We start from the raw sequence: 114,152 nt of genomic DNA, 5'->3' as shown, positions 1-114,152 counted from the left end.
GGCCTGCGTCGGCACATACGATGCCGGCGGCTCGACCTGCTGCTGAGCCACTGTTTGAACAGTGGATTTCAGCGTCTCGAGCCAAAGGGCCGAGACTAGCAGGGCCCCGCACATGCAGCACGACCCGATGACCGCCAGGCCCACCCACAGGGGCCAGTTCTTCCGGATCCGCACGCGAAACGGGATCCGGGGCGTGGCCTGAGGCGCAGGCTGGGCGGGGGTAGCGGCGGCGGGCGGGGCGGACAATGGAGTGCGACAACTGCCGCAGAACTTCCAGCCGACCCGAACCGGCTGGCCACAGCCAGGGCAAGTAAGGGAGGTCATGCAACACCTCCTAGTGCCCCGCTGCAGTTAACGCAGAATGGCCCCTGAGGCGTCATCTGCCCGCAGCTCGGGCATTTGACGGTTGATTGACCCCCAAACAACTTGGCCCAAAATCCGACATGGGCTTTGGCCGGAACGGAGTCGAGAACGGGAACTGGAGTGGGCTCGGGGGCGGGGGCCAGAGGCTGGATTTTTTCCAGCTCTGCTCGGGCCACGGCCAGATCCTTGTCAGCATCGGCCTTGGCAATAGCCATGGCCTGAGCCACCTTGGCGGCTGCAACCAGAATATCCTTGGCCTGAACCTCACTGGCCTCGGCGACCTTGAAGTCAGCTTTGGCCTGGACCAATTTCTTCTCGGCCTCGGTCTTTCCGGCCTCGGCCTTGGTTTTGGCCTCGGAGGCGATTGCCTCGTTTTCGCCGGCTTTCCGCCAAGTAGCCTCGGTCTCTTTGACATCGACCACGGCCTGAGTGGCCTTGACATCGGCCTGGGCTACCCGGGCCAAAACTCCGAAGAGCTTCGCTTGGGTCTCGGCTTCGACACGAGCCCGTTCGGCCTGTTCGGCTCGTTCCCGAGCCTCTTGCAAAGCTTGTTGCAAATTCGTCGTATTCATCTGTACTTCTCCTTTTCTGAATATTTTTCCCGCTTCCGGCATAACGCCTCAGCGGGATTGACAGTGTACAACACCTCAATTATACCACGCCCTGTAGGGAAAGTCAAGGCTTGGCAACCCCAGCTATCGTGCTAAAATAATAAGCAGTTAAAGGAGATTTGTCTAATAATGAAATTCGTTATCCTCGGACATTTTATCTCTGGCCACGGCGGCGATATCCGCGCCGAATCAGCGGGAAAAAACAAAGGCACCGCTTTTTACGTTGAACTGCCGATGACTAAATTTTAATTGATCTTCTGAACGTTTTCTGATTTAATATAGATAGCACAAGGAGGTGCGTGATGGTCAATAAACTTTCCCTCCCGGCGAGGGTGGTGCCGATCGCCTTCGGCTTGGCGATCGTGGTGATCGCGGCCGGCATGATCTGGCTGCGATTCTATTATGAATTCCCGCCCTTGCCCCTGTGCGCGCTGGTATGTTAGCCAGCCGCACGGAAGAAAGTCCCGGCCGCTCATCAAAGCGCGCCGGGTCTTTTCTTTTCGACTAACTTGTGTTATGAAAAAATCAGCATATTCGAACTATTCCAAGGAAAGGAAAAGGAGATTACCATGAACGAGTTTTGGATTTGGATCGTAGTGCCCTTGGTTAGGGGGTTAGGATTGATCGTAATTGCTGTCGCAGCAATTGGGATCATCGGTGCTGTTACCGCCGAAATGAACATCAGCCCGCTAGTTATAGGGCTGGCGTTTGCCGGAGCAGTCATTGCCGGCGCGATTCTCGGCATCAGGGCGGTCATGCAAGGCGGTCACGGCGCATAGATGACCGGCGCCCCTTCACCTAAAAGAGACCTCACACATAGTTGCTGAGGCCTCTTTTCTTTTTGCTCGACTTCTGCTATAAATAAATTAGCAACATTGTCAATAAGGTCTTGTCAGCAGACCTTTACGAAAATCACCCAGGAGGTGGCAGATGAAACGACAATTGTGGTTCTTGGGCCGGTTTGCGGCCTATTTCACGATGAACCTGCTTTGGCCAATCGTTTTAATGCCCCTCAGGGTGGCAAAAAAACTTGGCCGACCAGTCTTCCGGTTCATATTCCTGGTTTACCCCGGAACCTTAGATCAAGTGCGCGGCTATGCGCCTCTGTGGTACCGGGAAATTGCGCCAATGATCTCGGTCATCGGCGTAATAAAAGGAAGGTACCCTGGACTGGTAGTCACCATCCCTCGCACGATCGAGGAAATGGAAGACGCAGGTCATCGACATCAAAGACTTGAAAGGATGGTTAAAGAGGTTAAAAGCCTCGCCGATGCCATCGGCGCTAAGGCAGTCGCCCTAGCCGGACGGCTTCCTAGCGTACTGCTCCAAAACGGCTATAGTAGCTTACCCGCGCCGATTGTGGCCGGCAACATGGGCTCAACCTACACTGTTGTTGCCGTCACACAACAAGCTATCGCCGATGCCGGTCTTAGCCCAGAACAGGTCAAGATCGGCGTCTTGGGAGGTTATGGATACCTTGGTTCCCGAGTGGTCAATACCCTCAAAGAAACCTGGAAAGTAGTCGCTATTGATCCTCGCGCCGATAAGCGGAGGGCTCGTGATCCAGCAGCGGTTTCTGGATGCAATGTCGTGGTTGTCCTGACCGCAAGAGGAGAACAGATGGAAACCGTAATTGACCATTTGGATAACGGGGTCATCGTCGTTGATGATACGCACCCTCAATTGCCCAAGCGCTTGGTCGCAGCTATAAAAAGAAAGGAGGGCAGAGTGATCAAGGCCACCCTGACGCTAAAAGGGAGCATCTTTATGCCACGGCTTCCGAAATGGAAACCTACTTGGCTGCCAGGGTGCTGCGTCGAGGCGATTGTTATCGCTGCCGATAACGCTAAGATTGATGACCAGCAGCGATTCAATAATGCCGCAAGGATGCTTGGGTTTACGGCACCCATAGTCGAACATCAAAGTGAGCTCTAGCTGACAAGGGCTCACTTTTGATTTTCAAAACTTTTGGTGGTAATATAAATCAATATGGACTGGAAAAATACTATTCTTGTAATTGTCCTGATTGCTAATTTTGCTTTGGCATTTTTCAGTTATTTTAAAAGCAAAAGAGGAAAAGTAAATTTGATTTGGAGCACTGTTATCGGAGCAGTCATCCTCTGGATAGCCTCGATGATTCTCTACAGATCCTCGCCGCAAGAAACTTCTGTTATTTGGTGCCAGATTCTTTATGTTTCGGCCACCCTTATTCCGATCTCTTTCTTATATTTTACCTTTATCTACCCCCACGGAGAATGGAAAATCACAAAAAGAGAATGTCTCTTGATTGTCTTGCCAATGATTATTGTAGTCGTCTTGGTAGCTTTGAAAGGAATGATTATCAAAGATGTAAAAGTTCATCTTGGCCAAGAAAAAGAAATTCTTTGGGGACCAGCTTATCTCCTTTATACGGTCTACATTTCCAGCTATTTCACCTGGGCTCTTTGGAATCTTTTTAAAAGATATATAAAGTCTCATGGGATCCTAAAATCACAAGTCAGGTATATGCTCTTGGGGACCAGCCTTTCCATTGTTCTGGGATCAATCTTTAATTTATTCCTGCCGACCATCGGTGATTTCCGCTTTAATTGGCTTGGCCAGGTGGCAACTCTTTTCATGGTCGGTTTTGTTTCTTACGCCGTCATGGTCTATCAACTAATGGATATCCGTTTTGTCATCGGCAAAAGCGCGGTTTATTTTCTTTCCTTCCTTGTCGTCATCGGTCTGGCTTCTTTGACAATCATTCTGAATAACAAATTAGAGCAACCAGCAACTTTCAATGTTTTAGGACCATTAATTATTTTTTTAAGCATCCTTTTATTTCAACCGGTCTACCGTTTTTTTGAAAACCTGGCTTCAAAATATTTCTATTACACATTCTATTCGTATCAAACGGTCATCATCAACATGGGAAGAAAATTGACCCGAGTATTAGACCTTGATCAGTTAGCTTCTTTAATCACCAGCACCCTGGTAGAAACCATGAAGTTAGACAGAACGGTCATCCTTTTAAGGGATCCTCAAACCGGAGACTACCAGATCAAAAAGAATATCGGATTCAGAGAGGAAAACGGCATCTCTTTGGTCAGGGACGATTTCTTAACCTCATATCTCGAGAAAACCAAAAGAGCCTTGGTTTATGAGGAATTGTCTTTGGTCATTAGAGACAGCAAAATGACGGAAAAAACCGATCTCGAAAAGCTGAAGCAAAACATGAAAAGGATTGAGGCCAGCCTCTGCCTGCCGCTTTTAATCGAAGATAAAATTATCGGCATCATCGTCCTGGGCAACAAGATTTCCGGAGATTCCTATTCCAAAGAGGACTTGGACCTGCTCACGGCCCTGTCGCATCAGGCCTCGATTGCCCTGCAAAACGCCAAGCTTTATTCCCAAGTTCAAGACTTGTCAAAAAACCTCCAAGCCAAGGTTGATGAACAAACCAGAGAATTAAAAGAGGCTTACGAAGAGCTCAAAAAACTAGACGAGGCAAAATCGGAGTTTATCTCCATTGCTTCGCACCAACTAAGAACTCCTTTGAGTATTATCAAGGGGTATTTGTCGATGGCCGTTGAAGGAACCTACGGAAACATGCCCGGGAGAATGAAAGAGCCTATCCAAAGAGTTTTTCAGACAAACGAGAGGTTAATAAAGCTGGTCGGAGATATTTTAACAGTTTCCAGAATAGAAGCCGGCCGAATCGAACTAAACCTGGAAAAGAGCTCGCTCAAAGAACTGATTACCAGCGTCATCGAAGCCCTAAAAACCGAAGCCAAGGGAAAGAACCTAGTTTTAGCCTACAAAGAGGAGAAAGAGCCGTTGCCCCAAATTCTTATGGACAAGGAAAAAATCAGGCAGGTGCTTATTATTATCATTGACAACGCCATCCTCTACACCCAAAAGGGAAACATTACCGTCGAAGCCAGTCAAAGCCGGGGACTATCCCAAAAAGTCGTCATTGAAATAAAAGACACCGGGGCGGGTATCAGCAAAAAAGACCTCAAAGACCTTTTCAAAAGCTTTTCTAGAGGCCACGCCGGCGACCGCTACTGGACCGAAGGAGCCGGGTTGGGCCTTTACATCGCCCAGAAATTCGTCAAGCTCCACGGCGGCGATATCCGCGCCGAATCAGCCGGAAAAAACAAAGGCACCTCTTTTTACATTGATCTGCCGATGGCAGCAGACAAAAATGAAATAGGGAATCTAATCCTAAGCAAAACAAGTCGAGACCGCTGAGAGGAGCCGACTGGGCCAAAAAACAGCAAGAATGGATCTGCCAAAAAGCAAAACATACAATCTGGCGATCGTAGGCGGAGGAATTCTGGGAACAACCCTGGCTTATTGGCTGGCAACCATTTACGAAACAGGGGGGATTGTCGTCATAGAAAAAGAGAACGACACCGGCCTGCACGCCACCAAGCGTAATACCGGAGTTGTCCACCGGCCGTTTTACCTCGATCCGGAAAAAAAGAAAATTTTCGCCCGCTCGGCTCTCTTGTCTTTTCCGCTCTGGGAAAAATACGCTTCGCTGAAACAGCTCCCCTGGGTCAAAAGGGGAACGCTCGAGGTGGCTCTTAACGAGGCCGATCTGCTGACCCTCAAGAAATACCAGAAATGGTCGGCGGAGAACGGAATGGACGAAAAGGAAATCGAGCTTCTGGATTCGGCGGAGGCAAAGAAAATGGAGCCGAATATAGAGTGCCGAGGAGCTTTTTTCTGCAAAACGGACGTTGCCACCGATTTTTACGCATTGACAAAAAGTTTAAGAAGCGACGCGGAAAACGACGGGGTTGAATTTTTGCTGGAATGCGAGGTTAAAAAAATCAAAAAAACCGGCGGCTGTCTTGACCTCGCCCTTGCTAACGGCAAAAATCTTTCGGCCAAATATGTGCTGAACTGCGCCGGCGGCCAAGCCGTAAAAATTGCCCATCTTCTGGGCGTGGCGCGAGATTTAACCGACTTAAATTTCCGCGGAGAATACTGGATCGTTGATCCGGCGCGAGCCGGTTTGGCCAATCATAATATCTACTCGGTGCCGCGCCACTCGGAATTTCCTTTTCTCGACCCGCACTGGATCAGCCGTTGGGACGATCAAGTTGAGATCGGCCCAACGGCCGTGCCGGTTCTGGGCCCTTACGCCTATAAAGGATTTTTCGAGAATCCGCTTTCCGGCTTAAAGAAAGTTTTTGAAATGCCCCTGGCAAATAAAATCAAACTGATGATGAATCATGAGTTTCTGCGCTTGGCCCTGGAAGAGTGGCAAAGTTCTTTTTTTAAGGAAGCAATGGTCCGACGAGTCAGGAAGTTTTTACCCGGCGTCAAACCAGAATATCTAACGAAGAAAGGCTCGGCCGGCATTCGCAGTCCGGTCATTGATCGTCAGGGGAAATTCGTCAAAGAAGCATTGGAAATTTTCGGTCACAGATCCTTCCACGTCTTGAACTTTAACTCCCCCGGCGCCACCGGCGCCCCGGCTTACACCGCTCATCTCATCAAAAAGCTAAGGGAGAATCATTGCTTGGACCATTTGAAAATAGGGGAGTCGAATCGGACGGGAATCTGGGATTTTGCTCGAGTCGCCAGCCAGTTTTCACCCTAAACGATTATTTTACTGACGATTTTCTTCTTGCTATAAGGCGACAGTCGCCTTTAGAAATAAAACTAAGAAATGGACTATGAATAATTTGACGATAGCGGCGCGAAACAAATTGTTTCACTTTTTTTACGCCAATATATTAAAACCTATTTATTTTCGCCTCGATCCGGAAGAAGTTCACAACGCCATGACGCGGATAGGCAAGTTTCTCGGACAACGCGCGATTACAAGAAAGGCAACGTCGCTGTCATTTTCTTTTACTCATCCGATGCTGGAACAAAATCTCCTCGGAATACATTTTCCTAATCCAGTGGGATTGGCTGCTGGCTTTGATAAAGACGCCTTGCTCACTGACATTCTTCCTTGCGTTGGGTTTGGATTTGCGGAAGTAGGATCCATCACCGGTGAACCGTGCGAAGGCAATCCTAAGCCGCGGTTATGGCGTTTGAAAGAATCGCGCTCTCTCCTAGTATATTACGGATTAAAGAATCAAGGATGTGAAAAAATAGCTGGCCGGTTACGCTCAAAAAATTTCAAAATCCCTCTCGGAACAAGTATTGCCAAGACTAATAGTTTAGCCACGGTTGAAACCGAAGCCGGAATTAACGATTATCTAAAAGCGTTTCGCCAGTTTGTTGATATTGGTCATTACTTTACCATCAACATTAGCTGCCCGAACGCTTTTGGCGGCGAGCCCTTTACCGAACCCGATCGACTCAACCGTCTTCTTTTAGCAATTGACGCCGTTTCTACGAAGAAACCCATCTTTTTAAAAATGTCTCCTGATCTAAGCGAAGAACAGATTGACGCTATCCTCCGAGTATGCGAGAACCACCGCATTCATGGATTTATCTGCGGCAATCTTACTAAAAATAGAAGCGCGTTAAAAATGGGCGATCAGATAGTTCCAGAAAAAGGCGGCATTAGCGGAAAGCCAACAGAAGAGTTGTCCAACGCTCAAATTCGCTTCATTTATCGGAAAAGCGGTGGAAAATATATTATTATTGGCTGCGGCGGCATTTTTTCAGCCATTGACGCCTATACAAAAATTAAAGCGGGCGCTTCGCTGGTCCAACTCATTACCGGAATGATTTTTGAGGGCCCGCAGTTCATCAGCGAAATCAATCGCGGTTTGGTGCAACTTTTGAAAAAAGACGGCTTTCAAAATATCCGAGAAGCCCGAGGCGCAGAAAAATTATCTATTAGTTAAGACAGATCTAATTGTGAAGAAATGCCTTGAATTTCCAAACTGGAATTAACTCCTATTGCCAAGCGCACTCGTTGATCATTGTCACCCGCCCCAAAAAGTCGTCATAGAAATAAAAGACACGGGAGCGGGCATCAGTAAACAAGACTTAAAAGAGCTTTTCCGAAGCTTTTCCAGAGGCCAGGCCGACGGAAAATACTGGACCGAAGGAGCCGGTCTTGGCCTTTACATCGCCCAGAAATTCGTCAGGCTCCACGGCGGAGATATCAGAGTTGAATCGGCCGGAAAAAACAAAGGCACCTCTTTTTATATTGAACTTCCCGCTTTAACTGACAAAAAATAACCTTCCTTTTCTTTTTGCACAATATATAAATAATAGGTGACTGAATTTTCTTTTTCGCTTATTTCGGTTGGTTCCCAGTATTCAAAGGGCCAGTAAGATAATATTACCCTTGCTCCTTTTTTAGTCCCGAGCTAATTTTGGTTTTTAATCTATAGTAAGCTTTTGGGAATAGAAAAACATAAACCGCATCTGCTTTTGATAAATCGTATTTGTAAAAATTGCCGTATCTAATTTTTACTTTGTTAAAAAATAAAGATTTGATTTTTGAATACAAGTACAGAAGCGGTGAAATCTCTATCCCGATACAATTCACATCATATTTCTTTGATAAGCAAAATAACAATTCACCGCTACCGCTACCCAGATCATAAAACAACATGCCTGGTTGCAGACCCGCTAATTTTGCTATTCTATCGAAGTTCTTTTTCATTGTAGGAAGCCAAGGGGCTTCAAAAAGGGCTCCTAAGAATATTAGGTAAAATAAAATTAAAATTAAAAAATACTTATCTATTATTAATAATAATATCACGGTTATAACAAATTAGGTGAAAGTGTGTACGAACTCTCGGGATGTGCGTAACCCAGTGCCTGATGGGTTTAATATAAACCAGCCAATTGAAATAATTCAACCCTGGCAAAATCGCCTAAAAAGACCTATAATGTTCTTAAAAATGTGGCTACCCTGGGCACTTAACCCGAGTGTCCCGCCACGACCATTTCTTATCGTGCAGACCCGAGTGATCGCGAGAGAGCTGTGACTCGAGTAGCTCTGCGATAAATTTAAACACTAAATCTAATTTATTTGTATGGAAATAAAAACGTTTAAAGGGAGTCCCAAAGAAATAGGGCAGCAAAAAGGAAAAATTTATAAGAAGAATGGATTGACTCTTGATTGGTCGGGAATCAAAAAAGAAGCAAGGAAGTTTTTTATAAATTCTAGAGGAAGCCACAACTGGGACCATACTTTAAGAGTTTATAATCTTTGTATTAAAATAGGTAGCTTGGAAAATGTAGATACAGAGGTTCTAGGGATGGCCGCGATTTTACACGATATAGGCAGAGAAGAAGAATATAAGTCAAATGGAAAGGTTTGTCACGCCAAAAAGGGAGCGATTTTGGCCAAAGAACTTTTAGAAAAACATAACATTGATCAAGAAAAAATAGAAAAAATTATTTCTTGTATAAAAACGCACAGATTTAGAAGCAATAATTTCCCGCAGAGTAGAGAGGCCCAAATCTTATTTGATGCGGATAAACTTGATGCCATTGGAGCTTGTGGCATAGGAAGGGCTTTTCTGTTTTCTGGGGAAATCGGAGCCAGACTTCATAATAAAGATATTGATCTGGAAAAAACCAAGCCATATACGAAAGAGGATACTGCCTATAGAGAATTTAGTGTTAAGCTTTGTAAAATTAAAGACAGAATGCTTACAGAAGAAGGTAAAAAAATGGCGATAGATAGGCATAAATTTATGGCAGATTTTTTTAAACGACTAGACAAAGAAATAGATGGATATTTCTAGTTAAACTCTTTATAGATAATCATAAAAATTTTAGATTTACAGGGTTATTTTCATAAGATCAAAATGATGAAAATAGTTGTTGCCAGCGGATATTTTAATCCAATTCATATAGGACATTTAAAATATTTAAGAGGTGCCAAGAAGCTTGGAGATAAATTGATAGTGATAGTGAACAATGATGAACAGGTGAAATTAAAGGGAAGCGCGCCTTTTATGATAGGAAAAGAGAAATTTGAAATAGTGAAAGCAATTAAGTGGGTGGACGAAGCAGTATTATCAATAGACAAACACAGAACAGTAATTAAGACACTGGAGAAAATAAAGCCCAATATCTTTACTAGGGGAGGAGATTTAACTCCCGAGAATGTTTCAGAGGTAGTAATATGAATAGAAGTGGTCTTTGGCGTCGGAGGCCAGAAATTGCAAAGCTCGAGTTTGCTACTAAAAACTGCTTTAATGTTGGAAAAACAAGATTATTACAAGTAACCTTATGGATTCTGAAGGAAATAGCATAAATATAAAAACGACGACAATTATGATAATAGCAAAAGAGATAAACGACAAAATTTACATTTATAATTACAAAAACAGGAGAGTGTATTGCTTTAATAAAGGGTTGGCAAGGCTGCTTGCTTCTTTTTTTGGAGATGAAAATGCTGGTAGATCAAATCATAGCAAAAAGGAAAGGAATCATTATAAATATTTTAAGAAAGAACATCTTCTATCATGAAAATAGGTATAATCTTTGATGGCATTGAAATACCTCCCAAAAGCGGTGTAGCCTTTCGTCTGTACTATTTATCTAAAAAACTTGAAGAAAAGGGGGTTAGAGTTGTAATGTTTCTTTGCGAGAGAGGATGGGTTTCCCATAACGACCTAAAAAAGGAACCTTTTGTATTTCATATATTTTCACCAGAAGTTTTTTATAAAAAGATAGACTTCGTAAAAAACGTTATTAGCAAAGAAAAGCCAGACATTATCCAAGTGAATAACTCTTCATCGGTGCTTTCGTACGGGGCATATTATTCTAATGAATTAAGAATTCCGCTTGTTACAGAGATGCATGATTGTGACGCAATTATAAAGAAGACTCTCGGGTGCGATAGACAGGATATTGATATTTCAGAATTTATACAATATTCTGCCGGCTATCTTTCTCATGAGGTAATATGTATGACGCCTAAAGATAAAAAAGAATTCATTCACATGGGCATACTCAAGGATAAAATAAATTTAATACCGAACGGTATAGATACTGATTATTTTAAGTATAATTCTCCTAATTTACCTAAAAGACAAATTATTTTTCTGGGGAATATGTTCTATGAACCAAACAGAAATGCTGCAGAAATAGCAATTAAAATGATAGTGCCCCATATCAATGCCAGACTGTTGTGTATTGGCATGGTAGAAGATTCTTTCCGCAGGAAATTCTCTTCCGACAAGGTTGTTTTTACTGGAGGGGTGGATGATATTAGGCCCTTTTTGAAAGAATCTTCTATTGCAATAGCACCGGTCTTTGAAGGTTCTGGAATGAAAGTAAAACTTTTAAATTACGCGGCCTCAGGGCTTCCTATAGTATCTACTGAAATGGGAATTTCAGGTTATCCACGCAATATTGCAATTATTGAAAATGATATCACTAAATATCCGAAATTAGTTGAGAAACTATTGGATGACCTGAAAGTAGCAACCGAACAAAGTAAAAAAGCGCGGGAAATAGTTTGCAAAAAGTTTTCATTTGATTTTATAGCCGAGAAAGTAATTAAGCTTTACAAGAAAACAAAATTTAAGAAAAAAAGAAGCTCTTTCGTTCTTGGGGTTAAGGATAAGGAGAAAAAGAATAAAATTTTTTTTCAACGACTATCGCCCCTACCTATGTGGCTGGAAGAAAAAAGAGTAAAATTTTCGTCTACTGTTCCAGATTATATAACTTTAAATTATGAAAATCGTAATTGAAGGCCTATGGGCTTTGGGAAAAACCTTGGCTTGCGAATTTCTGGAAAAAAAGCACGATTTTGTATTTATAAGAGAGCCAGATCATAAAAAGCATAAATTAGAAAAAACCGATCTAGATAGATGGTATTATGACAAGCACTTAGAAAATTTAGAAAAGGCTATGGAAGTGGAATCAGATGTTGTTTTAGAAAGGTCTGTTGCTTCTACTCTATCTTTTATAAAAAGTAGAGATAGTAAAGATGCGCTCGTACGAAAACTAATTGCAGACGAGAGATTTTTGGCGTATAAAAACTTTGACCTATGTATTATTTTTAACATAAACTATAAAGATTACCTTATAGGAACTAAATCTCTTGATAATAAGGATTTAAAAGAATTTATTCTGATTAATGATAAACTTGTCAGAAATTATAATCGAAATTTAAAACTTTATTGCGAAATGCTATTTGGTAAAGACAACACTAAAAGTTTAAATGTTTTTAAAGATAGTGCATTTGTAGAAGAAAAAATAATCAGAAACTTAATAGAAAAACTTATATATGAAAAGAAAACAGAGTAATATTCTTGTGACGGGAGGATGCGGATTTATAGGAAGCTTTTTGGTTAATAGTCTTATAAAATTAGGGTATAAGGTAATTGTAATTGATGACCTGTCTTCTGAAAGAAAACCGTTTATCAATAACGAAGTAAAATTTTATAAAGTAGATATATATAAGAGCAATCTACTGGAGGACGTATTCAAAAAAGAGAAGATAGACACAATTATTCATTTAGCAGCAAAGCATTATATGCCTTATTGTCAAGCCCATAAAAAAGAAACGATTGAAACAAATGTAATCGGAACCCTTAATATCCTTGTTTTAATGAAAAAATACGGCATAAAGAGACTTATATTTTCTTCCTCAGCGTCTGTTTATTATCCCAGCAATAAGCCCCATAAAGAAACTGATAAGGTTGGATCTTTAGATATATATGGAGCTTCAAAAATATTAGGGGAGAAAATAATAGGAACTTTAAGTCCCATATTCGGAATTGATTATACGGCCTTGAGGCTATTTAATGTGTACGGCCCAAACGATACAACATCGCACTTGATTCCCGAGATAATCAAACAAATGAAAGCAGATAAAGAGGTAAAACTAGGTAATCTCAAAAGTAGAAGGGATTATATTTGGGTGGAGGATGTTGTAAGAGCCATCGTAATTAGCCTTACTAAGACTAATTGTAAAAATCAGATTTTCAATGTAGGAACCGGCAAGGCATGGTCGGTAGAGCAGGTATTTGGAATTTTAAATAATATCTCGGGAAAAAGGTTTGAACTAAAATCTGTAAAACTAAGACAAAGAATATTAGATTCTTCTATTATTAGAGCAGATATAAAAAAGATTAATGAATTGACCAAATGGCGCCCAAGAGTTGCTTTGAGAACAGGTTTGTGTTATTGTTATATAGATCATTAATTGTCTAGAACATAGGCTCGAGAGAAGGAAGGAGGCTTCCGATGTTAATCTGTATAACTGGAATTGATGGTTGCGGAAAGGGTACGCAGATCTATCTTTTACGAGAAGTCTTGGAGAGAAAAGGACTTAGAATATTTATCTCTAAGGCATATGATGAGGCAGAGAAGGAGGGTCTATCTCATTTCTTCTTGTACTGGGACGATGTCGCTATCACACTGGCTTTTCAGGCTTTGCATCGCCAGCAGTTCGTAAAAGCCACGGAGGCCCTGGGAGCTGGGCAAATCGTCCTTGCAGACCGGTGGGATGAGTCATACTTGGCATACCACTCTCAATTTGGTCTTTTGTCTCAGGATGAGGGCCTGAGAAGAAGATTAAACAAGATTGCCTTTGAGGGTAAAAAGCCAGATCTGACTTTCCTTCTGAAGATTTCTCCAGAAAGGGCAGGATTACGCACTGAAGCTCGTGGAAGAGATTTCTTTGACGGTAAGGATCTAGAATACCATGCCCGTATGGCCGAAGCCTACGAAACGCTGGCTTGTGCCGAGGGCTGGGTGATTCTGGATGGCGAAAAGAAACCTCTTGAAATCCATAGTGAAATTATGAGAGTCGTCCTAGAAAAGATGGGAGAGGAATAAAGCCTCTCCCATCCTTTTAGCCACCTATTTTAAACATAAAAACATGGAAAATAAAGAACAGGTACTAAACTTTTTTAAGGAAATCAATTATAACTCTGAGGATGAAAAAGATGGTAAAAACTATCGCTATTACCATCCTTTAAGGGTATTAAAATTATCTGAAAGAATAATTAAATCTGAGGTATTACAAGAAAAAGTAAGCATAGGTTGTACTATTATTTTGTCTCTATTTCACGATATTGGAAAAAATAAAAAACTGGCTTTAGAAAAAAGACTTTTTTTAGACGAACACGATAAGAATAACATTGTGCTTTTTGAGGAGTTTATTGTGCCCTTCATAAAAAATGAAAACGATAAAGATTATGTCATAAAATTGATAGTAGATTTTTCAAATAAGAAATTTGATTTAACTGAAAGTAAAATAGTCCACGATGCGGATAATTTGGACGAGATAGGAATGCTTAATTTTTGGAGACTTGCGGTTTACGCTGGAAAACATAATCAAGATATCAAAGAAGCGATTGATTATTATTTTAGTTTTGACAGACAGGACAAAATTAGAAAAAGCGGAGAATTATTTTTTAAAAGTAGCAAAAATATTGCGAAAGAGCGCATGGAAAAAATGGATAAGGCTTTAATTAAGTTCAAAGAAGAAACCTTCATGGACTCTATTGAAACGTCCTAGAGATAGGATATTGCCTTAAATATAGTGAGTAGAAGGACGGGTAGATGTTATAGAATAGCAATTGTTTCGTTTTTCAACGCTTGCCACGCTCTCAATCCCTGCATAATCTGGTTCCGGTAAAGCGGAACGCGTCTTTTCATGTCTCATTTGTCTCATTTTCCGAACAAAACTATAAAAACTGAGATATTCACATTTTTAGACCTCGACCCGAGTGTCTCAAATTCAGTCATGGTAAGACCAACCAGCACCAGCAACGCCGGCGACCGCTACTGGACCGAAGGAGTCGGGTTGGGCCTTTACATCGCCCAGAAATTCGTCAAGCTCCACGGCGGAGATATCAGAGTTGAATCGGCCGGAAAAAACAAAGGCACCTCTTTTTATATTGAACTACCAATATGATTAGGATTGACAAGGGGAAAAGGGACCAGGGGAAAAGGGACCAGGTACCTTTTTCAGGTGCCTTTTTCAGGTGCAATTCTTGAAAAAAGACGGTTTTCAAAATATCCGAGAAGCCCGCGGCGCAGAAAAATTATCTATTGGTTAAGACAGATCTAGTTGTGAAGGAATGCCTTGAATTTCCAAACTGGAATTAACTCCTATTGCCAAGCGCACTCGTTGATCATTGTCACCCGCCCCAAAAAATCTTCCCCCAATTCCCCACATTCCAGTCTGAACAAAAAGATCCAAACTAGTTTTACTTTTTCCTAGTCGCGGATAAACATACAACGCCCCGTCAGTTTTCAACTGGTCTAAATCAATAAACAATTCTCTATCAGTTAATCGATTAATGTCTCTTAAAACATCAACTGTTACCTCTCTACGCCGCCTATACACTGCCGCAGTTTGCCGCACTGCCTCCTTGCTAACATTTTCCAGCACCGCTACCGCTTCCAGCATTGCCGCGGCTGAATGACAGGGATTGCCGGCCTCGGTGGCCGCGCGCAAACACTCGTTCATTCCGGCTACTATTGTATGACAAGCTCCCAGCCGCTGCCCGGGAATTGCGTGAGATTTAGACAAAGAGGTTAAAAACACGGTCTGTCTTAAAATCTCTTTGTTATTGAATACTGCCAACATCGCGCGCGCCTGTTCTTCAGGCACCGTAGTAATATAAGCCAAATCCACTAAAAAAATTATTGCCGTATTTGCTTCATAGCTTTGCTTTACTACCCGACTTAGCTGATCCGCCGGAATCATCGTCCCAGTCGGATTGTTAATCGGTACGATATAAAATACTCCTATGTTTTGATCTTGTACTATCTGACGCGCCTGGTCCGCCTGTAAAAAATAACTATCCGTCTCGCCACATTCTAAAGTTATCACTCGCATCCCCGCTCTTCTAGCCATATTAATTACCGGCGTGTATCCAGGGACAGTGGTTAAAAAGTTAGCCTCTAGTTGCTTCTTATCTAACCATAAAACCAAAGCTCCCATTTCTCTTTGAGCCGCATCTGAAGTTCCGCCACTAGAAAAAAACGTTTCTTCTTTACTGATCATCACTCCGCCCCACTGGGCTAAATATTTTGAAAAAGCCAGTCTCGCTTCTTCTATACCGGTAAAATCGCCATATTTCGCCAGCGATCTACCTGAAAAATAATACTCTCTATTTAACTTTTCTTTAGTCAGACTAATTTGCCTATATATTTCACCATCAGGGTGAATTCCCAACGCTTGAGACAAATGCCAATGTCCCGGCTCACGATCAAAGCTGCTCGCATCAATATTGCCTAAACTTAAATTCGCGCCAATAACTGGCAAGCCTTCTTTATTACACCTATCTGCATACTCACTCCAAATCAAAGCATTAGCTCTTAAAGGATTTGCCCCTTTATCCACTCTTGCTAACAACTGTCCTGTTAATTCCCGCCTTATTGTGGCCAATATATTAAATTGTTTTGTTGTTGCCACCATATTATGGTATAATTTTAGCAGACAATGAAGACAAAAGCCAGTCGGATTATTCAACAAATTAAGACGCGGGAGAGTTTGTTTTGGGAAAAAATTAGAGGCGAGAGTGTTTTAAATCTCTTTCGTTTGCTTAGTGGACAAGTTCCTGCTTATCAGGATTTTTTACGGAATAATAAAGTTAAGCCAGAAAATATTAAAACCGTTGCTGATCTTCGGTTATTGCCGGCGATTGATAAGAAAAATTATCTGCGCAGATATCCTTTATCTGAATTGACCATTGACGGGCGTATTGATAAACCGCTTGTTTTTACCTCTACTTCCGGAGCCACCGGTACCCCTTTTTATTTTCATCGATCTTTCGACTTAGATTTACAAACTTCGGTTATCCACGAATTATTTTATCTCCAGGGCCAGTACGAAAAAGAAGAACCAGTACTGGTGATTGTCTGTTTCGGCATGGGTGTTTGGATCGGCGGCCTGATTACTTATCAGGCATTCCACTTGCTTCAGGAGAGGGGCTATAATGTTTCTTTAATCACCCCGGGCATTAACAAAGAGGAAATCTTTAAGTCGCTGAAGGACCTTGGAAGATCATACAAAAATATTATTTTAGTCGGTTATCCGCCGCTCATCAAAGACATTATTGACGAAGCGCCGTCCCGCGGCATTGATTGGCGGAAATTCCGCGTCCGCTTGCTTTTTGCAGCAGAAGTTTTTACCGAGGATTTCCGGGAATATGTCTCCAGAGCGGTTAATATGAGAAATTCTTTCATTGATACGATGAATATTTACGGCACCGCCGACCTCGGAGCCATGGCTTTTGAGACGCCCCTGGCAATTTTGATTCGCCGGCTTTGCGCCAAAAATCAAAAGTTGTTTGAAGCAATCTTCAAAAAAATTCAAAAGACCCCGACTTTAGGCCAATACATACCCTCTTTTATTTCGTTTGACGCCGAAGGTGATGATCTCTTGGTAAGCGGCAACAACACGATGCCGCTCATAAGATACGCTTTAGGAGATCACGGCGGGGTTTATTCTTTCCGGGAACTTACAAAGAAGTTAAGCGAATTAGGAGTAGACTTGAAAAAGGAGGCAAAAAAGGCGGGGATAGAAAAATTTTGGCACGAACTTCCTTTTGTTTATGTCTACGAACGAGCCGACTTTTCTACCAATCTCTACGGCCTGCAGGTTTATCCCGAGCCAATACGGGAAGCGTTGCTTAAAAAGCCATTAAGCGCCTATTTAACAGGGAAATTTACCTTAGAAACGCGGTTTAACAGCAAGCAAAATCAATATCTCCTGATTCATTTGGAAATGCGTAAATCCCGCAATGACATCGTGCCTCGGGCTATCAAGCAGGCGACTCTTAGCGTCATTGTTGAACAGTTGCAACTCAAGAATTCTGAATATCGCGAGCTCCATAAATTCCTCGGCAAACGCGCCTTGCCGCGCTTGCAGTTTTGGCCGGCTGAAGATCCAAAATATTTTAAACTGGGAATTAAACAAAGGTGGGTAAAGAAATGAAATTTTATTTTAAATTAATACCGTGCAAGACATTAGATTAATCAATCCGGAAGAATTCCCTAGAAATGGCGATCTGCAGGAGCATATAAAATTTGCTTTAAGTTATGCTATTTTGGCGCCATCTACCCATAATAGTCAACCTTGGTTATTTAAGATAAAAGCGCCGGAATGCCAAATATATTATGATCCGAAATTACTATTGCCGGAAGCTGATCCTAAAACCAGAGATCTGCATATCAGTATTGGCTGCGCCATAGAAAACTTAATTTTAGCTGCTACATATTTTAATATTTTTGACTCTATTAGTTATGGTCCGTTTGAAGATAAGGAACAACTGGCCGCTATACGCTTTAAAAAATATACGGGCGCGAGAAATGATGAATATAAAAGAATTCTTGATACTATCACCAAAAGAATAAATGCTCGTGGTTTGTTTTCGTCAGAACCGGTACCAACCAATCTGATCAATCTTATATCGTCAGCAACACAGCATTACTTAGTTGAAGGGATAAATGTGCACTGGGTAACGGATAAAGACAAGATAATTAAGTTGTCTAGGCTAACCGTCGAGGGGTTAAAGATTGCTTATCGCCGCCCCGCTTTTCGTAGGGAGATGTCGCGGTGGATGCACCACAGTTTAACGAAAAACAAAGATGGCTTGCCCGGTTATGCTCTGAGAATGCCATTGTTGTTGTCTTTTGTGTTGCCAACTTTGGTTAAGTGGTTCAATCTGGGTGGTTTATTGTCTAAATTAAATTACAAAAGCTTGAGTTCGGCGCCGCTGGTTACTGTAATTACGGCAACCAAAGACAATCAAAACACTTGGCTTAAGGTAGGCCTATTAGCCGAAAGGCTTATGCTAGAATTTAATAGTTTTGGTTGGCAGACTTCTATTTTCGTGGCAGCGGTGGAAATGGGATATCTACAAAGTGAGATTAAGAAAGTTGTTGGCACCGACCAAATACCGCAATTCCTATTCGTTGTGGGAAAAGTTGATTTATTGCACCAAGCAACACCAAGACATGAATTAACAAAAAAAGTAATTTCTTAATTAATGCTATGCAACCAGAAATACTTAATCCTATAACAGATAAAGAAAGGATAGAAAAGTTGAAGCAAGACAGCAATGTCAGAGTGGTTGATTTTTTGGACGATCAAATAAAGGAGTTAAGTAAAATAAAAAAGATGGTTTCGAGCGAACTAATCGATGTCTGGGTTTATTATCCGTGGAATCGAGCATTAGTCCGCATTGTGAACAAAGAAGATTATCGTCTATTAAGGCTTTCGCGCAATAAGAACTTGATAACCGATGAAGAACAGGAAAAATTCTCTCGCCAAACAATCGGAATTGCCGGTTTAAATGTGGGCAATCCAGGCGCTCTTTGTATTATTCTTGAAGGCGGAGCAGAAAAAATGAAATTTGCTGATAATGATGTTTTAGAATTATCCAACTTAAACAGGTTCAGGGCCAGTTTGGGTGATTTGGGTGTTAATAAAGCGGTACTGTCGGCCCGTCAAGCCTATGAAATTGACCCTTTTATTGATATAGAAATTTTTGACAAGGGGATATCCGAAGACAATACTGACCGGTTCTTAACTCAACCAAGAATTGATTTATTGATCGAGGAAATGGATAATCTGCCATTAAAAATCAAAATTAGAGAAAGGGCCAAGTATTATAAAATCCCAGTGTTAATGGTTACCGGCAATGGGCCCGGTTTGATAATTGACGTTGAACGTTTTGACTTGGAGCCGGATTTACCATTACTAAATGGTTATTTGAAAGAGGACGTTATAAATAAAGTATCTGCTTTAGTTGATACTACGCCCATGCAAGAAAGAGTTATGTTGGCGCGCGACTTTATGGGCGCAGAATTTTTAACCGAGAGACTGAGACAATCCTTTGACTTAGTGGGAAAGGGGTTAGTTGGCATTCCTCAAACAAGCGAATCCTCGTTTTTACGGGGAGCAATGCTTTGTTATTTTGCTAGGCAGATTGCGACGAATTGTCTGGTACCATCAGGAAGATATTATTTAAATCTAGATTCATTAATTAACGGTTAATTAGAATCGTATTAGTCTTCCTGAACACTTATTACTTTAATCTTATGAATGTGTTATCTAATCTAGATCTATTGTCTGTGGGGATAGCTATTGCGTCTACGGTAGTGCTTGGCTTTAGCGTTCTTTTAAATAACCCGAAGAGCATAACAAATAAAACATTCTTCGTTTTTTCGATTCTGACTGCCTTTTGGGGATTTTTTAACCTCATGAGTTATAGGATTGTTGATCTCAATCTTGCTTTCTGGTTTCTGCGGATCGAGATCTTCTTGGGAATATGGCACTCGTTTATGATTTTTCAACTACTCTATGTTTTTCCAAATGAGAGGCTGAAGTTTCATCGTTGGTATACCGTAATGCTAATTCCCGTGGTTGTAACTGTTTCTTTACTTACACTTACACCGTTCGTATTTTCTGGGGTCGAAACTGTTTCAAAAGAAGGTCAAATCTTAACATTAAAAGCAGAAGCCGGTATAGTTTTTTTTGGCTTAACCGTATTCGGTTTAATCTTATCCAGTTTTTGGATTCTCTTACGAAAAACACTAAAAGCTTCTGGTCAAGATAAAAGAAAATTCTTACTTTTATTAATTGGTGTGGCAATAACATTTGCTCTTATTTTGCCTCTAAACTTCGTACTTCCAGCCTTTTTCAATAATCCTAAGTTTGTTCCTTTTGGCGCCGTTTTTACTTTTCCGTTTGTTATTTTCACTTCCTATGCGATTTTAAGGCACAAGCTTTTTAACATCCGAGTGGCGGGAACGGCGATATTAGTGTTTTTGCTCTCGGTAGTCACTTTTTCCGAGGTGATTTTTGCTCAAGATTTAGGGTTAGTTATTTATCGAAGCTCGATTTTTATTTTTGTTCTTACGTTTGGTATTCTTCTAATTCGCGGCGTCCTGCGCGAAGTCGAGCAGAGAGAAAGATTGGAAAAATTGACCGCCGAACTGGAAACCACCAATGCGCGGCTGGAAAAATTAGACGAACTCAAATCGCAATTTCTGTCTTTCGCCTCTCACCAAATAAAAGGACCTTTGACCGTCATCAATGGCTATGCCGATTTAATATCCGAAGGCAGCTATGGCCAGATCAATGGCGGCGTCAGCAAGGCAGTCTGGGGAATCAAAGAAAACTCCCGAAGACTGATCAAGTTGGTTGACGACTTCCTGGATTTAAGAAAGATCGAGGAAGACAGAATGGACTATGAATTCAAAACCATCAATTTAGTTGCTTTGGCCAAAAGCGTCTTTGAAGAATACAAAATCGTTGGCCAACAGAAGGGTTTAGAGCTGGGACTGCAAACTAATGAGATCACAATCGATCTGAAAGCCGACGAACAAAGATTAAGACAGGTGATCCAAAACCTGGTTGACAACGCCATTAAATATACTCCCGAAGGTGAAGTGAAAGTAAAAATCGAGAGAACAAAAACCGGAGACAAGGCCGTTGTTGAGGTCAAAGATTCCGGAGTCGGCATTCGTCCGGAAATCATCGGGACGATTTTCAATCAATTTAGCCGCGATCCTAAATTAAGAAACACCCTCGGCACCGGCCTCGGCCTCTACATCGCCAAAGAAATCGTCAAAGCGCACCGGGGCAAGATTTGGGCCGAGTCTGAGGGCGAGGGCAAAGGCGCGACGTTTTACGTTGAACTGCCGCTGTCATGAAAAAAATTCTCTTTTTGGTGATTGACGGTCTGCCGGACGATAAAATTCCGGCCCTGGGAAATAAGACGCCGCTGGAAGCGGCGCGGCGAATAAACCTTGATTGTTTTGCCCGAAACGGGCTTTTGGCTTTTTTCAAACCTCTGTTCTTAGGCAAACTGCCTGATTCTGAAGAAGTCCATTTTGCCCTTTTTGGCTACGACCCGAAAAAATTCCTGCCAGGCCGCGGCGTTTTGGAAGCGATTGGCTGCGGCGTCAAGCTTTTGCCCAAAGACATTGTTTTGCGGGGAAATCTTGCCACCATTGATAAAAACGGTTTGGTGCTTGACCGCCGGGCCGGCCGGATACAAAGCGGCGAAGCAAAAGTTCTGGCTGAATCCCTGAACGGCTTGAAAATTAAAGGAGTGAAGTTCTTAATCAAGCCGGTCTACGGCCACCGCCTAGCCGTGATTTTGCGAGGCAGGGGATTGTCAGAAAGAATTTCTGACACCGATGAAAAATTCATCAAGAAAACCAGGCCCTGCCTGCCTCTGGGCAAAAACAATGACAAAGCTTGCTTTACCGCCCGGGTTGTCAACGAGTTTCTCAAAACCGCAAACCCGATTTTGGAAAACCATCCTCTCAATTTGAAAAGGCAAAAGCAAGGAAAAATGCCGGCTAATTTCATCTTGTTAAGAGGAGCGGGCAAACTTAAAAACGTTGAAAGTTTCCAAAAAAAGTGGGGGCTGAAATCCGGCTGCCTTTCTTTGGGGGCGCTGTACCGAGGCATAGCCAAATTCCTAGGAATGGCTATAATTAAAGAGAAGCAAGGGGATCCTTTTTCCTCGGCGTATCTCAAAAACAAGTTTTACGCCGCCAAAAACGCCCTGAAAAAATACGACTTTGTTTTCTGCCACGTCAAAGGCGCAGATCTCCTGGCCGAGAACGGTGACTTTTTAGGCAAGAAAAAATTCATTGAAAAAGTTGACAAAGAACTAAAAATTTTCAAAGATTTAAAGCATACCCTGCTCGTTATTACTGCAGACCACGCCACTTCCTGCCAAACCAAGACCCACGCCAAAGGACCGATCCCGCTTTTAATCTGGGGCTTGCCGAAAAAACACAATCCAGGCGCCAAATTCACAGAATCCGGCTGTCTCAAGGGAAATCTCGGCCAAGTCAAAAACCTGAAAATTCTTCCCCTAGTTAAAAATCTAACTTCTGAAGGATAACAACCCTAAAACTAATTAAGCTAAAACATGAAGCAAAAGTACTATATTCTAGCTATCGCCATCTTAGTTCTTGCCGGAGGGTTTTTTATTTTCTGGCAGGCAAAATTGGGCAAGATCAGCCTTCCAACTCTGCTACTGAATCCGAGAGGGCAGCAAACAGCCGAAAAAGCTCTCAAGTTCATCAATACAAACCTTCTGCCTCCGGGAACAGCCGCCACTCTTTCAAAGATTTCCAGCGAAAGCTCTCTTTACAAGCTCGTTCTTGAAATAGGGCCGGATAAACCCGAGGTTTACGTTAGCAAAGACGGCAAGCTCCTTTTTACCCAAGTTTTCAATCTGGATGAACTCAAAGCCAGCCCGACGCCTTCTTCGAACCAAGAACCGCCAAAAGCTGAAAAACCTAATGTCAAAGTCTTTGTCATGTCTTACTGTCCTTTTGGCCTGCAAATGGAAAAGGCATATTTGCCTGTCTATGAATTATTGAAGGATAAAGCTGATTTCGGCATCTATTTTGTCAACTACATCATGCACGAAAAGAAAGAGATCGACGAAAACCTGAGACAATACTGCATTCAAAGCGAAAACAAGGAAAAATTCGCAAATTACTTGAGTTGTTTTGTCAAAAACGGCTCTGCCGAAACCTGCATTCAGGAAGCCAAAGTCGATCAAGGCAAACTTTCAGACTGCGTTGCCAAAACCGACGCTGAATTCAAAATAACCGCTCTTTACAACGACAAGAATACTTGGATGAGCGGCCGCTACCCGAAATTCACTGTCCACGAAGACCTCAACCAAGAATACGGAGTCGGCGGGTCGCCGACAGTAATCATCAACAGCAAAGAGGCCAAGGTCAGCCTTAGGTCTCCGGAAGCCTTCAAAAATATAGTCTGCCAGGCCTTTGTCAATCCGCCCGAAAAATGCGGCCAACAGCTTTCTAACGATGTGCCTGCCTCGGGCTTTGGAGAAGGAGCCGGCTCTGGATCTGGCGGCAGCTGCGAGTAATAGATCATTTAGAAGAAATGATAAAACCTAAAATTAGGATATTTAGCACCCCGACCTGCCCTTACTGCGTCACCTTAAAAGAATTCTTGAAAGAAAAGAGCTTTGAGTTTGAAGACATCGACGTTTCCCAAAACGAAATAGCTCTTGAGGAAATGGTTAAAAAGACCGGGCAGTTCGGCGTTCCGGTCATCGACATCGACGATCAGTGGATTGTCGGCTTTGATAAAGAGAAAATAAGTAAGTTGTTGAACATAGAATAATCAGCATAAATCGGCGAAATCGGCATAAATCAGTGGCCAGGGCAATATGTTGATTAATGCTGATAACTATTATGACTAAAGTAGCAATTAACGGTTTTGGAAGAACCCCGTAGCAGAACAAGTTCGCTACGGGGCAAGTTGGCCTCTAAAAAACTATGATAAAAATCGCTATTAATGGTTTTGGTAGAATAGGCCGATTAACGTTGCGACGGATTTTGGAAAATCACCCGGATTTAGAGGTGGCGGCTGTCAACGATCTCGCCAGCCTGGACAACATCGCTTATCTCTTAAAGCACGATTCTGTCTACGGAACCTGGAAAAAAGAAATCTCTTTGAGAAAGGGGATAAAGGGGGCGATCGGGGCCTTGTCAATCAACGGGAAATCTATCCTGGTTTTAGATAAAACTGACCCCTTGAGCCTGCCCTGGGAAGAACTCGGCGTCCAGGTTGTCATCGAATCAACCGGGAAATTCACGGCCAGAAAAGAGGCCCAAAAACATTTGGAGGCCGGAGCTAAAAAAGTGATTATCTCCGCCAATTCAAAAGACGCCGATCTTTCCGTCGTTTTAGGAGTCAACGAAAAACTCTACAATCCTAAAAAACACCAGATAATCGCCAATTGCTCCTGCACTACTAATTGCGCCGCACCAGTAATGAAGGTTCTGGATAAAGATTTTGGGATTGAAAAAGCCCAGATGACGACGATCCACGCCGTCACTGCCAGCCAAAGCTTGGTGGATGCTCCGAAGAAAGATCTGCGAGAAGGCCGAGCTGCTTTCAATAATATTATTCCGGCCTCAACCGGAGCCGGCGAAGCCGTTGTCAGGGTCCTGCCGGAACTCGAAGGAAAAATCTCGGGATCTGCTTTTAGGGTGCCGGTTCTTGCCGGATCTGTCCTAGAGATCGTCGCCCAGATAAAAAGAGAAACGAGCGTCGAGGAAGTTAATAAGGTTTTCGAAAAAGCCGCAAAAGGCGAATTGAAGGGAATTCTCGAAGTTTCTGAAGAAAATCTGGTATCCAGTGACATTATCGGCACGACTTTTTCCGCGATTGTCGATCTGCCTTTGACCGAAGTCATAAATTTGCCCAAAGTCAAAGATCAAAACCTGGTCAGGGTGGTGGCCTGGTATGACAACGAATGGGGCTATTCCTGCCGGCTGGTAGAACTGACGGAATTCGTCGCTAAAAGACTCTAAGAATAACTAACTTTTTCGGAAACTTAAGATCGCCCGCGGGGGCGATCTTTTGGTCTTTACGAATTCTACCTCCTCTTTGCTCCTCTCACCAAGATGACCGCCGCATTCCACGGAATAATCACCGCTTCAATGTCGTCAAACTTGACATTGAAATTCGCAGCCACCTGTTTTCGAGCAGCTACTTTGGCTGGACCTTCATCCTTATCCGCGATCGGCCCAGTAAAAAGAACGAGCCAGCCTTCCTCAGCAGTGTATAAGAGCTTTTGATCCCCGAGGGTGCGACGCTCATTCGCGTCGACTTCCTTTGCCTTAATGATTAGCATTCTATCCTCTCTTTCCTATGGTTTTGAAAAATTTAAACAATATCAATCTCTCACAATTTCCGCATCTTGTCCAGCCGGCTTTTTCACGTGCTTTGAGGCGCTTTTTAAGGTACAATGAAAATATGGAAATCAAAAAGGACAAACCAATATACGAAAAGGCAAGCAAAGACCCAATTGGGTTCTGGGAGGATTTGGCTTCAGAAATCTCCTGGCAGAAAAAATGGGGAAAAGCTTTTGTTCATGAGCCGCCCTACTTTAAGTGGTTTATTGGCGGCAAGCTCAATATCACCGAATCCTGTCTTGACCGGCATTTAAAAGACAAGGGGGACAAAACCGCCCTGATCTGGGAACCGGAACCTCTTGAAGAAAAGCTAAAACTAATTACTTACGGCCAGCTTTTTGCCGAAGTTTGTAAATTTGCCAATGCCTTAAAAAAGCTTGGTGTCAAAAAGGGGGATAGAGTGGCGATCTATATGCCGATGATCCCGGAAACCGTTGTTTCCATGCTCGCCTGCGCCAGAATCGGGGCTGTCCATTCGGTGGTTTTTTCCGCCTTTTCGCCCACTGCCCTGCAAGCCCGGATTCAAGACACCGGCGCCAAAATCCTGATTACTGCCGACGGCTACTATAGAAGGGGTCAAGTCATCAATCTCAAAGCCGCGGCTGACCAAGGCGTCGGGGAAACTTCAGTTGAAAAAGTGATTCTCGTCAAAAGAGCGGGCAATGAGATTTCTTGGCAGGAAAACCGCGATTTCTGGTGGCATGAACTTATAACCAAAGAAAAGCCGGAATGCTCCCCAGAGACAATGGACAGCGAAGACCCATTTTTTATCTTATATACGAGCGGCTCGACGGGCCAACCCAAAGGAATTTTGCACACCTGCGGCGGCTACGCGGTCCAGGCTCAAGCTACCGGCAAATGGATTTTCGATTTCAAAGATGATGATATTTTTTGGTGCACCGCCGATATAGGTTGGGTGACCGGCCATACTTACGGCGTTTACTCGCCTCTGCTCAACGGCATCGCCACTTTGATGTTTGAGGGCGCGCCTGACTGGCCCGCTCCTGACCGCTGGGCAAAAACCATTGAAAAACACAAAATCACGATTTTTTACACCGCTCCCACTGCCATCAGAATGTTCCAAAAATACGGCGAGGCAGAAATCAAGGAAGAAAATCTTTCCAGCCTGCGCCTTTTGGGTTCGGTGGGAGAGCCGATCGACGAAGCGGCCTGGCTGTGGTATTTTGAAAATGTCGGCAAAAGCAAATGCGAAATCGTTGACACCTGGTGGCAAACAGAAACCGGCGGTATTTTGATCAGCTCCTTGCCCGGAATAGGCCCTTTTAAGCCCGCTTTTGCCGGACTGCCTTTCCCCGGCGTCAAAGCCGACATTTTAGACGAACAAGGCCAATCTTGCCCGGCCGGAAAATCCGGCAATCTAGTAATCCTGCCGCCTTTTCCTCCAGGCATGCTACGCGGCATTTATAACAACGACGAAAAATACCGTCAAACTTACTGGTCGCAGTATGGCGGTAAAACCTATTTTACTTCTGACGCGGCTTTCAAAAACAAAGAAGGGTTAGTCAGAATCCTGGGCCGGGTTGACGATGTTTTAAAAGTGGCTGGCCACCGGATTTCAACTGGCGAACTGGAAAACGCTGTCAACAAACACGAATTTTTAGGCGAGACAGCTGTCGTCGGCGTTCCCGACGAGATAAAAGGAGAAGCGATTGTTGTTTTCGCCGTCAGGGAAAAAGGCCCGTTTTTCAGCACCTCAGATACCCAAGGTAAGTTAAATCCCAATGAAAACGAATTAAAACAAGCGGTGATTGACCAAATTAAAAAAGAGATCGGACCGATCGCCCTGCCAAAACAAATTTACATTGTTGAAGATTTGCCCAAGACCCGCTCGGGAAAGATTATGCGAAGAATCTTAAAGAAACTTCTGATCGGCGAAGAGTTGGGCGATCTTTCCACCCTGGCCAATCCCGAAATCGTAGAAAAAATCAAAGCTCAAGTTAAACCCAATTAACCGCTCACTCTACTGCTACGTAGCAGTAGAGTGACAAAAAATGAAAAAGAAAACAGAAAAATTGATTTTATGGTTCAAAGATATTTCTATTAAAGACGTGTCGCTGGTGGGCGGAAAAAACGCTTCTTTGGGGGAAATGTTTTCCGAATTGACCAGAAAAAGCCTGCCTGCCGGTAGGCAGGGGATTAATGTTCCGAACGGCTTTGCCTTGACCAGCCGGGCTTATTGGCGCTTCATAAAAGAAAACCACCTGCAGAAAAAACTGGAGAGCGCTTTTAAGGATTTTAATCCGCAAAACATTGTCAGCCTGCAGAAAACCGGAAAATTCTGCCGCCGGCTGATTTTACAGAGCAGAATCCCAGCTGACCTGGAAAATGAAACGAGGAAATTCTACCAACAACTGTCAGAAAAATACGGCTCAAAAGAAATCGAGGTTGCCGTCAGAACCTCGGGCGTGGCCGAAGACAGTCCGACTGCTTCTTTTGCCGGACAATTCGAAACTTTTCTCAACGTCAAAGGCGAAGAAAAACTGCTTTGGGCTGTCAAACAAAGTCTGATCTCGATTTTCACCGACCGAGCCATTGCCTACCGCGAACAGAACAAAATTCCCCAGTTGAAATTCGCTCTTTCGGTCGGCGTTCAAAAAATGGTTCGGTCGGATCTGGCCAGCTCGGGCATCATTTTCACTCTGGATACGGAAAGCGGTTTTAGAAACGTCGTCCTAGTTAACTCAATCTACGGCGTCGGAGAACTAATCGTCAAAGGAAAAATTACTCCGGATGAATTCTGCGTTTTCAAACCAACTCTCAAAGATTATCGGCCGGTCATCGTCAAAAATCTCGGCCGGAAAACAAGAAAATACGTCTTTGATGAAAAAGGCGGCCTAAAAGAAATGGCGGTGTCTCCTGGCGAACAAGCCAGATTTTCCCTGACAGAAGAAGAAGTCCTGACCCTGGCCAAGTGGGCCTGCCTGATTGAAAAACACTATGGCCAGCCCCAGGACATTGAATGGGCCAAGGACGGCAAGACCGGAAAATTGTTCGTTGTCCAATCAAGGCCGGAAACAGTCCAGGCAATCAAATCACAGAACTATTTTGAAGAGTATGAAATAAAAACCAGCCAAAAGCCGATTCTTAAAGGAATCGCCATCGGCAGTAAAATCGGCCAAGGCAGGGCGAAAATTATAAAGAGCACGGCCGAAATCAGCCATTTCAGACAGGGCGAAGTGTTGGTGACGAAGATGACTGATCCTGATTGGCTGCCGGCAATGCGAATCGCCTCAGCTCTCGTCACAGACGAAGGAGGTCGGACCTCCCACGCCGCTATTGTTTCACGGGAACTAGGCATTCCTGCGGTTGTCGGAACAAAAACCGGAACCAAAATGCTGAAAACCGGCAAAGAAACCACCATTGATTGTTCGTCCGGAGAAGGTCGGATTTTCAAGGGCAAAATTCCCTTTAGCTTCCGGAGATCGGATCTCCGGAAGCTACCAGAAACAAAAACAAAGATAATGGTTAATATCGGCGCCCCGGAAATCGCTTATAAAACGTCATTCCTGCCGGCTGCGGGCGTGGGACTGGCAAGAACAGAGTTCATTTTGGCGGAAAAGATAAAGATACATCCGCTCGCTCTTTATCACTACAAAGAGCTCAAGGTTCCAAGTTCTAAGTTCCAAGTTCCAAACAAATCCCAAATTCAAAATCCCAAATTAAAAACAATAATCAAGCAAATAGACGAAATAACGGTTGGTTATAAAGATAAAAAAGAATATTTTGTCGATGAACTGGCCGAGGGAATTTCACAAATTGCCGCCGCCTTTTGGCCAAGGCCAATAATTCTCCGTTTGTCAGACCTCAAAACTAATGAGTACCGGAATTTGATTGGCGGAGAATTATTCGAGCCGGAGGAACAAAACCCAATGATAGGATTGCGCGGCGCTTCCAGATATTACAGCCAAAAATTCCAGCCGGCTTTTGAAATGGAGTGTCAAGCGATTAAAAAAGCAATCAATGAATTCGGCTTGAAGAATATTTGGCTGATGGTGCCTTTTTGCCGCACCCCGAAAGAAGGCAAGAAAGTTCTGGATCTCTTGGCGAAAAATGGCTTGAAACCCACTTCTGCTGAAGCCGCTAAAGCTACGGCGGGCGAGGAAAAACTCAAGGTATTGGTCATGGCGGAAATTCCTTCAAACATTTTGCTTGCCGACGAATTCCTGAATATATTTGACGGCATGTCAATCGGATCAAATGACTTAGCCCAGCTGGTTTTGGGATTAGACCGCGACAACGCTGAATTGAGCAAAATCGGCGACGAAAGAAACGAGGCCGTAAAACAAATGATTTCGCAAATTATCAAAGCCTGCCAAAAGAAAAACAAATACGTCGGCATCTGCGGCGAAGCGTCAGCGAACTTTCCCGATTTTGTCGAATTCCTAGTCAAAGAGGGGATCGAATCAATTTCCGTCAATCCTGACAGCGTAATAAAAACGATCATGAAAGTCAACGAAGTTGAAAAAAACACAGCCCCTCAAAAAAATTGAAGGGTTGGTATTAGCCAGAGCGAGGCGGGCTATTTTATAGCTCCTCCGGAAGGGAGGAGGGGAAAAAATTCCCTATTGGGGCGGGCGGGACGATGCCCGCGCTGATTGCCCCTTTTCAAATTTGCCATCTTTCAGCCGATTCTCAATGAAATTTCAAAGAGAGATCGACCTGTTTTTTTCCTCGCAAAAACATAATAACATACAAACTTAAAGTTGTCAAGCGAAATGTTGGATATTATTGCCGTTGGATCGGCCACCAAAGATATTTTTTTGGACGCCAAAGACCTACAAAAACACGATAATTTAGTATTGCCTTTGGGTGAAAAAATTGAATTAAAAAACATCCGCTATTTTTCCGGGGGCGGGGGATTGAACGCGGCCACGACTTTTGCTTTACAGGGCCTAAAAACCGGATTTTGCGGGGTTTTGGGCCAAGATTTGGCCGGCCAGGAAATAATTGACGAGTTAAATAAAAAAGGCATTGACGCGAGCATGGTAAGAGTCAAAAGCCGCGAAAAAACCGACATTGGCTTGATTTTACACGCCCAGATCGAAAGGACTATCTTGCTTTTTCACGGGGCCTCTAGAACCCTAAATGAAAAAGACATTGATTGGCAAGGGCTTAAAAATGCCAAATGGCTGTATTTGGCGCCCTTGTGGGAACAAGCTGCCGCTTTAACTGAAAAACTAGTTAATTTTGCTTACCAAAACAAGGTAAAAATAGCTTTGAATCCAAGCCTTGATCAGTTGGTTTTAAAAAACATTGGCCAGATTTTAGAAAAAATTGATGTTTTAATATTGAATGACGACGAGGCTTCGTTTCTGACCGGCATCAAACCCTTCAAGGAAAAAGCAATCTTCCAAAAACTCGCCCCGAACTGTTTAACCCCTGAGGTTAAACATTATGTTGTTGTCACTCGAGGGAAAAAGGGAGCTCTAGCCTGCGACGGAAAGTTTATCTACAATGTACCCGCTCCTTTAGTCAAAGTCGTCGACGCCACCGGGGCCGGAGATTCTTTCGGGTCGGGATTTGTCGCCGGCCTGACCGCAAAGCATGGGAGGTCCGACCTCCCACGGATTATTGAAAGGGCCTTGAAGTTAGCCATGTCAAACGCTATCAGTAACATCCTCGTGGTCGGGGCAAACCAGGGGCTCTTGAAAAAAGGCCAGCCCCTGCTAAAAATTAAGGTTAGAAAAAGAGCATGGTCAGCTTAAACAAAATTACCACCAAGGGAAAAGCTCTTTTTCTGGCCTATGATCAGGGATTAGAATTAGGGCCCGATGACGTTGGCGAGGCGGCCATTGACCCAAAAACCGTTTTGGAGATCGCCGAAAAAGGAGGCTATAACGCCATTATCCTGCAAAAAGGGATTGCCGAAAAATACTATTCAAAAGAAAAATACCATGTTCCCTTAATCTTAAAACTGAACGGCAAAACAGAACTGGTTTCAGGAGACCCGGTCTCCCGCCAGGTTTGCTCAGTTAAAGAGGCTTTGGATTTAGGGGCCAGCGCTGTCGGATATACCATTTATATCGGCAGCGAGCACGAATCAATTATGATGGCTGAATTCGGCAAAATCGTAGAACAGGCCCATGGAATTAGCCTTCCGGTAATTGCCTGGTGTTATCCCAGGGGCAAAAACATCAAAGATGAGTTTTACCCAGACAATGTCATCTATGCCGCTCGGGTAGGATTGGAGCTCGGGGCCGACATTGTTAAAGTAAAGTACTGTGGCTCTAAAAACTGCTTTGCCCAAGCTGTCAGGGCGGCAGGCAAAACCAAGGTGATGATGGCTGGCGGTCCGAAGATTACGGAACGAGTGTTCTTAAAAACCGTCAAAGAGATCATGTCGGCAGGAGCTATCGGTGTTGCCGTCGGCAGAAACGTCTGGCAACACCTTAGGCCTTTAGAAATTACCAAGGATTTAAAAGAGATTATTTTCAACAAGAATGAAAATCGTCGTCGATAAAGAAAAGTGCATCGGCTGCGGCAGCTGCGCCGCTATCTGCCCCGCCGTTTTTGAAATGGCCGAAGACGGCAAATCAGAGGTAAAGAAAAACCTCAAAAATTCAAAAGAGCTGATTGAGTGCGCTGAAAGCGCGGCCGAGGCTTGCCCTGTCCAGGTCATTCGTGTTATGAAATAACTATGCTTAACCTCAAAGTTAGGATTAGATCCGTTCTCGGAAAGAAAACTGAAGATTTGAGAAAAGAAGGAAAGCTTCCGGCTGTCTTATATGGCCCGGGGCTCAAGGAAAACTTCAATTTGGAAATGGATTCCAAGGAGTTTATTAATGTTTTTCAGGAGACCGGCAGAACTTCTTTCCTTCAGCTCGAAGTCGAGGGTCCAGACCTCAAAAAACCGCTGGCTTTCCTGGTCCTGGTCCACGACATCCAAAAAGACCCTTTGACTCTGTCTTTGTCCCACGTTGATTTTTACCAGCCGTCTGCCACCAAAGAAATAAAAGTCAAAGTTCCCCTCGCCTTCGAAGGAGAAGCCGGAGCGGTCAAGACTTTCGGCGGCACTTTGGTCAAAAACATCCAGGAAGTCCAGGTCCAAGCCCTGCCCCAAAATCTCCCTCATGAAATCAAAGTTGAGCTCAACGCCCTCGATGAACTGGAAAAAACGATTCTGATAAAAGACCTCGTCCTGCCTCAAGGAGTGAAAATCATCAGGCAGCCGGAGGAGATCGTCGCCCAGGTGCTGCCTCCGGAAAAGATTGAGGAAGAATTGGCCAAGCCCGCCGAAGAGAAAGTTGAAGAAGTGCAGGTTCTCGAGAAAGAAAAGAAAGGAGAGCCGGCCGAAGAACCAGAGAAGCCTCAAAAAACCTAAAAATTCAAATGTCCTTCAGTTTTTACCACAAAACCACTATTTTTATCCTGACGGCAATGGTGGTTTTTAGCTTATCCGGACTAATAGGGTTGGCTCAAACGCCCGAGGAAGAAAAAAAAGCCCTTGAAGAGGAGCTAAAAACCCTGGAGGAAAAAATCGCCCAGTACGAACAAGACATCGGAGAGGTCCAGAAAGAAAAGAAAACTCTTCAGAATCAAATAAAACTCCTTCAGAGCAAGATCAAGACCCTTGACCTCCAGATCCGCCAGGGAAACCTAATGATCAAAGATCTGGGAATCCAGATCGACAAAACCGAAAATGAAATCGAAACAACCAAGAACAAAATAAATGAAACCAGGGGAACACTAAAACAAGCCTTAAGAACTTTCAGCCAGGAAAGCCGAAAAGGGGATCTGGAAATTCTTCTCGAAAGCAGCCAGCTCTCTGACTTTTTCAGCCACTTGGCCAATCTCGAAGCCTTGAACCTGAAAATCAGCCAGTCGCTGACAAACGTCAAGTCTCTCAAGGATTATCTCGAAAACGAAAAAGACAATCTGGACAAGGAGAAAGACGATCTCCGGCGGGTGGTCGGCTCTCAAGTCCTAAAAAAACAGGCTAGCCAGGACAGCCAAAAACAGCAAGAAGTTATCCTTAAACAAACCAAAGGCAAAGAAACCCTTTACCAGACTTATCTTGAAGAAACCAAAAAGAAAGCTGCCGAAATCCGTTCGAGAATCTTTGAACTAATCGGCGTTCCTAAAGCGCCCACTTTCGGCCAGGCCTATGAAATCGCCAAAACCGTTTTCAAGGCCACCGGCGTCAGGCCGGCCTTCCTGCTGGCGGTCATCACCCAGGAATCGAGTCTCGGCAGGAACGTCGGCCAGTGCAACTGTCCGGCCGGGCTTTCGTGCAAACATCCCGAAATCGGCTGGAAAGAGGTGATGAAAGAAAACCGGGACTGGCAGCCTTTCTTAGAAATCACCAAAGAATTGGGCCGAGACCCGAACACGACTCCGGTTTCCTGCCCGATGTACCTCAACGGCAAAAGAGTCGGCTACGGCGGCGCCATGGGGCCGGCCCAATTCCTGCCTTCAACCTGGATGATTTACAAAGCCAAAGTCGAGGAAATCTCGGGCAAAAAGCCGGCCGATCCCTGGAATATATCCGACGCCTTCCTGGGCGCCGCCCTTTACCTCAAGGACTACGGAGCGACTTCGAAAAAAGCCGACGGTGAATGGCGGGCGGCGATGATCTATTTTGCCGGAAGCGTCAACACCAAATACCGCTTCTACGGCGACTCGGTCATCAATATTGCAAAAAGCCTTGAAGAAGACATCAAGGCGATTGAAAAAGTTCAGTAAGGAGAAACTGGGGCTTCCGGGGTTTTATTTTTGAATATCTTTGCTTTTGGGGAAATCTGGGGCAGGGCGATGGCAAAGATAAAAAGGAGTCCGAAAATGAGAATTAGGGCTTCGATCAGTCCTTGCCCGGAGCAAAGAAATTTATTCTGAGTCAGCTTTTTGCAGTTCATCGATAATCGGCGCTATTTTCCCCTCCATTATTCCCTCAAGATGATGCCATGACTTTTTAATCCGATGGTCAGTCAGCCTGTCCTGGGGAAAGTTATAGGTTCTGATTTTCTCCGCCCTTTTTGCCCAGCCGATCTGGGATTTCCTCGTTCCTGACAAAGACGCTTCCTCGGCCAGCATTTTCTGCTCAGAGAGCCTGGCCGCCAATATCGCCAGGGCGTTTTCCTTATTCTGGAGCTGGCTTCTCTCGGCCCTAGAAGTGATAACCGTGCCCGAAGGCAAATGGGTGATTCTGACAGCCGTTTTTCTTTTGTTGACATTCTGACCGCCCGGACCGGTAGCATTAAAAAAATCTATTTTCATCTCGCCGGGATTGATCTTAAAATCGCCTGTTCCCCTGGGCTTTTTAAAAACGGCTACCGTCGCCGTCGAGGTGTGGACTCTTCCCGACTTTTCGGTTTCCGGAATCCGCTGAACCCGGTGGACTCCGGCCTCGTGCTTCATTTTGCCAAAAACGTCATTTTCCCCCTGTTTCTTGGAAGAGGGCCGCAATTCAAAAATTATCTCTTTTAAACCCCCGAGCTCGGTCGAGGAAGAATCCAAAATCTTCTCCTGCCAATTCTGCAATCTGGCAAAGCTAGAATACATGGAGAAAAGATCGTCGGCGAAAAGGGCCGCTTCTTTGCCGCCGACGCCGGCCCTGATCTCAATGATGGCGGCAGACGATAAAGAAGAATCTTTTTTAACCTCTTCCATTTCCCTGAAAAGACTTTCAAGATCGTCTTCGAGAACCTTTTGCCTTTTTCTCAGTATTCTTGAGTCCTCAACCGCCAGAGAAAGCAGCTCCTGATCCTCGCCGGCAGACAAGATTGCTTGGTTCTCGGCAATCTGCTTTTTCAGTTCTTCTAAGGTGGCTTCTTCTTTAAGGACGCGGTCTAACTGAGATTTTCTTTTCAACAAACCTTCAAATCTCTCTGAATCGGAAACTATCTCGGGGTCACCGAGCTCTTCTAAAATTTGCTGGTATTCTTTATCAATTTCTTCTTGTGTCATCCGTATCAATCAGCAAAATCCGTATTAATCAGCGTTTTGACGCTGATTTATGCTGATACGAACTGATTAATGCCGATCTTCAGATTACTTGCGCTTTTTAGCCAGCCGCTCTCTAAACCTCTGAACCTGGCCGGCTTTGTCAATTATCTTTTCTTTGCCGGTGAAGAAAGGATGGCAATTTGAACAGATCTCGATCTCGCAAAACTCTTTGGTCGAGCCGACGTGAAAACTGTTCCCGCAAGAACATTTAACCACGGCTTCTTTGTAATACTTCGGATGGATATCTTTTTTCATAGCGATTTATCTTAAAATATATTCTTTAACGGCAAAGAAAATCATGAATAAAATAATAATGACGAAGAAAATATCGAGAATTTTGGTCATGGGTCTCTTTTTTCTTTAATGATTAACTGTTTTCTTATTCTAAAGGAATCTTCAGAAAAATCAACCCCTATTGTCTCAATTCCAAAATAATGATATATTCTACCTATGCCAGGTAGTGAAAACTCGACACAGCTTCGCTAGAATAACTAAACTATTTGGCAATAACAAAACCTTAATAAAAGAAACAAGATAAACTATCGACTCTGGTAGCGGGCGAAGCCCGGCTGCCCAGTCGAGTTTCTACTACCTGGTATGCCTAAACAAGACCAAAAACTTAATATCGATCCCGAAGAAATGCTCAAAGCCGGCTGCCATTTTGGCCATCGGACTTCGGTTTCCCATCCGAAAATGAAACAGTTCCTGTTCGGAACTAGGAACGACGTCCAGATCATTGACGTTGAAAAATCGGCAGAAAAGCTAAAAGAAGCTTTGAGCTTCGTTCAAGAGCTCATAAAAGAGGGAAAGATAATCCTTCTCGTCGGCACCAAAATCCAGATGAAAAAAATAGTTGCTGAAACCGCCAAGGAGGCCGGCCTTCCTTATGTGGCCGAGCGCTGGCTGGGAGGAACCTTCACCAATTTTGAGGTGATCAAGAAAAGAGTCAGCTATATGAAAGACCTCCAGCAGAAGAAAGCCGAAGGCCTCTTGGAAAAGTACACCAAGAAGGAAATCGCCAAATTCGAGAAAGAAATCAGGGGTCTGGAAGAGAGGCTGGGCGGGATCAAAGACTTGGAAGCAATCCCCGAAGCCATTTTTGCCTGCGACATGAAAAAAGACCTGGCGGCCATCAGGGAAGCCAAGATAAAAAAGGTTAGGATCATCGGCATTTCCGATACCAACACTGATCCGACTTTGGCAGACTACCCGATTCCAGTCAACGACGACGCTGTTTCTTCGGTCAGATACGTTCTCGGCAAGTTAAAGGAAGCGGTTTTGAAAGCGAAATCATAATTATGGCAGACATCGACCAGTTGAAACAATTGAGAGAAGAAACCTCGGCTCCGGTCAGCGAATGCCTCAAGGCCCTAGATCAGTCCGGCGGAGATATGGAAAAGGCAAAGGAAATCTTAAAGAAATGGGGCAAGGTCCTGGCCGAGAAGAAGGTCGAAAGAGAAGCCAAAGAGGGGATAGTCGATAGTTACCTGCATCCGAATAGGAAAGTCGGGGTTCTTTTGGAGATCAGATGCGAATCCGATTTTGTCGCCAAGTCCGATGATTTTAAGAGTCTATCCCACGAGATTTGCCTTCAAATCGCCGCCGCCAACCCTTTGTACGTCAGGGAAACGGACATCCCCGGAGATTTCATTGAAAAGGAAAAGAAACTCTATCAAGAGCAGATGGCCGAATCTGGAAAGGAAGAGAAAATCATCGAACAAATCGTCGAAGGCAAGTGGAAAAAATACCAAGAAGAAATCTGCCTGATGGAGCAGCCTTGGATCAAAGACGACACCAAGAGAATAAAAGACCTTCTCGCAGAATCAATAGCTAAACTTGGCGAAAACATTGTCATCAGGGGTTTTAGCCGCTTTGCCCCGTAGAGGAATTTCGAAATGGCATTATGTTTATATTTTTCAAGCCCAAAAGACAAAAATTTCTATGTTGGCTACGTGCAAAATCTATCAAAAAGGTTGCATCACCATAATGTCAAAAAATATTATTCGAAATTCTCCTACGGGGTTTAACATAAAATAATGCTTATCTTAAGCATTCTGGCCAAAATCGTCCTCTTCGGAAGCCTGATCGGCATGCTGGTTATTTTCTTCAAGAAAGCTCCTGTTTTGGCGGATTTGCCGAAAACAACCTCTGTTTTTGAAACAAAGAAAAGAACTTTGGCGGTTTTGCTGGAGAAATTAAAAAACCTGCCTTTCTTGAAAAACTTTTCTCTGGAAATGACTTTGCAGAAGATTCTTTCAAAATTCAGGGTCTTTACTCTAAAGATCGAGAACAGAACCGGCCATTGGCTGGAAGCCTTAAGAGCCAGAGCAAAGAAAAACAGCTCTGAGGAAAAGAAAGACGACAACTATTGGGAAAAACTAGAACAAAAGGACAAAAATCCGCCGGAGTAGCTCAATTGGTACCCCAGTAGTAGGAGGCTTCGCCTTCACTACGGGGCAAGGAGCAACGGTTTTGCCTGCCCCGTATAGAATTTGCCGATGTAGCTTAGTGGCAAAGCAACGGTTTTGTAAACCGTGGACGGGTGTCCGATTCACCCCATCGGCTCTAAACAAGACAAATTCTTGTACGGGGTAAAGCGAAGGTTTTGGAGGTTCGAGTCCTCTCCTAGGCTTTTTACAAACGTGTGGTTTACAAAATCGCACCAAATTCAAGACTTAAAAACAAATTTGTTCTCATCCTCGAACCGTCGTTGACGACAGTCGTCAATGGATTACCTATTACATATAATAGAGACGACCGTCAGTTCTAAATGTTGCACCCCCGCTTTCGTTGACGACAGTCGTCAATGGATAGTTAAGCACAATTTGCGAAATCGCGCCAAATACAAGTTTTAAGCTCAATTTTGTTCGTATCCGAGAAGGTGACAGTCACCTTAAAAATCTTGAAAACGAAGTCACTTTGAAAAAAATGACCCACCGCCAAGCCACAAAACGCCTTATCGTTCTGGTTGTGATAATTCTGTTTGTTTCTGGACTGCTTTTCTATTTGCAAAAACTCATCGGTTTAGAAAATATCCGCCAATTTATCATTAGAGCCGGACCATTCGGTCCAGCTATTTATATCCTCCTTATAATTCTTACTCATATATTTGCCCCCCTCCAAGGTTTACCGTTTTACTTTTTATCTTTTGCCATCTACGGCAAATGGACTGTTGTCTATACCCACATTGCCTATCTTATAAGTAGTATCACCAACTTTTGGATCGCCAGAAAATTCGGCCGTGACATTATTGTCAAACTGGTCGGCCACGAAGGAATGCAAAAAATTGATCACATTTCTATCCATGAGGGTCCCAAGGCTTTATTTATTATCCGCCTCTTCCAGGGTTGGATAAACGACTTTGTCTCCTATGCGGCAGGTTTAACCCCTCTGAAATTCTCCACCTACTACATAATCAGTTTTCTCGCCCCTCTCCCTTTGACCATATTAACGTTCTTATTTTTCAATCAAATACCCCAAAACCAAGTCTTCTTTTTGAGTATGACCATTGGCCTACTCTTCTTTATCGTCCCCCCAATCTATTATTTCCTCAAACATAAATTTTCTGGGAACAAAATTTCTCATGTTAATCGCCTAAAAAGATAGTCCTTACCCGAGTACTTAACCGAGTTAAGCACAATTTGCAAAATCGCGCCAAATTCAAAATTTGAGAACAAATTTGTTCGTACCCTCGAAGGTGACAGGCACCTTTCAGTAAATCCCTCTGCCGGCTATTTTTAGTTGACAAGACAAATAATTGCTATTATAATATCGCTACGGAGGCACTATGGACTTTATATCATATCTTCAAAGCCTCCCGGGCTTGACGGCAGTCATTACCGCCGTTCTGACCTGGGGGCCGATCATCTTATGGGAGTTGTTAATTGCCGGCCTGCTCTGGGCAGTTATCAGAGCTAGCCGAAGAGGCAAAAAATAACCTGGCCTTATCTAAATGCCGACCACTCGATGGCCGGCATTCTGTTTAAAAAGGCCTTGACAAACAAAGCCAATCCTCTAATATGAATATATGCTGAGAAAGTCTAAACTGGAAGAAATGATTAGAAACGCCCTAAAATAGAATAAGATTTTTCCGAAGACATAGTGGCGAAAAACCGAAAGCATATGTCTTGCGGTTTTTTGTTCGCCAGGCAAGGAAAGGACTTTGACAATTTGAGGATCTAGATCAAGTAGGTTTTTCAGAGTTGCTCCAACTATTACTTATTTTGAGGATTTCGAGATTATCTTTTTTAGATAAACTTGGTTTTCTCAATCTTATTTTGAGGATTTGATCCTGGTCCAGGATGAACGCTGGCGGCGTGGATAAGGCATGCAAGTCGTACGCCGAGCACATAACGCAAGTTATGTGCTTGGAGTGGCGAATTGGTTAGTAACACGTAGATAATCTTCCCTAGGGACGGGCATAATCCCGCGAAAGCGGGACTAATTCCCGATAGTAATGAGGGGGCGCAAGCCATTCTCATTTAAAGCTTAACGCGCCTTAGGATGAGTCTGCGGCCTATCAGCTAGTTGGTGAGGTAACGGCCCACCAAGGCTATGACGGGTAGGGAGAATGAGAGTTCGACTCCCAACAAGGGCACTGAGACATGGGCCCTACTCCTACGGGAGGCAGCAGTCGAGAATATTCGGCAATGGGGGAAACCCTGACCGAGCGACGCCGCGTGCGGGAAGAAGCCCTTCGGGGTGTAAACCGCTTTTCTGAGGGAAGAATCCCGCTTTTAGCGGGATGACGGTACCTTAGGAATAAGGGGATGCAAATTCTGTGCCAGCAGCCGCGGTAATACAGAATCCCCAAGCGTTATCCGGATTTATTGGGCGTAAAGCGTCTGTAGGCGGTTAGGCCAGTCTTTGATTAAATCTCAAGGGCTCAACCTTTGAGCTGTTAAAGATACTACCTAGCTAGAGGATGTTAGGGGCTGACGGAACGGTCGGTGTAGGGGTGAAATCCATTGATATCGACCGGAACACCAAAAGCGAAGGCAGTCAGCTGGGACAATCCTGACGCTGAGAGACGAAAGCGTGGGCATAAAAAAGGATTAGATACCCTTGTATTCCACGCCCTAAACTATGGATACTGGCTACTTGAAGTGTCGACCCTTCAAGCGGCGAAGCTAACGCGTTAAGTATCCCGCCTGGGAAGTACGGCCGCAAGGCTAAAACTCAAAGGAATAGACGGGGACTCACACAAGCGGTGGATCATGTGGCTTAATTCGACAATAAACGAGGAACCTTACCAGGGCTAGAAATCCCACTAAAACCCCATAGAAATATGGGACTACCCACAAGGATAGTGGGACAGGTACTGCATGGTTGTCGTAAGCAGGTGCCGTGAGGCGCTCCCTTAAATGGGCAAACCTGCGCAACCCTTACTCTGTGTTTTAAATGTCACAGAGAACTGCCCGGGATAACCGGGAGGAAGGTGAGGATGACGCCAAATCAGCATGGTCCTTTGATGCCCTGGGCTGCACACATGATACAATGGCAAGGACAATGGGTTGCCAAGCCGTAAGGCGGAGCTAATCCCATCAAACCTTGTCTCAGTTCGGATTGAGGGCTGCAACTCGCCCTCATGAAGCCGGAATCGCTAGTAATCGGGAATCAGCTATGTCCCGATGAATATGTTCCTGAGTCTTGTACTCACCGCCGATGAAAAGAGCTCGGCAGCTTAATTAACTAATGGGTGAAAATCCCATTCGAGCACATAAAATGTTATGTACTCGATAGCCAAAAAAATTTAGCAGTTCAATACTCGTAAGAGATTGAGCAGAGGGCTTGAGGCAAATAATAGCCTGTGATAAAATGAAACTAGACGACCGCTGCGGGCGGTTAGCGGGAAGTCTAAAATAAAAGTTTCTCATAGGATGTTAGAAAAAGCTAATTAAGTGACCCGAGGAGATCCTAGAAAGACAAGGTTATGCCTGTAAATTACAGGCTTTCTAGGAAGTCAGCTGGAGTCATAGTACCAAGCACATAACAATTTTATGTGCTCGGGAAGGACCCTTCCGTCCCGCCCTTTCTCGGAAAGAGCGGGGTAGGACTCGCTGCTTACGGAAAATCCGTACGATCAGTGGGAACGGAAACTAACCTTAAGTATTCCAATCCGTCACGTCAAGCGAGCTGGGAATACCCGAAGCGCCAAGCAATTGGAACTAAGGTAAGCTCAGTGAGAGGGACGAAGTCGTAACAAGGCACGCGTAGCGGAAGCTGTGCGTGGATCACTTCTTTTTATCACAAAATTTATTTTGTGATGAAGTCGACTAAAGTCGAAGAGGAAGAATTCTCTTTTCGACTTTAAGGCATTGGTCTTGGAGCCTTAAACTTAAGACTACTCAGTTGGAGTAACTTTGAGAAACCTAGATCTCAATAATAGAATAGCCAAAAGCCCTACTTAAAGCGGGGCTTTTGGTTTAACGCTCTTTCTTTCTAAGTTAAGTTTTTAGGCGCCCTGAAAGTCGTCTTCATTCCCCGAGGCTCCCGGTGTTCGCGTATCTTTAAAAGAGTTCAACAAATCTTTTAATTCTCCGGGGGTTACCGTGACCTCGGACCTAACCTCTCCTTCCATAAATAACAGATAGTAATTGCCGTCGGCGGCGATGATGTCGTAGATCTCATTAACGATCCCCATGGCCAAAACATCTCCTCTTGAGACATCTCCTTTTGAGATATTGTCAACCAGCTTAATGTTATTAAATCTGTGACCAAAACCCTCCTTGGTTTTCAAGGCAAGGCTGCGGGACAAGCCGAGCAATTTTCTGTTTTCCAGTTCAATAATCAAGCGGTTGCCGTCTATGACGCTGTAGACTTTTTTAACCATGATTGTCCCTGGCTACTGATTATTTTTCTGAAAACCAGCCTTCTGCCTTAAACTTGACCCTGTTTTTTAACGCTGTCAAGCCCGTTAACCCAAAGGCAACCCAAACTATTAGTGCAAGAGGCCGACTAAAATCTTATAGACGGCGGCTGCCTTTGCAGAAATGGGTAAACCATAGCTTAGAGGAGAAACTATTAAAAAACCTGCCATTACCAGGCTCAAATACCCAAGGAAAAGCCCCAGGGGGCGTTTTTCCATGACTTTTCCCCACCACAAAGAAAAGAGGATGACCGCAAAAGTTAATGCCGGCAAATAGTGGTAGACGAAAGCCGCCCTTTTGACAAAGATGAAGGGGAGAAAATTGGCAAGAAATCCGAATAACAGGAGAAAAGCCTGCCATTTCTTCTCCTTCATGAGAAAAATGCCGGAAAACAAGACAATAAACGAAGGTATCCAAACCAGGGGATTTCCCACGAGGTAAATGTTAGCGTTTTTCCCAGACTCATTTTTCTCCCAATACCAAACCGGCTTTCTCATAAACGGCCATTCGTTCCATCTGCTGGCGTCGGGGTGGCTTTTCTCTAAGTTGGCGTTGTAAGCGAACATCTTTTGATTCAGCTCAATAAACTTTGCTCCAAAAGACAGATATTTCCCCTTAGTCAGAGTTTCCTGAAAACCCTGGCTCATAAAAGCGTCTCCTGGTCCAGATAAAGGAAGAAGCTTAAAATGAACGGCGAAGGGCAGGACGTAGACAAGAGCAAACAGCGCCAGGGAAATAAAGATTTCCGCGGAAAACTTCAAAAATCTTTTTAAGTTAATGGTTTTTAGAAAACTGAAGAAAGAGAACAAAAGATTAATTCCTAAAAAAGACAGGCCGGTCCACTTTATAGAAAAAGCCAAGCCGGCCAGGGCCATCGAGGAAAAATAGAACAGGTGTTTCTTGAACCGGTTTTCCTGCCTTTGCGAGAGCAAAAAAACTAACAGCGACGAGAACCCGAAAAAGAACAGGAAACTGTCGACCAAGACGAACTTTGACTCAACCAGAAAAGCGTTGTCAAAGGCTATTAGGAAGCCGCCGAGAAAAGCCGCTCTCCTGGAACCGCCCAGGACGAGAATGATTTTGTAGATCACCAAGACAAAAAGGCTGCCGAACAGGGCCGGCAAAAATCTCAAAGAAAACAAGATTCTGGCATTAGCCGCTTCACCTATCTTTTCAAAGTTGTTTTCCGGGTTAAAGCCAAAAAGGTTGGCAATTCCGGCAATCATTAATTTACCCAGGGGCGGATGGATGTCAAAATAATATTTATGGGTGAAGTAGGCGGAAACAAACTTGCCGAAATGGACTTCGTCGAAAACCACCTCGGCGGGGTAACTCAAAAACAAAAACCTGGTGGCCAAAACCAGAACCAACAAAATCACTAAGGGATAGTTCTCCTTTAAAAACCTCATTGCCTAATTTTAGCACGCTTCTTGAAACTTAACATAATATTTGGTATTCTAAGATCAGATAAAAACTAATCTTAAAACCATGCCTATTTCCGCCAAATTAGCCAAGTTTTTAAGCCAAAATAAGGTAAAATACGAGGAAATTAAGCACCGCCAGGTTTTTACCGGCTTGGACAAAGCCGCCACCTTGAGAGCAAAACCGAATCTTATCGCCAAAACTATAATTCTTAAGTCGGGAAAAGATTTGGCAATGGCGGTTCTGGCTGCCAATAGAAATCTGAATAAGAAGAAATTCGCCAAAGCGAGCAAGTTGAAAAACCCAGATTTTGTTTCAGAAATCCTGATCAAAAACAGAATAAAAGGGTTTAAGGTTGGGGCGATTCCGCCGTTTGGACAGTTATTCAAGATGCTAAGTTTTATTGACAGGGGATTATTCAAAGAAAAGATGGTTTTCGTTTCGGCCGGAAATTACGAAACGTCTTTGAAGCTATCGCCTAAAGTCTTGGAAAAATTAGGCGCTGCTAAAGCCGACTTTTCCGAGGTTAAAAAGATAACAAAACCAAAGAAAGCGGCAAAGACAAAGACAAAGAAATAAAAAATGAGGGCGCCCCAGTAGTAGTCCCGCTATAAGCGGGACACTACGGGGCTGCCCAGAACTGAACTTCGTTCTAGTTCTGGGCGTGTGGCTCAACGGTAGAGCGCGTTCCTGATAAGAACGAGGTCGAAGGTCCGACTCCTTCCACGCCCAAATTAGTATTCAGTATCTAGTAGTTAGTATTTAGTATAATTGGCAGAACGCCGAAATTTGTGGCAACCCCGTAGCAAATAACAATGGGCCGTTGGCGCAGTTGGTAGCGCGCTTCATTTGCAATGAAGAGGTCGCCGGTCCGAATCCGGCACGGTCCACAAAACGATATAAAAGTTTCAAGTCTGGGATATTGTTCAAAAAATTAGTAGAAACCAGGGGTACTCAAGCGGACAACGAGAAGAGTCTGTAAAACTCTCGGCGCAAGCCTTCGCAGGTTCGAATCCTGCCCCCTGGATTAACAAGTTTATTAGTATTTTAGTTATTAGTTTTTAGAACTCCTAACTCTTTTTTTACGCAGGGTTTTTTGGTAGAATTTAAGTATGAAAATATATCTCATTAGACACGGCGAAACAACTGGCGACATCGAGGATAGATATGGCGGTGATTACGACGACCATCTAAGCGAGCTGGGCCGGAAAGAAGCCCAAGATCTAGCACAAAGGGTAAAAGATTTTGGAATTGAAAAGATATTTTGCAGTCATCGAATCCGAGCTAAAGAAACGGCAGAAATACTAAGAAGGGAGTTAGGGTGTGATATTGAGATCGTCCAAAATATGAGAGAACGGAATCAATACGGAATTCTGACAGGTATGGTCAAGTCCGAAGCTAAACAAAAATACCCTGATTTACCCGAACTTCTAAAAGATTATCGTAATACTATCGAAGGGGCTGAGAATTATGATGATTTTTCGAAAAGGGTACACGGTGCGTTAGTAAAAATCGCCGCGATGAATTATAAGATTATTGCCGTCGTAACTCACGGAGGTCCAATTAAAGCGGTTTTAAGAAAAATTAAGTTTGAATTCGACTATAAGATGAAAGACTGTGCTTTTGCTGAAATGGAAGCCGAGGAAACTAAACTAACTCCTGTAAGATTGGATGGGATCGAACCGAAAACCTAGGCACAAACGGGCTCTAATGTCGTCCAATGCTCTGGATTGAGTCCAAAAAAAGATAATTACAGACAATTAGAACCGAAAATCGCCAGCATGGTGCTGACGATTTTTTGGCTTCAAACTGAAGTTTTAATTTATAGTCAAATTCCACTTCGTTTTTGTGAGCGTCGAGCAACGAAAACGTTCCGATGCCCATCCTCTTTTAGATAAGAGGCGATGGCCCATTTTGCGGTATGAGATCTTGGCCGCCACTCGCCGGTGAAGCAGATAGTGCTATAAACCACTTTGCCCGATTCCTCCCATTGGTTGACGACGATAACCCGGTATTTGTTTCCTCCTTTAAGAACAATTATCGAGTTATGAAATTGGCGAGCAGTCTCGTCAACCTGGTACTGCACGCCCTCAACAGAAAAAATTGTCGTTGGCATAAGGAACTCCTCTCTAAGCCAGTTATAGCATATTGAATTATGAAAACAATAACACTCCCTTCACAAACAGGTTCTAATCCTTCTCCATCAACTAACGGATCAGGATCTTCGATGTCGTCCCGTAGGCAGGATAAACGAGTTTGTAGTTTTTAGTTGTTAGTTTTTAGAACCTCGAACCCTGTTTTTACGCAGGGTTTTTTGTTATAATTGAAAATGTTTAAGGATGGGCCTTAAACAAACAAGAAAGGAGGCGTGAAGATGACTCTAGAAAAGACCTTGGACAAGCTTAAGGAACAGGCTGCCGTCATTGTTCGAGTGGGGCAGCAAATCCGAAGAGCAGCAGACGGCGATCCTCCGTTCGAGGGAACGGCGGGTTACGCTGATCGGTTGGTTGATCCCTTGGCTGATCTTGCGAGGGCGGAATCTATCATCAAAAGTTGCTTAGATTCTCTGAGATCACTAGGGGACAGGTAGGGGTTTGTTGGGGTGGTCGCTTCGATTGTCTCTACGGGTGCCCCGGCTGTATCCTCAATCCGCCAACCCATAACCCGGCCCCTGTTGCTTTATGACAGGGGCTTTGTTCTATATAAAACAGGTTCTAACCCTTCGGCATAGCTTAGGGTAAACGTCGTCCCGCAGGTCTTCGACTCCGAGGTCGCTCAGACTCGAGGAGCTCAGACTCGAAGAGCAGGATTGAGTATTTTCCATGCGTAGTTTGAAAGTTTTAATTATCTCTTAGAAACTTATTAAGTTATCAAAAAAGACAAACCCGCCTCAGGGCGAACCGTAAGGCGGGTCTAGATTAACGTCGTACCCATTGCAGGTTTTCGGGAAATGGTTTGAAACGCCCGTGTTTATTCCACACATACGTTCCCACCCACCTCACGGGAGCAATGCCTTGAGGAAGATTAAATCCTCGGGCGAACCGTTCGGCATACTTAAGTTGCCACTCGAACAGTTCGTCAGAGGAGGTAAACCGAAAATTCCTCTTCTGATCGCTCGGCGGGACAGAATCCAACTTTTTTACCGCTTCCCATGGTACGGGCAGGCTAGGGATCGGCGCTGCGCTTCCTCGGATCCTAATTACGGTTATCGTTTCTAAGCCACTTTCTCTTGCTATCACAATTCTGTGAAGTCCGTCAACGATAACCATTGCGTTACCATCATCTTCGGACACTTCGATTAGAGGGGGCGTAAGTGTCCTTCCTTCGTCCTCAGCCCCATCCTCTTCTAGCCAAAGCGACGTTCTGTCTGAGGAAAGATTGAATATATCTACCCCCAGTTCCAGAAGTTGGCGTGTGGTTTCCCTCACGTTCGTAAGACCATCATTCAGAACATACAAAGCACAAGGACAAAGATCGCGAACCGAGACGGACACAAGTCCGATCTCTGCCTGCCTGTAAGGACAGAATGCTGGCTCTCCTAAGATTGGCGCTTCCCGGAGTTCTTGTTGGATTTCGGCGAAAGACTCGCCACCAACTATCCGAAGCCTACCAGAGATGCGACGAAATGTACTTCCTCCTTGTCTCGGGGTCATTTCGATACTCCTTTCTATCAATTGTGTCCGATGCGTTTGAAGCCAAACGCTCGGTGAGACAGAATGCGACATTCCAAGATTCCATTTTGAGTTAAGCACATGAATACTTTAATTGTCAACTTCTCAATTTATCGTATGCGACACAAAAACAGGTTCTAACCCTTCAATCCGATTCAGGGCAGGCGTCCCTCCTTCATCCCGCTTTCAGCGGGATTACGGACGGGCAAAGCGTCCCGTAGGCAGAACTATTTCCCCCGACCCCCGCGTTAGACACCTTAATTTCTGTTTTTTTATATTATTATCAAAACCATTGACATCTTTGTAAAACATGCTTTAATTGGATTAATCTTCGGATTGAAATCTTGGGAAGGAAGGAGGTGAAAACCTATGGATAAACCCAAGAAAAAGTTCCCAAGGGTTAAAATCGGCCAGGTCATCGATGTCGGGGAGAAAAGATACGTGTTTAGCCGAGGCAGTGCGCTAGCTTTCAATGCTTTAGCACAACTTGTTGAGACGGCCCCGTCAGACAAACTCAGGGAGTTCCTCACGGAGAAAATCAGCATGCGTCAAGGAATAAACCCTCATGAAGGTTTGATATTCGACGAGATCCATTTCGGCAATCTCGTCCGTGCCGTCGATAAATCCGCCAAGGCCGGCTAACCACCATTCTCGCAAAAATTGCTGTTTCTCTCTTCTGAAAACAGCAATTTTTCTTTTCAAAGAATCGCCAATCCTTCGATACGACTCAGGACAGGCGTCGTCCCGTCCTTCGATACGACTCGGGACAAGGAGGCGGTTTTTTGATAAGATAATAATTGAAATATAACGCGATAATCATGAAAGCAATTATTCTAGCGGGCGGCAATCAAACAAGATTCGGCAAAACCGTTTTAGAACAATCTAAAGTTTTGTATCCGCTTCCCGATGGCAAAACGATATTGTCTAATATCCTCGATCAACTTGACCGAGTAAATCTTGAAGAAATAATCGTTAGCATATGCGATAAGGATGTTATCGCAACCTACGTGGAGGGGTTAAAAATGAATTATAAAACTCCGATCTCGCTCGACAAAAGGCTTTTACCTGGTCTGGGAAACTACTTTTTCAATTCAACTCAGCACCTGCCTGCCACTTATATATTCGGAGATATATATTTCCCCGATAAAACAATAACTGAATACTTTGCTAATATTAATCAGTATGCCAAATTTACCGGGATGATAGGTGTTAATAGAAATCCTGTAGGTGATTATATCGTCGAAATAAATGGCGATCTAGTAACCGCTATAAAGAAAGGAATGGAAGGGGATTATTATACCTGTGGCGTCTTTACTATTTTTGATCCTAAAATAACAGAAAAGTTAACGTTCTCAGATAAAATGACTGACATATTCGCCGAACTGCCACGAAATGGCTATAAACTAGGATATAAAGAACTAAAAGGAAAACTTATCGATATTGATACGCCGGATAAAATTAGCGAGTTGAAGTCTTTATTCAAATAAAATAGGTTCTAATCCTAGTAGTAGAACAAGTTCACTACGGAGCCAAGCGTCCCGCAGGCCATTCGGCTCTGAGAGCCTCAGGCTCGATGAGTTCTAATCCTTCGACTCGGTTTACAGTGAGCTTGTCGAACTACTCAGGGCAGGCGTCGTCTCGCAGGCAGAACTTCCTAGTCCTTCTTAAATATACTGGGTTAAATTCAAGCTTTTCTGCTAAAATAATTATATGAAATTGTATCTATTTGGCGGCGCGGAAATTCAACCCAACCAAGTTCCTTGCTTAAAAAAACTTATAAAGGAAACTATTGTTTCTCTTCGTCCTAAACAAGTTTTTCATATTCCTTTCTCCCGCCTTCATTCCACAGAAGAAGATTGGAAAGAAGGCTGGTTTAAGAAAACCATGAACGATACTGGTATAGAACTTCTTGACGCGCGAAACGAGAAAGATATACAGAAGGCAAATAAACCCCTTATTTTTATTAATGGCGGACATGGTCGTTACGATCTTCTTTATGGAGTAAAAAATAACCAGAAAATTCTTCAATTAGTATTGGTTGCTGACTTTATTGTCGCAGAGTCAGCCGGATCGATGCTAATGGGAGAACGCCAAAGCCGCTCAAGAGATAAAAACGAGATAATTGAGGGTTTGGGAATACTCAAAAACACAATTATTGAACCTCATTACTCTGAGAGAAATTACCAACAACTTCTGAAACAAGAAATGGAAAAGTCTGGAATGAAATACGGCATAGGAATTGATTGCCTAACAGCAATAGTCGTAGACCCAAAAGAATTCCCGTCAAAGTGGGGCAAAATCGGAGCGGGAAATGTCGAGATCGTTGTTTCTGAAAACTAATCAAGGTTTATAAAAATTTCCAACGTCGTCCAGCGCCCTGGATCAAGATTTTCAAAGAATCGCCAAAAAGGAGATCTTTTGATAAAATAAGATTGTATGGATAATAAATACGCTATTCTAAAATATTTTAAGATTCATTATTTGGAAAGCGGTAAAGGAGAATGTATTATTTTATTACCCTCTTTATGGGTGACCAGCAAATCTTACAGATCTTTTGGCGAGAAATTAAAAGATAAATTCAGAGTTATAATTCCTGACCTAGGCAATACAGGCAGGTCTTCGGGCAAAAGATTGATTTCTTCGTTTGACGATTACGCAACCCTTTTAGATGAATTTTTAGGAGTCATTGGGGTTGAAAAAAGCTTTTTAGTCGGTGTTTCATTCAGCGGCATGATAGCTGTCAAATATGCGACTAAATTTCCAGACAAAGTAAAGGGTTTATTTCTAGCAAGCACGGCCCTGATTCCTGTTAAAATTAAAATGGCTCTATTAAGAGGATTGCTTTTAGGGTATACTTTACTATTTTTAGATAACTTGCGTTATAGAGGCGGGCTGAAAGTCAATTTCTTATGGTTTGGAGATGGGCTTATTGATTTGATAAAACACCCCAGACAATTTATACAGGATGCGTTAATAGCTAAGAAGACGCTTAAAAACAAGATCAGCGAATTAATGGTTCCGGCTCTTTTACTCTTACCCGCTTACGAACCATTTATTCCGCAGAAATCTTATAAAGACATAGAAGGAGAAATTAAACAGATTAATAATTTGAGGATAGAGAATATTTCTGGTTCTCATGGCTGGTTCTTTTTGAGACCAGGGGAGTTTGTCGGAATGATAGAGAAATTCATTGAAGAGTTGAAATAAAAACAGGTTTTAATGTTGTCCCATGGTCGGAGCCTTTCGACGCGACTCAGCGCAAGTCAACGAAAATCGCCAAAAAGGCGGTTTTTGGTTTGATATTTCCAAGCTATTGAACCATTACGACGTCGTTGACAAAGATCCGATATTGGTTATAATAAGATTACATGTCTAACCGAACCACTCCACAATTTTTTGTTTATTATTACCAAATTACCTCTTATAAGAAAGGGGCTAGTTTGGTTTTCTAAGCTCATAACTTTTTGTAACTAAACACTACCTCAAACCAACCTCTTTCTCAGAAGAGGTTTTTTATTTCTTCTGAGAAGTTCTTTAATAAGGAGGTAGAAAAAACATGTGAGAAAAATCCGCTGAAAAAGTTCAACCGAAACCATGAAAAAAGGAGATGCTATGAAAACCCGATATATAATTCTCAGTCATCTTGTATGTGAGCTCTATGACGAGTCCACGGATCTTCAAGATGAAATTTGGGCCTCAAACGACGAGGAGGCGATCGAGGCGGCCCGGAAGAAAGCATCCAGAAAAGGATATATGAAAGAGAAAAACATCACTCGTATATCCGTAATGAAAGGCGGGGAAACGATAACAAGAATCAAATAAGCGTAAAAAAGACGGACAATAATATTGCCCGTCTTTTTATCCAACAAGGATTGTCCTAAGAGTATACTGAAAATCGCCGAAGAGGCGATTTTTTGATTGACTCTATCCATATTTTATGCTTTGTTTATCTTAGCAAACTATTCCAAAAAGGAGGTTCAGATGTCCCTTAAATTATCTGCAGCCGTGGTTATTAAGAACGACGAGGAGGAAATTCTTTTAGTTATGCAATCTAGTGAAAAAGGGGAAAGCGCTGGTCAGTGGGGACCACCTGCGGGCCATAAGGAAGATAGGGATCCCTCGGTTATGGCAACCGCTATTCGTGAAGCAAAAGAAGAAGCGGGGGTGGATGTTTTACTCGAGCTTTCCGAAGGTCTTTATTTGTCCGGTCCAGCTCATCCGATTGGTATGTTCAAGGGGCCTGACACTTGGGGTTTCGTATTCAAGGCGATAATAGCAGATACCCAAAAACATCCCTTAGCCGGCGATGTTGTCAAAACCAGCTGGTTCAACGAAGAAGAAATCCATACTCTATTCACAAATGACCGTCTCTATAGGCCAGGAATCAACCTTCCTTTTCTTGTGAGTAGGCTTTCCGTGGAAGAGAAAAATTTCCTTCTAGCCGAACATGCCAAAAAGAATATAAAAATATATCCCTCATTAGACTAAAAGGCCCGACTATCAAATTAGCGGGTCTTTTGTCTTGGGCATAACTAGCCACCAAATAGGTTCTAACCCCAGTAGTAGGGCAAGTTTACTACGGGGCCAAGCGTCCCTCCTTCATCCCGCTTTCAGCGGGATTACGGACGGGCAAAGCGTCTCGTTGGGCAAAACGGATCTATAAAAACCGCTGTTTAGAAACAAACTCGCAATAGAAAACTACTTACTACTTCTTTAAAGTTGGACGTTTTGGCTTAACCGCTATTTTTTCCCATATGAGCCAGAACAGCTGCTTTTGCATGGAAGCATAGAGAGAATTGATGATTTCCACGCCAACCTTCTGGCCGTTTTCCCAATTCATAACCGAGACGGTGTCGTTAAAAATCGAGGTGTACTGGCGAATCTTCAAGACCTTCGGATCGATATAGCGGGGGACGTAATACTTTTTCCAATTCCGTACTTTTGTATAGGTAAAACTGCCGGTAAAGTTTCCCGGATCAACTTCCTCTTCTATTTCATAGAGAGTAATTTTTCTTCGTATCTGCTCTTCTCTGACTTTATCGGCAAAAGAAGCCCCGACAATCTCGTTTCTTGTCTGGTAGCCGTAAAGAAAGATTTCTTTATTGGCGGAAAGCTGATTCCACAACATCTGTTTAAGCCCTTCTGAACCGTGGTATTGCTTAATCTCAAACTCGTTCTGCAGGTGAGAAGGAAGAACGGATAAATCCTTTATCACCTGCGGCAGCAGATCTTTCTGTTTTTGCAATTGGTATTCTTGCTCGTGGATCAAAAGCTGCAGATTGGCCGGATCGGACGCTTTAAGTTTTAAGCCGCGGCCGATATTGGACTCTTCCACGAGCTTCTTATCTTTAAGTTTGCCCAGGTACCGGTAGATCATTGATCGGTTGATGCTTGTCTCACGAGAAAGATCAAGCGGAGTCTTGGCCCCGTTTTCTAAGAGATACAGGTAGATTTTGATTTCAATCTCATCTAGGCCGAATGATTGTAATTGTGACGAAGTTATTTGTTTGTTCATATAAACAGACATTTATTTGACCTTTGTATTATATAACTGTTATAATAGCTTGTCAAGAGTTGCCGTTCAGCAACTCATATTGGAGGAAGGAATGTTCATTATAACGATCGACTTTAAGGGATCCTTGGCAAATGGCGACACCAAGAAATTCCTTGCCGGGACAAGGTCGGCTGCCTTCGGGGCAATCCCTCGAAAGATTCAGGAGGCAAACGAATTGGATTTCAATACAGATTGTATTGCAGTCCACGTCAGCCTCGGCCCAAAGACCATCCTGGGTCGAATCTTGAGGCTGGTAACGTCAGGAAACTTCCCGGATTTTCTGGCAGCGATTTGTTTCTCGGCGAAGCCAAAGTACATCCCGCACGACGCCGACCTCATCGCAGCTATCGCAATGGCTGCAGCGGAATTTATGAAATCGTGCGGATTGCTCTTGCCAGGAACGAAGGCCGCAGCCTGGGCCATCCCCTTTGTTTTGGGGAAATGGGCGGCGGTCTCAACATAAATAAAAAGGTGGTCCAGCGCAACGCAAAAAGTCCGAGCAAGCATTAATGCCCGGACTTTTTCGTTTTCAAATAAGAATTCTGGCTGCTTAAAGAACCTAGTGGTCTTATTATTAACACCGAGTGACTACTACGTGGTTTTTTGATAGAATAGAATTATGAAAGATAGAATTGTAAAAATCGTTGTCTTTGTTCCGATTCCTTACGCCGATGCTGTCAGAAAGGCAATGGGAGAGGCCGGAGCCGGAGCCATCGGAAACTATAAATTCTCGAGTTTCTCGGTCAAAGGCGTTGGCAGATTTCTTCCCATGAAAGACGCCCGACCCGCCATCGGTAAGATAGGAAGGTTGGAAAAAGTGGCAGAAGAACGGATAGAAACCGTCTGTTCTGAAAAAGACTTGGCCAAAGTCATAAAAGTAATCAGAAAAGTCCATCCTTACGAAGAAATGGCTCTAGATGTTTACCCCTTGCTTTCAATCGACGATAACGGCTATAAAAAATAATATGACTACCGAAAATAGGTTAAAACTCATCAAAGAAGTGGGGGAGGAGATTATCTCTGAAGAAGAACTGCGGCGTCTTTTGGAAACCGAGAAAAACTTGGTCGCCTATGACGGCTTTGAGCCCTCGGGCCAGATTCACATCGCCCAGGGGATTTTGCGCGCCATCAATGTCAATAAAATGATAAAGGCGGGGGTAAAGTTCAAGATGTGGGTGGCTGACTGGCACGCCATGGCTAACAATAAAATGGGAGGCGACTTGGAAAAGATCAAAACTGTAGGCAAATATTTTATTGAGGTCTGGAAGGCCTGCGGCATGGACTTAAAAAACGTAGAGTTTTTGTGGGCCTCGGATATGGCCAAAAACCCTGATTACTGGAAACTAGTGGTCCAAGTGGGTAAATCTAACGCCTTGAGGCGTTTTGTCAGAACCGCAGAAATGATGGGCAGGGAGGAATCTCTTGACAATCTAACCGGCGCCCATATTATTTATTCCTGCATGCAGGTAGCAGACATCTTCACTCTGGGAGCCAAAATTACCCAATTGGGCATGGACCAGCGAAAAGTTAATATGTTAGCCAGGGAAATCGGGCCGCAATTAGGCTTTTGGAAACCGGTCGTTGTCAGCCACCACATGCTCATGGGCTTGGGCAAGCCAGCGAGCGCCTCTGAGGACAAAATTACCAGAACGGTTGAGTTAAAAATGTCCAAGTCACGGCCCGAAACTTCAATTTTTATGACCGACACTAAAGAAGACATTGCCCGGAAAATTGGCAAGGCCTGGTGCCCGGAAGGGGAAATCAAGGAAAATCCGATCCTGGAATACTGCCGCTATATCATTTTTGAGAGATTCTCCAAAATGACGATTGAGCGGCCGACAAAATTCGGCGGCGACATTACCGTTAAATCATTTACGGAACTGGAGGCTTTGTTCGCAGCAAAACAAATCCATCCTCAAGACCTCAAACAAGCGGTAGCGAAACTCATCAATGAACTAATTGAGCCGGTCAGGCAGCATTTCAACGAAAACAAAGAAGCAAAAGCCCTGCTTGAAAAGGTGAAAAGTTTTGAAGTGACCAGGTAATCCGATATTTTTATCTCTCTATCAGGGAAAGGAAGTTTCCCGCTCTTTCGTTTTGCCCTGATTTAACGTATAATTTAAGAAATTTTAAGATTAAACGATGTCCGTCATAGATAGAATCTTTGGCAACCCAAACGAAAAATACCTTAAAAGCCTGGAGTCCCTGATCGATAAAATCAATTCTCTGGAAAAGGAATTTGAAGGTTTTTCTGACGAGAAGCTAGGGGAAAAGACTCTCGAGCTCAAACAAAGGCTGTCAAAGGCTGAAGCTTTGGATGCAATCCTGCCAGAAGCTTTCGCCTTGGTCAGAGAGTCGGCTAAAAGAACTTTAAAACAACGGCATTTTGACGTCCAGCTTTTAGGCGGCGTCGTCCTTCACCAGGGAAAAATCGCCCAGATGCTGACCGGCGAAGGAAAAACCTTAGTTGCCACCCTACCCCTCTATTTAAATGCCCTAGAGGATAAAGGCTGCCACTTAATAACCGTCAACGACTATCTGGCCAAAAGAGACACCGTTTGGATGGGGCAAATCTATCATCTCTTGGGATTAAAAACCGGCTGCATCACTCACGAGTCGTCATATATTTATGATCCCGAGTATAAGATTGAAGCCGAAAACCAGGACGATAAAGACAAAGAGCGGGACGAACTCGGCAGCTTCAAGGTAGTCCAGAGTTTTCTCAAGCCCTGTACCAAAAAAGAGGCTTACGCAGCCGACATCACCTACGGCACCAACAACGAGTTTGGTTTTGACTATTTGAGAGACAACATGGTTTACGACCTCTCTGATAAAGCCCAGAGGGATTTTAACTTCGCCATTATCGACGAGGTTGACTCCATTTTGATCGACGAAGCCAGAACCCCATTGATAATTTCTGCTCCCGGCCAGGAATCCTCAAAAATGTACCAGGAGTTCGCCAAAATCATTCCCCATTTAAAAGAAACTCGGGATTATGAAATCGACGAAAAGCTGCGGACCGTCACCCTGACCGAAGAAGGCATCAATGGAATCGAAAAACTGTTGGGAATGACCGACATTTACCAGGAATGGGGGATAAAATATCTTCACCATCTAGAACAAGCTTTGAGAGCCGAGGTCCTCTTCAAAAAAGACAGGGATTATGTGGTCAAAGACGATCAGATCATCATCGTCGACGAATTCACCGGCAGGCTCCTGCCCGGCCGGAGATGGTCGGGAGGCCTGCATCAGGCGATCGAGGCAAAAGAGAATACCAGAGTCCAGCCGGAATCCTTGACTATGGCAACCGTCACTTTCCAAAACTATTTCAGAATGTACAAAAAGATGGCCGGCATGACCGGCACCGCCATAACTTCGGCTGAAGAATTCGCCAAAGTCTACGGTCTCGAAGTGATTATCGTTCCTCCTAACAGGCCCTTGGTCCGTAAAGACCTTCCGGATAAAGTTCTGAAAAGCGAAGACGGCAAGCTCAAAGCGGTCGTCCAAGAGATTAGAAAGAGATACGAAACCGACCAGCCGGTTCTGGTCGGCACAAGATCGGTTGAGAAGAACGAATTTCTAGGCAAACTCTTAGACAGAGAAGGCATTCCTCACCAGATTTTGAACGCCAAGCAGCACGAGAAAGAAGGCCAGATAATCGCCCAGGCAGGCAAATTGGGAGCAGTCACCATCGCCACTAACATGGCCGGCAGAGGAGTTGATATTATCTTGGGCGGTAATCCACCTAATCCTGAGGAAGCTCGAAGGGTGAAGGAGATCGGCGGGCTCCATATTATCGGCACCGAAAGGCACGACGCCCGGAGAATCGACAACCAATTAAGAGGCAGAGGCGGCCGGCAGGGGGACTCGGGATCCTCGCAATTCTTCCTGTCATTAGAGGACGACCTCCTAAGAATCTTTGGCGGAGAGAAAATCCAGGGCCTGATGGAGATGCTGAAAATCCCGGAAGACCAGCCGATTGAGGCTTCGATGATCTCAAAGGCGATCGAAGAAGCCCAGTCAAAGATCGAAGGCTTTAATCTCGACATGAGAAGCCACTTGCTGGAATACGACGACGTCATCAATAAGCACCGGGAAACGATCTATCGGAAGCGAAAAGAGATTCTCGAGAAATCCGCAGACGACTTGAAATCTTCAATTCTCGAAATCCTCAAAAAGCACGGTTTCAGCCAGGACGATTACTTAAAGAAAGAAAAGGAAATCGGCGAAGAAAAACTCCGCCAGGTTGAAAGATTCGTTTTCCTCAGGGTGATCGACAGCTTCTGGGTAGATCATCTGGAAAACCTCGAATCTCTCCAGGACGCCGTCAAATTAAGAGCCTACGGGCAGAAAGACCCTCTGGTTGAATTCAAAAACGAGGCCCACCGGATGTTCCAGGGCCTATTAACCACGGTTGAGGCTGAAGCCGCCAGAGTCATTGACGGCATGAAGCCCGGCCCCCAGCCAAAAGCCACAACGTCTTTTCCTGCGGCTCAAAGAGCCGGAGAAAAAGTCGGTCGTAATGATCCTTGCCCGTGCGGGAGCGGAAAGAAGTATAAGAAATGTTGTATGAATAAGTATTAAAATGACTATGTTAATCAAAATTTTATTAATAATTTTAGTAGTTTTTATTGGATGGCAGATTTTAATCAGAGTTTTTAGGAAACTGTTTCATTTCCCCGCCCCAGCTTTTATTGGACGCTTTTTAGATAGTAATTATAGAAGAAAAGCACAACCACCAGATAAGCTAATAGAGCGTAGCGGAATTAGGAAGGGTATGAAGGTTTTAGACCTTGGCTGTGGAAACGGAGCATTTACCACTTTTGTGGCTAGGATTGTTGGTGAAGATGGGATAGTTTATGCGCTTGATATTCAGCCAGATATGTTAAGGCAGTTGGAAGATAAGTTAAACAAACTAGAAAATAAAGATATTAAAAATATAAAGTTAATTGAAAGTGATGCTTATGAACTGCCGTTTGAGAATGATTCTTTGGATTTAGTTTATATGGTAACTGTTCTTCAAGAAATACCTGATAGACAGAAGGCGTTAAAAGAAGTTAAAAGGGTATTAAAATCAGACGGGATTTTGGCAGTGAGCGAGCTTTTACCTGACCCAGATTATGTTTTAAAATCAACTGCCATCAAGATATGTAAAAGGGCGGGGTTTATTCTGGATAAAGTTTCAGGGAATATCTGGAATTATACTGTCAGATTCAAAAAGCCATAATTACAGCTTTGTTTCTAACAGATGGTAAATCCTTGAGGATAATTAAAGTCATCCGCACGGGACACCGTAGAAATATAAGAAACGCTATGGGAAATAAGAGATAATAAGACTATGGAAAAATTAGCTCAAACAAACATAGTTGCGGGAGTAGTCATCAAACAAGACGGCAAATACTTGTTGGCGCAGGAGAATCGTCCAGGAACAAAAGTTCATGGCCTATGGAATTTTCCAGCAGGCAAGGTAGAAGAAGGAGCTACCATAGAGAAAACTGCTGTAAAAGAAGCGAAAGAAGAGATTGGTTATAACGTTGAGTTAATTCGGAAACTAGGCATATTTCAAGCAAATACCAAAACGCCCCAAAACATGCTTTTGAGGCAAAGATCATTGGTGGAAAACTTGATTGGCCGAAGGACGAAATCTTGGATACAAAATGGTTTACTTGGCAAGAAATTCAAAATATGAAAGACAAATTACGCAGTGAATGGATAATTGGAGCGATAAGCATAATGGAACAGGGCAAGTAATTCCTGCGGACTAGGAAATAAGATTAAAAAGCGAGGCCGGCCTTGCTGGCCGAAGCCCCGTACCGAACCGCAGGTTCTGGTACTGGGGTGCCATAGGAAATAAATCAAAATATATCACATTTTAACGGCCGTGAAAAAGAGAAACGAGGCATCACGGAAAATGAGGGATAAAAATATGAAAAAAATAGATGTAGTAATTGTTTTGGGTGGCGGCATTGATAGACAAGGCAGGATATTGCAAGCTCCCAAAGAACGATTAGATGGTTTTCTAAGAAATAAAGAGAAATTTCCCGGTATACCCGTATTGTTGAGCGGTCGTTGGAGCGGTCTTGCGAAAGAGACGCCAAAAATTACTGAAGCGCAAGCAATGAAAGATTATTTGGTATCGAAGAGAGTTAAAACAAAGAGGATATATCGAGAAACAAAATCGCTTGATACCATTAGCAATGCTGTTTTCTCAAAACAGGTAATGGAAAATGAAAAACACAGGAGTTGGAAAAGGATATTACTTATCACATCTGATTGGCATATGAGATGAGCGTTATGGATATTCCGCAGGGTTTTAGGAGAAAACTACCAAATTACTCCTCTGCCCGTAGCAACCAACAGATCGGTTCGAGAACAACGCAAAGAATATGAAAAGTATCTTTTTACTGTTGCAAAAAGGTTTTTGAGAAAACTACCGATTAAAAGCGAAGGGTTGGTCGCGCTATTAAAAAAAGGACATCCGTTTTACTCGAAAAGCTAAAAAGCTAAAAAGCTGTTGGAAGATATAATTATCCACAAAAAAGAAATGTCCGCATGATATCTCACTCACTGAAATAAATAACAGAAGGGCTATGGGAAATGAAGACAAAAATAATATGAAATGGAGAAGGTTAAATATCATTTTGATAGTAGACGATAAATCTCGGGTTAAAGTTTTAGATCTTGCGAGTAAGATCGGGTTTGCGGATGAGGAAGTGTTTCATATTGACGACAAGAAATACTTTATTCACATTACTGTATATTCTCCAGAGTTTTCCGAGGGGAATATTCCTAAGATTATTGAAGTAGTGGAAAAAATTTCGAAAGGAATAAGCAAATTTGACTTACCTGTAGTGGGATTAAATGCGGGAGACAAATCTGTAATAATCGATTTTGAAAGAACTGATATAGTGGTAAAAATTCATGAGACAATTGTCAATGCGTTAAATCAGTTTCGTAATGGGAAAATTCGGGAGAAGCATTTAAATGAGATTAAAGAGGGGAGGTATAACAAGGAACAAGAGGAAATGATACGGAAATACGGTTATCCGAATGTGCTGAAACTCTATCATCCCCATTTATCTTTAGGAAGATTAATTTCTGAAGAAGCCGCAGAAAAAGCTGTAAATAATTTAAACAGTACTAACGGTTTGAAAGTTGTAAAGATTGTAAGGATGGGTATTTCCGAAATGGGTCCAAGCGGTACATGCACGAATATTATCAGAGAATTTGATTTAAAATAATCCTGCGGACGCAGAAATGAAATTAAAAAGCGAGGCCAGTCTTGCTGGCCGAAGCCCCGTACCGAACCGCAGGTTCTGGTACTGAAATGCCATGGGAAAATAATAAATTCATGTTCAAGCCTTTTTCAGATAATATAATTTTTTTTGACACGGAGTTCTCGAGCCTAAACCCGTATGAAGGAGAGCTGCTGTCGGTGGGCCTGGTAAAATTAGACGGCCGAGAGCTCTATCTCGAGCTGGAATACGACGGCAAAGTCAGCGACTGGGTGAGAGAAAACGTTATTCAATTCCTGACGGAAAAGAAAGTGTCCAGGGAAGAAGCCGCCGAGAGAATAAAAGAGTTCGTCGGGAAAAATAAGCCCTACGTGATTTCCCACGTCAACCAGTTTGACGCCGTCTACTTCTACAAATTGGTCGGCACGGAAAACACTCCCTTTTTCTGGATTCCGATCGATTTTGCCAGCATCCTCTTTGCTTTGGGAATGGATCCGGGGTTCTACCACCTGAGAGATGAAAACGACTTCTACGACAGCTTAGAGATGGCCCGCCCCCAAAACTACCGGAAGCACCACGCCCTAGACGACGCCAAGCTTCTGCGGGAAGTCTACCTCAAGTTTTTGGAAAAGCGCGCCAAGGCATAAAAAAGAGAGTATAATAATATAATAAAAAGATGGCAAATAATCTCCAGAGCTCTAAAAGGACAAAAACCGCGCTTTTCTTGATAGCGATCGCGGTTGTTTTCTTCCTTCTTAACAGAACCGAGTTCGGCAAAGAAACCAAAAATGCCATTCTCTTAGTTTCTTCCCCGGTCCAAGGTTTGTTTTGGAAGCAAGGACAGAGCGTCTCTCGTTTTTTTGAAACTCTGAAGGGGATTACGGCTTTGGAGAAAGAAAATCACGAATTAAAACTGCAGAACCAAGAGCTAAAGGCGGAAATTGCCGGGCTTCAGGAACTGAAGAGCGAAAACGAAGATTTAAGAAAGCTTTTGGATTTTGCGCCTGAAAAAGACTTTAAATTAACGATGGCAGACGTTACCGGCAAAGACCCCTTTGAAGACACTCTTTTTATTAACAAGGGTTCAGATGACGGAATCTCGACGGGGTTTCCGGTAATCACTTCGGAAAAAATCCTGGTCGGCAGGATCGAGGAGGCCTTTTCGAATACTTCCCGCGTTATCCTTGTCTCGAACAAAAAAAGCTCCCTGGGCGTAAAAATTGAGGGGCTGGACGGAGTTGCCGGGGTAGCCAAGGGTATGGGAAAATCGGAAATTATTTTTGACCTCATCCCTCAAGAAGCAAAGATTGAAAAGGGAAATCTCGTCGTCACCACCGCTTTGGACAAAACCTTTCCTAAAGGATTGCTGATAGGGGAAATCGCCGGCGTCAATTTCTCTGATATAAAACCTTTTCGAACGGCTAGGATAAAATCGGCTTTCAATCTCGAAGACTTGAACGCCTTGTTCATAATAACCGGTTTAAAATAAACCCCGTACCAACTTTGCTAGATTATTAGATCGCGCAGTGCGGGGTAAGCCGACTTGCCATGAAAAAATATATCGTTCTTGCCCTGATTTTTTATTCCCTGATTGTCTTTCAGACCAGCTTTCTGGTCCATTTTAAGTTTTTGGATTACCTCCCGAATATCGCTATTGTCTTTTTTGTCCTCCTGAATCTTTTTGAAGAAAGGCGAGAAAAATCAGGCCTGATAATGAGTTTTGTCGCCGGCTTCATCTTGGACGTCTTCTCTGGCAAACCCTTCGGCTTCTATACCGCAATTCTGCTGACAACCTCCTTAATAATTAAATTTGTTATCAAAAAGTATTTTCGCTTAGGAATTGACGCCAACCATATAATAAAATGACTCTTTTTAAAAAATACCTCGTCAAAAGAGGCCGGCAGGAAATCGAGCCCCAGGAAGTATTCTTAGACGGCCTGGCTCAAAAGAAAGAGGGGGAAGCCAGAATCAGAGAAATGAGGTTTGAGGTTCCGCCGTCAAGAAAGGCTTTGATCGGGCTTTTGATCTTTTCTCTGGCGGCCGTCCTGATCCTGTTTTCAAAAGCATTCCAGCTTGTTGTCCTGGAAGGAAAGGCTTTTAAAGATTTGGCTGATCGAAACTTTTCCAGGATTTCTCCTATAAGAGCTGACCGGGGAATAATTTACGACCGCTCTCTCAAAAAACTGGTGAGCAATCTCCCCAGCTTTGATTTGGTCTTAGACAAGATAGATCTTCCCAAAGATCAAAACCAAAGAGCTCAAGAGATCGAAAAGATCGCCGGCATTATCAAGAAAGAGCCTCAGATCCTAGGAGAAGAAATTGAGAGCTCAAAGGAAGAAAAGATGCTCATTGCCGAAAACCTCAGCCACGAGGACATTGTTCTCCTTGAAACCGAAATCAGAAACCTGCCCGGATTCCAGATCGAGAAAAACACGGTCAGGGACTATTTCGAGGGCCCCTCTTTCGCCCAGGTTATAGGCTACACCGGCAGAATCAACGCCAAAGAGTACCAGAACTTAAAGCAAGAAAACTATTTTGTTTCAGATTACCTGGGCAAGCAGGGACTGGAAAAATCCTACGAAGAAATTTTGCGGGGCAAGCCCGGAGTCTTTGAAATCCAAAAAGACGCCGTCGGCAAAAAAGTCAAAGAGGGAATAAAAACCGAAGCTGTTTCCGGCCAAAGTCTGGTTCTCTGGCTGGACTCAGATCTCCAAGAAAAACTCCAGGAAGAATTAGCCAGGATTTCTGCCGAAATCGGCACCAAAAAAGCTGCTGCCGTCGCCCTAGACCCCAAGACCGGCGGGGTATTGGCATTGGTGTCTCTTCCTTCTTTTGACAACAACCTTTTTTCTAAAGGGATTTCCCAAAAAACATTGGATAAAATCCTCAACGATCCCAACCAGCCGCTTTTCAACCGGACAGTTTCCGGCCAGTACGCCTCGGGCTCGACAATCAAGCCCTTGATCGCCGCTTCCGCTCTCCAGGAAAAGATAATTTCTCCGGAAAAACAAATTTACGACCAGGGCTTCATCGAAATCCAAAACCAATATGATCCGGAAATCACTTATGTCTTCCACGACCTGGAACCGCACGGCTGGGTTAATATGAAAAAAGCGATTGCCGTTTCCTGCAACGTTTATTTCTACACCATTGGCGGCGGATATAAGGGGCAAAAAGGATTGGGTTCTACCAAAATCAAAAATTATCTTAATCTTTTTAACTGGGGACAGCCGACCAATATCGATTTGCCGCAGGAAACCAGCGGCCTTATTCCCGATCATCGTTGGAAAGAAGAAAATATCAACGAAGCGTGGTACACCGGCGATACTTACAATCTCTCAATCGGCCAGGGCTACCTCCAAGTCAGCCCCTTGCAGGTGGCAACGGCATTTTCTGCTATCGCCAACAACGGAAAGATAATGAAGCCTCAAATCGTGGCAAAAATCGTTGACGGCAGGCCCGACGACCAAAAGGTCGTCAAAGAGTTTCTGCCCCAGACAATCCGCGAACTTCCCATAGACCAAAAAAACCTTGAAATCGTCAGAGAAGGAATGAGGGATGCCGTCATTTACGGATCATCAGCGATTCTGGCTGGCTTGCCAGTAAAAGCGGCTGCTAAAACCGGCACCGCCCAGACGCCGAGAGCAAATTATTACGACAACTGGGTGACGGTTTTTGCCCCTTACGACAATCCTGAAATCGTCTTAACGGTCCTGATTGAAGACGTTCCCGGGGTCAGGGCAGCCGCCTTGCCGGTTGCCAATGAAACTTTAAAGTGGTACTTTACGAAATAACATGGCAGATTTTACCTCAGAAGGCTTGGAAAAATTAAAACAAGAGCTGGAATACCTGAAAACCAGCAAAAGAAAAGAGATCGCTGAACGCTTAAAGCAGGCGATTGCTTTTGGCGATTTATCGGAAAACGCCGCCTACCACGAAGCCAAAGAATCCCAAGGTTTTCTGGAAGGCCGGATTTTAGAATTGACGGAAATCGTCAGAGAGGCGAAGATTATCCAGAAAAGCGCGTCGGGCCGAGTCGCCCTCGGATCTAAGGTTTTGCTGGAGATTGACAACGAAAAGCAGGAACTCGAAATTGTCGGACCCAATGAAGCCAATCCCATAAAAGGCAGGATCTCCGACGTTTCGCCTTTGGGAACGGAGCTAATGGGCAAAAAAACAGGGGACAGTGGGGAATCAAAAACCCCGGCGGGTAAAACAAAATACAAAATCCTGGAAATTAATTGATTTTTCCGCTATAATCGTATAATGATTCAAAAAACTCTCGAAGAGATAAGAAAAACGCGTCTGCAAAAACTAAAGGGACTGGAAACTGCTGGCGTTTTGGCCTATCCGGCCTCAACCAAAAGAACGCATCGGATAATTGAGGCACTGGACGACTTTTCCGTCCTAGCTAAAAGCAAAAAAGAAGTTATTTTGGCCGGCCGCATCCGCGCCCTGAGGCAACACGGTAAACTGACTTTTTTGAATATTGAGGACGGTTCGGCGAAAATCCAAGCGCTCTTGAAAGAAAACCGCCTAGGAGAGAAGGGTTACGCCTTTTTCCTGAAGCACTTTGACATCGGCGACTTTGTGGAGCTCAAAGGAATACTCTTTGAGACCAAAACAAAGGAAAAGACAATTGAGGTTGCTGATTACAAAATGCTGGCTAAGTCCTTATTGCCTTTGCCGGAAAAATGGCATGGCTTGCAAGACGAAGAAGAAAAACTGCGCAAAAGATACCTCGATATCCTCTTTAATCCAGAAGTCAAAACGATGGTTGAGAAAAAAGCTGTTTTTTGGCAGTCAATGCGGGAATTTCTTCTCGCCAGAGGCTTTTTAGAAGTGGAAACTCCGGTCTTTGAAACAACCCCCGGGGGAGCTGACGCCAGGCCGTTTTCAACCCACCACAACGCTCTCGACATCGACGTCTATTTGCGGATTTCTATGGGCGAACTCTGGCAGAAACGTTTGATGGTCGCCGGCCTTGAAAAAACTTTTGAAATCGGCAGGCAGTTCCGGAACGAAGGCATAGACGCAGAACACGTCCAGGACTACACCCAGATGGAATTTTATTGGGCTTACGCCGATTACAAAGACGGCATGAACCTGGTGGAAGAAATGTATCGCCATGTCGCCAAAAAGACTTTCGGGACCCTGAAATTCAATATAAAGGGCGTTGAGATCGATCTGGGCAAAAAATGGGAAAGGTACGATTATCGGGAAATGGTCCAGAAATACGCCGGAGTTGACGTCTTGGATGTCGGCATTAAAGAGATTGAGGCCAAGCTTAAAAAACTGAACATTGAATACGACAAAGAAGGCTTTAATCTCGGCCGGGCAATGGATAATCTTTGGAAATACTGCCGCAAGAAGATCGTTGGCCCGGGATTCTTAATCAACGTGCCAGTGACAGTTTCGCCTCTGGCAAAAAGATGCGACAAAAATCCAGAGTTGACCCAGCGTTTCCAGGTGATAATGGCCGGCAGCGAGCTTGGCAACGGCTACAGCGAGCTGAACAACCCCCTAGAGCAGGCGGAAAGGTTTAAGGAACAGCAGAAATTAAGGGAGGCTGGCGATGAAGAAGCGCAAATGTACGACCAGGACTTTGTTGAAGCCCTGGAATACGGCATGCCTCCAACCTGCGGCTTTGGGGTTTCGGAAAGATTCTTCAGTTTTCTGATGGGAAAACCGATCAGGGAATGCCAGGTTTTTCCCCTATTAAAACCAAAACAGAATTCCTAATTGACCTAATTATTCTAATTGACCTAATTAACCTAATTCGTGTTTAGAATAATTAGTATAATTAGAAATTGTTTAGAATAATTAGAAATTAGAATAATTAGAAATTTGATATGTTCAGTCCGGCTCATCTAGGTTCGGGTTTGCTTTTAGGAGTCCTTGGCCTGAAAGTTTTTAACTTATGGGCGCTTCTGGCGGGCAGCGTCGCCATGGATTTTGAGAATATTTTCTTGGTAATTGCCAATAACCTTAAGGGTTGCCCGAAATGTTATCACCACGGCTTTTTCCATTCAATCTTGGGAGCTATCCTGGGAAGCCTAATCCTAAGCTTTATCATCTTAAAGCTCAAGCCGATCCTAGAAAAGATTTCTTTGAGCCTTAAAATTAAACAGTCTTTTTCCTTTAAAGCCCTGTTCTTGAGCAGCTTTCTGGCCTGGCTGGCCCACATTGGCTTTGACGCCTTGGTTCACAGAGACGTTTTCCTTTTCTGGCCCTTGAAAGAAAACTTCTTTCTGGTCAGCTGGACTCTCTACTGGCCGCTGACCCTTGTCCTGGCCGTCATAGGATTAATTTCTTTTATTATTCTTGTTTTTAAAATTATGAAGATAAGCAAACATGACTAGAGAAGAAGCTTTAAATTTAGTCAGGCAATACGTTAAGAACGAAAACAGCATAAAGCATATGTTAGCTACCGAAGCGATAATGCGGGCTTTGGCGCGGCGCTTTAACACTTCGGCTTCGCTCAGTGCAAGTGAGAATGAGGAAACCTGGGGTCTGGCCGGGCTTTTGCACGACATGGACATAGAAATTGTCGATTGGAAAACCCACCCCGAGCAACAAGGAGCGGTCGGAGCCGATATGCTTGAAAAGATGGGAGTAGATTCTGTAATTACCAACGCCATTCGCGCTCACAACGAAGCCACCGGCAAAACCAGAGATAACTTAATTGAAAAAGCGATTTATGCCGTAGATTGCTTGACTGGATTAATCGTTGCTTCAACCTTGGTTCTTCCGAGCAGGAAAATAGGAGATCTTTCTCCGGAAAACGTCCTAAACCGCTTCAAAGAAAAGTCTTTTGCCAAAGGCGCCAGAAGAGAAGCAATTTCCACCTGCTCTGAAATTAATCTTTCCTTGGAAGAGTTCGCCAAAATCGGCCTTGAAGCGATGCAAAACATCGCCGCTAACTTAGGCCTTTAGGAGACATTTAAAGCAACCTAGCATGTCAAAATCAAAATATATTTTCGTTTCCGGCGGAGTTATTTCTGGTCTAGGTAAAGGGATAACCACAGCCACCACCGCTCTCCTCTTGAAACTCTACGGCTTTAAGGTTTCGGTGATGAAGGCTGATATGTACTTGAATCTTGACGCCGGCACCATGAACCCTTTAGAACACGGCGAGATTTTTGTTACTGTTGACGGCGCTGAAACCGACCAGGACTTGGGCCATTACGAAAGATTCCTAGGACAGGACATGAACAAGGAAAATTACTTCACCATGGGCCAGGCGTACAAAAACGTCCTCAACAAAGAGAGGTCATTAGCTTACGGCGGCAAATGCGTCGAAGGAAATATCCACATTCCGGAAGAAATCATCCAGCGCATCCAAGAAGTCCAAAGAAAAAATAAGGCGGAAATCACCGTGATTGAAGTAGGCGGGACGGTCGGAGAATACCAGAACATCCTGTTTTTTGAAGCCATCCGCCGCTTCAAGCAAAAAAACCCGAAAAACGTAGCCTTAATTCATGTTGTTTATCTGCCGGTTCCCTCGTTTTTAGGCGAGATGAAAAGCAAACCGGCCCAGGCCTCGATTTACGAGCTTTATCGCCTAGGCCTCCAGCCGGATTTTGTCATTTGCCGGAGCCAGCAGGAAATTGACCACAAAAGACGCCACACCATTGCCCTTAACACCGGCGTCAAAGAAGAAAACATTATTGCCGCCCCGGATGTGGACACAATTTACCGCATTCCGCTTCTTTTTGAAAACCAAGGGCTGGCAAAAAAGATTCTCAAGACACTCCAGTTAAAACCCAGAAAAAAAACTCTGAACCAATGGGAAAACTTTGTCGCCAAAATCGACAAGGCCAAAAAAGAAATTAAAATCGCCATCGTTGGCAAATACTTCGCCTCCGGCAATTTCGCCCTGGAAGATTCTTATGTCTGCGTCATTGAAGCTATAAAACACGCTTCCTGGAGTCTGGGAATAAAACCAAAAATCCAATGGTTTGACTCGGAAAGACTGGAAAACAAAAAAGATGCGCCCCGAATGGAAAAAGAGCTGCAAACATATCAAGGCATTATCGTCCCTCAAGGCTGGGGCAGCCGGGGAACCGAAGGAAAAATTAAAACTATCAAGCTTGCCAGAGAAAAGAAAATTCCTTATTTAGGATTATGTTTTGGCATGCAAATGGCGGTCATAGAGTTTGCCAGAAATGTTGTTGGGTTAAAAAACGCCAACTCCACCGAAGTCAACCAGAAAACCCCTTATCCAATAATCCATATTATGCCAGAACAAGAAAAATATTTAAATAAACGTCAATACGGCGGCACCATCCGCCTCGGCCAGTGGCCCTGTAAAATCAGAGAAAACACGATTTTGTCCAGGGCGTATGGCAAGGAAACCATTCTTGAACGCCACCGACACCGCTACGAAGTGAACAATGATTACCGTGAGCTTCTTGAGAAAAACGGGATGATTATTTCCGGCGTTTCTCCGGATAACCAATTGGTTGAAGCGATTGAGCTTAGTCAAAAACACCATCCTTTTTTCGTCGGCACCCAGTTTCATCCGGAATATCAGTCGCGGCCTTTGTCTCCCCACCCGCTATTTGTCGCTTTTATTAAGGCGGCGGCAAAAACAAGGCTTTAAACCGCTTAATTTACAGGATTTTGTCAAAATCGGCCTGGAAGCGATGCAGGAAATCAGCGGCCAGCTGGGTCTATAGGGTCTTGCCACCACCGGCTTTTTCTGCTTTATATAAAGCACGTCTATAAGGGCTCTGCCTCTCAATGCGCGGCATTGAGAGGATAATTCTTTTTCAGTTTAGGAGGTTCGCATGGTTCGCATATTCCGCTGTCAGTTCTGTAGAATGTATTTCCGCAATCGGAAAGGCACCAAGCTGGCCGCCCAGCCAGGGGGTAAAGCCAAGAACATCACATGTGCGGGATGTAAAGATAAGAAAAAGGATCACCGGAAGCGGTAAAAGCCCAAACAAACAGAAGCCGTCACATGTTGACGGCTTCACCATTTGCGCTTGACATGATTCTTTGAATATGATTATGATAAGATACAATCTGGAAAAACGAAGAGAGAAGGATTTCCCCTTCTTGAGTTGGAGCCGAAAACCATGATCTTGCGTGGACTAAGGTTTCCCGGGCAGGCCCGTTATAGCTTTCGCGACCCGCTATCCCGTTTAATGGGATGCCGGGCCCAAAAGGCGACTGTAGCAATACGGCCGTGAATCAAAGTGGCACCGCGAGACAGAACTCTCGTCTTTGAACCCAAGACAATTTGGGATTAGGGACGAGAGTTTTTGTTTTTCAAAAATCTCTTCCGTGCTCCCAAGAAGCACGAGAAAAGGAGAAAGACATGCAGGGAACAGCCATCTTTATGGAGGCCCATGCGGCGCAAGAGGTTAAGGCCGTGCTCGGGCCAGAGTACGCCCTCTGCAGCAATGAAGAGGGAGACGAAGGGGTGTATCAGGTCTGGAAAGACGGAGAACATATCCGCCTAAGTCAGGAACAATGGGACGAAATCTCTCGCATTAAGGGGGTGGACAGCATCGTCCCGTAATAAGCAAAGGAGCGCCTTGCGCAAAAGGCAAGGCGCTCCCCAGCAGCCATGAACAAAAATTTCCAAAAACCAAATACTTATGACATCGTCATTTTCGATTGCGACAGCACCCTGACTAAAATCGAGGGAATTGATGAATTAGCCAGAATGAAAGGAAGAGAAAAGGAAGTCTCCAAACTAACCGCTGCTACTATGAAAGGAAAAGCGAAATTCCGCCAAACTCTCAGAAAAAGATTAGAAATAGTCAGGCCTTGCAAAAAAGATTTAGCCCGGCTGGCAAACCTCTATATCAAAAACGAGGTTAAGGGAGCGAGAAAAACCATTGCTGGATTAAAACGGATGGGAAGCAAGGTTTATATTGTTGCTGGCGCGTACTCGCAAGCCGTTCTGCCTTTTGCAAAATACCTTGGAATCCCCAATAAAAACGTCTTTGCTATTAATCTTAAGTTCCGGAAAAACGGAAATTATCTTAGCCCCGATTGGAAAAATCCTCTTACAAGGAATAAGGGCAAGCAGTATATTATTCAGAAACTAGCAAGACGAGGGAAAACCGTGCTTATAGGCGACGGCGCCACGGATCTTGAAGCTAAAAATGTAGTTGATCTTTTTATCGGTTTTGGCGGTGTTGTCAAAAGACAAATCGTTAAAGAAAATGCCGATGTTTTTATAACAAATCTGCTTGATATATCGAAACTCTGTTTCGCTATAGAAACTCCCAATCTTTTACCAATTTTAAAGATAGTTCAAAAAGGTCGAGAAATATGTTAATCTTAATTAAGAAATGTCATGGTCGCTAATGCTCCCATTTCATTTCTTGATTTTTACGCCTGCGGCGTAAAGTGCAAGAATAACTAAACTAAAACCATGTTAGACATCAAACTTATTCGCCAAAACCCGGAAAAAGTCAAAGACGCCTGCCGCAAAAAGCAGGCCAAAATAGACATTGACAGGCTCTTGGAAATAGACAAAAAGAGGAAAGAATTAATGCTCGCCCTTGAAGATACCCGGGCAAAGAAAAACCAGGCTAATGAACAGATAAAGCAGCTCCACGACAAAGCCGACAGAGAAGCGGTGATTATGAAAATGCAAGAACTGGACAAAAGCGACGACCGCATTGAAGCTGAATTCAAAGAGATTGACGCCGAATTCCAGGGTTTAATGTCCATAATCCCGAACCTACCCTTAAACAGCGTTCCCGAGGGTAAAGACGAAAGCGAGAATAAAGAAATCAGAAAGTGGGGAGATATCCCCAAGTTTAACTTTCCGCCCAAAAGCCACTTTGAACTGGGAGAAACCCTGGATTTAATCGACACCCAAAGAGCGGGCAAGGTTTCAGGCACCAGGTTTGGCTACCTGAAAAACGAAGGAGTGATGCTGGAAATGGCCCTGCTCGATTTGGGATTTAAAACTCTGATTAAAAAAGGGTTTACCCCGATTCTGCCGCCGGCAATGATCCAAAAAGACGTTTTGATGGCCTTGGGCTACAATAACCGCGGTTTTGAAGAAACTTATTGTCTAGATCAGGACAATCTCTGTCTGGTGGCAACGGCCGAACACGCGATTGTTCCTTATTTCAAAGACGAGATTTTGCTAGAACAAGAATTGCCGAAAAGATTTGTCGGGTTTTCCGCGGCTTTCCGCAGGGAAGCAGGAAGCTACGGCAAGGACACCAAGGGGATTTTACGCGTCCATCAGTTCAATAAGCTGGAAATGGTTTCTTTCGTAAAGCCCGAGGATTCCGAAAAAGAGCACGCCTTTTTAATAGCCATAGAAGAAGAGCTAATGCAATCCTTAAACCTGCCTTATCATGTGGTGCAAATGTGCACCGGCGACCTGGGCGACCCGGCCGCCGCCAAATACGATATTGAGGCCTGGTTTCCTTCGGAAAACAAGTATAGGGAAACCCATTCCGCTTCAAACTGTACTGATTATCAAGCGAGACGATTGAATATCCGATTTAAGCGCAAAGGCGGGGAATTAGAGTTCGTCCATATTCTTAATGGCACGGTTTTTTCCGAAAGGCCGATTTTAGCGATTTTGGAAAACTATCAGCAGAAGGACGGCTCGATCAAAGTGCCCAGAATCCTGCAGAAATACACCTGCTTTAAAGAGATAAGATAACTAAAATGCAAAACACCCCTACTCTCAAAAAGAAAGAGGGGTGCCGCTGAATTTTTCCGAAAGGAAAAATTCGTGGTCCGAGAATGCTTGGCCCCGCGCGAACGCAGAACCAAAGACTATCTCAAACCGCCTACATTCTATCATACCCATGGAAACTTGTCAAGAGCAAATCTTAATTCTCCACGGCTGGGGCAGATTTACCGGCTCCTGGACGCCTGTTAAAGAACTGCTGGAAAAACAGGGTTATCAGGTTTTTTATCCGCCTTTCCCGGGACTAGACGAAAACCAACCGTTAAATAGCCCCTGGACCATTGACGACTACGTTGAATGGGCGAAAACCTATGCCGATAAAAACGGCCTAGCCGATTTTTTTCTTTTAGGACATTCTTTCGGCGGCCGGGTTTCTATTAAGTTTGCTGTAAAATATCCGGAGAAACTTAAGGGATTGATTTTGGTTTCTGCCGCCGGCATCCGGAACAAAAAAATATCAAAAGTCTACAACCTGTTTGCCAAACTGTCTAAAGCCATCAATAAATTATCTTTTATTCCCGGCTACCAGTTTTGTCGAAAAGCGCTCTACCGTCTAATCTTGAGAAAAACCGATTATGTCACCTTAAAAACCCAGACAATGAAAGAGACTTTTAAAAACGTGATTGAGGAAGATTTGGCTGGCCAGCTGGCGCAGATCAAAACCCCGACCCTGATTTTGTGGGGAGATAAAGATAAAACCACTCCTTTATCTGACGGAAAATTTATGGAAAGGATGATTTCCGGCTCTTTGCTGCGAATCATTGCCGGCGCTCCGCATATGATCCACGTTGACGCGCCAGAAAAAGTCGCCCAAGAAATCCTGGATTTTGTTAACAGACACGAATAAAATGCTAAAGACCGCCCTCATTATCCATGGCTATCCTCAGCCGGTTGTCAAAGGCCATTTTTTGTATGACTTTTTTGAGCAAAACGGCTGGGAAATCATTGCCCCTTACTTATTTACTGACAAATTTATTTTTACCCCAGAAAATGTCCAAAAATACCTTGAAAACGAATTAGAAGACAGAAAACCAGATGTTATCGTCGGCGTCTCCCTTGGGGGATTAATCGCTCCTTTAATAGCCCAGAACTACCCCGATTCAAAACTTATCTTGATTGCCACCGGCTCCTGTTTCAAGCCAAAATCAAAAATAATCGGCTTTTTCTATAAGGCAATGGCCAATAAAAAACTCCTGGGCCTGGCCTACAATTCAATCGGGTCAATGCCAAAAAAGATCTTATCTTCTTTTTATGCTTTTTTGTCGCGCCCTTACACTAAAGACGCTTCAACCAGAGAGATTTACAGGCAGGACAGTCAAAAGAATATAGAACTAATTTTAAAAATCCCGATAAACAAAGACGAAGAAATTATTGATTCTGCCTTAAAAATAGACAATCGCCAGCTGTTAAAGACAATCAAAAATAAGACTTTAATCTTTGCTGGCAAAAAAGACATTTTGATGCCTCTTGAACTTTCCCAAAAGCTTAAAACCCTGTTGACGAATAGCCAATTGATTATCACTCCAGGGCAACACTTTAATTCCATCACCAAAGACAATATCATTGATTTAAAAATCTTCTTGGCCTAAAGCCAATGACAAACTCTTCCTTAGACATCTTCTACATTCTTTATATCTTTTGGATAATTGAAATAACCAAAGCCATGTTTTTTTGGCTGTACTTCTGGCAGTTGAAAGAATATCATCTCAAAAGATTTATTGACCATTTTAGGACGGCAAAAGGAAAGCAATTACTCCGCAATCCTGTCCGGCTCGTAAAAATGTTGCTTCTGGTCCTGGCTCTGTTTTTACCGATGCTGTGGCCGCTCCTGATTATTTACGTCGTCCAGGCCGCGGCTTTTCTGGCCAAGAAGACCTACCCCAAAAAACCGGTTTTCACTACCAAAATGATAATCTTGGCTTTGGCAAATCTAACCATTTTTGCCGCCATTTTGCTTTACTCTAGTCATTTGCCAGAAAGCCAGGCAATTATTGCTTTGCTTTTGGCGGATATTCTTCTGCCCCTCATTGTTTCAGGAATAGTGCTTTTGCTCCAGCCAATTGCGGTTTTGTTCAGACAACAAATAATCAACCAAGCCAAAGCCAAAAGAGCTGAATTTAAAAATCTGACTGTTGTTGGCATTACCGGCAGTTACGGCAAAACCTCATGTAAAGAATTTTTGGCAACAATTCTCTCTGAAAAGTTCAAGGTTGCCAAAACCGCAGAACATCAAAATTCGGAAATCGCTATTGCTCGCTGCGTTTTAAATGAGTTAAAACCCGATCATCAAGTTTTTATCTGCGAGATGGGAGCCTATGACAAAGGCAAAGTCAAAGAGGTTTCTGGCATTGCCAAGCCCAAAATCGGCATCGTTACCGGCGTCAATGAACAGCACCTGGCGCTTTTTGGCTCAATGGAAAACCTATTGTCGGCAGAAGGAGGAGAGGAACTTATTGAGAGTTTGCCAAAAGACGGCTTGATAATTTTCAATGGCAACAATAAATATTGCTTAGAAATGTACCGAAAAACGGAAAAACCAAAAAAAATATATCAAATACCAGATACTAGATACCAGATACTAGATACCAAAGCGGATATTTGGGCCGAGGATATAATTATTGAGAAAGACTGCGTCAGATTTAAAGCGGTTGCCAGAGAAGGAGAAACAGCGGATTTTCAAGTTAATGTTTTGGGCAGTCATAATATTTTAAATCTTTTGGGAGCGATACTAGTTGCCAAAGAACTGGGAATGACTCTTGAAGAAATATCCAAAGCTTGCCAGAAAATAACTTCAGACCAGGGAGCCATGAAGCTCAAAAAAGGAAGCGGGGGAGTGGATGTTATTGATTCCGGTTATTCTGCCAATCCCGACGGCGTTCTAGCGGCCCTGGAACACCTAAAACTCTGGTCATGTCAAAAAGTAATTATAATGCCTTGCCTGATTGAACTCGGTCCGGCTGCCAAAGAAGCGCACCAGAAAATCGGCAAGAAAATCGGCGAAATTTGCGATCTTGCCATTATCACCACTAAGGATTGGTTTGAAGAACTGCGAAAGGCGGCAATAGGCGCTGGCATGAATCCGGAAAATATCATTTTTTTAGAAAACCCAAAAGAAATATTTGAAAAAACAAACTCTATTTGCCAACCAGAAAGCATAATTCTTTTGGAAGGAGGACTACCGCAAAAATTGAAAGAATTGAAAAAATTATTGAAAATTTAAGAGCCCTGTCATATAAAATCTACAACAGGGCCCAGTCTCCTAAAAAAGATCAAGTGCCCAGGTTATGAGCGCCGCCCCCACGACGAACACAATGAAAAACAACTTTTGTCAATATAACAAACCTATTTTTACCTCCCTTTCGCCCAACACTCAAAAAGACGATATTATTTTAGCATTGAAGCTAATTTTCCAGCCCTGGAAATGGACCAATGACAAAAAACAAGCGATCGCTGAAAATCCGTCATTGGTGCTCGAACAAAAATTTGAGCACTACTTGGGAATAAAACATGCTTTTGCTTTTAATAGCGGCCGGACTGCTTTCCTGGCAATTTTGAAATGCCTGAACTTTGAACCCGGCAGCGAAGTTTTAATCCAAGGATTTACTTGCAACGCCGTAGTCAACCCGATTTTGGCTGCCGGGTTAAAACCTGTTTTTGTCGATATTGACAAGACAACCTTAAATATTGATGTCGAAGATCTAGAAAATAAGATATCGCCTAAAAGTAAAGCTGTTTTGGTTCAACACACTTTCGGCTTACCGGCTAACTTGGAAAAAATCCAGTCAATTTGCCAACAACGCAACCTAATTTTGATTGAGGACTGCGCCCATTCGCTCGGCGCCGCTTATAATGGTAAAAAAGCGGGCCTGCCCACCGAAGCTTTAGCGAAGGTGGGAACTTTCGGCAAAGCCGCATTTTTCAGTTTTGGCCGGGATAAGGTTATTTCTTCTGTTGCCGGTGGAATGGCTGCGACCGACGACGACCAGTTGGCGCAAAAACTAAAAGACTATCAAAATAACTTACCCGAGCCCTCTTGCCTTTGGACATTTCAACAGCTCCTGCATCCGATTTTAACTACTTTCCTGATTATACCTTTATATAGTTTCGGTGAAATCGGCAAATGGGCTTTGATATTTCTACAAAAGATCGGCCTGCTGTCCAAAGCCGTTTCCAAAAGAGAAAAACAGGGAAAATTACCAGTTAATCCCGCCAAAAAAATGCCCGAGGCCCTGGCAATTTTGGCTTTAAACCAATTTGAAAAACTAGAAAAGTTTATCAGCCACCAACGCCAGATCGCTGAACTTTACGACAAAAACCTGGCAGGATTTAAATTGGTTCTGCCGCCAAGCGCAGAAGGCCGGATTTATCTCCGCTATCCTGTTTTGCTTAAAGACACTAACGCCGATATGATATTAGATAAAGCCCGCAAAGAAAAAATCTTCCTTGACGACGGCTGGAGAAACGCCGCTATTATGCCTCCGGACACAAATCAGGCTAAAATGGGGTATGAAGCGGGAGATTGTCCGATAGCTGAAAGCGTCGCCAAAAAGATTGTCAACCTGCCGACCCACATCAATATTTCAAAAGAAAAGGCCCAAAAAATCGTCAACTTTCTCCATAAATGTTTTAATACGATCGTAGAAAAAGTATGATATAATAAGATCGCAATGAATATTCCTATAACTGACAAATTTTTGTGGGATCTGTGTAATTTTATTGAGACGATCAGGCTACCGCGAGCCCCAAAAACAATTTATGAAGCGACCTCTCCAGACCTGCTAAGTTTTAGACGCGCCTGGGAAAAGAAAAACAGACAAAAATATTTTTCTCAACTGATTTATTATTTAAAAAAGAGAGGCCTGATAAGAATTAATAATCTGCAAAGCCGAAAAGCTATTGCTATTACCCCAATGGGATTGGAAAAGATTTCTGAAATTAAATATGAAAACTCGAAAAAAGATAAACGGAGAGATGGAAAATGGCAAATGATAACCTTTGACGTTCCCGAGAAAAAAAGAAGGCTACGAGATTTATTGAGAAGCAATCTTATATTTTTAGGATATAGAATGCTCCAAAAAAGCATCTGGGTTTGCCCCTTTGACGTTAAAAGTGAAACAGAAAAGTTTCTCCGAGAATATTCTTTGGATCCGTACGTCAAAATATTTTTAATAGAGGAGACAGAAATATAAACATTTTACTACGATCGTAAGTAAGTTTATGATAAGACAATTTTATGAGCTGGGAAGTAAAAGAGATAGAAAATAAAGAAACTTGGGAAAAATTCCTTGAAGATCACGAGGAAAAAACTTTTCTCCAATCTTGGAATTGGGGCGAGTTCTGCCGAGAAATGGGAGAAAAAATCTGGAGATGGGGGATATACGACAACGACGAATTGGTAAGCGTTGCCCTGGCGGAAAAAAAGATTGCTAAAAGGGGAACCTTTTTGCTCGTACCCCACGGCCCGGTGATAAAACCAGGAGAAAGTTCCAGAAAAGAAATCTTAAAAACTTTGCATGGAAAGCTCAAAATAACCGCCGGGCAGGAACAGGCAAGCTTCATAAGGATAAACCCTATCTGGAAAAGGGAAGAAAAGGGGATTGCTTTATTCAAAGCCGCGGGATTTAAACAAGCCCCTTTGCAAATGCACCCTGAAGCGAGCTGGAAACTTGACATTACGCCTCCAGAAGACAAGCTCTTTTCCCAAATGAGGAAAACTACCCGTTATCTAATCCGCCAGGCGCAGAAAAACCCGGCGATCAGCGTCTCGCAAAGCAAAAATCTAGAAGACGTTAAATTGTTCAGCCGATTCCACGACCAGGTTTCAGAAAGGCAGGGTTTTGTCCCTTTTTCCCTAGAATACCTGCAAAAAGAATTTTCGGCTTTCAGCGAAAATAACGAAGTTTCCCTCTTTTTCGGCTATCATGACAAAGAGGTGGCTTGCGGATCATTTGTCCTTTTTTGGTCGGGTATCGGCTTTTACCATCACGCCGTCTCTATTCCCAAGTTCGCCAAGCTCTCAATTACTTATCTCCTGCTTTGGGAAGCGGTCAAAGAAGCAAAAAAAAGAGGGTGCCGCCTTTTTGACTTTTGGGGATTTGTCGACCCCAAAGTACAGCCGAACCATCCCTGGGCCGGCCCAACCCAGTTCAAAATGGGGTTTGGCGGCAAAGCTCATGAATATATAAAAACCCAAGACCTGGCGCTTTCCAATCGATACTGGTTAACCTATGTTTTCGAGAAAGTAAGAAAGTTAAGACGCGGACTCTAAATTATGCGAGTTTCCAGTAAAAGATACCGAATTAGAAAAAAGAAATCTATTCTGAAGAACCGCTTTTTCCGGCTGGCTGTTTTGATAACTTTTTTGCTGACGGCAATCTCCTGGCTGTTCTTTTTCTGCCCGGCCTTCCAGGTAAAAAAGATTTTAATTTCAGGCGGGGGAAGAATCTCTGGTCAGGAAATCGAACGACTGGTCTGGCCAAAAATCCAAAAAAAGATTCTCGGCTTTGAAACCAAAGCCATTCTCCTGGCTGACCCGGATTCGATTAAGATTCTGGTTTCAGAGAAATTCCCCCTCATAGACGAACTAAAAGTAAAAAGATTATTGCCCGATTCCCTGTTAATTGAGATAGTCGAAAGGAAAGCCATCGGAATCTGGCGCAATCAGGAGTCCTATTTTTCCTTAGATAAAAAGGGGGTGATTTTTGAAGAAATCCTCAAAGAAACTTTGTCCGACCTGACAATTGAGTCAAAACAATTTCAGGGAGAAATATCTCTGGGAAAAAATGTAATTGAAGAAAAAAGGCTCTTGCAAATTCTAACAGTCCAAAAAACAATCGAGGAAAAAGCCGAAATCAAAGCTAAGGAGTTTACCTTTTTTGAGAACGAGGCGAGATTAGACGCCAAAACCAAAGAAGGCTGGAAAATCTTTTTTGACTTAAACGGCGACCTCAATTGGCAGCTGATCGAGCTCGAATTAGTTTTAGAGAAAGAACTCCCTCAAGAGAAAAGGCAGGGCCTTGAATACCTCGATCTCAGGTTTAATAAAGTCTACTACAAATAGAAATTATTTTGGGTAGTTAAAAGGCCCTTTCCTCCGGAAGAGCCTTTTATGGTTCGATCTTTATGACAGCCGCTATTTCCTCAGGGTTTTTCCCGAGACGTGCGGCGAGGCCGGCAAGGTATTCGACGATTTTCGCATCGAATTCCGACTGGACGTCGCCGCCGAGAAATCCTTTGGCAAAAGCGGTTTTAAACGCTTCCCCGAGAGGCCTTAACTCGGGGCTCCAAGAAGAAACGTTGGTCGGAGAAAACATACGCAGGGCAGGTTTTTGATCCTGCAGACGATGCCTTATTTCGTGGCTAGCGATCGCTACGATCAATTCTTCCATCGTGAAAACTGGAAGAGTCGCAAAATCGTCAGCGCCCAACCCTTTGATCAAAGCTAGGTGCTTTTTGGTATCTTTACCCTGGGTCTGTTTTTCAAGATACGCTGCTATCCCGACCACGAAAACAACATATCTTTCCCCAGATTCCTCTCCGGATGTGTAACGAACATAGCTCCTTTTCCCATAATCGTCCTTTGCAGGAACCGTGAAGACGATTTCTGCCGGAATAGGGTCTCCGGGAAGAACGAGGGCGTCCAGACCCTGGATCACCTTGGTGACCAGCCAAGCGATTCCCCAATCTCCCTTTTTAATCATTTTACGCGACCTCCTGAGCGCGTCAGATCCGAAACTCTAACACAACCTCACAGAAATGTCAATTTCTTTACGGGGACAGAGACTATTTTATCTTATAAACGAAGTTTGAAAGCTTGCTTTAAAACGTAGTTTTCAAGCTTCGCTTATAGACGAAGATTGAGTAGCCGGCTTTGGCAACCGGCTGGTAATCATCAAGCCACAAATAGCGGCCAGTCGGCTGGCTAAAACCCTTGGAGGGCAAGCCGCGCTCGCTCTGTAAAAAGGTGGCGGAAACCGCCAGATACGGAGTTTCAGTCATTTCCGCCGGCTGTCTCGCGCTCCACCACTGCAAATACTTGTCGCCCAGATAGAACCTAGCGTCTGACCCGCCAAAATAGTCAACATAGATTTTGGGGATTTTGTTTTTCTCGAGCCACTGATTCAGCCTTTTTAAATCCTGGCCCCAGTCCAGATTAGAATCGGTGACATAAACATATCCTTGATTGGGCCCGCCGGCCAATTCATTGAAATAGGCCAGGAAAGACGGATAAGTATTGACCACGGAAACTGCCTGCCAACAAAGAAGAGCTCCTAAGAAAAGCATCTTGGCTTTAAGATAAGGCGGCTTTATCCACAAAGCTGTCAGCCGGCTTGCCAGCAGAATCATAAACGGAAATATGGGCAAAAGATGGCGGACTCCGATATTTAAATTTCCCGTCAGACTCATCAGCCAGTAAAGACCGATAAAGGCAAGAAAAGAAAACTCAACAAAATAGCTTTTAACCCAGCTCTTTAATCTAGTCCAGAAATCTTGCCAAAAAGGTTTTTTCATAAGATAGGTTGCCGCTAAAATCCCAAAAATCGCTAAAATAAAGAAGGCTAAAGGTTCTTTGATTAAGTAAACTATAGGAAAATAGGTTTTCCAGGCAATATTTGAAACCTCGCCGAGAAAATAAGTGGTGTTTCCGCCCACCCCGCGCTGAAAAACCATAATCAAGCCAAAAAGGTACTGGGCTATAGGCCTCAAGACAGGATTATAGGATAGATTGGGTAAAGCCTGACGCAAACCCTGAAAAGAACTGAAGCCCAAAATATACTCCATATCATTGGCCTGGCGATCGGGCGGGTAATTGAAAACATGGTAATAATAAACCAGCCAGATTACGGCCGAAGCAACAACCAGAATGACCAGAAACTTTAAGCCGTAAACGATAAATGATTTGAGAAATTGGGGCAGGGATTGAAAATTAACGCCCAGCCAGATCAGTAAAAGGAAACCCAGAAAAGGCAAAAGTAAAATAGTTGAAAACTTAGTCAATAGAGCCAGGCCCAAAACCAAACCGGCAATCAGCAAGTTCTTCTTTGAAGATTCTTTTAAGAACTTAAGGAAATAGTAGGCGGCGGCGGTGATGCCGAGGGCGGCGCCGATGTCGGTGGTCACCAGCCGGCCGTGCGCCAAAAGAGTGGGGGAGAAGGAAAAAAGGAAAAGAGCCAGCAAAGCGATATTGTTCCCGTAAAGCTCCCTCGCCCACTTGAAAACATAAAACCCTAGGAGCAAAAGGATGAAAACCATCGGCAGTCTTCCCCAAAAGATCATTTCTTCTGTGGGGTTGCCCGACCAGAAAAGGAATTTGTTGCCGAATGCCCACTGGCCGTTAACATCGTCTTTCCAGGATTGGATGTCGGAGGGAAAATTGATATCTTTGATGAAAAGCAGGGGGAAAGCGGCCAAATCCTTGACCAGAGGCGGGTGTTCGGGGTTGAGCCGCATGTCCTTTTGCGTCAGATAAGAATAGCCTGCCGGCAAATGGGCAAGTTCATCCATAGTCAAAGAGTCATTCCTCATGCTGAAAACAGCCATGGCAAAGACAAAAACCAGCAAAGATACGGCGGCAATATTGGTTAAGCGATTTGTCATCTTAATTAAGGCTTATTTATTAATCAATCTCGAATCTCCAGACTCCGCCGTATTCCTTAAGCCTCCCGAAAGGAAACTTCTCTTCCAGCTTCCCGAATAACTCCTGATCTTCCTTCATGATTACGACTACGGTCTTTTCTCTATCTATCATTATTTTAGACAGTTCTTCCGGCAAAAGATAAGTTGCCTGAGGGTTGCCAAAGACAATGCTTTCAAAAAATATCGGCGTCTGGGCAGGCATGGGAATTCCGCTCGGCCAAGGAACCGGAGTGCCTGATTCGTTGACAACAACGTATTTGGAAACGTTCTCGGGAAGCGAATTCAAAAACTTCCCGATTTCAACATAGTTTTCCGTAAAAGCTCCCTTGACATGGGAGTTTTTCGCCCAGACGACAAAGTATTTGAGGGGATCAAAAAAGATTCCAAAGAAAAGCGCTACGAAAAGAATCAGAAGAAAAGCCATTCTCCTTTGTTTTAGAATCTCCTTTAGCCAAAATAAACCAAAGCCGACAAAAATATAAGCGACTGGTAGAACCCCGATTGTTCTCAAAGCGTGAGGGGTGCCCTCGGCAGTCAGAATCCCTGGAAGCAAAAGGGTAAAGAACCAGCCAATTAAGAGGAGGGAGGCAGCGACTTCCTGCCATTTTTTCTCTTTTACCCTTAGAGCCAGTTGTTTGAGGATGAAAACTATGCCCAGATACATGATGATTCCCAAAACCGCAGGCAGCTGGGGAGAATTGGCGAAATTGTGCCGCCAGTTGCCATCGCCGATGAAAACGAACATCGTTAAGTGCTTGATCAGGCTCAAAGCCGACTCTTTTATGGGATTGGCGGCGGCAAAAATCGAGACCCCGGCGGCCCGACCCATAAAATCCTGCGGGTTGTTCAAAAAATAAAGGCCAATGGGCAAAGCGGCGATAAAGACGGCCGCAAGATAAGCCAGAACCAGTAAAAAGTATTTTTTCTGGAAACCCTCTTTACGGTAAACAAAATAAAAAGGGATAAAAACCAATGGCAATAATAGGGGGGCTACCCTAAAAGCAATGTAGGTATGAAAACCAAGGCCGAAAAAGATTCCAGCCAAGACGGCCGGGAAAACTTTTCTTCCGTTCAAGCTCTTGAAAAGGAAATAAAAAGAGAAGACCAGGAAAAAGGGAACCATAATAGCCCTAAAGCCCAGGCGACTGAAATTCAGATGCCAGAACGAAGCGGCAAACAAGAAAGTAGCGAGCAGGGGGACGAACTTGTATTTAGTATTTTGTATCTCGTATTTTGTATTGACGAAAATTTCCTTCGTTAAAAGATAAAGGCCCAAGACGGTTAGAGTTCCGATAATGGCCGCCACTACCTTGATTGCCCAGACGCTCGGGCCAAAAATGGCAAAAGAAAAGGCAATCAGGTTGATAAAAAGGCCTTCCCGGCCATTGTTTTCGGGATAAAAGACTTTGAAATCACCGGTTTTTAAAGCGTTCAGGGCGTCGTTGCCGTTAATGGCGACATCCGGGTAAAGCCCGGGAGGAATTAAATCCAGCTGCCAGAATCTCAAAAAGCCGGCGATAATAAGGATTGCCAATAAGAGACATAAACAGCAACGTTTCTTTTCCATTAGCTTATTTTAGCACAAAGATACATTTGCCTAAAACGACCGTATTAAACCATCTAAAATCTGACTTTAGAGGAACTGGTTAAATCACCAAAAATCCACGATCGTGTAAATTTTGTAAAGTCTCGACTTTAAAACAATATTTCCTGAACAAAACCTTACGAAAAACCCACGATCGTGGATTTTTCGTAACATACGACATCCAACTAGTTAGGTTTGACCCAAGGTCTAATCCCGGACGTCCCCTCGGGTGTCTCTCGGGTATCCTCTGGTGTTATATAAAAAGCAAATGCCACTTGGATTTCCAAATGGCATTTTTTGCTTATTGCGCAGATTCTTGTTACGGCGAGGATACGAATCCGCTGAACCTACCTCGCCGGGGCTTTAGGAGCTCTCGCGCATAATGCGCCTGAACTCTTTAAACCCAATTTGTTTGCTCAGCAAGGCCTGTCCGGCCCAATACCCCCTTATGATATCGATCAGCCGCTGCTGAGCCGCAGCGGACTGACCAAGCTTGTCGCCCCATTTGTCCAGGGCGACGAGCAAGCCCTGGTCAATCTCCGCCTCGCTTGCGCAGCGAGACGGAGAGTCGTCGGCTGGGAAAAATGTTCCTGTTAGGTCCCCCACCTCCCAGCTGTAGATCCAGACCATTCCCCCCTGAATCCGGATCGGATCTGCTGTGGCCAGTAGATCCAACAGATTTACTAACTCGAACAGTTGCTTATTCATTTTTTCTCTCCTTCTGAGAAATTTGGCGGAGCGGAGGAAAGCCCGCCAACAGCTTATGGTCAGCCAACACGCGCTGACTGTAACCTCTGCTGCCTCATAAAGACTTTGGTCAAATCTTCATCAGGCAGCAGGGGTAATGTATTTTTAAGGAACAAACTCTTTTATTCTCTTTTTCTACTTACAATTATAGCATACTCTTCTTGGAAAGTCAAGGGCGGATGGAGATTAGCAGTTAAAGGTCTTGACTGCTAATCTGGGTTTGCTACAATAGTTGATATGGAAATTACTGAAAGGCAGAAAAGCATATTGGAAAAACTGATTGAAGAATACGTCAAAACTGCCGAACCAGTGGCGTCGGCTGCTTTGGCAAAGAAACACGCCTTTGGCATTAAGCCGGCGATGTTAAGGATTGAAATGGAAAAACTCACTGACCAAGGATATCTCTCCCAGCCTTTTGTGTCAGCGGGCAGAATCCCTACTGACAGAGGATACCGTTTTTTCGTAAACAATCTCCTGATACGCAAAGAACAGGGGATTGGCCACAAAAGATCTACTGAGAAAATCAAGCAATTTACAGGCGCAAAAGAAGATCGCCCCAAAGCCACCCAAGAACTAACTAGAATAATATCTGAACTGACTTCTTCTCTAGTTTTAAGTTATTTACCCGAAGAAAACCTGTTTTTTAAGGAGGGGTGGAGCCAGATAATCAGAGAGCCAGAGTTTGAAAACAGCCATGTATTTGAAAGTTTCGTAAGAATGATTGACTCGTGGGAAAAGGATATCATTCCGGAAATGGATTTTTCCGGCGAAATCAAGATTTTCATCGGCAAAGAGAATCCGAGCCAAAAATCGCAGGACTTTTCCGCCATTGCCGGCAACCTACTTTTGCCGGACAAAGAAAGGGGAGTGATGGCTATTTTCGGACCAAAAAGAATGGAATATGACCGGAATATAGACATTATTAACTCAATAATCAATATATTTTCCAATGACTTCTGAGATAAACAAAGAAATTAAAAAAGAGGAGGCGCCGCCAGCAGAGGATTTAAAAAAACTGCTTGAAGATTGCCAAAAGCAGAGAAACGAGTATTTGGCCGGCTGGCAAAGGGCCAGAGCCGATTTCTTAAATTACAAGAAAGAAGAGGTTGAAAGGTTTAAAGAGATTATTAACTTTGCCGGCGAGGAAATGATTTTAAAAATTCTGCCCTTACTCGACAATTTTTATCTGGCGGAAAAAAACCTGCCTGAAGATCTAAAAGAGAATCAGTATGTCCAAGGGCTGCTCCAGATCAAGGCTCAATTCGAGGATCTCCTCAGAAGTCATGAAGTAGAATTAATAGAATCTCTGGGTAAGAAATTTGATCCCCAATTTCATGAAGTAGTTGAGGAAATCCAAGACAAAAGCAAAGAGCCCGGAACGATTGTCGAAGAGACCCAGAAAGGCTACTTAATCCAGGGCCAGCTATTGAGACCGGCTAAAGTAAAAGTCTCAAATAACACCCTAAAAAATGAAAATACCTAAAATTATCGAACAAAATAAAAACTCGATAATTCTTTTGGAGATTTTAATCCCAAAAGAAAACAATCAAGTGACTTTTAGTATCAGAGGAACTGGTTTCATTGTTTCCAAAGACGGAAAGTTCATAACCTGCGCTCATGTTTATAAAGAGATTCCAGAAAACGAAAGGCAGTATTTAGGAACAAAGGTTCCTACCAAAACAGATGAAAAGGGAATTATGCATTACAGCAGATACCCGATAGAGGTTCTGAAAACCGATGAAGAAAATGACATTATTCTGATGAAAATCGTCTCCGATGGGAAAACAGAATTTTCGCCGATCCAGTCAATCGGAGATTCAGAAAAAGTCCAAGAAGGGGAAGAAGCTGTTTTCTTGGGATATCCTTTGGCAACAGAACTGATAAATATCGGGTTTGGCATTACAATGACTGCGAATCGTTGTATAGTCAGCTCGGTAAAAAAGAGATTAGCGGATGGATCATTGCACTTCTTTATTATAGATACCCATACCAATAATGGTTCCAGTGGCTCACCGGTTTTTTCCGTCGAAGACGGCAAGGTTATCGGCATTGTCAGCGGAAAGATTTCAGCAAAAATCCCGATACCAGACGGGAAAACAGCAGATATTCCGGCAAATATGGGAATCTGCCGGCCATCAAAATATATCATTGATTTAATTAAATAATTCTTCAATAAACTTATGGCAAAGATATTAGGTATCGATTTAGGAACAACTTTCTCGGCGATGGCAATTGTCGAAGCCGGGGAGCCGAAAATCATCGAGAATAAAGAAGGAGCGAGAATCACTCCTTCGGTAGTTTCCCTGACAAAGGCTAATGAAAGGCTGGTCGGAATCCTAGCCAAAAGGCAAGCCGTTTCCAATCCCAAAAACACCATTTACTCGATTAAAAGGCTGATGGGCAGGAAATACTCGGATCCCGAAGTCCAGCGGGACAAAAAAATCCTGCCTTACGAGATCAGGGAATCTGCAGACGGAGGCGTCGAAATTAAAATGGGAGAAAAATGGCACAAACCGCCGGAAATCTCGGCCATCATTCTTCAGAAGCTGAAACAAGATGCTGAAGCCAAATTAGGCGAAAAAATTACCGATGCCATTATTACCTGCCCGGCCTATTTTGACGACTCCCAAAGAAAAGCGACTAAGGTGGCTGGAGAAATCGCCGGTTTTTCCGTCAAAAGAGTCATTAACGAGCCGACGGCCGCGGCCCTGGCTTACGGCCTGACGCAAAAGAAAGACCAGCAGATCGTTGTTTATGACTTTGGCGGCGGCACTTTTGACATCTCGGTTCTCGACATCACCGCAGACACGGTTGAGGTGAAGGCGACCGGCGGCGACACCCACTTGGGAGGAGACGACTTTGACCAGAAAATAATTGAGTGGCTGGTAGACAACTTTAAAAAAGACCAGGGCATAGACCTGTCAAAAGACGCCCTGGCCGTTCAAAGGCTGAAAGAAGCGGCGGAAAAAGCCAAGATCGAGCTTTCTTCAAGCATGGAAACGGAAATAAATCTGCCCTTTATCACTTCCGACTCTTCAGGCCCAAGGCATTTTTTCTACAAATTCAGCCGGGCCCAATTGGAAAATTTGGTCGGAAGTTATATCGACAAATCGATCGAGCTGGTAAAACAGACTCTGAAAGAGGCTGGCAAAGAGCCGAAAGACATTGAAGAGATAGTTTTGGTCGGCGGTCAGACCAGAATGCCAGCCATGAAAGAAGCCGTCAAAAGGTTTTTCGGCAAGGATCCGAACGAATCCATTAATCCGGATGAAGTTGTCGCCATCGGCGCCGCTATCCAAGCCGGAATCTTGCAAGGAGAAGTCAGAGACGTCTTGCTTTTGGATGTCACCCCTCTGTCTTTGGGTATTGAAACTCTGGGGCAGGTGAACACCGTTCTTATCGCCAAGAATACGACCGTTCCCACCGCCAAAACCCAGGTTTTCTCGACTGCGGCCGACAACCAGACCTCGGTCGAAATCCACGTCCTGCAAGGAGAAAGGCCGATGGCTTACAGCAACAAATCTCTCGGCAGATTTATTTTAGACGGCATCCCGCCTTCTCCTCGAGGCCTGCCCCAGGTTGAAGTCACTTTTGACATCGATGCCAACGGCATCCTTAACGTCACCGCCAAAGACAAAGCCACCGGCAAAAGTCAGTCTGTCAGAATTGAAGGCTCAACCGGACTCTCTAAAGAAGAAGTGGAAAGGATGAAAAGAGAAGCCGAGCTTCACGCCGACGAAGATAGGAAAAAACAAGAGTTTATTGAGGCAAAGAACCTGGCCGACAATCTGATTTACGCTACCGAAAAAACTCTGCGCGATTTAGCTGAAAAAGTGCCGGCAGACATTAAAAAAGAATGTGAAGAAAAAATTGAAGCCCTTAAAAAGACAAAAGAAGGGGATAATCTTGAAGATATCAAGGTAAAAACCCAAGATCTGTCCCAGGCGGCCCAGAAAATCGGCGAGCAGTTATACCGCCAGCAGCAAGGACAAACGGGCTCAGAGGGCCAGCAAAAACCGCCCGAGCAAGGTCCGGAAGCCCAAGAAGGGGAGTACAAGGAAAAATAAAAAATAAAAAATAAAAAATAAAAAACATAAATCAAAAATACAAAAATTCTACTGCACATTGAAAGGTTTTATTAGTTTTTGTTAAGGTTTTTACGTTTTAACATCTGTATTTTTGATATTTTATCTTTAATCTTTAATTTTAGCGGAGCGCTATGAAGGACTACTACCAGATTCTGGGAGTCAAAAAAGACGCCAACGCCGACGAAATCAAGCGGGCTTACCATAAGCTGGCTCATCAGCACCATCCCGATAAAGGCGGCGACGAACAAAAATTCAAAGAAATCAGCGAGGCTTATCAGGTGCTCTCCGATAGAGGCAAACGGGCCCAATACGATCAGTTCGGGCAGGCTTTCCCGGGCGGCGGACCTAGAGGACCAGATTTCAACTGGTCCTGGGGCAGACCGGGAGCAGCGCCTGATGGCGAAGGATTTGAATTCGATTTTGGGGATCTGGGTGATGTTTTCGAGGAGTTTTTCGGTTTCGGCGGCCCCAGCAGAAGAAAGGAAGCAAAAAAAGGCAGGGATATCGAAATCGGCTTAGAAATCGCCCTCGAGGAAACCCTGAGAGCTCAAGAAAAAGAAATCTCTCTGGAAAAATTCGTCAGATGCCAGAGATGCCGAGGAAGCGGGGGAGAGCCGGGATCTGGAATAAAAGAATGTTTTTCTTGCCGAGGCACCGGCGAAGTTCAGCAAATTAAGAGAAGCTTCCTGGGGGCCTTTACCAGTTTTGTTACCTGCCCCGAATGCAGGGGCGAAGGCCAAAAGCCGGAAAAGCCTTGCAATGTCTGCAAAGGCGAAGGCAGAATAAAAGGGATCGACAATTTCAAGGTTTTCATTCCGGCCGGGGTTGACCAAAATCAGATAATCAAAGTTGAGGGAGCCGGAGACCCGGGAAAAAGGGGAAACCGGCCGGGAGATCTGTACTTGAGGATTTTTCTCAAACCCCACCGCGTTTTCAAAAGAAAAGGAGACGACCTTTTTATGAACCTGCCCTTGGCTTTTTCTCAACTTGCCCTTGGCGGCCAAATTGAGATTGCCGACCTGGCAGGTAATAAGTTCATCTTAAACATTCCTTCTGGATCAGAACCGGGAAAAATGCTAAGATTGACGGGTAAAGGCATCCCTCATTTTCAGGGACGCGGACAGGGAAATTTGTATATCGAGTTAGTTCTTAAAGTTCCCAAAAAACTAAACCAGAAGCAAAAGGAGTTGTTGGAGCAACTTAAGGAGGAGGGTATTTAAAATAAAAAACATAAAATATTTTATTTTTTATTTTTAATCTTTAATTTTAGCTGTAGCGCCCGCCCTTGTAGCTCAATTTGGTAGAGCAGCTCCCTTTTAAGGAGTTGGTTCCGCGTTCAAATCGCGGCAGGGGCACAAATATCGTAAGGAATTTTGAGCGAAAGAAAGTTTTCTCATAATTTTGATACAAGAAACAGCAGAAATGCTGATTTTTGTTTGGGCTTGACTTCTGCAATGAAATATGTATTAACTATTAATTAACATCGGTATCATGGAAAACCGATAACCTCTACGGTAATAATGCCGTAGAGAACACATTTCCTTAAGGAGGTATGAAATGAAGAAATTCTATATAGCGGGCGCTGTATTGCTTCTCGTGATCGGACTGGCTTGGCTCTACGTAGCCTCTTCGTCCGCCAGAATAGCGGCCCTTTCTTCCTTCATCGGTGTTGTGCCCGCCGAGAAGACCCTTTCGCCCGCCGAAAAAGCCCTCTCTTCCATCGGGACGGAAGTTCTGCCAAACGTCTATGACGATCAGCAGAGCACTGTCTATATCAGGGTGGACGACCCGTCGGACCCGTCGTGGAAAGGAGAGAGAGGGGATGCGGCCATCGCCGACATCATAGCCAAGAAAGCGGAGTGGGAGCGACAGTTTCCCGACAAGAAAGTGATCGCGATGTCCATCGTCACCGGCAATGCGGGAGCTTACGGTCATCCGATCGTGGTCGGACTGCTCATCCACTATGAGTAGTATTAACAACTATCCAGCCCGGCGAGCGCCCCGAATGAGCCCCTTTGTGGAATTCAATTCCGCTTAGGGGCTCTATTTTTTTCTATAATTGTTTATTGTCTCATTTATTATTTAGGTATTTGCTTCGCGAATCCTTTGAATCTTGAATCAGTCCTCTTCATAATTTTAAATGGACTTTTTAGCTTAATTCTGCTATCCTAATAATGAAATTACATGGAAATAAAAGGTTCCAAAAAACTACTGAAACTAGTTGCCGTAATTCTTTTACTTTGCCTTGGTACCGGCCTTGGATTTTATTTTGGCCAGAAACAGGCCGAGAAAAGGATTATCAACGGCATTTTCAACCAGGGAGCCGGCCAAGACGTCAAAAACCTTGACTTCAGGCTATTCTGGGACGCCTGGCAAGCCTTAAAAGAAAACTTCATCGATGAAACTAAATTCGACAGCCAGAAAATGCTCTACGGAGCCATTTCCGGCATGGTCCAGTCTCTTGACGATCCCTATACCATTTTCATGGATCCCGAGGAAAGTAAAAAGTTTTCGGAAGACGTCTCCGGAAAATTCGAAGGAGTAGGGATGAAAATCGGCCAGAAAAAAGGGCAGCTCCAGATCATCGCCCCCTTGGAAGGAACTCCTGCCCAGAGAGCCGGATTGAGGGCAGGGGATAGCATTGTCAAAATCGATGACGTCTTTACCATCGGCATGTCCGTTGACGAGGCCGTCAGCAGAATCCGCGGCGACAAAGGCACTACCGTCACCCTGACTATCTTCAGAGACGGCTGGAACAACGCTAAAGACTTCAAGCTGACTCGGGACGTCGTCGAAGTGCCGTCTCTGAAATGGGAGGCCAAAGACGACAATATCGCCTACATCGAACTCTACCAGTTCTCGGAAAAGGCCAGCGCCGACTTCAGAAAAGCCGCTCTGGAAATCTTGAGATCGCCGGCCAAGAGAATAGTTCTCGACTTGAGGAATAACCCCGGAGGTTATCTCGAAGTTGCCCAGAACATTGCCAGCTTTTTCCTGAAAAAAGATTCCCTGGTGGCGATCGAGGATTTCGGTGAAAAAAGAGAGCCGAAGAAATATCTGGCTACCGGCAACGACATCTTCTCCAACCTGCCATTAGTGGTTTTGATCAACCAAGGATCGGCTTCAGCCAGTGAGATTCTGGCCGGCGCCTTGAGAGACAACCGTAAAATTAAGCTCATAGGGGAAACCTCATTTGGCAAAGGCTCTGTCCAGCAAATAGAAAACCTTGAAGGGGGATCTTCTTTAAAGATCACTGTTGCCAAGTGGCTGACACCCAGCGGCCAGTCTATTTCAGATCACGGTTTGACCCCCGACATTCAGGTCGAAATCACCGACGAGGATTACGAGAATGACAAAGACCCTCAGCTCGACAAAGCTCTTGAAATCTTGAAAGAACTCAAGTAGAATATAGAATAGGATATGGCAGAAATAAACAAGTTTGATTCTGGCGAAATAAAAACACCATGAGAGTCGTCCTCCTAGAAAACGTCGATAAAGTGGGTAAGAAATACGAAATTAAAGACGTGGCCGACGGCTTCGCCCGCAATTTTTTGATACCCAAAAAGCTGGCCAAAGCCGCCAGTGAAGAAACGTTAAAGTGGGCCGAGATTCAAAAAGAGATCCTGGAAAAGAAAGCTGAAGAGGGCCTGAAAAAGGCTCAAGGAGTGGCTTCGTCAATCGACGGCCAGGAAGTAACCATCCAGGTAAAAATCGGCCCCGAAGGCCAGCTTTTCGAATCGATCACCGCCCAGAAAATCGTTGAGAAATTGAAAGAAATTGGTTTTGACGTCAAAAAAGGCCAGCTTGACTTGCCAGAACCCTTGAAAGAAACGGGGGAGTACCCGATCAAAATTAAATTCGACCACAACTTAGAATCTCAGATCCAGGTGATTATCAGCGGGGAAGATCTTAAAGAAAAAGAAGAAAAAGAATAACCCCGCCCCAATTTTACTTCTGAATAATTTAGCGCAGTGCGCGCAGCGAATAGCTGCACCCCGAATTGGGACGAAGCGCTGCGCCCAAGAAGCGGGATGTGGCTATTCGCCACCCGCGCTTCGCGTGAAGCGTCAGGCGTAAAATTGGGGCGGGGCTTACTTTTTTTGATCGACGACGCTGACAACCTTGATCAGTTTACGGGAACCGTCAAACTTTGTGACTTTCTTTGATACAAACTTAACCACTCCCGCCTTGTGAGCGTAAAGGGTATCGTCGCCGCCGCGCTTGACATTCTCGCCGGCCTTAAAACTGGTTCCTCTTTGCCTAACAATAACCATCCCCGGCCTAACGCTCTGGTTGTTGTTGACTTTAATGCCTAAATATTTGGGCCGAGAAGATCTTCCCAGCCTTGATGAGCCTCCTGATTTGGTTTTTGCCATCTTTGAAAAAGATGGCAACCCCGTAACAATTTTACCATCTAGAAGACCTTATAGATAAAAACCTGCAACAAACAAAAAAGATTTTTTCTTCGCAGTCCGCGTGGGGCGAATAGCCCCATCCCTTAGAGGCGAAGCGGACTGCTAAAATTATTTCTGTAAAATTGGTGCGGGGTAGCCACCATTAAAAATCAATATAATTATGCTAGCAAAATTTAAAGGTTTTGTCAAAGACCATCTAAATGAAATCTTGCTTGCGGGCATGGTCGCTTTGATCTCTCTATTTTCTTTTACTGCGGGCTTCTTGATCGCCAAATACCAAGAAAAAGAGCCGATTAGGGTGGAATATAACAAAAGTTACTTGAATATTCCGCCGTTTTCATCATAAAATATGAGGTTCAGCTGCCAAAAACCTAAAGAGAATGTTGCTAATTTGGCCAGGATTTTAGGCTATAGGCTTTTGAAGGGGACTGACGACGAATTTAACTTTGTAAGACCTTTGGCCAGAGATTACCCAAGATTTCATCTTTATCTTAGAGAAAAAGGAAATAACTTAAGCCTTAATTTGCACCTCGATCAAAAAAAGCCTTCTTACAAAGGTCAGACAAGGCATTCGGGTGAATACGGGGGCGAGTTAGTCGAAGCGGAAAAACAAAGGATTAATAGCATCTTAGAAAAAATGGGATCATAGAAATATTAAGATTTTAATTCATTACCGCTGTGGAATTTTTCATGGATCTCTCTTAATCTCTTAGAAGTGACGTGCGCATAAATCTGGGTAGCGGTAATGCTTTTATGCCCTAGAAATTCTTGTATTATTCTTAAATCTACTCCTTTGTTAAGTAAATCTGTCGCGAAGCTGTGACGCAAAACATGGGGAGTAGTTGATGGGGGAATGCCCGCCGCTATCGAATACCTCTTAACTGATTTCTCAATATATCTGGGGGTCAATCTTAAGGGAGCGTCTTTCTTGCCGGCAAAACGCACGAATAACGCCTTTTCTTTGTCCTGGCGACTATCCAAATACTTCTTAAGCCAATCGAGGGCTCTGTGAGAAAAATAAACAGTTCTTGGACGGTTACCTTTTCCAACGATTACAATTTCCAGTTCTTTCTCGCCGGTATTGAATTTAATTTGTTCTCGGTTGAGCGCTACCAGCTCGGCAATCCGCATTCCTGTAGAAAAGAACGATTCAATGATCGCCCGATCGCGCAAGCCCTGAGGAGTCGTAATATCCGGGCAAGAGAACAATCTCTCTAACTGCTCCTTGGTCAAAAACTTTACCAGCCGTTCACCTTTATCTTTAGCTAATTTTATCTTTTCTGTCGGCAGAGAAGCAATGTCACGGTCAGCAAAATACTTTAATAAAGACCGCAGGGCTATAAGGTAATAGTTTTGGGTAGATTTCTTCAAGGGTAGCTTGGATTTTGGTAAGAACTGCCTAGACAAAAAAACTCTGTACTTCCAGATGTGTTCGGAGGTTAAATCGTGCGGTTTCAGTTTTTCTAAGTTATTTTTCTTCAACCATTCAAAAAATCTCTTGATAAATCTTGCGTAGTTTTCTTGAGATTTAGAAGATAAACCTTTCTCAATTTCTAGCCAATCCAAGAAATCTTGGAAATAATCTAAAATAGGTTTTTGACTCTGTTCCATCCCCATAGTATATTAGTATTCTCTTAACTTCAATTGTGCGAATACCTCTTGATTTAATAATAACTGAGATAATAACCCTCAGTCAAGCCCCTATCAGCCTTCTGACGCTTTTTTAGAGGATTATTTGATTATTTCCTTAAACTTTTCCCAGAATTTTTCCCACCATTTAGGAATCTCTTTTTTTATATCCTCCTCCATTTCAGTTTTTTCTTTGCCGAACTCTTCTTTGAAAATAGCCCCTCTTTTAAAGAACAGTTCCTTAGTCTTCTGCCAGATGGACTTAGCCCAGGCAAGAAACTTGTCCGCTAAATTGGCTTCCCACCAGGACCTCAGCTTCTGAAAAAGCTGCCGCCAAAAGGATTTGGCCCAATCAAAAGCCGCCTTGACGCCAGCCGGGAATACTCCCAGGGCCCTTGAGAACATCGTTTTGACGTCTTCCAGGCTCTCTGGAGGGCCGGAAAACATGGGTTCCGGCTCTTCGGCCAGAGTATTGGAAACCGGAGCCAAGATGAGGCCAAAAATGGCTAAGAAGACGATCAAGCGCTTTACCATAGTTTTGTAAGTGAAAAATAACAATAAACTATAATATACTCCGCCTATAATACCCCGTAGGAAATTAAATATTTTCCGTGGTTAATCGATTTAAGCTACGGAATATTATATGGCTAAGGTAAAAAGACTATTAAGGGGTTTTTGGACGAAAATATTTTACTCTTTTGCCCCGTAGCAATTCATCATCGAGGCGTTGAAAATTGACTGGCCTAAGCCGATAGGCGGCTACCGCCTTTCAGTCAGAATATCCTCGTTGGCTATTGGCGGAATTGCTACGGGGTTTGCCATTCCACGAAAACCCCTGCGTTTTCCTACGGGGATGTGACTTTCCTGGCCTCCCTGATTCTTTTAAGAGTTTTGTCTTTTCCTAGAACCGCCGCCACTTCAAATGGACCGGCCGAAGCCTGTTTGCCCGTAAGAGCAACTCGCAGCGGCCATAACAGCTTTCCCCTATCCCCTGTTTTCTCTGCTTCCGGCAAAAGAATTGCTTCCAGATTTTCTTTCTGCCAATCCTCCGGTTTTATTTTCTCAAGAATCTTCTCCAGTCTTTCCAAAGACTCTTTGACTTCCCTATCGATCATTCCCTTCCACCTTATAAGGTCTGCTGGAAAAACAATCTTTTCTTTAAAAAAGAAGTCGGCTAACTCTATGATTTCTGACAGCTTTTTTAAGCGCTGCTGATAAAGGCTGATTGCTTTTGCGACGTGGTCAAAATCAACCGTTTCTCCTGTTTGTATCACCTCATACCTCCTTTCCCTCCAGCGTTCTTCCGTCGGAACGGGAATTAACTGGGCCGGAACGGATTCCTCGGCGACCTTAAGAAAATTAGCGCTGATCAAATAAGGCAGGCATTTTTCTGTCAGGTTTTTCAGACTCAAGTTCCGCAGATAAAAACCATTAAGCCAATCAAGGCGCTGCTGGTTGAAAATCGCCCCTGACTTCTGGACTCTCTCGAGAGAAAACTCCTTGGCCAGGCTCTTTAAAGAAAATATCTCTCTTTCGTCTTCCGGATGCCAGCCCAAAAGCGCCAGGAAATTAATCAGAGTCTCTGGCAAGTATCCTTCGTCTCTATATTCCAAAGCCGGCACGGCGCCGTGGCGTTTGCTTAATTTTGACCGGTCAGAAGCTAAAATCATCGGCAAATGGGCGTATTTGAGTCTGGGAAACCCCAAAGCTACTTGAATCATAATTTGCTTGGGAGTGTTGGAAATATGATCTTCGCCTCTGACAACGTGGGTAATTTTTGTGTCAAAATCGTCGATGACGCAAGAAAAATTATAAAGCGGAGAACGAAGGTCGCGGGCAATGGAAAAATCGCCGATTAAATGGGGATCAAATTCTGTTCTGCCGCGAATCATATCGTCAAAAACTACGGGCTCTGAAATCAGATTCTTAAAACGGATAATCGCTTTTTCTCCCTCAAGAAACCTTTTTTGGGCTTCCGACAAAGGTATGTCCCGGCATTTTCCGGAATAGACCGCGGGCTGGCCCTGGCTCAACTGGTACTGGCGATAAGTTTCAAGCTCGTCTTCAGAGCAAAAACAGTAAAATGCTTTGCCCTCGTCCAAAAGTTGCCTCAAATATTTTTCATAAACATCGAGTTTTTCACTCTGGCGATAAGGCCCGTAAGGCCCGCCAATCTCGGGTCCTTCGTCCCATAGCAAACCCGTCCATCTTAAAGTTTCAAAAATTGCTTTCTCGTATTCTGCTTTTGATCGTTCCGGATCCGTATCTTCAATTCTTAAGATAAAAACTCCGTTGCTGCTTTTCGCAAAAAGATAGGTAAATAAAGCTGTTCTTAAATTCCCAAGCTGCAAGAAGCCCGTTGGAGACGGCGCAAACCTGGTGCGGACCACTTTTTCTTTTTGGCTGGGATCTAAGGTTGTCATCTCTTTAAACTATCACATTTTTAGGAAATTAAAAATGATCGAGGCGATGTCTCTGGCGGCTTCCGGCTTAGCAAAATTCCTTGAAGCCTTAGCCATTTTCTCGAGCTCTCCGGGACGGGAAAACAGATTCTTGAGTTTTTCCAGGAAGAAATTCGGGGTGAGGTTGGCTTCTTCCATAATGACCGTGGCTCCGCCCGCGGCAAAGCTGTAGGCGTTCTTCAGCTGATGTCCCTGGGCGGCCTCCGGATAAGGAATCAGAATCGAGGGTTTTCCGGCAGCGGCGATCTCAAAAATAGTGCCGCCGCCGGCCCTGGCGACTATCAAATCGCAAATCGACAAGGCCTGTTTGTAGTCCTCTTCGCGTAAAAACGGGAACGGATGGTAATATTTTTCCCTGCCTTTAGGAACGGTGACGACGGCTTCGGCCCTGGTTTTTACGAAGTTTTTCTCGCCAATTTGGTGCAGAATCTCAAAATACTTAAGCATATTCGGCAAAATGGCCAAGATCAAATCATTGATGCGCTGGGCCCCCTGAGAGCCTCCGATGATTATGATAACCGGTTTTCCCCCAGCAATGTTCAGGACTTCTTTTGCTTCTAAAGGATTGCCGTAGAGCAATTCTTTTCTGACTGGGTTGCCGGTCAAAATCATTTTTGAAGGAGGAAATCTCTCCGTCTTCGGAAAAGAAACCAGAATCTTTTTGGCAAACTTCGCCAGCAGCTGGTTGGCCAGGCCGGGATCGACGTCTGAGTCGTGCAGAAAAATGGGAATTCCCAAAAACCAGCCAGCAACGACTACCGGGAAAGAACCGTATCCGCCCTTGCTGAAAATCAAATCCGGAGCAAAAAAGAAAAGATCAAAAAACGACTGCATAATTCCCAAGGGCGTTCTCAGGAAAATATCGACCAGATTATCGAGAAAACTCTGCCAGTCGAGGTAACGCCTCAATTTGCCGGCAGCAATCTCCTTGGTTCTCACCCCTTCTTGGGCCAGCAAAATCAGGCTAAAATCATCACGCGGTCCCAAATAACGGAATTCCAGGCTCTCCTGGTACTTAGCCCGGCCTTTTGCCTCGCCGAAAACATTCAAGCTTTCTTCAAGCCTTTTTTGCAGATAAAGACTTTTTATCTCTCTGACGACGGCGATCAAGGGAAAGATGTGGCCGCCCGATCCCCCGCCAGTAAGGACGATTTTCATGGGTTTTGTTGATATGGCTTTTTTGAAATATTTAATAATATCCCCAAACCGATCAGCTCTGCGGTCAAATGAGAGCCGCCGTAGCTGATGAAAGGCAGTGGGACTCCGGTTAAAGGAAAAAGACCGGTCATCGAGCAAATGTTTATCAATGCCTGGAAACCGATCCAAAAAGAGATGCCGGCTCCGGCCAGCCGGGAAAAAGCGTCCTTAGACCGCCGGCTGATCCTAAAACCTTGCCAGAGAAAAACCAAAAAAACCAGGATTAGGACAACCGCTCCCAGAAAGCCGGCTTCCTCGGCAAAAACGGGAAAGATGGCGTCGCCGATAGTCTGCGGCAGAAAGCCGAATTTCTGGCGAGACATTCCCAAACCAAGCCCAAGAACGCCGCCGGAACCGATGGCGATCAACGCCTGTTTCAGCTGATAGCCCCGGCCCATGGGGTCAAAATCGGGATTTATGAAGACTAGCCAGCGGTTCAAACGGTAAGGGGCAAGTTTTACTAAGAGAGCCAGGATCCCCAGCCCAAAAGTCCAGATCGAAAGATTCTGCCAAAAAGGAGTTCCCGAAACAAAGAATATAGCCGCCCCGATGAGAACAATCACCCCGAGAGTGCCGATATCAGGCTGAAGGGCCAACAAGGCGGTGATGACGCCGATAATCATCAGAAAAGGAACCAACGGTTTTAATCTGCTAAAAAATCTTGATTTGGCATAGGTTTTCAGGGAAAAATCTTGGCTCGAGAACCAGGCGCTGAGATAAAGAATGAGGCTGAGTTTCAAGAATTCTGACGGCTGGAAAACAACCGGCCCGATCTTCAGCCAGCGCGAGGCGCCGAACAGGTTCAATCCTATTTTTGAGGAAACCAGAAGGCCTAAAAAAAGAAGATTGGCAAAAAAAAGCCAGAAACAAACTTTCTTTATAACTTCAAGAGGAATCAGAAAAGCAGCCAGCCCGAAAGCCATTCCCGGCAGCAACCCGTAAAGCAGCTGATGCTTCAACAAGTAATCGGGCTCGCCGAAGTTCTCCATTGAGAAAACCGCCGAAACGCTGGATAAAATCAAAATCCCTAGCAGCAGCAAGGTCAAGCTGGCCAAGAGCAAAATGTAATCTGGTTTCTTGAAGCCTTTCATTTTCTTTCCAGCTCTTTTATGTACTTTTTAAAAAGATCTCCTCTTTCCCGATAGTCTTTGAATAGGCCAAAGCTCGGAGAAGCGCAGGAAAGAAGACAGATCTTCCCCTTTTTCGTATGTTTAAAAGCCAATTCCACTGCTGCTTTCATTTTACCTGCCCCGTTAGAAACTCTTTTGGGAGAAAATATTCTTTTTCCTTTGCTTTTTTCATTATAAACTAAATCGGCCATTTTGTTATCATAGTTTCTTGCGGGGTCAGTAAAAAGACAGTGGAAAAAGCGGTTTTCCCTGTTCAGTTTCCCGATTTCCCGCCAAATCCGTTTGCCGGTTGTGGGAAAAAAGACCAAGTTTTTCAGCCGGCTCTTTAAAATTATTTTTGCCAGCCTCTTAAAATCCAAGCCCCTGTCAAAGCCTCCAAGAAATATGGTTTCAACATCCTTTCCCAAAGCGTCTAGGGCGGCTATGGTTGCCTCCGGAATAGTCGCCAAAGAATCGTTGTAAAACTTGATCCCCCGGTATTCCCCTACCAACTCCAAACGGTGCGGCAGGGGCTTAAATTTTTGGATCGCCTCGGCAATTTTCTGGTCGGGCACGCCAAAAATACGGCCGGTTTCAATGGCCGCCGCCATATTCAAAAAATTGAAGTCACCCAAAAGCTTTGGCGGGAGGTCGGACCTCCCACGTTTTTCTAGAAAGATCTTGGCTTTTTGGGGATTTAAAGCGATTTTCCGCGCCTGACTGATTTTGACGGTCTGCCTAACGTATTTATTTTCGGGATTATAAAGGAAGAGGTCGCTTTTTGTTTGATAACGGCAGATATTCTGCTTTGCTCTTAGGTATTCCTTAAAATCCTTGTAATAATCCAGGTGTTCGGGATAAATGTTTAAAAATACGGAAATATGGGGAGATTTCTTTAGATTTGAAAGCTGGTGGCTGGATAACTCATAAACAAAGACATCGTCCGGTTTTGCCTTAAATAAATGCGATAAAACCGGCTCACCAATGTTGCCGACCAAGTGCGCTTTTAACCCTCCTTTCTTTAAAACCTCGTATATCAAACTTGCGGTCGTGCTTTTGCCCTTGGTGCCGGTAATGCCAATGATTTCACCGGGGCAATTGTCAAAAAAGATTTCTGTCTGCGAGGTTACGATCTGGCCCTTGTTTAAAAATGGCTTGATAGTTTTTAGCGGAATGCCGGGAGACTTAATAATAACGTCATAATCTTTCAACGCCTTGAGGTAATTTTCTCCTAAATATAATCTTTCTCTTATCTTCTTTTTTTCACGGCCGTGAAAAAGATGATATAGAAACTTTTGAGTTTTGTCGGGAAATTCTTCTAAGTTTAAGCGATCAGTAATGCCAAGAATTTTTTCTGGAAAAAGCTTTCGCAAAAACCGCAGGGTATCAATCCCCTCTCTGGCAAATCCGAGGATCACAATCCTCGCCCCGCATAAATTTCGCCGAAGTTCTAATAATCTATTGTTGTCTTTCAGTATGTCTTTGTTCATCATTTGCGACAGCCGGGGCCGAATAGGCCTTTCCTGTGGAGAGGCTGCCGCCGTCGCCTTTCTTGCGAAATTATGTGCGGGGCAAACACCATTTTTACTAAGAAAGTTTTTATCTATCATAATAATTCAAAATACCATAAAAAAACGGCCTTATAAAGTCGAAAATGACTATCTTTAATATAAAACGGGAAGCTTGAAGATGCTTCCCGTTTTGGTCTGTTTTATAGAAAGGAGAAATTTGGGGAGGGGCGCAAGAAACTGCTTGCATAACAGGTTTAGAGCCATTGGCCCCTCCCCTGTTTCGACGAATTTACTTGATGAACTCAAGTAACTTGCGCCGAGTCTCGCCGTGCAGGACTACTAAGAGCCCTATCGCAGCGAGAGCAAGCACTAACGCCTTACTCATTTTTTTCACCTCCTTTCTGTCAAGGATTTGGGAGTTGGACAATGAACTGAATCATTATCCTTCTCACCGCCTTTTATATATCACATTTTACTAATCTTGTCAAGTCAGCCGGCAGGTTATTCTCGTCATCCCAAGATCTCAACATTTCTTTTGATTCGGACTCCAGATTAAAATACCGGGATGATATTTTATTCCTAAAATAAGCCAATAAAAATGGCGCTTCTTCGGCTTGCCTTGCTTTTTTCAAACTCAGATAAAAAGCGGCGATGTTTTCCTTTTTGGTGCCAACGCACTCAAAAGGCTTAAAATCGCTCTCCCCTACCAATTCTTTCATTATTTGCAAAAGATCTGTTCTTAGAAATAAATCCCGTTTAAAGATTTCAATTAGTTCTTTTTTCTTCACAAACGGATAAAGCGAAGCGAAAACAGACAAGCATTTGGCGCATTGGCCGCACCATTTGTTAATGGGTTCTTTGGTCCCGGATTTAGTGGCAATAGCCTGATTACAACTTAAAAATGATTTGAAATACTTTGGATAATCGGAAAACATCTTGGCGATCTGCAATTCGTAAAGAGGCCTTAAAAAGCTGAAATATTCCGCGCCCCTGACGAGATATTTTTGGCAATATTTCCTGAATTTCTGCTCAAACTCAAAACTTTTTGAATACTGGTGGTTTATTTCCCAGCCCAGATATCTAACATTGCCTTCATTGGCAGACCTCTCGTTGGAAAAAGCGATATATTTATAGTCAAAGATGACGGCCGCAAAAACGCTCAAAAACGCCAGCAAGGCGGAAAAGGGCGTATGGCCGTTTAAAAAGCCTTGGCGGTTCAATTCCAACAATTTTGGATCAATTTTCCGGAGAACAATTACGGGATCCTTGCAGCCGGCCGTTTTCATAACCTTTTTTATCGCTCGATTGGGATTCAAAGAAAAACAATTGGTTTCTTTCCCTGCTTTCTTTAAAATTTCCAGGGTGACGATCGAATCCTTGCCTCCGCCCAAAGGCACCAAAAATCGATTTTTTAATCCCCGCATATTTTTTACGTTCGTGAAATTTTTATGAGGCTTTTTTGGTCCCGAAAGAATAGTTTTAATAGCAACAAAATCCTTTGCCTGAAAATCAATTCTGTTTTCGTAAAAATACTGCCCCATGCCCTTAATCAGCAAGTTCTGCCACCAGCGAATCTGCTCGTTGTTTAGAAAACCGCATTTAACCGCAATTTCCGGGGAGCAAGTTGCCTTCCAGTAAGAAAAAGCTTCTATCAGACCCAAATTAAAAACAAGGGTATCTATAGTCCCCCGCCCCAGATTTTTAACTTTTGCTTTGTCAACGTTTATAATTGTCAGCTCCGGCCGAAAATTCATGTCTGGAGGAACTTCTCCGCCAGAGGCGGATCCGCCTTTGGCGGAAAAGGCAAAAGAAATCCGCAAGTTTCCATTGATAACCTGCCACGAAAAGCTTTCGTAGACAAACCTAGGATATTTCTCTCTAAGAGTTTCGAGTTCCATGTCTTCGAAACATTAACCGAACAATCTGATAATCACGCCGATCATGGCCGCCACCATGGAAATGACCCAAAACCTCATCGTCACCTGGTGGGCCGGCCAGCCCCGAGCTTCAAAATGATAGTGCAAAGGCGAAGCCAAGAATAATTTCTTTTTCCTAAACTTTTTTGATAAAAGCTGCAAGATCACCGAGCCTGACTCAATCACCAAAACAAAAGCGATCAGGGGCAAGACCAAAACCGAATCCGTCAAAAAAGCAACCACGGTCAGAGTGGCGGTCAAGCCCAAAATGCCGGTTTCTCCCATATAAAACTTGGCGGGCGGAATATTGTACCAGAGAAAAGCCATCAGGCCGCCTAAAATCACGGTCAAAAAAGCGGCCAAATCGGTTTGGTGCTGAAAAAGGGCAATGGTGGTAAAACTGGCGAAAATCGTGGCAAAAACCCCGCCCGAAAGGCCGTCCAAGCCGTCAATGACCCCGCCCGAATAAACCGCCATCATCGTCACCACGAAAAGCGGCAGGTAGAGGCCATCAATTTCAAGATTCCCAAGCCCAGGAATGTGCAAAGTGTGCCAGTTAAGCTTAAAGTAAAACCACCAGGCACCGATTAAACCGATTAAAAACACGGTTGCCAAACGGTAAAACAAGCTCAAGCCGCCGCCGATGTATTTGCCTTTTCCGTAAACCTGAAGCAAGTCATCAGCCAATCCGAGCAAGGAAGCAGCGACCAGGGCGAATAATGGCAGCCAGGTTTGGCTGCGGCTCAAGAAATTGAATTTGTCAAAGATCTCAATGTCGGTAATCTGAGAAAGAATAAAGAAGATAAAAATGAGAAAAACAGCAGTCAGGGGAATCAGAGCTCCCCCGAATCTAGGGGTGCGGACTTCCCCGTCGGCATGAAACTTTTGGAAAAAAGGAACGTCGCCTCCGTCAATCGCCTTGGTTCTCACCTCTTTACGCCACATCCTGTGTTTATACAGAAATTTGATTAAAGGGCCAGCCAGCAAAAAAGCGAAAATAAAGGCAAAAGTCCCCAGAGCCAGAATTTTGATGACGTCGAAAGAAAGACCGGAAAATCTCATTTCAGTTGAAAGCCTCGATTAACTTTTTCATTTCAGAAAAGCGAGTTTCCCTGGAACCGGCTCCGAGAATGACGTTGACAAAATAATTGTCGCCGTCCCTCAAAACCAGAATAATACAGCCTCCGGATTCATCGGTATAGCCGGTCTTGCCGCCGACAATCTCAAGATCTGCGATTTCCTCAAACGACGTCAGCAACTCGTTGGTATTGAAAGCCCGATGGTGAACCTCTTCATTCTCGCTCAAAATGATAATTGAGGCCTGGGCGGAAATATTCAAAATCAGGGGGTATTTTTTTAAGATGAAAATTGTCAGATTGGCGACGTCCCTTGCCGTAGAAAAATTATTGTAGGCTTCGAGGCCGGTCGGGGTCGAAAAATTGGTTGATCTCAATCCTATTTCTTTTGCCTTGAAATTCATCAAATTGACAAAGTTCTCCCGGCCGTAAATTTCGGCCAAGGCGTCGGCAGCATCGTTGCTCGACTCAACTATGGCCATTTTCATGAGCTCTTTGACGGCAATCTTCTCCCCTATTTTCAAACTGCTTTCACCTTCCTGGGAAACTATCTCCGGAGTGATCTCGATCTTTTCTGAAAGCGGCTGGGTTTCCAAAGAAACGAGAGCTGTCATTAATTTGGTCAAAGAAGCGATCTGCAGCTTCTGGCCGGAATTCTTGTCAAAAAGAACCGTTTGCCGGCCGTTATCGTCAATCTTGACGACCAGGGCGCTTTTAGCTTCAATGCCAGGATCAAAAGAAGTTTTTTTCGCAAGTATGTCTCCTGGCGCCTGGGCCAGGAAAACAGTCTGGGGGAAATAAACGTTATTCATTAAAAAAACTTCCAACTCGCTTTCGGCGCCGTTGACAATAAGAGTGAAAATCAGGCTGAAACCCAAACCGATTGTAAAAAAATTAAGTCCTTTCATTTTTTTGCTTTTCTTAAAACCGATAACCTTTGGTCAATTCTTTCCATGTCGCGCGGGAAAAGCGCCGCTTCCCGAATATTATTCAGGCCCAAAACCTGCATAGTAATCCTTTCGGCCCCTAGGGCGAATCCGCCCTCAGGCGGCATGCCGAATTTAAAGGCCTGCAAATAAAGCTCAAAATCTGCGGGATCATTGCCCCACTTTTTAGTGTTCTCTAAAAGCGTCTGATGATCATTGATTCTTTGCCCGCCAGTCACCCACTCCAGGCCCCGGCCCAAAAGATCAAAACTGCAGGTGTATTCCGGGTCTTTTGGGTCAGGGTAGGTGTAAAACGGCCTCTTTTTAGTCGGGTAATGGGTGATAAAAATCAGCTCTGAGCCGTATTTTTCAAGGGCATAGCGGCAGATTTCTTTTTCATCTTCTGGCTCTAAGTCCGGCTCTCGACGGTTGTCGCGACCGGTTCTTTCAAAAATAATTTGCTGGGCCTCGCGCATTTTCAAGCAAGGGATTTTGGCTGGTAGCTGCGGCATTGACGCCCCAAAAAGTTTTAATTCCTCGCTTCTTTCTTTATTCAGTTTTTGAAAAATATGCCTTACCACCCTTTCCACTTCCTCCATAATCTCTGCGAACGAGTCGACAAAGCCCATTTCCGCGTCTAAACTTAGATACTCGGTCAAGTGGCGCGTGGTTACCGACGGCTCGGCCCGATAAGCATGGGCTAAAGTAAAGACTCTTTCAAATGCGCCGACCATAATTTGTTTGTACAATTGCGGTGACTGGCCCAAAAAAGCGTCTTTGTCGAAATACTTGACTTTAAAGACTTCGGCTCCCCCCTCGGTGACAGTCGGCACAATCGTCGGCGCCTGAATCTCGGTAAAACCGTCTTGTTTTAAAACCTCGCGAAAGGCCTGAATAATCGTTTCTTGAACCTTAAAAATCGCTTTGACTTTCGGATGGCGCAAACTCAAGGCCCGCCAGTCAAGAAGGTTCGGCAAATCAACGTTTAAACTCTCCTGCCCCATGTCAAAAGGGAGATCAGCCGCCTTAGAAAGCATTATTGCTTCTTCGACGCCAAGCTCAATCTTACCGGTGGGGATTTTTTCGTTAACGTCTTTTGCCGGACGCTCTCTGACTATGCCCGTTACTTCAACCACGTCTTGCGGCTTTAAAGAGGAAAGGTTTTCTCCTCCCACGATCTGGAGAACGCCGCTCCTATCCCATAAATCGCAAAACACCATTTTGCCATGGTCTCTTTTAACCTGGATCCAGCCTGCCACTTTCACTTTTTGGCCGATACTGTTAATCGTTTCCGAAATAAGAGTTCTTTGCATATTTTTGCTACTTGTTAATTTTATCATATTTAGAGGTATCCGATTTACTTTCCAGTCGACAACTCGATCAGACGATTGTATTTGGCGATTCTCTCGCCCCGAGCCATGCCCCCGAACTTAACAAAATCGGCATTGACCGCCACGGCGAAATCGCTGATAAAAGGATCGTTCGTTTCTCCAGACCTATGGGAAACAATGATTTTCAAACCCGCCTTCCTCGCTTCTTTGACGAAATCCAGAGTTTCCGAAATCGTGCCGATCTGGTTGGGCTTGACGATAACCGCCTTAATCAGTTTCAGTTTTAAAGCTTTTCTTAATCTCTTGACATTGGTCGCAACCAGGTCATCTCCGACTATCAGGTATTTTTCGGCAAATTTCTTAAAAAACTCCTGCCACAACTGGTAATCGTCTTCGCCAAAAGGATCTTCAACCGAAAAAAGAGAAAACTCTTTTAGCAAAGCTTCCTGCTCCCCTTTCTGCCCCTTGAAATAGGCTCCGCCAAAATCCAGGCCGATCTTGGCTTTCTTCCCCAGGAATCCTGCCAGAATCTCCAAAGCCTGCCTATCGGAAATGTCGTTGGGAGAAAACCCGCCTTCGAGGCCGACGTCGGTGTCAATCCCCTTTTTTTCCAACAGCTTTTTGAGTCCCTGGTAAAGCGCTTTGGCCCGGCTGACAGTTTTTGCCACCATCAAGATTTCCTGGATCTTTAAGCGGGAGTCGCCGTGGACTCCGCCCTCAAAAGCCAAAACCATCAATTGGGGAAGTTTCTTGCTTTTGGGTTTTGGCAAGGTTTCGAAAATCCGGCTAAAAGCAATGGACAAAGGCAGGGTGACATTGGCAAAAGCAGAACGGCTTTTCAGCCAGAGGTCAAACCACGCCTGAGAAGCAAAATCCATCCGGCAAATGTCTTTTGCCAGGCTGTTGATCTTTAAAACCGCTTTTGCCGGAATAAGGACCGGCGCTTCGTATTTTCCCACCGAAGTTCCCGAAGGCACAGAAGCTGAAACTTTCATGCCTAAAACCTGGATTTCCGCCTCAACTGTCGGCTCTCCCCGAGAATCAAGAATGGTTCTTGCTTTGACCGATTCGATTTTCGCTCCCTGAAACTTCATCATTATGGATTCTGAAGATAATTATAGGCGGAAAGAGCGGCTTTGGCCCCTTCGCCGGCCGCGACCACTATCTGTTTATACTTGATATCGGTGACGTCGCCGGCGGCAAAAAGCCCGGGTGTTTTTGTCGCGCAAGTCAAAGGATCAATAGCAATCTCGCCCGCCTTGTTAAAGTCAACCAGATCTTTTAGAAAATCCGTGGCAGGCAAAGAGCCGATTTCAATGAAAACCCCCTGCGCCGTCAGCTCCTTCTCTTGATTATTGGTTAAGTCGCGGTAAACCAGCTTTTCTACCGCATTCTCCCCTTTGATTTCAAGAACTTGCGCTCTCAAAATGATTTCCGCTTTTCCTGATTCCCCGACTCTTTGCTGGTTGATTTCGTCGGCAGCCAAACGAGAGCTGATTTCTAAGACATAGATTTCTGTGGCAAAAGGCAAAAGGTCCAAAACCGTTTCCAGGGCCGCGTTGCCCCCGCCGACAACTGCCACGGTTTTTCCCTTAAAAAACGGGGCGTCGCAAGTGCCGCAAAAAGACACTCCTCTCCCTTCAAGCCTCTGCTCTCCGGGTACCTTCAAGGGCCTCGGATTTCTCCCAGAAGCGACAACCACAGTCTTGGCTTCAAAAGCTTCTCCCTTGGTTGTTTCTACTTTAAAAACGCGGTCGGGTTTTGAAAGCGATTTAACTTCGCTTCCCTCTTTAATTTCAATAGAAAACTTTTTCAGGTGTTCCCTGAATTTTTTTGACAGGTCAATGCCGCCGATTTCCAAAAACCCCGGATAGTTCTCAATGGAATCTGTCCTGCCGATCTGGCCGACAAAATCCTTGGTCAATAACAAAGTTTTTAACACCTTTCTTGCTCCATAAATCCCGGCCGTGATCCCAGCCGGCCCCCCGCCGATAATAATCAAATCGTAAACCATAATTCTTGCTGTTATTTGATATATTATACCGATAAAAACAAGTTTAAACAAACCAAAAAAGCCCTGCTGGCGCAGAACTCTTTTCGGAATAGTTATCCGGGGAATGGTTCCGGTCGGTCCAATACGATCACCGCAGAGGAGAGAGATTTCCCCCGGCACTAAAAGTGCTGGGTTGCGGTAATTGACTAAGGACGGGCCGGAGCCGCTTCCAAGATAATATTTTTAAAACTTTTCCCTTTTCTGAATCTATTATTTTCAAGTAATGGATTCAGAAAAAGGGGTGAAGTGCGCTTCACCACCCCTTGTTGCAGCAGAACTGCAACTTTTGATGTAGATATCGATTTCTTCAAAGGCGTTCTCCAACCAAAATTGGTTAATTAACCGTTACCAGTTAATTCGGTAGTTTGGGGCTACCGGGCCGTCCTTATTTTGTTAGAAAATCGCTTCTCTACTTTTATAACCTTCTTTTCTGCACGCTTCCTTCCCAAGATTTAGGATGTCTTGGGCTAGTACGCTATGGTCCAGAAGGTATTTGAAACGCCGAGGAATCAGTCGTTTACCGGATACAACGCCATAAGGACTGGCGTATTCCGGAAATCATTGACATCATATACCCCTACCACCTGAAGCAGCCATAAAACTTCTTCATACTCTTCCTGGTTCTGAGGAACAAGGAATGTCATTTCCTTTTGAAGAAGCTCTTGGCGCTCATCCTCGTTATGAAAACCGACCACTATCCCCTGGCTGGCATCCACAATAACAAGGGAAATCGGGATCATGACGGAATCCACTTCCACATCATTCTCCCAAGCATCCTTTACCGGAAATGGTAATTTCTTCCAGCAGGACCATCCTTGTCGTCCGTATATGTCGCAATACGGCACAACTTCATCAGGCCGAGCAAGGATAGAAAAATGGTTGATTACACGACGAAGCATCTCGCTGTCGGAAGGATCTTCCTCCAACAACCAAGAATACTTTTCGCGCAATCGAGCCAATTTTTCCGTGCGTTCGCGACGTTCCGCTGGCTCAGCGACCGCTCTCTGAAGTAATTTTTCTTCACTAACCCCCAAATCCAGATCGCGGGAAATGCTCACGCCACGATTGATAACGGCTGGCCCTATTTCCTCAGCGAGCTGCGCTGCCTTGAAAATCAATGCGCCGTGTTTTTCAAAAATCTCAACATGACGAGCCAGCCGCTCCACGAAATCGCACAACTCCGGGGGACGCCGACCACCATCAAAGCATTCACGCGTATGCGCAAAGCTAAGATCGGTGGTTAAACCAAAACACACAAAGCCATCTGCACGTTTTTTAAGCGCTTCATACTCTCGCTCAAAAACCGTGCTGGCGCGCACATCCCAACTAGTCGGATCCTGATCGACGATATCCGCTTGGATGACCTCGGAAAACGGCCACCATTCATGGTGAGAGAGCGAAAAATCCCTCGCCCGTGCGGATTTCACCTCTGACCACAAAGTGGCCGAGGTGATTTTTGGACCGCGATCGTCTACCACGATCTTATGAATCTCTATTTTTTGACCGCGGAGATCCACGCCGCGCGGCTGGCGGGGTTCTATCGCCGTAACGTGCAGAAAATAATCTTGCCCGTTAATACGAATAAACCCAAATCCTCTGTCCGTATTCCAACGGACAATTTCTAAAACTTGAGACATTTCCTACCTCCTTTCGAACCATATGAATATTGTGAAATTATTTAATTTTCAACGAACTTAATTCCTCGTCTCAACCCACTACTCTAAAGTAATGAGTTCGGATGAGGGCGCGACAGCAAGGGTCGCGCCTTGAATAATTACGGAAATAATTCCGCCAATAAAGTGCTATCTCCTCAGCCCCGTGGTTTTTACGTTGAGTATCGGGATTATAGGAGAAGTAGATATCTCAACAACCGCGTTAGTCGCGGCTTCCCTTCCGATACGGTAAATTTACCGCTTCCCTTACGATCATTAGATCGCTCCTCTTAAACTTTATTTTTGAGGATGGGAAAGGCCGGGAAGAACAACTTTTAATCCCCTAGTTTTTCACGCTCGTTTCGGGGCTTCTAACAACTACGAGCAACTGCTTATCGCAGTCCTCCCGCTAAACTGCCGGAGGAGCCGTGTTCGCTTTTGGCGAACTTACTGCCTTGTGCCAGACATCTCGGTCTAGATTAGATATGGAAAACGTGCCCGAGCGGCACGTCCTGGACGTGAGTCCAGGCGATGGTAGCGCCGGTTCCCGGCTGCCAACAGGCAACCGCGGCAGCGCGACCGTGATAGGCCATGGCAATACTGGCAGTCAGCCAGTTCGGGCCACGGCCCGACAACACGACCACATCCGCCATTTCAACTTCAGGCGGAGTAATCGTCCCCAGCGCGGCTGGGGCTAACGGAATACTGGGGTCAAGCTGAAACTCGACCTTGATCAGCTTGCGACCGTCACCGGCCGTACCGATCTCGATGCGAGTCCAACCGCACCCAGCGCCCTCGCCCTTAGGCCGACGGCAGCCCACGGCAATGAAGCCATCTGGGCTATTTAGTCGCACCGAGCGCGGGTGGCACTCATGCGCGAGTGCCGCGGTCAACCAAGCAGGAGCGGCCCCATCAATGTCCACGGGGTCGGCCATTTCGGCTGACTGGTTGTGGAGCAGGCCAGCGATCGCCGGGAGGTCGCTGCCCTCCCAAACGATCTGGCGTACAACGACGCCATTCGGCAAGGTGCGCTCCACTTCGACCTTGCCAATTTCCGCCGCAAGGGCGGAGATAACGATAGTAGCCATTTTTTCCTCCTTCTTTTCGGATGGGCTGGCCACCAGCCCAAGAATCAATTCCGCCACGGCCTGAATTACCGGCCGTGTCGAAACTGTGACATCGCCCCGCTCCAAAAAGTGAACTGATCCCTCCAACCGGGGCAAATGCCGCTGGATGGAATCCGCCTCACCGGTGTAATCGCTACGGACGACGGCAATGACCGTCACTCCGCAGCTCTCAAGGAAAGTTTCCCATTCGGGAACTCTTTCGAGATCACCGGCAAGAATGATGCCGTAATTCACTTGACCCTCGGAAAGAATACGGCGGTTCTCCTCCGAAGGCCTGCCGCCAATGTCCACCAGAATAATGGGGGCCATGACACAATCGGCCAAAGACCGACTGTACCAATCCACCATCTCCTTGATGAACTGCCCCTTGCGGCGCAGAGCCACCACGTCGGGGCGATCGTAGTGGTTTTGGAGCCAGGTTCCCTCTCCGTCCGGGCAAGCCCGGAACAGGTAGCGGGAGTCCCTTGGAAGGTTCTCACATAAACCCGCCAAGAAAACGGACTTGCCGCTATGGGGAGGGCCGGCGACAACGAACTTATTGGTGGCCATTATTCCACCTCCTTTGTTTTTTGGCAGGCCTTTCACCCCGCCAAGTCCTCACTGTACCATTCTTGCGAAAGGCAAGCTGGAGACAAAAACTTTCTCTCCAAGTTACCTTCCGCAAGTTATAGGACATCGCATGTCCAATAAATAAACTTGACTGTTTTCTCAAAGAGCTCAAGCGAAGAGATATGTCTATAAGATATTTAATCTTTGGACTTTTTTGCGGCGATAAATTTCTTGGCCGCATCTGGCGATATGTGTTTATCTCCTCGCTTGAATCCTTTGGATATTTTTTCAAAGAACTACAGCTTCTCTTTCAAACTCGTTTTTGCGCGGGCTTGAAAGAAAAGCCGAATCAAACAATTTATCGGGTGCCGCAAAAGTTTTTCTGCGGCGCCCGGAATTGTTGGTGAGCCCGCTCGAGTCCTGTCTCGAGTTGGCGGACCGACCCACGCCAAAGGCGTTCGGAATCCGGTCTCCTCGTCGCCTGCAATTATTACTTGCAGGCCGGGGCTCATGGCGGGTCTGGCAGGACTTTAACCTGCAACCTCTCGGTTTGGAGCCGAGCGCTCTGCCTGTTAAGCTACAGGCCCACGTTTTCAAAGAGAGGGATGGGGAAAAAAACAGAAACGACTCTCTATGGGAGAGCCGTTTCTGCGGTTAATTATTATAAATCAGATTTCTAATAATTCGCTTTAGCGCTCTCTCCCAAGTTTCGCCAAAGCGATATTCTGTTTTCTACATCTTCTATTATACACTATGTTTCTATTTTGTCAAGGGCATAAACAGACAAAAATCCCGCTGGAAGCGGGACTCTTGTCCTCCATTCTATTGGAGAAAATCTCTTATTTTTCCTTTTCTCTTATCTTCTCGATCATTTTTGCCAGTCTTTCCTCGCTCTTTTGAGCCGGTTCTTTGGGCAAAGATTGCCTCACCTTCTCTTTGGCCGATTCCAAAACGTCGTTGATTCCCCAAGCATAGGCTTTCTTGCTGACATAAAATCTCAAGAGCAGAAAGTAGGTCAGCAAAAGAGTGGCTAAACCAGAGAGCAATAAAGAAAGCTTGGCCGAATCGAGAATGCCGGTGGGAACGTCGGTCGCTCCCTTGACTTCGGTCTTTGTCACCTGAACTTTAGCGGTGTCGGTCCTGGCAACGCTGGTGTTGTAAACCAAGGCGGTATTGACCAGCTCGGTCGTTCCATAAGAAAAATTTGAAGCATTGGCCACCACCGCTTGGAAGATGACCGTCTTTGTTTGCTGAGGGTTAAGGCTGCCGATGTCCAACCCTGTCAAGACATTCCCGGAAACCTCGGCGCCGTCAATCTTTAAGCCTCCATAATAGCTCATTTTTTCGGGCAAGGTATCCTTAACGGTTAAATTGGAAATCTGGCTGCCAGAAGTTGAAGTGACAAGAATCCTAAACTCAATCACTTCGCCGGGATCAGAGGTCGCCTCTTCGGCAAAGCCGGTGTTATCGCTCAAATTCCTCGCTAATTTGACAATATTAACGTCCTGGGACACGGAGCCGACGACAACTACTGCCGTCGCTTCAGCCGGATTGGCTGTTCCCCGCTCGACCCTGACTTTGGCGACATAGCTTCCCTGATTCTGGTAATTGCAGGCGTCAACTACGGTTTTCGGGTTATCGCTGATGCCGTAAAAAGTGTGGTCCCAGGTGCCGTCTGAAGTGCAGTCAAACTTATAATTAATCGTTCCCGTAGCCGTGCCGGTGACCGTTGCTCTCAAGTCAACTCCGTTTAAAGGAGCGTTTCCGGTGTTGGGAATCGCTTCTAAAGCCGCATAGAGCGCTTGCTGGGGCGAATTGACCAAAACAGTAACGCTGTCTGAAGCAGTTCCCCCGGCGCCGGCGCAGGTAATAATATAGGTTCTTGCGGACAGTAAATTTCCGGTTGATTCAGAGCCAGACGTGGATTTATTGCCCTGCCAGGCAGTGTCAGTGGCATAGCAGGAAGTGGCATTGGTTGAAGTCCAGGACAGAGTGGCGGCAGTATTGTAGTTAATCGAGATGGAACCGTCCATGCCATTGGCTTTCAGGTCAACCGTTGGAGGCAGAGTCGTCGATAATCTTCCCCGGAAAATGACATAACCGGCATTGGTAAAGCAGTTGAGAGAATCGCAGGTGAGCTCGCCGAGGTTGACTTCAGCATAATCTGCTCCCTGGGTTACCGTCAGGTCGCTGACAGTCTGGTTATTGTCCCTGTACCACTTGGCCGTGCCGTCAAAGACGAGCCTCTGGGCCGAGGAAGCGTTGACAACTCCAGTGTCGCTGGCGCCGCTGACATTGGCAGAAGAAATCTGGGCGCTCGTGGAAATAGTTGTTTGGGCTGGTACCGGAAAAGTAAGACGGACAGTCGTATTCTGGGCCTTTTGGGAAGGGATATTAGGGCCATCGGTGCCGCAGTGGTAATAAACGTTAAACCTGACATAGTCTCCGGCATTGGCCGAAACCGGGTCCGTCCAACTGGCAGTTCCTTGAGTCTCGTTCTTCATTTTCAGGAGTTCGTAGTCGCCTGCCATCATATTGAACCTTGTCTCTGCCTTAGCTTCCGTTGGAAGCAAAACAATGCCTGCACCAAGGACTGACAACAGAACCCAGAAAATTGATAAAGTTTTTTTGTTCATGGTTTTATGTTTAATTTGTTATTTCAAGATTTTAGAGTGGAGGACCGGGCGGCGCGGCCAAGCAGTAGAGAACCTGGACCAGGACGCTGTCTGAATGGGAGCCGGCAGTATTGCTGCAGGTAAGAACGTAATTGTTTTGGGTTGCGGTTAAGTTGCCAGTGGATTCTGAGCCTGTAGGCACTGATTTTGAGCCAAACCAACTTCCTGAAGCCACGCAGCTAGTCGGATTATTTGTCGTTGTCCAGCTCAAAAGAGCTGAAGTGTTATAGCTGATGGTAATCGGGCCATTAAGGTTATTGGCTTTGATATCGACAGTCGGCGGCAAAATCTGAACAGTGGCTCCGACCGAATCAGAAGCAGTTCCGCCTGGTCCGGTGCAGGTAATGTTGTAAGTCTTTGAGCTGGTGAGGTTGCCTGTTGATTCAAAGCCCCCGGCAGCAGATTTTGCTCCCGACCAATCGCCGGAAGCATTGCAGGAAGTAGCGTTGGTCACGGTCCAGGACAGAGTGGCCGCGGTGTTGTATGGG

Annotated in this window: 112 protein-coding genes, 6 tRNA genes and 1 rRNA gene; 85 read left to right on the top strand and 34 right to left on the bottom strand. The window is 44.4% G+C overall.

Translation table 11 applies throughout. The features are described from left to right. Positions 1-320 precede the first annotated feature (320 nt). Positions 321-977 (bottom strand): hypothetical protein, encoded by a 657-nt coding sequence (locus Q8N16_01000; protein ID MDP3093323.1) that lies wholly within the window; start codon positions 975-977, stop codon positions 321-323. Positions 978-1,483: 506 nt separating this feature from the next. Between Q8N16_01000 and Q8N16_00995 the strand changes: the two genes are divergently transcribed. The 6 genes from Q8N16_00995 (at position 1,484) to Q8N16_00970 (ending at position 8,117) form a co-directional block, all read left to right on the top strand. Beyond that, on the top strand, positions 1,484-1,753 hold the full coding sequence (locus Q8N16_00995; protein MDP3093322.1) for a hypothetical protein: 270 nt from the start codon (positions 1,484-1,486) through the stop codon (positions 1,751-1,753). A gap of 151 nt (positions 1,754-1,904) precedes the next feature. Further along, entirely contained in the window at positions 1,905-2,909 is a 1,005-nt protein-coding gene (locus Q8N16_00990; GenBank protein MDP3093321.1) for a hypothetical protein, read from the top strand. Positions 2,910-2,963: 54 nt separating this feature from the next. After that, complete coding sequence (locus tag Q8N16_00985; protein MDP3093320.1) at positions 2,964-5,207, top strand: ATP-binding protein; 2,244 nt, start codon at positions 2,964-2,966, stop codon at positions 5,205-5,207. A 31-nt stretch (positions 5,208-5,238) separates the two neighbouring features. After that, complete coding sequence (locus Q8N16_00980) at positions 5,239-6,570, top strand: FAD-dependent oxidoreductase (GenBank protein ID MDP3093319.1); 1,332 nt, start codon at positions 5,239-5,241, stop codon at positions 6,568-6,570. A gap of 76 nt (positions 6,571-6,646) precedes the next feature. After that, a complete protein-coding gene (locus Q8N16_00975; protein ID MDP3093318.1) occupies positions 6,647-7,777 on the top strand; it encodes a quinone-dependent dihydroorotate dehydrogenase in 1,131 nt (376 codons plus the stop codon). 55 nt (positions 7,778-7,832) lie between these two features. Beyond that, a complete protein-coding gene (locus Q8N16_00970; protein ID MDP3093317.1) occupies positions 7,833-8,117 on the top strand; it encodes an ATP-binding protein in 285 nt (94 codons plus the stop codon). Positions 8,118-8,220: 103 nt separating this feature from the next. Here the strand turns inward: Q8N16_00970 and Q8N16_00965 are convergent, their stop codons facing one another. Beyond that, the gene (locus Q8N16_00965; protein ID MDP3093316.1) at positions 8,221-8,646 is read right to left on the bottom strand and encodes a class I SAM-dependent methyltransferase; all 426 of its coding nucleotides are present in this window, start codon (positions 8,644-8,646) and stop codon (positions 8,221-8,223) included. Between the two features lie 277 nt (positions 8,647-8,923). Between Q8N16_00965 and Q8N16_00960 the strand changes: the two genes are divergently transcribed. The 9 genes from Q8N16_00960 (at position 8,924) to Q8N16_00920 (ending at position 14,778) form a co-directional block, all read left to right on the top strand. Then, positions 8,924-9,640 carry an HD domain-containing protein gene (locus Q8N16_00960; GenBank protein ID MDP3093315.1) on the top strand — a complete coding sequence of 239 codons (717 nt, stop codon included), beginning with the start codon at positions 8,924-8,926 and terminating at the stop codon, positions 9,638-9,640. 66 nt (positions 9,641-9,706) lie between these two features. Then, the gene (locus Q8N16_00955; GenBank protein ID MDP3093314.1) at positions 9,707-10,027 is read left to right on the top strand and encodes an adenylyltransferase/cytidyltransferase family protein; all 321 of its coding nucleotides are present in this window, start codon (positions 9,707-9,709) and stop codon (positions 10,025-10,027) included. A 103-nt stretch (positions 10,028-10,130) separates the two neighbouring features. After that, complete coding sequence (locus Q8N16_00950) at positions 10,131-10,370, top strand: hypothetical protein (protein ID MDP3093313.1); 240 nt, start codon at positions 10,131-10,133, stop codon at positions 10,368-10,370. Next, on the top strand, positions 10,367-11,599 hold the full coding sequence (locus Q8N16_00945) for a glycosyltransferase family 4 protein (GenBank protein MDP3093312.1): 1,233 nt from the start codon (positions 10,367-10,369) through the stop codon (positions 11,597-11,599). Before Q8N16_00950 ends, Q8N16_00945 begins: the two co-directional genes overlap by 4 nt. Then, a complete protein-coding gene (locus Q8N16_00940; GenBank protein MDP3093311.1) occupies positions 11,583-12,158 on the top strand; it encodes a hypothetical protein in 576 nt (191 codons plus the stop codon). Before Q8N16_00945 ends, Q8N16_00940 begins: the two co-directional genes overlap by 17 nt. Then, on the top strand, positions 12,139-13,059 hold the full coding sequence (locus tag Q8N16_00935) for an NAD-dependent epimerase/dehydratase family protein (protein ID MDP3093310.1): 921 nt from the start codon (positions 12,139-12,141) through the stop codon (positions 13,057-13,059). Before Q8N16_00940 ends, Q8N16_00935 begins: the two co-directional genes overlap by 20 nt. Positions 13,060-13,100: 41 nt before the next feature. Beyond that, positions 13,101-13,694, top strand: a complete 594-nt coding sequence (locus Q8N16_00930) for a dTMP kinase (GenBank protein MDP3093309.1) — start codon at positions 13,101-13,103, stop codon at positions 13,692-13,694. 43 nt (positions 13,695-13,737) lie between these two features. Next, entirely contained in the window at positions 13,738-14,379 is a 642-nt protein-coding gene (locus Q8N16_00925) for an HD domain-containing protein (protein ID MDP3093308.1), read from the top strand. Positions 14,380-14,607: 228 nt separating this feature from the next. Next, a complete protein-coding gene (locus Q8N16_00920) occupies positions 14,608-14,778 on the top strand; it encodes an ATP-binding protein (GenBank protein MDP3093307.1) in 171 nt (56 codons plus the stop codon). Between the two features lie 141 nt (positions 14,779-14,919). Here the strand turns inward: Q8N16_00920 and Q8N16_00915 are convergent, their stop codons facing one another. Further along, positions 14,920-16,290 carry a pyridoxal phosphate-dependent aminotransferase gene (locus Q8N16_00915; protein ID MDP3093306.1) on the bottom strand — a complete coding sequence of 457 codons (1,371 nt, stop codon included), beginning with the start codon at positions 16,288-16,290 and terminating at the stop codon, positions 14,920-14,922. A 24-nt stretch (positions 16,291-16,314) separates the two neighbouring features. Between Q8N16_00915 and Q8N16_00910 the strand changes: the two genes are divergently transcribed. From Q8N16_00910 to gap, 8 genes are all read left to right on the top strand, one after another. Continuing rightward, positions 16,315-17,811, top strand: a complete 1,497-nt coding sequence (locus tag Q8N16_00910; GenBank protein ID MDP3093305.1) for a hypothetical protein — start codon at positions 16,315-16,317, stop codon at positions 17,809-17,811. A 22-nt stretch (positions 17,812-17,833) separates the two neighbouring features. Continuing rightward, positions 17,834-18,862, top strand: a complete 1,029-nt coding sequence (locus tag Q8N16_00905; GenBank protein ID MDP3093304.1) for a hypothetical protein — start codon at positions 17,834-17,836, stop codon at positions 18,860-18,862. A gap of 8 nt (positions 18,863-18,870) precedes the next feature. After that, positions 18,871-19,875 carry a ThiF family adenylyltransferase gene (locus Q8N16_00900; GenBank protein MDP3093303.1) on the top strand — a complete coding sequence of 335 codons (1,005 nt, stop codon included), beginning with the start codon at positions 18,871-18,873 and terminating at the stop codon, positions 19,873-19,875. 44 nt (positions 19,876-19,919) lie between these two features. Beyond that, positions 19,920-21,536: an ATP-binding protein gene (locus Q8N16_00895; protein MDP3093302.1), complete on the top strand. Its 1,617-nt coding sequence runs from the start codon at positions 19,920-19,922 to the stop codon at positions 21,534-21,536. Further along, a complete protein-coding gene (gene apgM / locus Q8N16_00890) occupies positions 21,533-22,744 on the top strand; it encodes a 2,3-bisphosphoglycerate-independent phosphoglycerate mutase (GenBank protein ID MDP3093301.1) in 1,212 nt (403 codons plus the stop codon). The genes Q8N16_00895 and apgM overlap by 4 nt, the downstream gene beginning before the upstream one ends. Before the next feature lie 27 nt (positions 22,745-22,771). Then, positions 22,772-23,746 carry a hypothetical protein gene (locus tag Q8N16_00885; GenBank protein MDP3093300.1) on the top strand — a complete coding sequence of 325 codons (975 nt, stop codon included), beginning with the start codon at positions 22,772-22,774 and terminating at the stop codon, positions 23,744-23,746. 17 nt (positions 23,747-23,763) lie between these two features. Then, positions 23,764-24,006: a glutaredoxin domain-containing protein gene (locus Q8N16_00880; GenBank protein ID MDP3093299.1), complete on the top strand. Its 243-nt coding sequence runs from the start codon at positions 23,764-23,766 to the stop codon at positions 24,004-24,006. A gap of 155 nt (positions 24,007-24,161) precedes the next feature. Further along, the gene (gap, locus tag Q8N16_00875; GenBank protein MDP3093298.1) at positions 24,162-25,202 is read left to right on the top strand and encodes a type I glyceraldehyde-3-phosphate dehydrogenase; all 1,041 of its coding nucleotides are present in this window, start codon (positions 24,162-24,164) and stop codon (positions 25,200-25,202) included. A gap of 65 nt (positions 25,203-25,267) precedes the next feature. Here the strand turns inward: gap and Q8N16_00870 are convergent, their stop codons facing one another. Next, positions 25,268-25,525 carry a hypothetical protein gene (locus Q8N16_00870; GenBank protein MDP3093297.1) on the bottom strand — a complete coding sequence of 86 codons (258 nt, stop codon included), beginning with the start codon at positions 25,523-25,525 and terminating at the stop codon, positions 25,268-25,270. Positions 25,526-25,647: 122 nt separating this feature from the next. Between Q8N16_00870 and acs the strand changes: the two genes are divergently transcribed. From acs to Q8N16_00835, 7 genes are all read left to right on the top strand, one after another. Beyond that, positions 25,648-27,558 carry an acetate--CoA ligase gene (gene acs / locus Q8N16_00865; protein MDP3093296.1) on the top strand — a complete coding sequence of 637 codons (1,911 nt, stop codon included), beginning with the start codon at positions 25,648-25,650 and terminating at the stop codon, positions 27,556-27,558. Between the two features lie 40 nt (positions 27,559-27,598). Continuing rightward, positions 27,599-30,097 (top strand): phosphoenolpyruvate synthase, encoded by a 2,499-nt coding sequence (gene ppsA / locus Q8N16_00860; protein ID MDP3093295.1) that lies wholly within the window; start codon positions 27,599-27,601, stop codon positions 30,095-30,097. Between the two features lie 225 nt (positions 30,098-30,322). After that, entirely contained in the window at positions 30,323-31,312 is a 990-nt protein-coding gene (locus Q8N16_00855) for a carbohydrate kinase family protein (GenBank protein ID MDP3093294.1), read from the top strand. After that, positions 31,300-32,067: a hypothetical protein gene (locus tag Q8N16_00850; protein MDP3093293.1), complete on the top strand. Its 768-nt coding sequence runs from the start codon at positions 31,300-31,302 to the stop codon at positions 32,065-32,067. The genes Q8N16_00855 and Q8N16_00850 overlap by 13 nt, the downstream gene beginning before the upstream one ends. After that, on the top strand, positions 32,048-32,242 hold the full coding sequence (locus Q8N16_00845) for a ferredoxin (GenBank protein MDP3093292.1): 195 nt from the start codon (positions 32,048-32,050) through the stop codon (positions 32,240-32,242). Before Q8N16_00850 ends, Q8N16_00845 begins: the two co-directional genes overlap by 20 nt. A 2-nt stretch (positions 32,243-32,244) precedes the next feature. Beyond that, positions 32,245-32,928 (top strand): 50S ribosomal protein L25, encoded by a 684-nt coding sequence (locus Q8N16_00840; GenBank protein ID MDP3093291.1) that lies wholly within the window; start codon positions 32,245-32,247, stop codon positions 32,926-32,928. A gap of 8 nt (positions 32,929-32,936) precedes the next feature. Next, positions 32,937-34,289: a lytic murein transglycosylase gene (locus tag Q8N16_00835; GenBank protein MDP3093290.1), complete on the top strand. Its 1,353-nt coding sequence runs from the start codon at positions 32,937-32,939 to the stop codon at positions 34,287-34,289. Here the strand turns inward: Q8N16_00835 and Q8N16_00830 are convergent. The 3 genes from Q8N16_00830 to rpmE form a co-directional block, all read right to left on the bottom strand. Beyond that, positions 34,283-34,459, bottom strand: a complete 177-nt coding sequence (locus Q8N16_00830; protein MDP3093289.1) for a hypothetical protein — start codon at positions 34,457-34,459, stop codon at positions 34,283-34,285. The genes Q8N16_00835 and Q8N16_00830 overlap by 7 nt on opposite strands. After that, positions 34,431-35,510 (bottom strand): PCRF domain-containing protein, encoded by a 1,080-nt coding sequence (locus tag Q8N16_00825; protein MDP3093288.1) that lies wholly within the window; start codon positions 35,508-35,510, stop codon positions 34,431-34,433. Before Q8N16_00825 ends, Q8N16_00830 begins: the two co-directional genes overlap by 29 nt. Before the next feature lie 84 nt (positions 35,511-35,594). Beyond that, positions 35,595-35,804 carry a 50S ribosomal protein L31 gene (gene rpmE / locus Q8N16_00820; protein ID MDP3093287.1) on the bottom strand — a complete coding sequence of 70 codons (210 nt, stop codon included), beginning with the start codon at positions 35,802-35,804 and terminating at the stop codon, positions 35,595-35,597. Positions 35,805-36,146: 342 nt separating this feature from the next. Between rpmE and rpsB the strand changes: the two genes are divergently transcribed. From rpsB to Q8N16_00785, 7 genes are all read left to right on the top strand, one after another. Then, entirely contained in the window at positions 36,147-36,845 is a 699-nt protein-coding gene (gene rpsB / locus Q8N16_00815; protein MDP3093286.1) for a 30S ribosomal protein S2, read from the top strand. Further along, positions 36,845-37,432, top strand: a complete 588-nt coding sequence (locus Q8N16_00810; GenBank protein ID MDP3093285.1) for a translation elongation factor Ts — start codon at positions 36,845-36,847, stop codon at positions 37,430-37,432. The genes rpsB and Q8N16_00810 overlap by 1 nt, the downstream gene beginning before the upstream one ends. Before the next feature lie 153 nt (positions 37,433-37,585). Then, complete coding sequence (locus tag Q8N16_00805) at positions 37,586-37,960, top strand: hypothetical protein (GenBank protein ID MDP3093284.1); 375 nt, start codon at positions 37,586-37,588, stop codon at positions 37,958-37,960. An 83-nt stretch (positions 37,961-38,043) separates the two neighbouring features. Continuing rightward, positions 38,044-38,114: transfer RNA gene (locus tag Q8N16_00800), tRNA-Thr, on the top strand. 363 nt (positions 38,115-38,477) lie between these two features. Beyond that, positions 38,478-39,155, top strand: coding sequence for a VTT domain-containing protein (locus tag Q8N16_00795; GenBank protein ID MDP3093283.1), 678 nt, complete (start codon positions 38,478-38,480; stop codon positions 39,153-39,155). 181 nt (positions 39,156-39,336) lie between these two features. After that, a complete protein-coding gene (locus tag Q8N16_00790) occupies positions 39,337-39,486 on the top strand; it encodes a hypothetical protein (GenBank protein MDP3093282.1) in 150 nt (49 codons plus the stop codon). A 336-nt stretch (positions 39,487-39,822) separates the two neighbouring features. Then, a 16S ribosomal RNA gene (locus Q8N16_00785) occupies positions 39,823-41,263 on the top strand. A gap of 740 nt (positions 41,264-42,003) precedes the next feature. Here Q8N16_00785 and Q8N16_00780 read toward each other — a convergent pair. Beyond that, entirely contained in the window at positions 42,004-42,381 is a 378-nt protein-coding gene (locus Q8N16_00780) for a hypothetical protein (GenBank protein MDP3093281.1), read from the bottom strand. A 108-nt stretch (positions 42,382-42,489) separates the two neighbouring features. Beyond that, positions 42,490-43,827 carry a phospholipid carrier-dependent glycosyltransferase gene (locus Q8N16_00775; GenBank protein MDP3093280.1) on the bottom strand — a complete coding sequence of 446 codons (1,338 nt, stop codon included), beginning with the start codon at positions 43,825-43,827 and terminating at the stop codon, positions 42,490-42,492. Between the two features lie 79 nt (positions 43,828-43,906). On the opposite strand from Q8N16_00775, the gene Q8N16_00770 reads away from it, so the two are divergent. From Q8N16_00770 to Q8N16_00750, 5 genes are all read left to right on the top strand, one after another. Next, positions 43,907-44,419: a YbaK/EbsC family protein gene (locus Q8N16_00770; protein ID MDP3093279.1), complete on the top strand. Its 513-nt coding sequence runs from the start codon at positions 43,907-43,909 to the stop codon at positions 44,417-44,419. Positions 44,420-44,500: 81 nt separating this feature from the next. Continuing rightward, a tRNA-Ile gene (locus Q8N16_00765) sits at positions 44,501-44,572 on the top strand. Between the two features lie 85 nt (positions 44,573-44,657). Further along, positions 44,658-44,730 (top strand) — tRNA-Ala (locus Q8N16_00760). 54 nt (positions 44,731-44,784) lie between these two features. Further along, a tRNA-Tyr gene (locus Q8N16_00755) sits at positions 44,785-44,867 on the top strand. 85 nt (positions 44,868-44,952) lie between these two features. Beyond that, the gene (locus Q8N16_00750; GenBank protein MDP3093278.1) at positions 44,953-45,534 is read left to right on the top strand and encodes a histidine phosphatase family protein; all 582 of its coding nucleotides are present in this window, start codon (positions 44,953-44,955) and stop codon (positions 45,532-45,534) included. A 134-nt stretch (positions 45,535-45,668) separates the two neighbouring features. Here the strand turns inward: Q8N16_00750 and Q8N16_00745 are convergent, their stop codons facing one another. Beyond that, on the bottom strand, positions 45,669-45,956 hold the full coding sequence (locus Q8N16_00745) for a hypothetical protein (protein MDP3093277.1): 288 nt from the start codon (positions 45,954-45,956) through the stop codon (positions 45,669-45,671). A gap of 1,924 nt (positions 45,957-47,880) precedes the next feature. Between Q8N16_00745 and Q8N16_00740 the strand changes: the two genes are divergently transcribed. From Q8N16_00740 to Q8N16_00725, 4 genes are all read left to right on the top strand, one after another. Further along, positions 47,881-48,153, top strand: coding sequence for a hypothetical protein (locus tag Q8N16_00740; protein MDP3093276.1), 273 nt, complete (start codon positions 47,881-47,883; stop codon positions 48,151-48,153). A 176-nt stretch (positions 48,154-48,329) separates the two neighbouring features. Continuing rightward, complete coding sequence (locus Q8N16_00735; GenBank protein ID MDP3093275.1) at positions 48,330-48,998, top strand: NTP transferase domain-containing protein; 669 nt, start codon at positions 48,330-48,332, stop codon at positions 48,996-48,998. Positions 48,999-49,221: 223 nt separating this feature from the next. Next, the gene (locus Q8N16_00730; protein MDP3093274.1) at positions 49,222-49,851 is read left to right on the top strand and encodes a Type 1 glutamine amidotransferase-like domain-containing protein; all 630 of its coding nucleotides are present in this window, start codon (positions 49,222-49,224) and stop codon (positions 49,849-49,851) included. Positions 49,852-49,947: 96 nt separating this feature from the next. Then, positions 49,948-50,718: an alpha/beta hydrolase gene (locus Q8N16_00725; protein ID MDP3093273.1), complete on the top strand. Its 771-nt coding sequence runs from the start codon at positions 49,948-49,950 to the stop codon at positions 50,716-50,718. 470 nt (positions 50,719-51,188) lie between these two features. Here Q8N16_00725 and Q8N16_00720 read toward each other — a convergent pair whose 3' ends face one another. Continuing rightward, a complete protein-coding gene (locus Q8N16_00720) occupies positions 51,189-51,443 on the bottom strand; it encodes a hypothetical protein (protein MDP3093272.1) in 255 nt (84 codons plus the stop codon). A 49-nt stretch (positions 51,444-51,492) separates the two neighbouring features. On the opposite strand from Q8N16_00720, the gene Q8N16_00715 reads away from it, so the two are divergent. Then, on the top strand, positions 51,493-51,999 hold the full coding sequence (locus tag Q8N16_00715) for an NUDIX hydrolase (GenBank protein ID MDP3093271.1): 507 nt from the start codon (positions 51,493-51,495) through the stop codon (positions 51,997-51,999). 217 nt (positions 52,000-52,216) lie between these two features. Here the strand turns inward: Q8N16_00715 and Q8N16_00710 are convergent, their stop codons facing one another. Then, entirely contained in the window at positions 52,217-53,026 is an 810-nt protein-coding gene (locus Q8N16_00710; GenBank protein MDP3093270.1) for a helix-turn-helix domain-containing protein, read from the bottom strand. Positions 53,027-53,117: 91 nt separating this feature from the next. Here Q8N16_00710 and Q8N16_00705 point away from each other — a divergent pair, with 91 nt between their 5' ends. From Q8N16_00705 to Q8N16_00575, 27 genes are all read left to right on the top strand, one after another. Further along, the gene (locus tag Q8N16_00705; GenBank protein ID MDP3093269.1) at positions 53,118-53,528 is read left to right on the top strand and encodes a hypothetical protein; all 411 of its coding nucleotides are present in this window, start codon (positions 53,118-53,120) and stop codon (positions 53,526-53,528) included. 156 nt (positions 53,529-53,684) lie between these two features. Then, positions 53,685-54,029 (top strand): hypothetical protein, encoded by a 345-nt coding sequence (locus Q8N16_00700; protein ID MDP3093268.1) that lies wholly within the window; start codon positions 53,685-53,687, stop codon positions 54,027-54,029. A 1-nt stretch (position 54,030) separates the two neighbouring features. Then, positions 54,031-55,110 carry a tyrosine--tRNA ligase gene (locus tag Q8N16_00695; protein MDP3093267.1) on the top strand — a complete coding sequence of 360 codons (1,080 nt, stop codon included), beginning with the start codon at positions 54,031-54,033 and terminating at the stop codon, positions 55,108-55,110. 97 nt (positions 55,111-55,207) lie between these two features. Beyond that, positions 55,208-57,649, top strand: coding sequence for a preprotein translocase subunit SecA (gene secA, locus Q8N16_00690; GenBank protein ID MDP3093266.1), 2,442 nt, complete (start codon positions 55,208-55,210; stop codon positions 57,647-57,649). A 7-nt stretch (positions 57,650-57,656) separates the two neighbouring features. Next, positions 57,657-58,292, top strand: a complete 636-nt coding sequence (locus Q8N16_00685) for a class I SAM-dependent methyltransferase (GenBank protein MDP3093265.1) — start codon at positions 57,657-57,659, stop codon at positions 58,290-58,292. 111 nt (positions 58,293-58,403) lie between these two features. Then, positions 58,404-58,754: an NUDIX domain-containing protein gene (locus tag Q8N16_00680; protein MDP3093264.1), complete on the top strand. Its 351-nt coding sequence runs from the start codon at positions 58,404-58,406 to the stop codon at positions 58,752-58,754. 237 nt (positions 58,755-58,991) lie between these two features. After that, a complete protein-coding gene (locus tag Q8N16_00675; protein ID MDP3093263.1) occupies positions 58,992-59,354 on the top strand; it encodes a YdcF family protein in 363 nt (120 codons plus the stop codon). A gap of 301 nt (positions 59,355-59,655) precedes the next feature. Further along, positions 59,656-60,306: a DUF1045 domain-containing protein gene (locus tag Q8N16_00670; GenBank protein MDP3093262.1), complete on the top strand. Its 651-nt coding sequence runs from the start codon at positions 59,656-59,658 to the stop codon at positions 60,304-60,306. A 110-nt stretch (positions 60,307-60,416) separates the two neighbouring features. Continuing rightward, the gene (locus tag Q8N16_00665; protein MDP3093261.1) at positions 60,417-60,947 is read left to right on the top strand and encodes a 3'-5' exoribonuclease; all 531 of its coding nucleotides are present in this window, start codon (positions 60,417-60,419) and stop codon (positions 60,945-60,947) included. Positions 60,948-60,976: 29 nt separating this feature from the next. Then, complete coding sequence (gene mreC / locus Q8N16_00660; GenBank protein ID MDP3093260.1) at positions 60,977-61,789, top strand: rod shape-determining protein MreC; 813 nt, start codon at positions 60,977-60,979, stop codon at positions 61,787-61,789. Positions 61,790-61,848: 59 nt separating this feature from the next. Then, a complete protein-coding gene (gene mreD, locus Q8N16_00655; protein ID MDP3093259.1) occupies positions 61,849-62,166 on the top strand; it encodes a rod shape-determining protein MreD in 318 nt (105 codons plus the stop codon). After that, a complete protein-coding gene (gene mrdA / locus Q8N16_00650; protein MDP3093258.1) occupies positions 62,163-64,094 on the top strand; it encodes a penicillin-binding protein 2 in 1,932 nt (643 codons plus the stop codon). The genes mreD and mrdA overlap by 4 nt, the downstream gene beginning before the upstream one ends. Position 64,095: 1 nt before the next feature. Then, the gene (gene greA / locus Q8N16_00645) at positions 64,096-64,545 is read left to right on the top strand and encodes a transcription elongation factor GreA (GenBank protein MDP3093257.1); all 450 of its coding nucleotides are present in this window, start codon (positions 64,096-64,098) and stop codon (positions 64,543-64,545) included. A gap of 21 nt (positions 64,546-64,566) precedes the next feature. After that, the gene (gene lysS / locus Q8N16_00640) at positions 64,567-66,042 is read left to right on the top strand and encodes a lysine--tRNA ligase (GenBank protein MDP3093256.1); all 1,476 of its coding nucleotides are present in this window, start codon (positions 64,567-64,569) and stop codon (positions 66,040-66,042) included. A gap of 110 nt (positions 66,043-66,152) precedes the next feature. Next, on the top strand, positions 66,153-66,662 hold the full coding sequence (locus Q8N16_00635; protein MDP3093255.1) for a metal-dependent hydrolase: 510 nt from the start codon (positions 66,153-66,155) through the stop codon (positions 66,660-66,662). Next, complete coding sequence (locus tag Q8N16_00630) at positions 66,655-67,236, top strand: HDIG domain-containing protein (protein MDP3093254.1); 582 nt, start codon at positions 66,655-66,657, stop codon at positions 67,234-67,236. The genes Q8N16_00635 and Q8N16_00630 overlap by 8 nt, the downstream gene beginning before the upstream one ends. Positions 67,237-67,258: 22 nt before the next feature. Further along, positions 67,259-68,905, top strand: coding sequence for a CTP synthase (locus tag Q8N16_00625; protein MDP3093253.1), 1,647 nt, complete (start codon positions 67,259-67,261; stop codon positions 68,903-68,905). Between the two features lie 642 nt (positions 68,906-69,547). Then, positions 69,548-69,829 (top strand): hypothetical protein, encoded by a 282-nt coding sequence (locus Q8N16_00620; protein MDP3093252.1) that lies wholly within the window; start codon positions 69,548-69,550, stop codon positions 69,827-69,829. Positions 69,830-69,877: 48 nt separating this feature from the next. Then, positions 69,878-70,597, top strand: a complete 720-nt coding sequence (locus Q8N16_00615; GenBank protein ID MDP3093251.1) for an HAD-IB family phosphatase — start codon at positions 69,878-69,880, stop codon at positions 70,595-70,597. 96 nt (positions 70,598-70,693) lie between these two features. Beyond that, on the top strand, positions 70,694-71,950 hold the full coding sequence (serS, locus tag Q8N16_00610; protein ID MDP3093250.1) for a serine--tRNA ligase: 1,257 nt from the start codon (positions 70,694-70,696) through the stop codon (positions 71,948-71,950). Positions 71,951-72,098: 148 nt separating this feature from the next. Beyond that, positions 72,099-72,827, top strand: coding sequence for an alpha/beta hydrolase (locus Q8N16_00605; protein MDP3093249.1), 729 nt, complete (start codon positions 72,099-72,101; stop codon positions 72,825-72,827). Position 72,828: 1 nt separating this feature from the next. After that, positions 72,829-73,569 carry an alpha/beta hydrolase gene (locus Q8N16_00600; GenBank protein MDP3093248.1) on the top strand — a complete coding sequence of 247 codons (741 nt, stop codon included), beginning with the start codon at positions 72,829-72,831 and terminating at the stop codon, positions 73,567-73,569. Between the two features lie 5 nt (positions 73,570-73,574). Beyond that, positions 73,575-75,200, top strand: a complete 1,626-nt coding sequence (gene murF, locus Q8N16_00595; GenBank protein MDP3093247.1) for a UDP-N-acetylmuramoyl-tripeptide--D-alanyl-D-alanine ligase — start codon at positions 73,575-73,577, stop codon at positions 75,198-75,200. A 91-nt stretch (positions 75,201-75,291) separates the two neighbouring features. Then, positions 75,292-76,632, top strand: coding sequence for an aminotransferase class I/II-fold pyridoxal phosphate-dependent enzyme (locus tag Q8N16_00590; GenBank protein MDP3093246.1), 1,341 nt, complete (start codon positions 75,292-75,294; stop codon positions 76,630-76,632). Between the two features lie 15 nt (positions 76,633-76,647). Further along, entirely contained in the window at positions 76,648-77,169 is a 522-nt protein-coding gene (cas2, locus tag Q8N16_00585; protein ID MDP3093245.1) for a CRISPR-associated endonuclease Cas2, read from the top strand. Positions 77,170-77,213: 44 nt separating this feature from the next. After that, on the top strand, positions 77,214-78,248 hold the full coding sequence (locus tag Q8N16_00580; protein ID MDP3093244.1) for a peptidoglycan bridge formation glycyltransferase FemA/FemB family protein: 1,035 nt from the start codon (positions 77,214-77,216) through the stop codon (positions 78,246-78,248). 3 nt (positions 78,249-78,251) lie between these two features. Beyond that, positions 78,252-79,040: an FtsQ-type POTRA domain-containing protein gene (locus tag Q8N16_00575; protein ID MDP3093243.1), complete on the top strand. Its 789-nt coding sequence runs from the start codon at positions 78,252-78,254 to the stop codon at positions 79,038-79,040. Positions 79,041-79,086: 46 nt separating this feature from the next. On the opposite strand, the gene Q8N16_00570 is transcribed toward Q8N16_00575, so the two are convergent. The 4 genes from Q8N16_00570 to Q8N16_00555 all read right to left on the bottom strand — a co-directional run bounded on the left by Q8N16_00570 (position 79,087) and on the right by Q8N16_00555 (position 83,909). Next, entirely contained in the window at positions 79,087-79,680 is a 594-nt protein-coding gene (locus tag Q8N16_00570; GenBank protein MDP3093242.1) for a hypothetical protein, read from the bottom strand. A 118-nt stretch (positions 79,681-79,798) separates the two neighbouring features. Further along, positions 79,799-81,577 (bottom strand): glycosyltransferase family 39 protein, encoded by a 1,779-nt coding sequence (locus tag Q8N16_00565; GenBank protein ID MDP3093241.1) that lies wholly within the window; start codon positions 81,575-81,577, stop codon positions 79,799-79,801. Between the two features lie 19 nt (positions 81,578-81,596). Continuing rightward, positions 81,597-83,183 carry a glycosyltransferase family 39 protein gene (locus Q8N16_00560; GenBank protein MDP3093240.1) on the bottom strand — a complete coding sequence of 529 codons (1,587 nt, stop codon included), beginning with the start codon at positions 83,181-83,183 and terminating at the stop codon, positions 81,597-81,599. Positions 83,184-83,564: 381 nt separating this feature from the next. Next, positions 83,565-83,909: a hypothetical protein gene (locus Q8N16_00555; protein MDP3093239.1), complete on the bottom strand. Its 345-nt coding sequence runs from the start codon at positions 83,907-83,909 to the stop codon at positions 83,565-83,567. Positions 83,910-84,185: 276 nt separating this feature from the next. Here Q8N16_00555 and Q8N16_00550 point away from each other — a divergent pair, with 276 nt between their 5' ends. From Q8N16_00550 to rplI, 9 genes are all read left to right on the top strand, one after another. After that, positions 84,186-84,908: a hypothetical protein gene (locus Q8N16_00550; GenBank protein MDP3093238.1), complete on the top strand. Its 723-nt coding sequence runs from the start codon at positions 84,186-84,188 to the stop codon at positions 84,906-84,908. Continuing rightward, positions 84,898-85,431: a nucleotide exchange factor GrpE gene (locus tag Q8N16_00545; GenBank protein MDP3093237.1), complete on the top strand. Its 534-nt coding sequence runs from the start codon at positions 84,898-84,900 to the stop codon at positions 85,429-85,431. Before Q8N16_00550 ends, Q8N16_00545 begins: the two co-directional genes overlap by 11 nt. Continuing rightward, a complete protein-coding gene (locus Q8N16_00540) occupies positions 85,418-86,113 on the top strand; it encodes a serine protease (GenBank protein MDP3093236.1) in 696 nt (231 codons plus the stop codon). The genes Q8N16_00545 and Q8N16_00540 overlap by 14 nt, the downstream gene beginning before the upstream one ends. A 15-nt stretch (positions 86,114-86,128) precedes the next feature. Beyond that, a complete protein-coding gene (gene dnaK, locus Q8N16_00535) occupies positions 86,129-88,015 on the top strand; it encodes a molecular chaperone DnaK (protein MDP3093235.1) in 1,887 nt (628 codons plus the stop codon). Between the two features lie 152 nt (positions 88,016-88,167). After that, positions 88,168-89,256 carry a molecular chaperone DnaJ gene (dnaJ, locus tag Q8N16_00530; GenBank protein MDP3093234.1) on the top strand — a complete coding sequence of 363 codons (1,089 nt, stop codon included), beginning with the start codon at positions 88,168-88,170 and terminating at the stop codon, positions 89,254-89,256. A 61-nt stretch (positions 89,257-89,317) separates the two neighbouring features. Beyond that, positions 89,318-89,391, top strand: a tRNA-Lys gene (locus Q8N16_00525). Positions 89,392-89,593: 202 nt separating this feature from the next. Further along, positions 89,594-90,007 (top strand): hypothetical protein, encoded by a 414-nt coding sequence (locus tag Q8N16_00520; protein ID MDP3093233.1) that lies wholly within the window; start codon positions 89,594-89,596, stop codon positions 90,005-90,007. Between the two features lie 213 nt (positions 90,008-90,220). Then, positions 90,221-91,441: a S41 family peptidase gene (locus tag Q8N16_00515; protein ID MDP3093232.1), complete on the top strand. Its 1,221-nt coding sequence runs from the start codon at positions 90,221-90,223 to the stop codon at positions 91,439-91,441. A 59-nt stretch (positions 91,442-91,500) separates the two neighbouring features. Further along, on the top strand, positions 91,501-91,971 hold the full coding sequence (rplI, locus tag Q8N16_00510) for a 50S ribosomal protein L9 (protein ID MDP3093231.1): 471 nt from the start codon (positions 91,501-91,503) through the stop codon (positions 91,969-91,971). Positions 91,972-92,127: 156 nt separating this feature from the next. On the opposite strand, the gene Q8N16_00505 is transcribed toward rplI, so the two are convergent. Then, on the bottom strand, positions 92,128-92,412 hold the full coding sequence (locus tag Q8N16_00505; GenBank protein ID MDP3093230.1) for a 50S ribosomal protein L27: 285 nt from the start codon (positions 92,410-92,412) through the stop codon (positions 92,128-92,130). A 199-nt stretch (positions 92,413-92,611) separates the two neighbouring features. Here Q8N16_00505 and Q8N16_00500 point away from each other — a divergent pair, with 199 nt between their 5' ends. Both Q8N16_00500 and Q8N16_00495 read left to right on the top strand, forming a co-directional pair. Beyond that, positions 92,612-92,797, top strand: a complete 186-nt coding sequence (locus Q8N16_00500) for a hypothetical protein (protein ID MDP3093229.1) — start codon at positions 92,612-92,614, stop codon at positions 92,795-92,797. 3 nt (positions 92,798-92,800) lie between these two features. Beyond that, a complete protein-coding gene (locus Q8N16_00495) occupies positions 92,801-93,100 on the top strand; it encodes a hypothetical protein (GenBank protein MDP3093228.1) in 300 nt (99 codons plus the stop codon). A 5-nt stretch (positions 93,101-93,105) separates the two neighbouring features. On the opposite strand, the gene Q8N16_00490 is transcribed toward Q8N16_00495, so the two are convergent. The 17 genes from Q8N16_00490 to Q8N16_00410 form a co-directional block, all read right to left on the bottom strand. Then, the gene (locus tag Q8N16_00490) at positions 93,106-94,062 is read right to left on the bottom strand and encodes a tyrosine-type recombinase/integrase (protein ID MDP3093227.1); all 957 of its coding nucleotides are present in this window, start codon (positions 94,060-94,062) and stop codon (positions 93,106-93,108) included. 120 nt (positions 94,063-94,182) lie between these two features. Then, positions 94,183-94,614, bottom strand: a complete 432-nt coding sequence (locus Q8N16_00485) for a hypothetical protein (protein MDP3093226.1) — start codon at positions 94,612-94,614, stop codon at positions 94,183-94,185. A 311-nt stretch (positions 94,615-94,925) separates the two neighbouring features. Further along, on the bottom strand, positions 94,926-96,503 hold the full coding sequence (gene gltX, locus Q8N16_00480; GenBank protein ID MDP3093225.1) for a glutamate--tRNA ligase: 1,578 nt from the start codon (positions 96,501-96,503) through the stop codon (positions 94,926-94,928). 12 nt (positions 96,504-96,515) lie between these two features. Next, positions 96,516-97,700 carry a UDP-N-acetylglucosamine--N-acetylmuramyl-(pentapeptide) pyrophosphoryl-undecaprenol N-acetylglucosamine transferase gene (locus tag Q8N16_00475; GenBank protein ID MDP3093224.1) on the bottom strand — a complete coding sequence of 395 codons (1,185 nt, stop codon included), beginning with the start codon at positions 97,698-97,700 and terminating at the stop codon, positions 96,516-96,518. After that, the gene (locus Q8N16_00470) at positions 97,697-98,830 is read right to left on the bottom strand and encodes an FtsW/RodA/SpoVE family cell cycle protein (GenBank protein ID MDP3093223.1); all 1,134 of its coding nucleotides are present in this window, start codon (positions 98,828-98,830) and stop codon (positions 97,697-97,699) included. The genes Q8N16_00475 and Q8N16_00470 overlap by 4 nt, the downstream gene beginning before the upstream one ends. After that, entirely contained in the window at positions 98,827-100,338 is a 1,512-nt protein-coding gene (gene murD, locus Q8N16_00465; protein MDP3093222.1) for a UDP-N-acetylmuramoyl-L-alanine--D-glutamate ligase, read from the bottom strand. Before murD ends, Q8N16_00470 begins: the two co-directional genes overlap by 4 nt. Before the next feature lie 479 nt (positions 100,339-100,817). Further along, positions 100,818-102,257, bottom strand: a complete 1,440-nt coding sequence (locus Q8N16_00460) for a hypothetical protein (GenBank protein MDP3093221.1) — start codon at positions 102,255-102,257, stop codon at positions 100,818-100,820. A gap of 12 nt (positions 102,258-102,269) precedes the next feature. Then, a complete protein-coding gene (locus Q8N16_00455) occupies positions 102,270-103,337 on the bottom strand; it encodes a hypothetical protein (GenBank protein MDP3093220.1) in 1,068 nt (355 codons plus the stop codon). Position 103,338: 1 nt separating this feature from the next. Next, positions 103,339-104,259 carry a serine hydrolase gene (locus Q8N16_00450; GenBank protein ID MDP3093219.1) on the bottom strand — a complete coding sequence of 307 codons (921 nt, stop codon included), beginning with the start codon at positions 104,257-104,259 and terminating at the stop codon, positions 103,339-103,341. After that, positions 104,256-105,590, bottom strand: coding sequence for an aspartate--tRNA(Asn) ligase (gene aspS / locus Q8N16_00445; protein ID MDP3093218.1), 1,335 nt, complete (start codon positions 105,588-105,590; stop codon positions 104,256-104,258). The genes Q8N16_00450 and aspS overlap by 4 nt, the downstream gene beginning before the upstream one ends. Positions 105,591-105,634: 44 nt before the next feature. Further along, a complete protein-coding gene (locus tag Q8N16_00440) occupies positions 105,635-106,705 on the bottom strand; it encodes a hypothetical protein (GenBank protein MDP3093217.1) in 1,071 nt (356 codons plus the stop codon). Beyond that, positions 106,705-107,622: an FAD-dependent oxidoreductase gene (locus Q8N16_00435; GenBank protein ID MDP3093216.1), complete on the bottom strand. Its 918-nt coding sequence runs from the start codon at positions 107,620-107,622 to the stop codon at positions 106,705-106,707. The genes Q8N16_00440 and Q8N16_00435 overlap by 1 nt, the downstream gene beginning before the upstream one ends. A 548-nt stretch (positions 107,623-108,170) precedes the next feature. Beyond that, a complete protein-coding gene (locus Q8N16_00430) occupies positions 108,171-109,298 on the bottom strand; it encodes a hypothetical protein (protein ID MDP3093215.1) in 1,128 nt (375 codons plus the stop codon). A 494-nt stretch (positions 109,299-109,792) separates the two neighbouring features. Beyond that, positions 109,793-110,989 (bottom strand): CRISPR-associated protein Csx3, encoded by a 1,197-nt coding sequence (locus Q8N16_00425; GenBank protein MDP3093214.1) that lies wholly within the window; start codon positions 110,987-110,989, stop codon positions 109,793-109,795. Between the two features lie 511 nt (positions 110,990-111,500). Further along, positions 111,501-111,576: transfer RNA gene (locus Q8N16_00420), tRNA-Trp, on the bottom strand. A gap of 252 nt (positions 111,577-111,828) precedes the next feature. Further along, positions 111,829-113,625 carry a hypothetical protein gene (locus tag Q8N16_00415; protein ID MDP3093213.1) on the bottom strand — a complete coding sequence of 599 codons (1,797 nt, stop codon included), beginning with the start codon at positions 113,623-113,625 and terminating at the stop codon, positions 111,829-111,831. A gap of 31 nt (positions 113,626-113,656) precedes the next feature. Beyond that, on the bottom strand, positions 113,657-114,152 hold a 496-nt coding region (locus tag Q8N16_00410; protein MDP3093212.1), incomplete at its 5' end, for a hypothetical protein.

Source organism: bacterium (assembly GCA_030693425.1).
Taxonomy (GTDB): Bacteria; Patescibacteriota; Minisyncoccia; order Minisyncoccales; family GWA2-46-15; genus GWA2-46-15.
Note: the sequence above shows the minus strand (reverse complement) of the source record. Positions and strands in the feature narration are given on the sequence as shown.

Coding starts and splice junctions, on each gene's coding strand:
- Q8N16_01000 (MDP3093323.1), bottom strand. CDS start 977: ATGCCGGAAGCGGGAAAAATATTCAGAAAAGGAGAAGTACAGATGAAT.
- Q8N16_00990 (MDP3093321.1), top strand. CDS start 1,905: ATGAAACGACAATTGTGGTTCTTGGGCCGGTTTGCGGCCTATTTCACG.
- Q8N16_00985 (MDP3093320.1), top strand. CDS start 2,964: ATGGACTGGAAAAATACTATTCTTGTAATTGTCCTGATTGCTAATTTT.
- Q8N16_00980 (MDP3093319.1), top strand. CDS start 5,239: ATGGATCTGCCAAAAAGCAAAACATACAATCTGGCGATCGTAGGCGGA.
- Q8N16_00975 (MDP3093318.1), top strand. CDS start 6,647: ATGAATAATTTGACGATAGCGGCGCGAAACAAATTGTTTCACTTTTTT.
- Q8N16_00960 (MDP3093315.1), top strand. CDS start 8,924: ATGGAAATAAAAACGTTTAAAGGGAGTCCCAAAGAAATAGGGCAGCAA.
- Q8N16_00955 (MDP3093314.1), top strand. CDS start 9,707: ATGAAAATAGTTGTTGCCAGCGGATATTTTAATCCAATTCATATAGGA.
- Q8N16_00950 (MDP3093313.1), top strand. CDS start 10,131: ATGGATTCTGAAGGAAATAGCATAAATATAAAAACGACGACAATTATG.
- Q8N16_00945 (MDP3093312.1), top strand. CDS start 10,367: ATGAAAATAGGTATAATCTTTGATGGCATTGAAATACCTCCCAAAAGC.
- Q8N16_00940 (MDP3093311.1), top strand. CDS start 11,583: ATGAAAATCGTAATTGAAGGCCTATGGGCTTTGGGAAAAACCTTGGCT.
- Q8N16_00935 (MDP3093310.1), top strand. CDS start 12,139: ATGAAAAGAAAACAGAGTAATATTCTTGTGACGGGAGGATGCGGATTT.
- Q8N16_00930 (MDP3093309.1), top strand. CDS start 13,101: ATGTTAATCTGTATAACTGGAATTGATGGTTGCGGAAAGGGTACGCAG.
- Q8N16_00925 (MDP3093308.1), top strand. CDS start 13,738: ATGGAAAATAAAGAACAGGTACTAAACTTTTTTAAGGAAATCAATTAT.
- Q8N16_00920 (MDP3093307.1), top strand. CDS start 14,608: ATGGTAAGACCAACCAGCACCAGCAACGCCGGCGACCGCTACTGGACC.
- Q8N16_00915 (MDP3093306.1), bottom strand. CDS start 16,290: ATGGTGGCAACAACAAAACAATTTAATATATTGGCCACAATAAGGCGG.
- Q8N16_00910 (MDP3093305.1), top strand. CDS start 16,315: ATGAAGACAAAAGCCAGTCGGATTATTCAACAAATTAAGACGCGGGAG.
- Q8N16_00900 (MDP3093303.1), top strand. CDS start 18,871: ATGCAACCAGAAATACTTAATCCTATAACAGATAAAGAAAGGATAGAA.
- Q8N16_00895 (MDP3093302.1), top strand. CDS start 19,920: ATGAATGTGTTATCTAATCTAGATCTATTGTCTGTGGGGATAGCTATT.
- apgM (MDP3093301.1), top strand. CDS start 21,533: ATGAAAAAAATTCTCTTTTTGGTGATTGACGGTCTGCCGGACGATAAA.
- Q8N16_00885 (MDP3093300.1), top strand. CDS start 22,772: ATGAAGCAAAAGTACTATATTCTAGCTATCGCCATCTTAGTTCTTGCC.
- Q8N16_00880 (MDP3093299.1), top strand. CDS start 23,764: ATGATAAAACCTAAAATTAGGATATTTAGCACCCCGACCTGCCCTTAC.
- gap (MDP3093298.1), top strand. CDS start 24,162: ATGATAAAAATCGCTATTAATGGTTTTGGTAGAATAGGCCGATTAACG.
- Q8N16_00870 (MDP3093297.1), bottom strand. CDS start 25,525: ATGCTAATCATTAAGGCAAAGGAAGTCGACGCGAATGAGCGTCGCACC.
- acs (MDP3093296.1), top strand. CDS start 25,648: ATGGAAATCAAAAAGGACAAACCAATATACGAAAAGGCAAGCAAAGAC.
- ppsA (MDP3093295.1), top strand. CDS start 27,599: ATGAAAAAGAAAACAGAAAAATTGATTTTATGGTTCAAAGATATTTCT.
- Q8N16_00855 (MDP3093294.1), top strand. CDS start 30,323: ATGTTGGATATTATTGCCGTTGGATCGGCCACCAAAGATATTTTTTTG.
- Q8N16_00850 (MDP3093293.1), top strand. CDS start 31,300: ATGGTCAGCTTAAACAAAATTACCACCAAGGGAAAAGCTCTTTTTCTG.
- Q8N16_00845 (MDP3093292.1), top strand. CDS start 32,048: ATGAAAATCGTCGTCGATAAAGAAAAGTGCATCGGCTGCGGCAGCTGC.
- Q8N16_00840 (MDP3093291.1), top strand. CDS start 32,245: ATGCTTAACCTCAAAGTTAGGATTAGATCCGTTCTCGGAAAGAAAACT.
- Q8N16_00835 (MDP3093290.1), top strand. CDS start 32,937: ATGTCCTTCAGTTTTTACCACAAAACCACTATTTTTATCCTGACGGCA.
- Q8N16_00830 (MDP3093289.1), bottom strand. CDS start 34,459: ATGAACTGCAAAAAGCTGACTCAGAATAAATTTCTTTGCTCCGGGCAA.
- Q8N16_00825 (MDP3093288.1), bottom strand. CDS start 35,510: ATGACACAAGAAGAAATTGATAAAGAATACCAGCAAATTTTAGAAGAG.
- rpmE (MDP3093287.1), bottom strand. CDS start 35,804: ATGAAAAAAGATATCCATCCGAAGTATTACAAAGAAGCCGTGGTTAAA.
- rpsB (MDP3093286.1), top strand. CDS start 36,147: ATGCCTAAACAAGACCAAAAACTTAATATCGATCCCGAAGAAATGCTC.
- Q8N16_00805 (MDP3093284.1), top strand. CDS start 37,586: ATGCTTATCTTAAGCATTCTGGCCAAAATCGTCCTCTTCGGAAGCCTG.
- Q8N16_00795 (MDP3093283.1), top strand. CDS start 38,478: ATGACCCACCGCCAAGCCACAAAACGCCTTATCGTTCTGGTTGTGATA.
- Q8N16_00790 (MDP3093282.1), top strand. CDS start 39,337: ATGGACTTTATATCATATCTTCAAAGCCTCCCGGGCTTGACGGCAGTC.
- Q8N16_00780 (MDP3093281.1), bottom strand. CDS start 42,381: ATGGTTAAAAAAGTCTACAGCGTCATAGACGGCAACCGCTTGATTATT.
- Q8N16_00775 (MDP3093280.1), bottom strand. CDS start 43,827: ATGAGGTTTTTAAAGGAGAACTATCCCTTAGTGATTTTGTTGGTTCTG.
- Q8N16_00770 (MDP3093279.1), top strand. CDS start 43,907: ATGCCTATTTCCGCCAAATTAGCCAAGTTTTTAAGCCAAAATAAGGTA.
- Q8N16_00750 (MDP3093278.1), top strand. CDS start 44,953: ATGAAAATATATCTCATTAGACACGGCGAAACAACTGGCGACATCGAG.
- Q8N16_00745 (MDP3093277.1), bottom strand. CDS start 45,956: ATGCCAACGACAATTTTTTCTGTTGAGGGCGTGCAGTACCAGGTTGAC.
- Q8N16_00740 (MDP3093276.1), top strand. CDS start 47,881: ATGGATAAACCCAAGAAAAAGTTCCCAAGGGTTAAAATCGGCCAGGTC.
- Q8N16_00735 (MDP3093275.1), top strand. CDS start 48,330: ATGAAAGCAATTATTCTAGCGGGCGGCAATCAAACAAGATTCGGCAAA.
- Q8N16_00730 (MDP3093274.1), top strand. CDS start 49,222: ATGAAATTGTATCTATTTGGCGGCGCGGAAATTCAACCCAACCAAGTT.
- Q8N16_00725 (MDP3093273.1), top strand. CDS start 49,948: ATGGATAATAAATACGCTATTCTAAAATATTTTAAGATTCATTATTTG.
- Q8N16_00720 (MDP3093272.1), bottom strand. CDS start 51,443: ATGGATAGAGTCAATCAAAAAATCGCCTCTTCGGCGATTTTCAGTATA.
- Q8N16_00715 (MDP3093271.1), top strand. CDS start 51,493: ATGTCCCTTAAATTATCTGCAGCCGTGGTTATTAAGAACGACGAGGAG.
- Q8N16_00710 (MDP3093270.1), bottom strand. CDS start 53,026: ATGAACAAACAAATAACTTCGTCACAATTACAATCATTCGGCCTAGAT.
- Q8N16_00705 (MDP3093269.1), top strand. CDS start 53,118: ATGTTCATTATAACGATCGACTTTAAGGGATCCTTGGCAAATGGCGAC.
- Q8N16_00700 (MDP3093268.1), top strand. CDS start 53,685: ATGAAAGATAGAATTGTAAAAATCGTTGTCTTTGTTCCGATTCCTTAC.
- Q8N16_00695 (MDP3093267.1), top strand. CDS start 54,031: ATGACTACCGAAAATAGGTTAAAACTCATCAAAGAAGTGGGGGAGGAG.
- secA (MDP3093266.1), top strand. CDS start 55,208: ATGTCCGTCATAGATAGAATCTTTGGCAACCCAAACGAAAAATACCTT.
- Q8N16_00685 (MDP3093265.1), top strand. CDS start 57,657: ATGTTAATCAAAATTTTATTAATAATTTTAGTAGTTTTTATTGGATGG.
- Q8N16_00680 (MDP3093264.1), top strand. CDS start 58,404: ATGGAAAAATTAGCTCAAACAAACATAGTTGCGGGAGTAGTCATCAAA.
- Q8N16_00675 (MDP3093263.1), top strand. CDS start 58,992: ATGAAAAAAATAGATGTAGTAATTGTTTTGGGTGGCGGCATTGATAGA.
- Q8N16_00670 (MDP3093262.1), top strand. CDS start 59,656: ATGGGAAATGAAGACAAAAATAATATGAAATGGAGAAGGTTAAATATC.
- Q8N16_00665 (MDP3093261.1), top strand. CDS start 60,417: ATGTTCAAGCCTTTTTCAGATAATATAATTTTTTTTGACACGGAGTTC.
- mreC (MDP3093260.1), top strand. CDS start 60,977: ATGGCAAATAATCTCCAGAGCTCTAAAAGGACAAAAACCGCGCTTTTC.
- mreD (MDP3093259.1), top strand. CDS start 61,849: ATGAAAAAATATATCGTTCTTGCCCTGATTTTTTATTCCCTGATTGTC.
- mrdA (MDP3093258.1), top strand. CDS start 62,163: ATGACTCTTTTTAAAAAATACCTCGTCAAAAGAGGCCGGCAGGAAATC.
- greA (MDP3093257.1), top strand. CDS start 64,096: ATGGCAGATTTTACCTCAGAAGGCTTGGAAAAATTAAAACAAGAGCTG.
- lysS (MDP3093256.1), top strand. CDS start 64,567: ATGATTCAAAAAACTCTCGAAGAGATAAGAAAAACGCGTCTGCAAAAA.
- Q8N16_00635 (MDP3093255.1), top strand. CDS start 66,153: ATGTTCAGTCCGGCTCATCTAGGTTCGGGTTTGCTTTTAGGAGTCCTT.
- Q8N16_00630 (MDP3093254.1), top strand. CDS start 66,655: ATGACTAGAGAAGAAGCTTTAAATTTAGTCAGGCAATACGTTAAGAAC.
- Q8N16_00625 (MDP3093253.1), top strand. CDS start 67,259: ATGTCAAAATCAAAATATATTTTCGTTTCCGGCGGAGTTATTTCTGGT.
- Q8N16_00615 (MDP3093251.1), top strand. CDS start 69,878: ATGAACAAAAATTTCCAAAAACCAAATACTTATGACATCGTCATTTTC.
- serS (MDP3093250.1), top strand. CDS start 70,694: ATGTTAGACATCAAACTTATTCGCCAAAACCCGGAAAAAGTCAAAGAC.
- Q8N16_00605 (MDP3093249.1), top strand. CDS start 72,099: ATGGAAACTTGTCAAGAGCAAATCTTAATTCTCCACGGCTGGGGCAGA.
- Q8N16_00600 (MDP3093248.1), top strand. CDS start 72,829: ATGCTAAAGACCGCCCTCATTATCCATGGCTATCCTCAGCCGGTTGTC.
- murF (MDP3093247.1), top strand. CDS start 73,575: ATGACAAACTCTTCCTTAGACATCTTCTACATTCTTTATATCTTTTGG.
- Q8N16_00590 (MDP3093246.1), top strand. CDS start 75,292: ATGAAAAACAACTTTTGTCAATATAACAAACCTATTTTTACCTCCCTT.
- cas2 (MDP3093245.1), top strand. CDS start 76,648: ATGAATATTCCTATAACTGACAAATTTTTGTGGGATCTGTGTAATTTT.
- Q8N16_00580 (MDP3093244.1), top strand. CDS start 77,214: ATGAGCTGGGAAGTAAAAGAGATAGAAAATAAAGAAACTTGGGAAAAA.
- Q8N16_00575 (MDP3093243.1), top strand. CDS start 78,252: ATGCGAGTTTCCAGTAAAAGATACCGAATTAGAAAAAAGAAATCTATT.
- Q8N16_00570 (MDP3093242.1), bottom strand. CDS start 79,680: ATGATTAAAAAGGGAGATTGGGGAATCGCTTGGCTGGTCACCAAGGTG.
- Q8N16_00565 (MDP3093241.1), bottom strand. CDS start 81,577: ATGACAAATCGCTTAACCAATATTGCCGCCGTATCTTTGCTGGTTTTT.
- Q8N16_00560 (MDP3093240.1), bottom strand. CDS start 83,183: ATGGAAAAGAAACGTTGCTGTTTATGTCTCTTATTGGCAATCCTTATT.
- Q8N16_00555 (MDP3093239.1), bottom strand. CDS start 83,909: ATGAATAAGCAACTGTTCGAGTTAGTAAATCTGTTGGATCTACTGGCC.
- Q8N16_00550 (MDP3093238.1), top strand. CDS start 84,186: ATGGAAATTACTGAAAGGCAGAAAAGCATATTGGAAAAACTGATTGAA.
- Q8N16_00545 (MDP3093237.1), top strand. CDS start 84,898: ATGACTTCTGAGATAAACAAAGAAATTAAAAAAGAGGAGGCGCCGCCA.
- Q8N16_00540 (MDP3093236.1), top strand. CDS start 85,418: ATGAAAATACCTAAAATTATCGAACAAAATAAAAACTCGATAATTCTT.
- dnaK (MDP3093235.1), top strand. CDS start 86,129: ATGGCAAAGATATTAGGTATCGATTTAGGAACAACTTTCTCGGCGATG.
- dnaJ (MDP3093234.1), top strand. CDS start 88,168: ATGAAGGACTACTACCAGATTCTGGGAGTCAAAAAAGACGCCAACGCC.
- Q8N16_00520 (MDP3093233.1), top strand. CDS start 89,594: ATGAAGAAATTCTATATAGCGGGCGCTGTATTGCTTCTCGTGATCGGA.
- Q8N16_00515 (MDP3093232.1), top strand. CDS start 90,221: ATGGAAATAAAAGGTTCCAAAAAACTACTGAAACTAGTTGCCGTAATT.
- rplI (MDP3093231.1), top strand. CDS start 91,501: ATGAGAGTCGTCCTCCTAGAAAACGTCGATAAAGTGGGTAAGAAATAC.
- Q8N16_00505 (MDP3093230.1), bottom strand. CDS start 92,412: ATGGCAAAAACCAAATCAGGAGGCTCATCAAGGCTGGGAAGATCTTCT.
- Q8N16_00500 (MDP3093229.1), top strand. CDS start 92,612: ATGCTAGCAAAATTTAAAGGTTTTGTCAAAGACCATCTAAATGAAATC.
- Q8N16_00495 (MDP3093228.1), top strand. CDS start 92,801: ATGAGGTTCAGCTGCCAAAAACCTAAAGAGAATGTTGCTAATTTGGCC.
- Q8N16_00490 (MDP3093227.1), bottom strand. CDS start 94,062: ATGGAACAGAGTCAAAAACCTATTTTAGATTATTTCCAAGATTTCTTG.
- Q8N16_00485 (MDP3093226.1), bottom strand. CDS start 94,614: ATGGTAAAGCGCTTGATCGTCTTCTTAGCCATTTTTGGCCTCATCTTG.
- gltX (MDP3093225.1), bottom strand. CDS start 96,503: ATGACAACCTTAGATCCCAGCCAAAAAGAAAAAGTGGTCCGCACCAGG.
- Q8N16_00475 (MDP3093224.1), bottom strand. CDS start 97,700: ATGAAAATCGTCCTTACTGGCGGGGGATCGGGCGGCCACATCTTTCCC.
- Q8N16_00470 (MDP3093223.1), bottom strand. CDS start 98,830: ATGAAAGGCTTCAAGAAACCAGATTACATTTTGCTCTTGGCCAGCTTG.
- murD (MDP3093222.1), bottom strand. CDS start 100,338: ATGAACAAAGACATACTGAAAGACAACAATAGATTATTAGAACTTCGG.
- Q8N16_00460 (MDP3093221.1), bottom strand. CDS start 102,257: ATGGAACTCGAAACTCTTAGAGAGAAATATCCTAGGTTTGTCTACGAA.
- Q8N16_00455 (MDP3093220.1), bottom strand. CDS start 103,337: ATGAGATTTTCCGGTCTTTCTTTCGACGTCATCAAAATTCTGGCTCTG.
- Q8N16_00450 (MDP3093219.1), bottom strand. CDS start 104,259: ATGAAAGGACTTAATTTTTTTACAATCGGTTTGGGTTTCAGCCTGATT.
- aspS (MDP3093218.1), bottom strand. CDS start 105,590: ATGCAAAGAACTCTTATTTCGGAAACGATTAACAGTATCGGCCAAAAA.
- Q8N16_00440 (MDP3093217.1), bottom strand. CDS start 106,705: ATGATGAAGTTTCAGGGAGCGAAAATCGAATCGGTCAAAGCAAGAACC.
- Q8N16_00435 (MDP3093216.1), bottom strand. CDS start 107,622: ATGGTTTACGATTTGATTATTATCGGCGGGGGGCCGGCTGGGATCACG.
- Q8N16_00430 (MDP3093215.1), bottom strand. CDS start 109,298: ATGTCTCAAGTTTTAGAAATTGTCCGTTGGAATACGGACAGAGGATTT.
- Q8N16_00425 (MDP3093214.1), bottom strand. CDS start 110,989: ATGGCCACCAATAAGTTCGTTGTCGCCGGCCCTCCCCATAGCGGCAAG.
- Q8N16_00415 (MDP3093213.1), bottom strand. CDS start 113,625: ATGAACAAAAAAACTTTATCAATTTTCTGGGTTCTGTTGTCAGTCCTT.